Origin of the sequence: Prauserella flavalba, assembly GCF_003202235.1 — a bacterium.
Taxonomy (GTDB): domain Bacteria; phylum Actinomycetota; class Actinomycetes; order Mycobacteriales; family Pseudonocardiaceae; genus Prauserella_A; species Prauserella_A flavalba.
In genome coordinates, this window is record NZ_MASU01000022.1 from 57,218 (window position 1) to 145,647 (window position 88,430).

Here is an 88,430-nt window from a genome sequence, read left to right on the forward strand (position 1 = left end):
CACGCTGCGTTCGCTCACGAAGCGCTACGGGGCCAGGACGGTGGTGGACGACCTGACGTTCGACGTCGAGCCGGGCAAGATCACGGGCTTTCTCGGCCCGAACGGCGCCGGCAAGTCCACCACCATGCGCATGGTGCTGGGCCTTGACCAGCCGACGTCGGGGCAAGCGCTGGTCGGCGGACGTCGCTACGCCGAGCTGCGGCACCCGCTGCGGGAGGTCGGCGCGCTGCTGGACGCGAAGGCCCTGCACCCGGGCCGCACCGCGGAGAAGAACCTGCTGGCGATGGCCCGCAGCAACGACATCCCGGACCGGCGGGTCGGGGAGCTGCTGGAGAAGGTCGGGCTCACCGAGGCCGCCCGCAAGCGCACGGGCGCGTTCTCGCTGGGCATGTCGCAGCGGCTGGGCATCGCGGGCGCGCTGCTGGGCGATCCGAAGGTGCTGATGTTCGACGAACCGGTGAACGGGCTCGACCCCGACGGCGTGCTGTGGGTGCGCGGTCTCCTGCGCTCGCTGGCCGCCGAGGGCAGGACCGTGCTCGTGTCGAGCCACCTGATGAGCGAGATGCAGCTGACCGCCGACCGGCTCGTGGTGATCGGCAAGGGCAGGCTGCTCGCCGACGCCCCGATCGAGGAGTTCATCGCCAGCAACAGCGTGTCCGCCGTGCACGTCCGGTTACCGGACGCCGGGGACCGGAGGGCGCTGGCCGAACGGCTGCGCCGCGACGGCGCCGAGGTGGACCTGCCCTCGGACGGCGAGCTGGTGGTCAGGGACATTCCGGTGGAGCGGGTCGGCGACGCGGCGCACGCGCTGGGCGTGCGGCTGCACGGGTTGTCGCCGCGCACGGCGTCGCTGGAGCAGGCGTATCTGGAGTTGACGGCGAGCGCCGTGGAGTACGGCGTCTCCGAGCGGACGGTGGGGGTCTGACGATGGCGGCGACACACGCGGAGTGGACGAAACTGTGGTCGGTGCGCTCGACGTGGTGGTGTCTCGGCAGCGCGGCGGTGCTAATGGTCGGCCAGGCCGTGGCCACGGCGTTCTCGGAGTCGACGGAGATCCCGGCGAGCCGGATCGCGGTGGACGGCGTGTTCTACCTGGTGCAGTTCGTGGTGCTGGCGCTCGCGGCGCTCTTCGTGGCGGGTGAGTACGGGACGGGCGGCATCCGCTCGACGCTGCAGTGGGTTCCGGTGCGCAGGCGGGTGCTGGCGGCGAAGTGCGCGGTGCTCGCGCCGACGTTGTTCGTAGTCGGGGTGGTGCTGGCGGCGCTCGCGATCGCGGTGAGCGTGCCGCTGCTGAACGAGCGGGTGCCGGGCACGCCGGTCGGCGAGGCCGTGCGGACGGCGCTGGCCGCGGGCGCCTACTGTGCGCTGCTGGGAGTGTTGACGGTGGGCGTGTCGGTGGCGCTGCGCAGCGTCGCGGGCGCGCTGACGGTGACCTTCCTGCTCCTGCTCGTGGCGCCGCTGCTGCTCGGCGGCATGGGGCTGGTCGCGGTGCTGGACTATCTGCCGGGCATCGCCGGGGTCAACGTCATGATCGGCGAGGGCGAACTGAGCCCGCTGTCGGGGAATCCGGTGCCGTACAACGAGTTCGCCGGACTCGGGGTGCTGGCCGCCTGGGTGGCGGCCGCGCTCGTGGCGGGTGACGCGGTGCTGCGCCGGCGCGACGCCTAGGAGCGCGCTGAACAACCGCTGCCCTACTGCGCGACGCCCAGACGGCGCCTCGCTGCGTTGTCGGAAGGCCCGAGTACGACCCGGTACGAGGGCTTCCCTCCGCCTTGGAGGCCGCCGCCTGGACCGCCGCTCGCTACGGGCGGGGTCGTTCAGCACGCTCCTAGGGTTCCCTCAGCACCGTCCACAGCAGACTCCGCGCACCGGCGGCGAGCTCCTGCATCGAGGGCTCGCCGCCCGCGCCGGCGAGCGCGTCGAAGACGATCCCCTCACACCAGCCGACGAGCGTGCGCACGTGTGCGTCCGGCTCCGCGACGCCGAGCTTCGTGAGCACCGCGGCCGCGTGTTCGCGCAGCCGCCGCCCGCCCCGGTCGTAGGCCGCGCGCAGTTCGGGCCGCCGGGTGGCCTCCAGCGCCAGCTCGTACCGGGCGAGCGTGCGCGTGCGGCCGTCGGTGACGGCGTGGTGCAGGAACGCCGCGATCGCCTCGGCAGCCTCGTGTGGCCCCTCGACCGGGCGCGCGAGGTAGCCGTCGTCCAGCTCGACCATCCGCTCGATCGTCAGCTCCAGCAGCGCGAGGCGGGTGCGCGCGTAGTACGACGTCGAGCCCGAGGGCAGCCCGGCCTCCCGGTCCACCCCCCGGTGAGTGAGCCCGCGCAGCCCCTCGCGCGCGATCAGCTCGATCGCGGCGTCGCCGATGCGCGCGAGCCTCGGTGTGTCCACGACGCCCACTCTACAGGCGTAGAGTGGGCGTCGTGGACAACGCGATCGTCATCGGCGGCGGCATCGGCGGGCTCAGCGCGGCAATCGGCCTGCGCCTGGCAGGACTGCGGGTCGCCGTCGTCGAGCGCGCGCCCGAGTTCACCGCCATCGGCGCGGGGATCACGCTGTGGCCCAACGCCGTGCACGCGCTGGGCGCGCTCGGCCTCGGCGACCGCCTCGCACCCCTGCTCGCGCCGCAGCAGTCCGGCGGCGTGCACGACGCGAAGGGCAGGCCGATCATCCGGTTCGACGGCGCCGCGTTCGAGCGCCGGTTCGGCTCGCCGCTCGTGGGCATCCGCCGGGCGGACCTGATCGCGCTCCTGTGCGACGCGCTGCCGCCCGGCGCCCTTCGCCCCGGCACCGAGGTCGAGACGGTGAGCAGCGACGGCACGGTGACCTTTCGCGACGGCCGCAGCGAGCACGCGGACGTCGTCGTCGGGGCCGACGGCATCAACAGCCGCGTGCGCGCCACGCTGTGGCCGTCCTGCTCCGGGACCGTTCACGGCGGGTTCACGGCCTTCCGCGCGCTCACCCATGACCGCCCCGACGTGGGCCTCGGCATCTGCTGGGGACCGGGCACCGAGTTCGGCACGATCCCGCTCGCGGGCGGCGCCCGGTACTGGTTCGCGTCGTTCGTCGCCGAGGAGGGCACCCACCACGCCGACCCGAAGGGCCACGTCCTGCGACGGCTCGCCGGGTGGCCGGACGTGGTGCGCTCGCTGGTCGCCGACACCGACCCCGGCGCCGTCCTGCACCACGACCTGCGGGTGCACCGGCGTCAACTGCCCACGTACGTCGCCGGGCGCGTCGCGCTGCTCGGCGACGCCGCACACGCCATGAAACCGTTCCTCGGCCAGGGCGGCTGCCAGGCGATCGAGGACGCCGTCGTACTCGCGGCGTGTGTCGCCGGGCACGCCGACACCGGCCCCGCGCTCGCCGCCTACGACGCCGCCCGCAGGCCCCGCACCCAGGCACTCGTGCGGGCCTCCGCGGCGGCGGGACGCTTCGGCAACGGCGTGCGCAACCCGCTGCTCGCCGCGCTGCGCAACGGCTTACTGCGGTGGCTCCCCGCGCCGGTTGCGCTGCGGCAGAACGCGTTCGCCGCGGGCTGGCGGCCGCCCGCGATCACACCAGGCCGGCCTCGTACGCCGTGATCGCCGCCTGCACGCGGTTGCGCGCGCCGAGCCTGCCCAGGATCGTGCTGACGTAGGCCTTGACCGTGCCCTCCACCACGTGCAGGCGCTTCGCGATGTCCGCATTGGACAGTCCCGAGCCGACGAGCGCGAGCACTTCCCGCTCGCGCTCGGTGAGCCCGGCGACCCGCTCCTTCGCCTTGGCGCTCCTCGACAGCTGCGCGCCCCCGGAAAGCTGGGTCAGCACCCGCTTGGCGACCTTCGGTGACAGGAACGCCGCGCCCTCGGCGACCGCCCGCACGCCCGCGATCAGCTCCCTCGGGTCGCCCGACTTGAGCAGGAACCCGCTCGCGCCGTCGCCGAGCGCCGTGCCGATGTAGGCGTCCTCGCCGAACGTCGTCAGCATCACCACCGCCGTCTCCGGCCGCACCGAGCGGATCTCGCGCGCCGCGGCGAGCCCGTCGAGTCGCGGCATGCGGATGTCGAGGAGCGCGACGTCCGGCCGGGTCAGCCGCACCTGCTCCACGGCCTCGTGCCCGTCGGCAGCCTCGGCCACCACCTCGATGCCGCCGTCGGCCGCGAGGATCGCCGCCACCCCCGCCCGCACCATCGCCTCGTCGTCGGCCAGCAGCACCCTGATCACCTGTCGTCCCCGTCCACCTGCGAAATCCGTTCCTTCGACACCAGCCGCGCGTTCGCGAAGCACAGCTGGTAGGCATCCCCACTCCAGCCGAGCAGCCCCGCGTCGGTGCCGTAGTACTCGCACACCACGCCCGGCGGCTCCCGACCCTGCGGCGCCTCCAGCCGCTCCTGCGACGGCAACACCAGCTCGATGTCGGCCCGCAGCTGCCCGACCCGCATGCGCTCGTAGTCGTCGGCGTCCAGTTCGGACGCGAAGACGTTGTAGACGTAGTAGACGGCGCTCACCGCGAACAGCACGAACACCACGGCCGCGGGGATCAGCAGCGCGTTGAGCAGCGTGCGCCGCACCTGACGGCGGGCGTGGGCGAGCTGGCGCGCCGACTCCGAACCGACCCCGGCCGGTTCCTCCTCGGCGGGCGCGGCGTGGTGCGGCAGCCGCGCCGCCACCACGAACCCGCCGTCGTCGGGCTCCGCCCGCAGCGTGCCGCCCAGCAGCCGCACCCGCTCACGCAGCCCGGCGAGCCCGTACTGACCGGAGGCGCCGGACTCCGGCTCCGACCCGGGAGGTCCGTTGTGGACGGTCACGAGCGTCTCGGTCCGCCCGCGCCGGACCTCGACCGTCACGGCCGCGCCCGGTGAATGCTTCGCGGCGTTGGTGAGCGACTCCTGCACTACCCGGTACACCGCGCGCTCCACCATCGGCGGGGCGGCGCCGTCGTCGACGAACGCCTCCACCACCAGCCCGGAGGCCCGGCTGCGCTGCACCAGGTCGGTGACCGACCCCCCTGCGGGCTCCACCGGCGGTGCGTCCTCCCGCAGCACGCCGATGATCTCCCGGAGCCGCTCGGTCGCGGTCGCCGCGCTCTCGCGCAGCTCGCCCGCCGCGGCGCGATGCCGCTCACCGAGCTCGGGAGCCAGCTCCAGCGCACCGGCCCGCAACGCGATGAGACTCAGCTCGTGGCCCAGCGAGTCGTGCATGTCGCTGGCGATCCGGGCGCGCTCCCGCAGGCGCGCCTGCTCGGCGGTGCTGCGCTGCTGTGCCTCCAGCTGCTCGGCCCGCTCCCACCCGGAGCGCAGCAGGTCCTCTCGCAGTCGCACGTACCGGCCGAGGTGCCAGGGCACGAACGCGGCGAAGAGCACCGTCAACGGCAGTGTCGGCCAGCTCTCGATGCCCTCCGAGGCGAGCAGCGACACCGGCACGCCGCCGAGGGTGATGCCCGCGAGGACGAGCAGCGCCGGCCGCACCCGCACCATCCGTCTGCCCGCGAAGTACCCGGCGGCGAGCATCAGGAACACCGGCCAGACCGGGAACCGGCCGAGGTAGTTGAACAGCACCGTGTAGCTCGACAGCGCCGCGACCGTGAACGAGACCAGCGGCATCCGCCGGGCCGTCGCCATCGCCGCCGTGGCCGTGACCAGTCCCGCGACCAGCTCCCAGTGCGTGGCGTTGTGGCGGGACTCGTACGCGCACACCACGCACACGAACGCCCAGACGGCGATGTCGAGCAGTACCGCCGCCCGGCGCCGCCACCTTTCGTTCACGATCCGAACGCTACAAGGCGGCCCCGGCGGGCGGCACTGCCGAAAGTCAAGCGGTGGTGGCCTTCACGAACTCGAGCACCTGCGGCCACGACAGCGCGTACGCGGTGGCGTTGACCTCGTTGCCGTGCCTGCTGCGGTCGGAGAAACCGTGCTCGGCCTGCGGGTACACGTGCACGATGCTCGGCCCCGTCTCGCGCGACTGCAGCGCGCTCTGCAGCCGGTGGAAGCTCTCGTGCGGCACGATCGTGTCGGCGCCCGGGTAGAGCATCATCGCCGGGGCGCCGATCCGGGCGGTGTGCTCGACGGCGTCGACGGTGTGGTTAGGGGCGGGCGTGCCCGGCACCGTCGGGTGGTAGGCGACGACGTTCGCGATCCGCTCGTCGCGGGCACCCAGGATCAGCGCGAACCGTCCGCCGAGGCACCAGCCGATCACCCCGGCCTTCGTGACGCCCAGCTCGCCGAAGAGATGGTCGAGCAGCCTGCGCATCTCGTCGAGGCACCTCTCGTCGTCGAGCTGCCCCATCAGCTCCACCAGCCGTTCCCTCGGCGTGTCGTCCATGCTCGGCCCGTGCCACGGATCCCAGCTCAGCGCGGTGACGCCCGCCTTCGCGAGGTCGTCGGCGAACTCGCGGACCTGCGCACCGATCCCGGTGATCATCGGCAGCAGGAGCATGCCGCCCGTGCTGCCGCCCTCAGGGCGGGAGAGGTAGGCGCCGAGGTCGCCGACCTTGATCGTGGAAGTCTCGATCTTGTGTGCCATGACCCGCACCGTAAGGCATCATGACCGACTATGGCCCGCTCGCAGCGCACCCTCGCCGAGCAGCTCGGCGCGCCACTTCCGCCGGGTATCGAGGCGCTCGCCGAGGAGCACAAGGAGATAATCGGCGACGCGTTGCGGCAGGCCCGGCGCAAGCAGGCCACGGCACTGTCGGCGGCGGCCGAGGAGTCGCTCTCGCACGTGCCGTTCCTGCTCAGGGGCGCTGTGCGCAAGGCAGCGGGGCTGTGAGCGACGCGCTCGACCGGCTGGAGGCCCATGCCGAGATCCTCAAGCTGGCGCGCGTGCTCGGTACCGACCCCGAGCGTTTCGCCTTCCTGCACGACGTGCCGGCCGCCGACCTCAGGAAGCTTCGCGAGCAGGTCACCGACACACTCTTCGACGCCAACCTCGGCGCGCTGCGCCGCATGGCCGCGGCCAGCAGGCTGCTACCCGCGGCGGCGCTCGCCGGAATCGCCGAGAAGGCGTTCGGACCGCTGCTCGCCGCGCGGATGGCGGGGCTCGTGGACGCGGGCAGGGGCGTGGAGATCGCGGGCCGCCTCTCCCCCGCGTTCCTCGCCGATGTCGCCGCGGAGCTGGACCCCCGGCGGGCCGCGCACATCGTCGCCAAGCTGCCGACGAGCACGGTCACGGCCGTCAGCGGCGAGCTGCGGCGGCGCGAGGACTGGATCACCCTCGGCCGGTTCGTCGGCCAGGTTCCCGACGAGGTCGCCGCGGTGGGCCTGTCCGTGCTCGACGACGTCGCGGTGCTCCGGGTCGCGTTCCTGCTCGACGACAAGGGCAAGGCCGGTTTCCTCCTCGGCACGCTGCCGGAGAGCCGCTACGCCGGGATCGTGCTGGCGGCCCACGAGAACGACCTCTGGTACGCCCTGTTCGACCTGCTCGCCCGCCTCGACGCCGCGCACCACGAGCGGCTGGCGCCGACGGCGGCGAGCCTGGCCGCCGACGTCAGGGCTGCGGCCGCCGAACAGGCCCGCGACCTGGGCCTGCTGGACACCCTGGGTCCCCTGCGCGACGCCTTCCTCAGCTGACCCCGTCCGCAGTGAAGGCCACCTTCACTGCGTTCAACGCAGTGAAGGTGGCCTTCACTGAGCCTTTTCCATCTTGATCTTTGTGTGGTTTGGCGTGTTGGTGTGCCGAACGTAGTGAAGCTCCTGGTAGATGGATCGTCGACCAAGATCAACCCAGGACCACCAGGAGCTTCGCGTGTTGTTGTATCCCGGCACGATCGACCTGTCCACCACCCACCTGCGGTATGTCGCCACCGTGGTCCGCGTCCACCGCCGCCGGATCGGCAGCCGCTGGCGTCGGCTCTCGGCCGGCCAGCAGGCCCTGCTGGTGCTGGCCCACCTGCGCAACGGCGACCCCTACGCGCGGCTGGCCGCCGGATTCGGCATCGGGATCGCCACCGTGTACCGCTACATCCGCGAAACGGTCCACCTGCTCGCCGCCCGCGCACCCACCCTCACCGACGCACTCCGGCGCCTGTCCCGCCACGGCGACAACTACGCCATCCTCGACGGCAGCGTCATCCGCACCGACCGGCTCGCCGCCGACCGACCGTTCTACTCCGGCAAACACCGCCACCACGGCATCAACCTGCAAGCACTCACCGACCCGCGCGGCACCCTGCTCTGGGTCTCCGACGGCCTACCCGCAGCGGTCAACGACACCGCCGCAGCCCGCCACCACAACATCCCCGACGCCTGCCGCCAAGCCGGCATCACCGTGCTGGCCGACAGCGGCTACCACCACATCGCCGACGGGGTGATCACCCCCTACAAACGCGTGGGCGGCGGCCACATCACCACCCGGGAACTCAACCCCGGCCAACGCGTAGCCAACACCGCCCTCGCCCGCGTCCGCGCCCCCGGCGAACGCGCCTTCGCCACCCTCAAAACCTGGCGCATCCTCACCCGCGTCCGCTGCAGCCCCCACCACGTCACCACACTCGCCAAAGCCATCCACACCCTCGAACACCACCCCCACCACCAAGGATGAAAAAGGCTCACTGCAGCAGAGGCGGCAGCGCTCCCGAGGTGATGAGGGCCTCCGCGGCGGCGATCTCCGGGGCCAGATGCCGGTCGGGGCCGGGCCCGTCGACGTGGGCGCGCAGGAGGTCCCGCGCCGCGGCCGTCACCGGAGCCGGGCGCAGCGGGGCACGGAGGTCGAGCGCGCGTGCCGCCGTGAGCAGCTCCACCGCCAGGACCGTGGTGAGCCCGTCGAGCCCACGCCGCAGCTTGCGGGCCGCCGACCAGCCCATCGACACGTGGTCCTCCTGCATCGCGCTGCTCGGAATCGAATCCACCGACGCGGGCACGGCGAGCCGCTTGAGCTCGCTGACGATCGCCGCCTGCGTGTACTGCGCGATCATGTGTCCCGAGTCCACGCCCGGGTCGGCCGCGAGGAACGCGGGCAGTCCGTGCGAGCGCGCGACGTCGAGCATCCGGTCGGTGCGCCGTTCGGCGATGCTCGCCACGTCGGCGACCCCGATGGCGAGGAAGTCGAGTACGTAGGCCAGCGGGGCGCCGTGGAAGTTGCCGTTGGACTCCACGCGCCCGTCGGCGAGCACCACCGGGTTGTCCACGGCCGAGGCGAGCTCCCGGTCGGCGACGGTCTCGGCATGCGCGAGCGTGTCCCTCGCGGCGCCGTGCACCTGCGGCGCGCACCGGAGCGAGTAGGCGTCCTGCACGCGCGGGCAGTCGGGACCTCGGTGGCTGGCGACGATCTCCGACCCGACCAGCGCCTCCCGCATCCGGCGGGCCGAGACCGCCTGGCCGGGATGTGGCCGCAGCGCCTGCAGGTCCTCGGCGAACACGCGGTCGGTGCCGAGCAGGGCCTCCACACTCATCGCGGCGGTGAGGTCGGCGACGTCGAGCAGCCGCTGGAGGTCGGCGGCGGCGAGCACGAGCATGCCCAGCATGCCGTCGGTGCCGTTGGTGAGCGCGAGCCCTTCCTTCTCCGCGAGGATCACCGGCTCGATCCCGGCCCGGCGAAGCGCGTCCGCGGCGGGCAGGCGGTGCCCCTCGGCGTCGAGCACCTCACCCTCACCCATCAGCGCGAGCGCGACGGCCGACAGCGGAGCGAGGTCGCCGGAGCAGCCCAGCGAGCCGTACTCGTGCACGACCGGCGTGAGGCCGGCGTTGAGCAGCGCGGCGAGCGTGTTCGCGAGCACGGGCCGTACCCCGGTGTGGCCGGTGGTGAGCGTCCGCAGCCGCAGCAGCATCAGCGCGCGGACCACCTCGGGCTCCACGGCCGCACCCGCCCCAGCCGCGTGCGAGCGGATCAGTGAACGCTGCAGGTCGACGCGCCGCTCCGGCGGAATGTGGCGCACGGCGAGCGCGCCGAAACCGGTCGAGACGCCGTACGCGGGCTCGGCTGCCTCGGCCAGCGCGTCGACGTGCCGTCGCGCCTCGGTGAGGTTCTTCTCGGCGACCGTGTCGAGGGCCACCGGCACCCGGTCGCGGGCGACGGCGACCACCTGGTCGCGGCGTAACGGCACACCCGTGAGCAGTACCTGATCCGGCATCCGTCCATTCCACCGTCGCCCGAGGGAGAGCATCATCGGCGGTAGACCGGTTGTGTCTCGGATTCCAGACGGGAGGGCGAATGGGCGGCGGGAACGTGCCCGCGCTGCGACGCGGGCTCGCGCTCCTCGGGGCTCTCGCACGGCACGCGGGGCCCGTCTCCGCGGCGGCGCTGGCCCGTGACCTGCGCCTGCCTCGTTCGACGACGTATCACCTGCTCGCGGAGCTGGAGGCCGCCGGGTTCGTGGTGCACCTGCCCGCCGAGCGGCGCTACGGCCTCGGGATCGCCTCGTTCGAGCTCGGCTCGGCCTACCTGCGGCACGATCCGCTCGAACGGCTCGCGGGTCCGATCCTGCGCAGGCTCGTCGACCAGGTCGGCCACAACGCCCACCTCGGCGTGCTCCACGGCAACGAGCTGCTCTACCTCGTCAAGGAGCGCCCTGCACGGCCCGAGACCCTGGTCACCGACGTCGGCGTGCGGCTGCCGGCGCACCTCACGGCGTCCGGAAGGGCGATGCTCGCCCACCTGCCGCACGCCCACGTGCGCGCGCTGTTTCCCTCGGCTGCGGCATTCGTGAACCGGACCGGCCGGGGACCCCGCGATCTCGCCGGGCTGAGGCGCGCACTGGCCGAACAACGCAGGCTCGGCTGGGCCGTCGAGGACGGGCACGTCACCGACGGTTTCGCGTCGGTGGCGTACCCGGTGTTCGATCACGGGGGCAGGCCGATGGCCGCGATCTCCGTGACGTTCCGGCACGTCTGCGACGCCGACGACGGCTGCGCGCGGACCTGGCCGGAGCTGGCCGGCCAGGTCCGGCGCGCCGCTGACGAGCTGACCACGCGCATCGGCGGCAGGCCCGCGTGATGCGGGTTCCCTACTCCTTCAGCCGCTTGAGCAGCATGTCCTTGCCCTGGTCTCCGGCCTTGCGGTTGTTCTCCTGGATCTTGCGGAACCAGGTGGCCAGCTCCCGGTCACCGTCGCGCTCGGCGTCGGCGATGTAGTTCTCCATCTGCCACACGTAGTGCAGCGAGGCCTGGATGGCGCTGATCAGGTTGTAGTTCTTGTCCTTGACGGGGCTCTGAGGTTCGGCTGCCATCAGTCGTCTCCCTTCTGCGTACGCAAGTGGTGTAACCCTTGCTCGGGAGAACAAACGGGGGCCTCATCGCCGCTCTGTCCCTCGGCCGGTGCGCTCCCGCAGCTCGTCGATCAGGCGCGAGGCCTCGGCCTTGCCCAGCCCTTCCGGGACCTCCTCGCCCGTCTCCTGCGCGAGCGTCCGCAGGTAGGACTCCTGCGGTCCGATCACCGGTTCGTCACCGGAGGGAAGTCCGCGCTGCGCGACGCGGTTTCGTGGGCGCGCAACTCGTCGAGCATGCCTTCCAGTTGGTTGTGAACGGCGTCGTAGCCGGCGGCGCCCAGGACGATGCGGCGGGGAGGGTTGTCCTGTTTCATGGCGTTCACGACGGCCTGCACCCCGCGGTAGGGATCGCCGGGCTGTCGGCCGTCCTGGCTGATCATGGAGGTGCGGACGGACTCGACGAGCGGCAGGTAGGCGTCAACCGTCTCGGTCACGGGCTCGTCGGCGAAGCTGGCGTACGCGCGGGTGCGGAAGGCGCCGGGTTCGACGGCGAGCACGTTGATACCGAACGGCGCCACTTCCTGGCGCAGCGTTTCGGTGAGGCCTTCGATGGCGAACTTCGCGGCGGTGTAGTAGCCGAAGCCGACCGTGCTCGTGATGCCGGCGACCGAGGACATGTTGACGACCCATCCGCGGCGGCGGGCGCGCATGCCCGGCAGGACGGCGCGCAGAGTCTCGGCCACGGAGAAGAAGTTCAGTTCGAAGGCTCGCCGGACGTCGGCGTCCGGCGAGCCTTCCACGGACCCGTACCAGCCCCGGCCGGCGTTGTTGACCAGGACGTCGATGCGGCCGAAGCGTTCCTCGGCGGCGTGGACGGAGGCACGGACCTGCTTGGCGTCGGTGACGTCCAGCGGCAGGACGAGCGCTCTGTCGCCATGCCGGTTCGCCCAGTTGTCGAGCAGATGTGGGCGGCGGGCGGTGAGAACCACGTTGTCGCCGTTCTCCAGGGCGACGTCGGCGTAGGTCATGCCGAATCCGCCGGGGCTCCCGCCGGTAATGAACCAGGTTTTCATGCTTACCTCTTGAGCAGGACAGATGGTTGGTGGGCGTGCTTGAGAAGATCAGTTGACTGGCGAGGATTCGTGGTCCCTGCGTCGGCCCTTCGCCCGGTCGGGGCAGGACCCGCCGCAGGTTGTTGACGTAGTTGGACAGTCGCAGGTAGGGATCACTGACGAAGTCGCGGCCGCGCTGGCGGGCCTCGGCCGGTCCGTGTCGACGACCACTGTGTGCTCGGGGGCGAGCAGCGGGCCGGGACGAGCAGACGACGGGCTGTCCGTGTGTGGGCGGGCACGGTCAGGTAGGGGTGGCTTCCGGCGGCACGGCCGGCGGCGAGGCGTAGCGTTCGCGGTCCGAGGGCGGCGAGGACGCGACGGTCGCTAGGAAGTCCTTCGGCATCAAGGGCATCGAGGAACGATTCCATGTGCTGGTACGGCGAACGGTACCCGGTCACGGACTCTGGGTGACCGAGTCCGATGCCCAGCAGGAGACGGTCGGGATGGCGAGCTTCCAGTCGACCGTAGGACTCGGCCTCGACGGCGTAGTCGATTCGGCTCGGACCGTCGTACACCGGGTTGAGCCAGGCTCCGTACCTACCAAGTGTGATCATCGTGGTGTCTCTGCTTTCAGGGCTCGATGACCAACTCAGCGATGCGGCCGTCACGCAGGGTGAACTGGAATCGCAGGTCGACGACGCCACCGGGGAAGTCACCCTCGAGGTGGTGCACGGCGACGTAGTGGTCGTCGTCGATACGCTGGGCCGCGACGAGCTTGATGGTGTAGGTGTACTCACCGCCGGCGCGTGCCAACCAGTCGCGGATCTCGCGCTTGCCGCGGTAGGTGTGCCCCTCGTCGACGGCGATGGCGTCCTCGGTGTAGTAGGCAAGGGCCGGTTCCAGATCCCGGGCGTTGTGTGCGGCCAGGTAGTCGGTGATCACCTCCGGCAGCTGGCGGGCATCGATCGGTTCACTCATGTCGCGGTCCTCTCCATCGTGGGTGTCGTGCACTCACGCTGCGGTCTCCCGCAGGGAGAGGGTCAAGCGCACCGTTCGGCGAGCGTGCAAAGTGGGGGCATGTCCCGTGGACTGACGATCGGCGAGTTCGCGCAGTTGACGCACCTGAGCGTGCGGACCCTGCGCCGCTACCACGAGTCCGGGCTGATCGAACCCGCGTCGATCGACCCCGTCAGTGGTTATCGCTACTACACCAGCGACCAAATTCCCACCGCGCAGGTCATCCATCGGCTGCGTCAGCTGGACGTGCCGCTGTCCGATGTGGCCAAGATTCTCGCCACCGAGGACACCGAGGAACGCGCCGACCTGGTCGGCGGGCACCTGCGGCGGTTGGAGGCCCAGCTGGACCGCACGCGAGCCGCCGTGACCTCGCTGCACCAACTGCTCCGTCCCGACAAGGACCTACTGCCTGTCGAACTCCGCTCAGCGCCCCCGAGAACGGTCGCCGCCGTCAAGGGCTTCGTCGACCACGGCGAGGTGCTGTCCTGGTACGCGGAGGCCATGGCTGAACTCGACGCTGCGGTCACCGGCCTGCAGTCGCTGGGACCGCCGGGAGGGCGCTACGCTAACGAGCTGTTCACCGGTGGACGGGGAGCGGTGTTGGTCTACCGTCCGGTCGCCGACCCGCCGATCCGAGGGCGAGTGACGCCCGTCAACCTTCCGGCCGCTGAACTTGCCGTCGCTGTCCATTTCGGACCCCACGACGACATTGACGTCACCTACGGCCGGCTCGGCACCTGGGTTGTCGAACACGCCCTCGCCGTGGACGGTCCTGTCCACGAAACCTATCTCGTCGGACCACGCGACGACCCGGATCCACGGGCGTGGCGAACCGAGATCGGCTGGCCCGTGTTCCGCCTGGCCGCAGGATGACTTCACGATCGTGCTCATCGCGGCCCAGTTCGTGCGGACCCAGCCCGCGACCCAAACCCGAACAAATCAAGAGCATCTGCCTGGTCTGGGCAGACTCCAGCACCTGACCGCGAAACACGAGTGACTCATGGGTACTCCTCGAGTCGAACGTATGGTCGAGCCAAGGGTCCCCGGGGAGAACCGAGAAACCGGCGCGGGGCGTGGGAGACAAGCACACCGGAGCCGGAAACGACGAAGCGCCCTGCGCGAGCAGGGCGCTTCGTCCGGTGGAGGTGCCGGGAATCGAACCCGGGTCCTCTGTCGCCTTTCCAGGGCTTCTCCGTGCGCAGTTCGCTGTGCCTCTACTCGGCCCCACCGGTCACGCGAACAAGCCGGTGTGACGGGCCCAGCCACTGTTTGTTTCCCTACCAGCTCCCGTGGCCGGGGCTGGAGGTAAGCCTCCTAGCTGATGCCGGCAGACCGGGTCGGAGGCTTCCCCGGGCCGACAGACTCGCACTCGCTCAGGCGGCGAGGGCGAAGTCGCGCTGACTGTTCGTCTTGGCGCTTATTTTAGTTGCGACGACGCTCACGGTGGTCGTTGCCTGCACCGGCACGCTTCCCCTGGATCAACGTCCAGAGTCGAGACCGTTCACCCCCTTCGGATGTTGCTTTCCGATCAGGATAACGCGTGAGGGCAAGTCGTTAATCCCGCAGGCGGAGGTAGGGATGCCCCTACCCCGAACTCGCCAGCGAGCATCATGGTCGCCCCAGGTCAGGCGGGCCATGCTGGTTCCAGTCAGCCACAGAATGGAGTCAGCATGAACCCGGCACGCACCGAAGAGGGCGGCGGCGGCCGCCGGCCGCCGATCGGCGGGTCGGTCGCCTATCTCCTGCTCAACCTGCCCGTCGGCATCGCGGGCTTCGTCTTCCTGGTCACCACCCTCTCCGTTGGCATCTCGACGGCGATCATCTGGGTCGGCGTGCCGGTGCTGGCGCTGGCGGTGCTGGCCACACGCGGCGCCGCCCGGCTCGAACGGGCCCGCATCTACGCGCTGCTCGACCACTACATCGACCTGCCGTACCGGTCGCTGCCCGAGGGAACACAGCAGCGGCGCTGGAAGGCGCGGCTGAAGGACTCGGCGACCTGGAAGGACATGACGTACTTCCTGCTGCTGTTCCCGATCGGTGTCGCCGAGTTCTGCATCGTGCTCACTACCTGGACGACGGCATTGGGTCTTGCCGCTCTGCCGTTCTACTACCGGTACCTGCCGGACGGCGCGTACTACTTCCCGTCCTGGGACCTGCGCTGGTTCACCGTCGACTCGATCCCGTCGTCGCTGCCGTGGGCCGCGCTCGGCGTGCTGCTGCTGGCGGTGTCGGCGGTGCTCAGCAGGGGGCTGGCGAGCGCGCACGCCCGGTTCGCGACGCTCCTGCTGGGTCCGGCTCCCCGGCGATTCCGGGAGGACTCCTTTCGCGGCACGACCGCGATGAGCCCGGTGGCAGGATGATGACCAGCCCAGCCAGGGAGGACTCACGCATGACGGACGCCAAGCCGGTGGCCGAGCAGCCACGGCCGCAGGCCTTCAAGGCCATTGGCTTCATGATCGTGAGCTTCCCCCTGCGGCTGGTGCAGTTCGTGCTGATCGTGACGCTGGCCGCGGTCGGCGTCACCACCGTGATCATCTGGGTGGGCATCCCGATCCTGCTGCTGGCCACGCAGCTCACGCGCTGGTTCGGCGACCTCGAACGGTCGTGGGTCCGCACGGCGTTGGGCACTCCGCTGCCCCCGGTCGAACGGGCGCAGACCGAGGGTGGCTGGATGCGCCGCTGGTTCGGGCAGCTCACCGACCCGACCACGTGGCGCGACCTCGGTTACCTGATGCTCGCGTTCCCGCTCGGGGTGCTCGAGTTCGCGATCGGGCTGGTGGCGGTGATCCTGCTGCCCATCGCGATCTGGGTGGTGCCGAGCATCGGCTGGCTGCACGGCCAGCTGGCGATGTCGCTGCTCGGGCCGCCGAAGGCGCAGCGGCTGGCGGCGAAGGCGTCGCGGTTGCAGGCGTCCAGGGCGCGTGGCGTGGATGCCGCCGAGGCGGAGCGCAGGCGCATCGAGCGGGACCTGCACGACGGCGCGCAGCAGCGGCTGGTGTCGGTGGCGATGAGCCTCGGCCGGGCGAAGGCGAAACTGGACGGCGACCCCTCGGCGGTGCGTGCCCTGATCGACGAGGCGCACACCGACGCGAAGCTCGCCGTGTCGGAACTGCGTGACCTCGCCCGTGGCATCTACCCGGCGGTGCTCGCCGACCGCGGCCTCGACGCGGCGCTGTCGGCGCAGGCCGCGAAGGCTCCGATTCACGTCGACGTCGAGGTGGACGTGGAGCCGAGGCCGCCGGCGGCGGTGGAGACGACGGCATACTTCATCGTGGGCGAGACGCTGACGAACATCGCCAAGCACGCGGGGGCGACCGAGGCCGGGGTGCGGGTGTGGCGCACCGACGACACCGTGGTGGTCGAGGTGACGGACAACGGGCGTGGCGGCGCGCAGATGCGACCGGGGGGTGGGCTTGCCGGGCTGGCCGACCGTGCTGCCACGATTGACGGCGTCATCTCCGTCGTCAGCCCACCCGGCGGTCCCACGGTGATCCGAGCGGACCTTCCCTGCACGTGGTGAGCTGCTGTTGTTCACCACTGGGGAGCTTGGATGCGGGTGGTCATTGCCGAGGATGCCGTTCTGCTGCGCGCGGGGGTCGAGCGCCTGCTGGCCGACGAGGGGATCGAGACGGTCGCCGCGGTCGGCAACGGCGACGAGCTGCTGACCGCCGTCGAGCAGCACCGGCCGGAACTGGCCATCGTCGACGTGCGGATGCCGCCGACGTTCACTGACGAAGGATTGCGGGCCGCGCTGCGGGCCAGGGAAATCGTGCCGGGTCTGCCGGTGTTGGTGCTGTCGCAGTACGTCGAGGAGACGTACGCGGTGGAGCTGCTCTCCGCGGGCGCGGGCGGCGTGGGTTATCTGCTGAAGGAGCGAGTCGCCGATGTCACCGACTTCCTGGACGCCGTGCGCCGGGTCGCGAGCGGCGGCACCGCCATCGACCCGGAAGTGATCGCACAGCTCATGGCCAGGGGCAAGAAGAACCCGCTGGACTCGCTGACGGCGCGCGAGACCGAGGTGCTGGGCCTGATGGCCCAGGGCCTCTCCAACACGGCCATCGCCAACAGCCTCGTGGTCTCGCACGGCGCGGTGGAGAAGCACATCGGCAACATCTTCGCGAAACTCGGCCTGGAGGCCAGCTCCGAGGAGCACCGCCGCGTCCGCGCCGTCCTCACCTACCTGGGCCGCTGACCCACCTCTGCCGCCGCTTGGGGAGCAAGGGAGCTTTACTCCCGCAAAACGGGAGTAAAGCTCCCTTGCTCCCCTTTTGGCTTGCCCAGGCCCACCGACTGCGGTAGGGCAGACCCCACCACGGCCGGCCGAAAACCGGAAGATCAAGACGCCAGCCTGCACGGCTGTGCATCGCACCCCCGTTGACCAGGCTTGATGGCATGACCACGAGCCAGTTGAGCCCACCGCGAACCCGGGACCGCTTCCTCGACATCGTCCGCGCACTCGCCATTCTCGGCGTCGTCGTCCAGCACTGGGCGATGCCGGTGCTCGACTACTCCGGCGGCGCCATCACCACGGGCAACGCGCTCACCACCCCCGGCTGGTGGGCCATCACGTGGCTCTCCCAGGTCATGCCACTGGTCTTCTTCGCGGGCGGGGCCGCGAACCTGATCTCCCTGCGCCGCGCGAGCTCCACTCGCGACTGGCTCGCCACGCGCCTGCGCAGGCTGCTGCTACCCGTGTTGCCGCTGTTCGCCGTGTGGCTCGTCGTGCCGACGGTCCTGCACGACCTCGGCGTTCCCGAACAACCCGTCGCCATCGCCGGGGCGATCGCCGCCCAGCTGCTGTGGTTCCTCGCCGTCTACCTGCTCACCATCCTCGCGACGCCGCTGCTCGCCGCCGCCCACCGCCGCTTCGGGCTGGCCGTGCCATTCGCGCTCGCCGCGGCGGCGGCGCTCGTGGACGTCGCCCGCTTCGATGGCGTCCCGCTCGTCGGCTACGCCAACGCCGTGTTCGTCTGGCTCGCCGTGCACCAGCTCGGCTTCCACTACGCCGAGGGCAGGCTCGGCAACCTCTCCCCTCGCGCCGCCCTCGGCATGTCCGCCGCGGGCTTCGGCGTCACCGCGCTGTTCGTCGCGTTCGGGCCCTACGCCGCGAGCATGATCGGCATGCCCGGCGCTCCCGTGTCCAACATGAGCCCGCCCACCGCCTGCCTGGTGAGCCTCGCCGTCGGCCAGGTCGGTCTCGTGCTCGCCGCGAAGAAGGCGCTGAACCGCCTCGCCGAGCGGCCCGCCGTCAGCGGCGTACTCGGCTGGGTCGGTCCCCGGTTCATGAGCATCTACCTCTGGCACATGCCCGCGCTGGTCGTCGTGTCCGGCGTGCTGGTGCTCGCGCTCGGCTACGCCACCCCGGTGCCGGGCAGCCTGCTCTGGCTCGCCGCGCTGCCCGCCTGGCTGACGCTCACCGGGCTCGTGCTCGCCGGCCTGCTCAGGGTGTTCGGCCGCTTCGAGGCGACGCCCCGGCCCGCGACGGTCACCGCACCGTTCTGGCAGCTGGTCACGGCCGGCCTGCTCGGCTCGGCAGGGCTGCTGGGTCTCGCGGCGAAGGGCTTCGCCAACGGTCCCGAGCTGTGGGTCGCGCTCGTGGTGGGCGCGTTCCTGCTCAGCGGGAAGGCCGTGACACGCGAGCCGGTCGCCGCCTAGGTGTCGTGACCCGGGAGGTTGTTGACGGCGCGCCTGCTTGAACGTGGGAGGACCTCCTGGCGGAGTGGATGTGTCTGGCATTCACCCGCAGGAGGTCCTCGATGGCTCACGCTAATGCCCGTACCAATGTGTTCGCTCGTCGCCTGATCGTTGAGCGTGTCGCTGCCGGGTGGCCGGCCGCGCACGTGGCCGAGCAGCTGGGGGTGTCGCGCGCGACGGTGTACAAGTGGGTGCGCCGTTACGCCGAGGGTGGCGACGCCGCGTTGGGTGATCGTTCGTCGCGGCCGCGGCGGATGCCCACTCGCACCCCGAAATGGGTCGAGCAGCGGGTGTTGGCCGCGCGGCGACGCCGCCGTCGCGGCGCGGTCGCGCTCGCCTCCGAGCTCGGTCTCAACCCGTCGACGGTCGGACGGATCCTGGCCCGCCACGCCGTGCCGCACCTGGCCGCGATCGACCCGATTACCGGCGAGCCGGTACGCGGTTCGCGGTGCAGCCCCCACCGCTATGAACACCGCACACCCGGGTCAATGATCCACGTGGACGTGAAGAAACTGGGCCGGATCCCGGCCGGTGGCGGGTGGCGACTGCACGGGCGCGAGGCGAAGGTATCGGTCGCGAACCGCCACAAGAAGACCAAGATCGGCTACGACTACGTCCACACCGCGATCGATGACCACACCCGCCTGGCCTACAGCGAGGTCCTCGCCGACGAGAAAGACCACACCTGTGCGGCCTTCCTGCACCGCGCGCTGGCCTGGTTCGCCGCCCACAACATCCGCGTGCGCCGCGTCCTGACCGACAACGCCCTGGTCTACCGGCGCGGCACCGACTGGGGCTGGGTCTGCACGGCCTGGAGCATCAAACGCCGCTTCACCAAACCCGGCTGCCCCTGGACCAACGGCAAAGCCGAACGCTTCAACCGCACCCTGCTCAACGAATGGGCCTACGCCCGACCCTGGACCAGCAACACGTCCCGCCGTCGCGGCCTTGACCGATTCCTCCACCACTACAACACTCAACGCGGCCACTCCGCCCTCGGCGGCCGACCACCCATCAGCAGGCTCGCCGCCTGACAACAACGTGTCAGGTCACGACACCTAGGAGGCCGAGCAGCTTGGCGGGCGTGTCGTGCAGGACGGCGCGGAGGAACGGCTCACCCAGCCGGTCGTCGGCGTCCGCCCACTGCGCGATCGCCCGCAGCTGCGTGGCGTAGGAGTACGGGATGTTCGGGAAGTCGGTGCCCAGCACCACCCGGTCGGCGATCCCGGCGAGCCGCGCGGGCCAGTCCCCCGGCAGCGGCATGAAGTTCTCCGTGAAGGGCACGCCCACCATCGTCGTGTCGAGATGGACCCTCGGGTACTCGGCCACGAGGGCCAGCGCCCGGTCGTACTCGGGCATCCCCGCGTGGGCGAGCACGGTCACCAGCCGGGGATGCCTGGCCAGCACCTCGGCGAACACGTCGAGGCCGGTGTGCTCGCCCCGCAGCGGCCCGTGTCCACAGTGGATCACCACGGGCACGCCGGCGTCGGCGAGGGCGCCCCACGCGCCGTCCAATAGCGGGTCCCTCGGGTCGTAGGCGCCCACCTGCACGTGAGCCTTGACGCAGCGAACGCCCGCCCGCAGGGCCGCATCCACATAAGACGCGGCGCCCTGCTCCGGATACAACGTCGCCGTCGGCACGGCGTCCGGCTCCCTGGCGGCGAAGTCGAGCGCCCACTGGTTCAGCCACTCCGCCATACCCGGCTTGTGCGGATAGACCAGCGGCGCGAACCGGCGGACGCCCAGCGACCTGAGCACGGCGAGCCGCTCCTGCTCGGGCAGCCGATAGAACACCGGCCACTCCATGCCGTAGTTCGTCGTCGCGTCGTCGAAGTACGCCCACACCTTCGCGAGCATGCGCTCGGGCAGGAAGTGCACGTGGATGTCGACGAGCCCGTCCAGCCCGAGTGAGCCGACCCACCCGGCGACGTCGTCGTCCGATGCCGGCCCCATCAACGGCGGTACTTGCCCTTGACCGCGCGGCCCATCGCCTTGGCCACCTCGCGCTCGGCGTCGCGCTTGGCGAGGGACTGGCGCTTGTCGTAGGCCTTCTTGCCCTTGGCGAGGGCCAGCTCCACCTTCACCTTGCCGTCCTTGAAGTACAGCGACAGCGGGACGAGGCTGACGCCGCCCTCCTTGGTCTTGCCGATGAGCTTCTCGATCTCACCGCGGTGCAGCAGCAGCTTGCGGGTACGCCGGGGAGCGTGGTTCGTCCACGTCCCCTGCGCGTACTCGGCGATGTGCAGGCCGCGCAGGAAGATCTCACCGTCGTCGACGGTCGCGAACGCGTCGGTGAGCGACGCCTTGCCGTCGCGGAGGCTCTTCACCTCGGTACCGACGAGCACGACCCCGGCCTCGTAGGTGTCGAGGATCGAGTAGTCGTGGCGGGCGCGCCGGTTCGACGCGATCACCTTGCGGCCGACTTCCTTGGGCATACCTTCGACTTTAGCTCTAGTGACGCACGTAGAGGCGGAGCGTCACGTAGCCGGTGATGGCGGAGATCAGCATCGACACCCCGAGCAGGATCGGCGCCACGGGGAACAGCACGTCGAGCAGCTCGATCTTGGGTATCGCCCCGCCCGTGGCCTCAAGGATGCGGTCGAGCGCGACGTACTTCAAGGTGATCAGCCCGCCGACGCCGATGATCGCGCCGAGTGCGCCCGCGACCACCGCCTCCAGCAGGAACGGTAGCTGCGTGTACCAGCGCGTGGCACCCACCAGGCGCATGATGCCCACTTCCGTTCGCCGGGTGTAGGCGGAGACCTGGATGGTGTTGGCGATCAGCAGCACGGCGGCGAGCGCCGCGATGAGCGCGATGATGAACGTGCCGTTCCGGCCGGAGTTGAGCAGGCTGAAGAAGCGGTCGAGGAACTTGTTCTGGTCGTCGACGTTGGCGACACCGGCCTGCCCGGAGAACTCCTGCACGATCACGTCACTGCGGGCGGGGTCGAACAGCTTCACATGCAGGGAGGCGGGCAGCGCCTCGGGCCTGGCCAGCTCGACGAGCTCGGGCTGACCCTCGAAGATCCGCTTGAACCGCTCGTAGGCCTCATTGCGGTCCTCGAAGACCACGGACTCCACGGCCTGGTTGCTCTCGAGCGCCTGCCGGATCGACGCACACGGCTCCCCGGTGCAGTCCTTGTCGTTGGCGCTGATGTCCTCGGTCAGGTACACCGTCACCTCGACGTCGTCGAGGTAGCTCGCCTTCATCTTGTCGATCGTGCGGACGAAGAGCAGGCCACCACCGAACATGCCCAGCGAGATGGCGGTGGTGAGAATCATCGCGATGGTCATCGTGACGTTCCGGCGGAGACCGGTGATGACCTCGCTGAACACGAAGCTGGCACGCATCGGGGGGATGGTCCTTGGGTCGGGGGATATCGGGGGCGGGGGTGAGGAGTGGGTGCTCGGCGCTGCGGGGGATCAGCGACCGACGCCGTACACGCCTCGCTTGTCGTCTCGGATCACCCTGCCGAGGTGCAACTCGACGACACGGCGACGCATGGAGTCGACGATCGAGTGGTCGTGGGTGGCCATCAGGACCGTGGTGCCGGTGCGGTTGATCCGCTCCAGCAGCAGCATGATGTCCTGGCTGGTGTCGGGGTCCAGGTTCCCCGTGGGCTCGTCGGCCAGCAGCACCAGCGGCCGGTTCACGAACGCGCGGGCGATCGCGACACGCTGCTGCTCACCACCGGAGAGCTCGTTGGGCATCCGGTCGGCCTTGCCGTCGAGACCGACCAGCTCCAGCACCTCGGGCACCACCTTCGTGATGGTGCGCTTGGGCTTGCCGATCACCTCGAGCGCGAACGCGACGTTCTCGGCGACCGTCTTGTTGGTCAGGAGGCGGAAGTCCTGGAAGACGCAGCCGATCGTCTGCCGCAGCCGGGGGATCCTGCGGCGGGCCATCTTGGCGACGTCGAAGTTCGACACCATCACCCGGCCCTTGGTGGGCACCTCCTCACGGAGGAGCAGCCGGAGGAACGTCGACTTGCCCGACCCCGAGGGGCCGATGAGGAAGACGAACTCACCCTTGTCCACATCCACGGACACCCCATCGAGTGCAGGGCGCGCCGAGGTCTTGTAGACCTTGGAAACACTATCGAGCCGGATCACGGTCCGCCATCCTACCCACGGCGCCCGTTAAGGCCAGGTTGCCTCCGCAAACCTAGGCCGCTTCGGTCTCCTGTTGCTTGCGCCACCGGATGCCCGATTCGAGGAACGCGTCGAGCTCGCCGTCCAGCACGGCGGTGGGATTGCCGACCTCGAGGCCCGTGCGCACGTCCTTCACCTGCTGGTACGGGTGCAGGACGTAGTTGCGCATCTGGTTGCCCCAGCTGGACCCGCCGTCACGCAGCGCATCCAGTTCGGCACGCTCCTCGGCCTTCTTGCGCTGGAGGAGCTTGGCCTGCAGCACCTTCATCGCCGCCGCCTTGTTCTGCAGCTGCGACTTCTCGTTCTGGCACGAGACGACGATGCCGGTCGGGAGGTGGGTGATGCGGACGGCGGAGTCGGTGGTGTTCACGCTCTGTCCACCGGGGCCTGACGAACGGTAAACGTCCACCCGAATGTCCTTTTCGGGCACGTCGACGTGGTCGACCTCTTCCACCTCGGGCAGCACCTCGACGTGTGCGAACGAGGTCTGCCTGCGGCTCTGGTTGTCGAACGGCGAGATGCGGACGAGCCGGTGAGTGCCTTGCTCGACCGAGAGCGTGCCGTAGACGTAGGGCGCGGTGACCTTGAAGGTGGCCGAGCGGATGCCCGCCTCCTCCGCGTAGGAGATGTCGTACACGTCGGTCGGGTAACCGTGCCGCTCGGCCCACCGCAGGTACATCCGCAGGAGCATCTCCGCCCAGTCCGCGGCGTCGACGCCGCCGGCCTCGGAACGGATGGTGACGACGGCGTTGCGCTCGTCGTACTCGCCCGAGAGGAGCGTGCGCACCTCGAGGGCGTCGACGTCATTCGCGAGGCCCTTGATGTCGTTCTCGGCCTCCGCCTTGCTGGCAGCGTCACCCTCGGCCTCGGCGAGCTCGTACAGCACGCCGAGGTCGTCGAGGCGCTGACGCAGCTCGGTGACCTTGCGGATCTCGGCCTGCTTGTGCGAAAGCTGGCTCGTGACCTTCTGCGCGGCCTCGGGGTCATCCCAGAGGTCGGGGCGCGCGGCCTCTTCCTCCAGTTCGGCGACCTCTTTGCGCAGGGCATCGACGTCCATGACGGACTCGATCTGGGTCAGCTTGCCGCCGAGGTCCTTCAGGACGGCTTCGAACTCAGCACTCACAACCCACAAGGTTACGGCAAATAGTGCGGCCGCTCGCGGCGGCCGCACGTACTCGCCCTGCTCAGCTCGACGAGACGGAGTCGAGCAGCTTCAGCGCGGCCCTGGCGTGCGCCTGGCCGAACTCGGCGACGGCCTTGGCGATCGGGTCGCCCGCCGCCTTCACGGCGGCCTTGGCCTCGTCGAGTTCCTCGCTGTAGGCGGCCCGCGCCGACTCGAGGAGCGTGGCCCGCTGCTTCGGCGTGAGCACGCTGGCGTGCACGACGCGCAGGATCAGTGGGCTACGCAGGTGGTCGGGCCCGGAGTCGCTGGTCAGCCAGCCCTTGAAGGCCTTCTTCCCAGCGGCGGTGATCAGATATTGCTGACTGGAGCGGGGTCCCTGCTTGCCGAGCCGCACGAGGCCCTCCTTGTGCAAGGCGGGAAGCTCCCGGTAGACCTGGCTCCTCGTCACGCTGAAGAACGTGCCAAAGCGTTCCCCAGCTCCCGCGACGAGCTCGCCACCGGTGGCAGGGCCGTCGTGAAGCAGTCCAAGCAGTGCTGCGGCGGTTGCGTTCAAATCGGACACCTCTCTACCGTGCCACGCTTTCGGCCATCTGTCCACTGTGGTCCGGAAATCCGTCCACTGTGGAACTGATGTATCAGGCAGCGCACCCCGGAGACCTCCGGAAACGGAAAAGGCCCGGATCCGAAGATCCGGGCCTTTTCCGCTGGTAGCGGGGACAGGATTTGAACCTGCGACCTCTGGGTTATGAGCCCAGCGAGCTACCGAACTGCTCCACCCCGCGTCGTTGTGAGCACAACACTACCGGACGCCAGAAAAGCCCCCACACCCACCCCCCACTCCCCCGAAAAGCGCCACCGAACACGCCAAAAGGGCTCCACGCCAACCGGGGGTCCAGGGGGCGGAGCCCTCCTGGCGGGGGTCCGGGGGTTCGACCCCCGGGGGAAATGCGAAAGGTGCCGAGGTTCGCGCTCTCCGCGAACACTCGGCACCCAGCAGCTGTAGCGGGGACAGGATTTGAACCTGCGACCTCTGGGTTATGAGCCCAGCGAGCTACCGAACTGCTCCACCCCGCGTCGGTGACACCCACTTTACGCCTGGGTTTCGGCCAGGCGCAAAGCGGGTGCCGATTAGGGAACGGTGACGTCAGCCACCCGCGTTCTGGGCCTCCTCGTAACGCCTGGCGGCATCGTCGAGCCGCTGGAGCGCCTGGCCCTGCGCCTCGAAGTCGCCAGACTGCTGAGCCTGGCGCAGCTGCTCCAGCGCGGCCTGGATGTCGGCAACCGCCTGGTCCAGGTCGGCGTTGTTGCCGCCGGTGGCGGGTGGCGGCTGCTGCTGGTCCGTCGGCGACTCCGGCGACGGTGTCGAGGTCCCCGTGTCGTCCGGCGGTTCCTGAGCCGGGCCGGTCGCCGCGTCACCCGTGCCCTCACCGAAGACCTCGTCGAGGGCCCCGTTCAGGGTCGAGGAGAAGCCGATCCGGCCACCGAACGACACCAGCACGCGGGCGAGCTGCGGATAGCTCTGCGCGTTGCGCTGCTGGATGTAGATCGGCTCGACGTACAGGAACCCACCGGCGACCGGCAGGGTCAGCAGGTTCCCGTAGAGGATGTCGACGCTCTGGTTGCCCAGCAGTGTCCGGTCCTGCGTGAACGCCGGGTTGCTCTGGAAGGCGTTCTGGACCTGGACGGGGCCTTCCACCTGGCTACCACCGGTGGGTAGCCGGAGCACGGTGATCTCGCCGTAGCTGTCCGGATCGGACGACACCGTGGCCCACGCCGCCAGGTACTGCCGGGCGAGCGGGGTCAGCGCACTGGTCAGCTGGAAGGTCGGCTGGTCCTGCCCCGGCGACTGTGCGAGCACGTAGTACGGCGGCTGCTTCGCGGCGTCGGAGTTCGGGTCGAGCCCGCCGGGCTGCGTCGGGTCCTGCGGCACGTTCCAGAACGTCTGCGTGGAGTAGAACTCCTGGGGCCGCTGCACGTGGTACTTCGTGAGCAGCTCACGCTGGATCTTGAACAGGTCCTCCGGGTAACGCAGGTGGTCGCGCAGCTCGGAGGAGATCTCCGAGTTGGGCTTCACCATGCCGGGGAAGACCTTCATCCAGGCGTCCAGCACCGGATCGTTCTGATCCATCTCGTAGAGGTTCACGGTGCCGTTGAACGCGTCGACCGTGGCCTTGACCGAGTTGCGGACGTAGTTGATCTGGTTGTCTGCCTGACGGGCCACACCGCTGAGCGAGTCCTCGGTCGCGGTCCCCAGCGAGGTCCGCTGCGAGTACGGGTAGTTGTTCAGGGTGGTGTAGCCGTCGACGATCCACTGGATCCGGCCGTCGATCACAGCCGGGTACGGGTCGCCGTCGACCGTCAGCCACGGAGCGACCTTCTCGACGCGCTCCCGCGGGTCACGGTTGTACATGATCTTCGAGCCGTCGCCGATGGCGTCGGAGAAGAGGATGTTGCGCTCCCCGTACTCGGCGGCGAAGACGAGCCGGTTGAACCAGTTGTCGATCGGCACGCCGCCGTTGCCCTTGTAGAGGTAGCTGCGGTCGGTGGCCGTGTCGTACTCACCCGGCGCCTGGCCTGGCTGCCCGCCGACGATCGCGTAGTCCGTCGCCAGCTCGCCGTAGTAGATGCGCGGCTCGTCGACGCGAATGCCGGCGCCCTCGGGGTTCTGCGTGTCGCTCGTGCGGGCGATCGGGTAGCCGCCGTCGCTGTTGGCCTCCTCGATGGCGCGGTCGATCGTGTTGGCCGGAGCCGCCACGAAGCCGTTGCCGTGGGTGTACACGAGGTGGCGGTTGATCCACGTCTGCTGGTTCTCCCGCAGACCGCTGGTGTTGATCTCCTTGGCGGCGACGATGTACGACTGCTTCTCGCCGTCGACGGTGTAGCGGTCGACGTCGAGCTTGTCGGGGAAGCCGTAGAAGTTCTCGCGGCCGACCCGCTGGGTGAAGGTCGGGCTCAGCACGTTCGGGTCGAGCAGCCGGATGTTCGGGATCGTGCCCTGGTCGTCGCGGACCTCGGCCGGACTCGCCTGGGAACTGCCCGTGTAGTCCTGGTAGTCGACGTTCTCCAGCCCGTACGCGAACCGCGTGGCGTTCATGTTGCGCTGGATGGATTCGGCCTCGCGCTCGTTGGCGTTCGGGCGCACGGAGAACTGCTCGAGGACCGCGGGCCACGCGACGCCGATGATGATGCCCGAGAGGATCAGCAGCACCAGCGCGATCGCGGGCAGCTGGATGTTGCGCAGGAAGGCGCCCACGAAGAAGGCGACCGCGCAGAACACCGAGATGCACAGCAGGATCAGCTTGGCGGGCAGCACCGCGTTCAGGTCGGTGTAGGTGGCGCCGGTGAACAGGTCGTTGCGGTCGGACAGCAGCAGGTCGTAACGGTCGAAGAAGTACTCGACCGCCTTGAACAGCACGAACACACCGATCAGCACAGAGAGGTGCACGCGCGCGGGCGCCGAGATCTGCCCGCCGCGGCCCGCCAGCCGGACACCGCCGAAGAGGTAGTGCGCGAGCAGGCCGCCGATGAAGGCGACCACGATCGCGACGAAGAGCCAGCCCAGCAGCCAGCCGTAGAACGGCAGCTGGAAGACGTAGAAGCCCATGTCGTGACCGAACTGCGGGTCGGTCTCGTTGAAGCTCGTGCGGTTGAGGAACAGCTGCACCAGTTCCCAGTTGCCCTGCCCGGAGACACCGGCGATGAGGCCCGCGAGCACGGGGATGCCGATGCCGAAGAGCCGGATCCGCGCCACGACGATCGAGCGGTAGCGGGCGAGCGGGTCGTCGGCGCCGGAGACGGGGACGAACACCGGCCGCGTCCGGTAGGCGATCCACAGGCTCACCGCGAGCAGGCCGCCGACGAGGACGCCGGTGGCGAAGAACAGGACGACCCGCGTCAGCAGGACGGTGCTGAACACGCCGCGGGCGCCGACCTCACCGAACCACAGCCAGTCGACGTAGGTATCGAGGAACCGTGCGCCGAGCAGCAGTACCAGGATGATGACGGCAGCGATCGTCAGCAGGATTCGAGCTCGCCGGGACAGCTTGGGCAGGCTGACTGGGGGCCGGGTGGCCACTACGCACACTCCAGTGGTCGAGACTGACGTACTCGGGGCGCCTGCGCTGCGAGCGTCCCATGGTTACCTAACTCTACGGATGGCCGCCAGAGTTCCCGGAACCCCCCAAACCGGGCGCACGCGGGCACCGTCCGGCCGCCTGCCACGATGGTGCCCATGAGCGAGAGCGGAAACGAGGCGGGCCCCGTGAGTGTGGCTGCCCTCGCCCGGGAAGTCGAGGAGTTCGTGGCGACGGCGGGGTGGGAGCAGCAACCGCAGTTGTTCGCGCTCGTGCCGACCTCGGAGCTGCTGCGCCAGCAGCCCGAGCTCGCCGGCCAGCTCGACGCGAGCAGCGAGCTCACCCCGGTGGCCCAGGAGTCCCTTCCCGAGGGCGACCTCGCCGAGGCGCTCGCGACGATCGCCTGGCCGGATGTGGTGCACGGCTGCGCGCTGGCGCAGGAGATCATCGTGCTGCCGCCGGACGCCGAGGCGGAGCTCCCGGACGTCGGCGACGCGGCCGACGCCCGCGACGTGGAACGGCTCAGGCAGGCCGCGGCCGACCACCCGCGGCGGACCGAGGCCAGGCTCGTCGCCGCGGTGCTGCGAGACGGCTCGGCCGCCTGTGTATTGCGCCTGCGCGGCGTGCAGGCCGAAGGCGAGGACGAGCCGGTCGAGGAGATCGTCGAGCACCCCGAGCTCGCCCCGAACCTCGTCGACGCCCTCCGCGCCACCCTCCAGCCGTAACCCACGAGGGAGCAAGGGAGCTTTACTCCCGTTTTCCGGGAGCAAAGCTCCCTTGCTCCCCAGTGCACCGGCAGCCTCAGCACGACGGCGTCGGCCGCCCATCGTTGAGGCTCTCCAGTGCGTTGATCGCGCTGTCGAGGTCGGACACCTTGATCAGGTCCAGGCCGTCCGGGGCCGCCGCCACCGCTTCGGCGCAGTTGTTCTCCGGCACGAGGAAAGCCGTCGCACCAGCCTCCTTCGCGGCGACCAGCTTGAACGAGATCCCGCCGATCGCCCCGACCTTGCCCTTCTCGTTGATCTCGCCGGTTCCGGCGATGTGCTCACCGGACACCAGGTCCTCCGGAGTCATTCGGTCGACGATCGCGAGCGCGAACATCAGGCCGGCCGACGGACCGCCGACATCCTCCAGCGAGATGTTGACGTCGAACGGCACATCCGCCCTGTCGATGGGCTGCATCCCCACGAAGCCCTGCGGCTGCCCGTCCGGATGCCTGGCAAGCGTGACCGACTCGGTCCGCTCCGGCTGGCCCTCGTGCTTGAAGGTGAGCGACACCGTCTGCCCCGGCCGCGTGTCCGCCAGCGCGGCCAGCACGTCGTCCTCGTTCTTGATCCGCTTGCCATTGACCTGCACCAGCTGGTCGCCGGGCGAGAGCACCTTGTCGGCGGGGCTCCCGGAGACGACCTCCTGGACGATGACCTTCACCGGGTACCCGAGCCTGCGCAGCGCGGCGACCTCGGCGTTGCTCTGCGAGTCCTGGAACTGCTGGACGTTCTGCCGCCGGACCTCCTCGTCGGTCTCCCCCGGCCGGAAGTAGTCCTCCCTCGGCGCGACGGCGTAGCGACCGCTGATCCACAGGCCCAGCGCCCCGAAGAGGGTCACCTCGTCGTTGAGCGAGACGGTCGTCATGCGCAGCTCACCGTTCGTCCGATAGGTCCGCTGGCCGTTGATCGACACGACCTGCTCGCCGCCCACCTCGCCGAGCGTGTCGTAGGTCGGCCCGGGGCCCAGTGCGACGTAGGGCACCCGGACGAACGCCCCGAGCAGCACGAACACCACCACGAGCACGCCGCTGAAGACGAGCGTCCAGCCGCGTCGGCTCAGCCGCGTCCTCGAATTCGGCGGGGTCTCCTCCCCGCCGAAGGCGTCCGGCCTGGCGTCGGCTCGCGTGGCTCCAGTCGTCGACGGGTTGTCGCGGGTCTCGCTCACGACGGACAGCGTACGGTGACGGATGTCAGCTCAGGGCGAAGGTCCGCCAGCGGGCAAGTCGTGTGCGGCCTCGTCCGCGTACGGTGGTCCTATGAGCAACCCACCGTTCGGGTTCGGCTTCCCCGACCCCGACAAGCGTCGTGAGAACGAGCCGTCGAACTCCGGCGGCGAACAGCAGCCTGGTTCGGGCGCCGACGCGTTCCAGCAGCTGGGGCAGATGCTCAGCCAGCTCGGGCAGATGTTGAGCCAGGCGGGCAGCTCGTCAGGCCCGGTGAACTACGACCTGGCGAAACAGATCGCACTGCAACGACTCGCCGGTAGCGGCGGATCGTCCATGGGTTTCAGCGCGGGTGACCAGTCCGGCGACACGGCCGTCCGGGACGCGGCGCATCTCGCCGAGCTGTGGCTCGACGAGGCGACGATCCTGCCCGCGGGCGCGTCCACCACCGTCGCGTGGACGGCTCGGGACTGGGTCGACAAGACCCTGCCGACCTGGCAGCGGCTCTGCGACCCGGTCGCCAAGCAGGTGTCCGGCGCCTGGATGCAGGCCCTGCCGGAGGAGGCGAAGCAGGCGGCCGGACCGCTGTTGTCGATGGTCGGTCAGATGGGCGGCATGGCCTTCGGCTCGCAGCTCGGCAACGCTCTGGCCGAGCTCGCGTCCGAGGTGCTGACCTCCACCGAGGTCGGTCTGCCCCTCGGCCCCGCGACCACCTCCGCGCTGCTCCCCGCGAACATCGAGAAGTTCACCGAGGGCCTCGAGCGGCCGGGCAGCGAGGTCATGGTCTTCCTCGCCGCGAGAGAGGCCGCCCACCAGCGGCTCTTCGCGCACGTGCCGTGGCTGCGGCAGCGGCTGCTGGCCACGGTCGAGGAGTTCGCACACGGCATCACGGTGGACACCTCGGCGCTGGAGCAGCTCGCCGGACAGGTCGACCCGAGCAACCCCGCGAGCATCGAGCAGGCGATGTCCTCCGGGCTGCTGGAGCCCAAGACCACCCCGGAGCAGCAGGCCGCGCTGAACCGGCTGGAGACGCTGCTCGCCCTGGTCGAGGGCTGGGTGGACGTCGTGGTGGCCGAGGCGGTCGGCGACCGCCTGCCGGGTGCGGACGCGCTCAGGGAGACCCTGCGCCGCAGGCGTGCGACGGGCGGGCCCGCCGAGCAGACCTTCGCGACCCTCGTCGGGCTGGAGCTGCGGCCCCGGCGGATGCGGGCGGCGTCGGCGCTGTGGAAGCTCGTGGGCGACCGGCATGGCATGGACAAGCGCGACCAGCTGTGGTCGCACCCCGATCTCATGCCGACGGCCGAGGATCTGGACGACCCGATGGAGTTCGCGGACCGGCTCGGTCGCTCCGGGGAGGCCATCGACGACCTCGACCCGATCGCCGAGCTCGAACGGACTCGGCAGGCGGAGGAGCAAGCCAAGTCCGACGAGCCCGGCGATCAGGACGACTCGGGCGAGAGCGGCAGCAAGGGCTGAGGGTCAGTCCTCCGCGTCGAGCCCGGAGATGGCGAGCCCTTCGGCGGAGGACAGTCCTTCCAGGTACCCGATGGCCCGTTCGGTTTTCGGGTAGCGCTGGACCAATGCCCAGAACTTCGCGTTGTGCTGGGCGACTCGCAGGTGCGCCAGCTCATGGACCAGCACGTAGTCCAGGACCCATGGCGGCACCGTGCGCAACCGTTCGCTTACCCGGATGGTCCGGTCGACCGGCGTGCACGACGCCCAGCGGGTGCGCATCGGCGGCACCCAGCGGACGCTCGCCGGTTTCGCGGTGCCGTCCAGGTAGCGGCGGGAGAGCTCCGTGCAGCGCAGCAGCAACGCCTCGTCCGAGGCGCGCGCTGGCGAAGCCCTCCTGTTCTCCGTGCGCTGCAACTTGCGCTGCATCTCGGCGACCCAGTGTTCTTCTTCTGCCTGGCTCATCTTGGCTGGGATGAGCACGACCAGTGTGTCGCCGTCTCGATAGGCGGTGACAGTGCTGCGACGACGCGCGCTCCGCCGCACCTCGATCTTCTGTTCAGGGACTGAAGACTGGCGCTTGTCCTTGTCCCGATTCCTCAATGAGGGAACCCGTGCTTCGGCCACCCAACCACCGTAAGGGCAGGGACCGACATCACGGATGGCTGCAGCGTCACATCGTCCAGGTTGTCCACAATTGGGTTTGCCTGTGGACAACTCGGGGTGTGCTGGATGCGCTCCGGACGAGTTCTTGTAACCCTGTGCGATATGACCAATTCGCTACGCAATGTGAATCTTCCGCGGCGACCTCGCCTGGTGCCCGGTCTCGACGTGCTGGAACGCCGCGCCAACGAGATCCAGATCGGATTGGACCCTCGGCACGCGGTGGTGGCGACGGACCTGCCCCCGATCCTCATGGACATTCTGCGCGGCCTGGACGGCAGCAAGAGCACCAAGTCCCTGCTGTCGCTCGCCGAGAGCGAACACGCCGAACGGCTCCGGGAGCTGCTGACCGGGCTGGCGGAACGCGGGCTCATCGAGGAGGCCGAGCCGCCCGCGCACCCGCACACCCGGACCGACGAACCCGAGCTGTGGTCGCTGAGCCTGGGTAGACGCCGCAGGGACACGGCGGCCAGGAGGGCACAGAGCACCGTGCTGATCCACGGAGGAGGGCGGCTGGCAGCGGCGATCAGCTCCCTGCTCGCGTCGGCAGGCGTCGGCCACCTCGACTCGGAGGCCGACGGCAGGGTCGGGCCCGAGGACCTCGGTTCCGGCTTCGTCGACGGCGACGTCGGCCTGCCCCGCAGACACGCGCTCACCGAGGCCGTGCGAAGAACCAACCCGGCGACCCGAACCGGCAGGCTCAGAGGCAGCCGGCGACCCGACCTCGTGGTGCTCACCGATGCCGTCGTGCCTGCTCCCGAGGTGGTCACCGATCTCGTCGCCGAGGGCTTGCCCCATCTCACCGTCCGCGTCCGCGACGGCATCGGTATCGTCGGTCCGCTCGTGTTCCCGGGCCGCAGCAGCTGCCTGCGCTGCGCCGACCTGCGACGCACCGCACTCGACTCCTGCTGGCCCAGGGTGGCGAGCCAGCTCGCCGGCCGCTACCAGCGCGCCGAGCTCGGCAACGTCTACGCCACCGCCGCGCTGGCCGTCGGCCAGATCCTGCGCGTGCTCACGCCCGAGGACGCTCCCCCTCCGACCTGGAACGGAACGCTGGAGATCGACTCATATGCCGGCACCGTCGATCACCGGGACTGGCATCCGCACCCGGAATGCCCCTGCGGCGCGAGCCGGGTACGACGTGAACCGTAGTCGCGATCTACGTCCCGATACGGCTGCGAGAGGGGTGATCGGCAAGGCAGAATCGCTTGCGTGACCGAATTCCGCGACTCCTCCGACGACCGGGCCGAGGCTGCGATGCCGCGCAGAACGGCTGCGCGGACGGCGAAGCTGGCGAGCCTGCCTCTCGGCATCGCCGGCCGCGCCGTCGGCGGATGGGGCCGACGGCTGACCGGTCAGAGCGCCGAGGAGGTCAACGCAGCGCTCTCCGCCAAAGCCGCCGAGCAACTCTTCGAGGTGCTCGGCACACTCAAGGGCGGTGCCATGAAGTTCGGGCAGGCCCTGAGCGTCTTCGAGGCCGCGGTACCCGACGAGATGGCCGCCCCCTACCGGGACGCGTTGACCAGGCTCCAGGCAGCGGCACCACCCATGTCGGCCAAGCAGACTCATCGCGTGCTCGCCGAGCAGCTCGGACGGTCCTGGAAGCAGCGATTCAGCTCCTTCACCGACGAGCCCGCAGCCGCCGCCAGCATCGGCCAAGTCCACCGCGCCGTGTGGCACGACGGCCGCGAAGTCGCGGTCAAGGTCCAGTACCCGGGCGCCGACGAGGCCCTACGCAGCGACCTACGCCAGCTCCAGCGGTTCAGCCGCCTGTTCCAGGCACTCGTGCCTGGCACCGACGTCAAACCGCTCCTCGCCGAGCTCGCCGCCCGCATGGACGAGGAGCTCGACTACCGGACCGAGGCCGACAACCAGCGCGGCTTCGCGAAGGCCTTCGCTGGAGACGGCCAGGTGCTCGTCCCCAGGGTCGTCGCGAGCGCCCCCAAGGTGGTCGTCACCGAGTGGGTGACCGGCACGCCCTTCGCCGAGATCATCCGGGCTGGCACCCAGGAGCAGCGCAACGAGGCGGGCAGGCTGCTGGCGGAGTTCCACTACTCCTCACCGGCCCGCGCGCAACTGCTGCACTCGGACCCCCATCCCGGCAACTTCATGCTGCTCGACGACGGGCGCATCTGCGTCATCGACTTCGGTGCCGTCGCACATCTGCCGGAGGGCGCGCCGCCCGCCCTGGGGCTGATGATGCGTTACGCACTCGATGGTCGTTCCGCGGAACTGCTCGACGTACTGCGGACCGAGGGTTTCGTCCGGCCCGATTCCGAGGTCGAGGCTGAAGACGTCTATTCGTACCTCCTTCCGTTGGTCGCTCCCCTCACCGAGGAGCGATTCCACTTCACGCGCCGGTGGGCCCAGAAACAGGCACTGCGGATGGGTGATCTGCGTAGTCAGGACTTCCGCACCGGTCGATCGCTGAACCTGCCGCCGCACTGGTTGCTGATCCACCGGGTCACCGCGGGCGCCATCGGCATTCTGTGCCAGCTCGACGCCGAACTGGCTCTGCGCTCCATTGTCGAACGCTGGCAGCCGGGCTTCGCGTCCTGAAGGGCCGAATCGAGGGACTTATCCACAATGGCCGCGTGATTGGCGGGAATGTGCCGTTCGCGGCTCGGATTCATCCACATTTTTCGTGATGACTCCCGCGGCCATCCGCGCCGCGCAAGGCTCGGGTCATGACCACAGCGAGCTGCGCGGCACGTCCCGCGCCCACAGCCATCGACAGCATCATCACGGTCGCCGAACTGCGGGCCGGCGGCATGTCCGAACGCGCGATCCTCACCCGCTGCCGGCCCGGCGGCCCCTGGCGACGGCTCATGCCCGGCATCGTCCTGCTGGCACCCGGCGAACCGACCCGGAAGCAGATCCTGCGTGCGGCGACCACGTATCTCGGCCAGGACGGAGTCGTCACGGGCATCGATGCCCTCGCCGCACACGGACTGGAGTTGCCGTTGCCCCGCACCGTCCACGTGCTCGTGCCGTCGTATCGCCGGATCCTGCCTCCGAACTTCATCCTGCTCGAGCGCACGGCCCGACCACCCGATCCCGTGCTCGTCAACGGGCTGCACTTCGCTCCACCGGCGCGCGCCGCGCTCGACGCCGCACGCACGGAGCACGACCCGGACCAGCTGCGTGATCTGCTGTCCCTGCCGATCTACTACGGGTTGTGCGCCATCGAGGATCTGCAGACCGAGCTCGACGCGGGCAACCAACGCGGTTCGGCGGCGGTGCGCGCCGAGCTACGCCGCATCAGCCGTAACCGCGACACGTTCGTCCACGGTCTGGCCAGACAGCTCACCAGACGCTCGCCGTTACCACCCCCACGGTGGGACGTCACCGTGTGCGACCTGCGCGGCCGGCCGATCGGCGCGGTCGACGCATGGTGGGACGAGGTGGGAATGGGCTGGCAGTTCACTCAGCAGAAGGGCACGAACCCGGAGCGGCATCTGGGCCATCTCGCACTGACCGCCGCCGGAGTCGTGCTGCTGCGCACGCCGAGCGAACGCCTGCGCGGGGATGGCGACGCGATCGTCAAAGAACTCGCGAGTGCGTTCCGCACCGCGGCGACCCGAGCCCGGCCGCTGGTGCAGTGCGAGACGCCCGTGGTGGCCGCATGAGTGTCACCAGTACTCGGCGGGCAGTTTGCCTTCGATGTCGCGCAGGTGTTCACGTGCGCAATGGGGGCACAGCCAGCGCGTGCGCCCGTCCTCTGTTTCACGAACCCAGGCCAGAGCGTCAGCCGTGCCAGCGGAGCCGCGACGGGCCCCGCAAACCGAACACACGGCCGCAGGTTCAGTCATGACCTTCGTCCATGATGGACAGTCCTGGCGTTGAGCAGGTAAAGGTCGTCACGCGCACCGAGGTATTCGGGAGACTCCGGGTCGACGAGCCGCCGCACCGCGTCCCGGTCCCCGTCGCTCAGCCGCTCCTCGGCGATCTCGGCCAGCCAGGCCCATCGTTCCAGGACGAACTCGCGAACCGCTGGTGTCGTCGGCGCAGGGTGGTCCACCAGGTAGCTGAACGACGCGATGTCGGTGAGGCCGGCTTTGCCCAGGGCCACCGTCCAGCCGTAGGGCATCCGCACGGCGCCCGGCATGGTGGCGCGCAGCTGCCGGAACCAAGCCTCATGAGCCGCTGCCAACCGTTGCTCGAGCCCCGGCTCGCCCACACCGACGTCCCAGGGCAGGCAGCGAGTGTCGAGGCCACCTTCGGCCACGGCCAACAGCCCACCGGGCGCGAGAGCACGCGCGAGGCGGTGCACGGCGAGTTGCTGATCAGGGAGGTGATGCACGACGGCCGAGGCCCAGATGAGGTCGGCGGACGAGAGCAGGTCGCTCAACTCGACGGTGCCGAGATCCGTCACGATGGTCTCCACCGCCACCGTGGAACCGCCTGCGATCCGGGCGGCCTTCTCCGCCACCGAGAGGAGTTCGTCCACGGCGTCCACCAGGATGACGGTGCCGCCGCCGCGGCCTCCAAGCGCTTCGGCGAGTGCCGCGCTCATGCCACCCGCACCGGAGCCCACGTCGACGACCGTGGGCTGAGCCGGCAGGTTGACGACGAGCCGTGCGGCAACGGCGTCGAGCCGGTCCCGTTCGAGCGCGTCGAGCCTGCGCAGCGAGGTAAGTCGTCCGGCCCAGTCCACGTCGTCGTGCGTATGTGCTGGCACAAGCACATTGAACACCAAGCGAGCCGCACGTGGGCGGAAGACAGCTGTCCGCTGTCTTCCGCCCACGACGGTCACTATCGGCTGTAGCGGCGCGATCTCATCGCCGCCCAGCGGGCCACGCGGTTCCAGCGACGGGCGGCTCTGGCGAGCCGCAGGTCGTGTCGCGGACCGTCGAGGGCCCTGTGCATGTCCCGTATTCGGGCTCTGGCGAGTTCTTCATGTAGCAACATTCGGAGGGTCTCCTTGTGCATGGTCGGCGCACTGCTCGGTTGTTCGAGCAAGCCGTAGTTCGTCTCGGGCTGCGGGTAGTCCGTCTGCGTGGTCATGCGGCACTCCGCTGTCCTGCGGCCGCGTGCTCCACCACCGGGTTCTTGCGCGGGCGTCCCCGAGGCCGCTTGCGGGCCACGACGGCGCCACGCTCGAAGATCTCGCCGCCCCACACACCCCAGGGCTCCCGTCGCGCCAGCGCACCCGCGAGGCACGCCGAACGCACGGGGCAGTCACCGCAGAGCACCTTGGCGTGCTCGAGCTCGGCGGGGGTCTCCGCGAACCACAGGTCCGCGTTGCCGGATTGGCAGGGCAGGTCGAGGTCTGGCGACGACACGGCGTCGAGCAGTTCTGCGACGCCGGTCGTACCGGACAGCTCGTCGGGTAGCGCCCTCTCTGACGCGAAGGCGGTTGCCGATGGCATTTCCCGTTCTCCTTTGTGTTGTAGAGATTTTCCTGTCGGTCCAACAGGTCCTGAAACAGCAAGAAGGCCGCGGATCCGATGTACGGTTCCGCGGCCTTCGTGAGCCTTATCCCTTGACAGGGCTGTCATGGATATCTCTCACGTGAGCGCAACGGAACACAGGGCTTGTCCTGGATCGGGAACAGAGCGGTCGCCGGACGGAACACCGGGTGCGTGGCCCCGACGTTGGTGTCAACGGCATCGAGCATGAGAACGCGCTCATTGCGAGCGCGAGCGAGCGACCCGAAGTACGGCTGACCAGCCCAGGACACGATGCGACGCCGGCGTGCGGTCATGACCGTCTGATCGGTCCAGGACAGCGAGGTGCCAGCGGTGCCGCTCAGCTTGATGAGCTTCATCAGGGGGCACCTCCTCTCGCTGTCCGCCGGTTCGCCGCCCCATCGGCAACCGGAATCACGGATGCTCCACCCAGTGACTGCAGGTTATTGGTCCTGTGGCGGCGGGGGCAACTTATTTTTGAGAAGTTCCCCCCAAGTGGCGGAAAAAAGTCCTGAGCTGGGCTTTTGCCTGTCTCGCCGTGTCCGCGCGGCTACTTGCCGTGGCAGTCCCGGACCACCGCAAGCACCTCCGCACCGAAGCGGTCGAGCTTCGTCGCGCCGATGCCCGAGATCGAGACCAGGGCGCTGTCGTCAGTGGGTCGTTGCTCGGCGATGGCCACGAGCGTGGCGTCGGTGAAGACCACGAAGGCGGGCACCTTCAGCTCCCGGGCTCGCTCGACGCGCCACTCCTTGAGTCGCGCGAGCAGTTCCTCGTCCACGTCGGCGGGACACTTGCCGCAGCGGCCGAGCTTGATCTCCATCGTGGCGATGAGCGGACCGCCGCAGATTCGGCAGCGCGCCTTGAGCGCCGTCTGTTTCTGCGACCGTGCGACACGGGCGGCGGGGTGGTCCTCAGGAATCAGCCCGTAGAGGAACCGGCTCCGCCTCCGGTTGCGCCTGCCGTCGGGGTTGCGCGCCAGCGCCCACGTGAGCGACAGGTACTCCCGGGCCCGGGTCACCCCGACGTAGAAGAGCCTGCGCTCCTCCTCGATGGCCTCGTCGTTGCCGTCGGCGTGCTGGATCGGCATCGTGCCCTCTGCGAGACCGACCAGGAAGACGGCATCCCACTCGAGGCCCTTGGCGGCGTGAAGGGAAGCCAGCGTGACCCCTTCGACCGTGGGTGGGTGTTGCGCTGCCGCACGCTGGTCGAGTTCCGCGACGAACCGGCCGAGCGTTGCGCCTCCCGTCGTCGCCGCCAGTTCCTCGGCGAGCTCGACAAGAGCGAGCAAGGCATCCCAGCGTTCTTTCGCCGCACCACCCGACGGCGGTTGCTCCGTGAGACCGACATCGGCCAGCACCCGGCGGACGAGGTCGACGAGATCACCATCCGGCTCGCCCGCGGCCGCGGTGCGCAGGGCGGCCATCGCCTGGCGTACCTCGCGGCGGGAGAAGAATCGCTCGCCGCCGCGAACGAGGTAGGGAATGCCCACTTCGGACAGGGCCTGCTCGTACGCCTCCGACTGCGCGTTCACGCGGTACAGGACTGCGATCTCACTGGCGGGCACACCGGCGTCACGCAGCTCGCGGATGCGGCCTGCGACCGCCGCGGCCTCGGCGACCTCGTCGTCGTATTCGGCGAAGCGGGGTGGCGGCCCGTCCGGGCGCTGACCGACAAGGTCCAGTCGCGACCCGGCGGGACGTCCCCGCGCGGCACCGATCACACGGTTGGCCAGTGCGACGACCTGGGGCGTGGACCGGTAGTCGCGTTCGAGCCGGACGACGGTCGCTTCAGGGAACCGGCGGGTGAAGTCGAGCAGTGGGCGGGGGGACGCGCCGCCGAAGGAGTAGATCGTCTGGTTGGCGTCCCCCACGACCGTGAGGTCGTCGCGCCCGCCGAGCCAGGCGTCGAGCAGCCGTTGCTGTGCAGGCGTGACGTCCTGATACTCGTCGACGACGAAGCAGCGGTACCGGTCGCGGAACTCCTCGGCGACGGCCTTGTGTTCCTCGAGTGCGGCGGTGGTGTGCAGGAGCAGATCGTCGAAATCGAGGAGCTGGGCGTTGTTCTTGAGTTGCTCGTAGGTGCGGTACAGCTCGGCGAGCCGGCCGGGCGCTTCGGGCACGTCCCGGTTCAGCCGGGAGACCACGGCCGGGTAGTCGTCGGGGCTGACGAGCGAAGCCTTGGCCCATTCGATCTCGCTCGCCAGGTCGCGCAGCACTTCCACCTCGGTGGGCATGCCCAGCCGGTTCGCGGCCTGCCCGACGAGCCGGAGCTTGTTCCCTTCGATCAGGTCCCACTGCCGGTCACCGACTACCCGTGGCCAGAAATAGCGGAGCTGGCGCAGAGCGGCGGCGTGGAACGTGCGAGCCTGCGCGGCCTCGACGCCGAGCTGGCGCAGCCGGGTGCGCATCTCCCCCGCGGCACGAGCGGTGAACGTGACGGCAAGGACCTGACCTGCGGATACATGTCCGGAGCGGACGAGGTGGGCGATGCGGTGGGTGATGGTCCTGGTCTTGCCGGTGCCGGCTCCGGCGAGCACGCACACCGGTCCCCTCGGAGCGGTGGCAGCGGCCCGCTGTTCGGGGTCCAGACCCTCGAGCAGGTCCGGACGACGGTTCGACTCAAGCGCGCTACCCACGGCCGCATCCTCGCAGAGGGGACCGACAGAGCCGCGTCCGCCTGGCCGCCCGTATCCTGGTTGATTATGGCGGAGAAGCTGGACAAAGAGGCTGCCAAGCAGGCCAAGAAGGAGAAGCGCGCGGCCAGCAAGGCCAGGCGCGGCCAGATCTTCCAAGCGTTCAAGATGCAACGCAAGGAGGACAAGGCCCTGATCCCGTGGATGCTGGGCTCGTTCCTGGTCGTCGCGGGTGTCGCGTTCGGGATCGGGTGGCTCCTGGGCATCCCGTGGCTGCTGCTACCGATCGGAATCATGCTCGGCCTGCTGGCTGCGGTGATCATCTTTGGGCGCCGGGTCCAGAAGAACGTCTTCAGCAAAGCGGAGGGCCAGCCGGGCGCCGCGGCGTGGGCCTTGGACAACCTGCGCGGACGCTGGCGGGTGACGCAGACCGTGGCGGCGACGACGCAGCTCGACGCCGTGCACCGGGTTCTGGGTGGGCCGGGCGTGATCCTGGTGGCGGAGGGGGCGCCGCACCGGGTGAAGAACCTGCTCGCGCAGGAGAAGAAGCGGATCTCCCGGCTCGTCGGCGAAACGCCGATCTACGACATCACCGTCGGCAACGACGAAGGCCAGGTTCCGCTGCGCAAGCTGCAGAACTACATGATGAAGCTGCCGCGCAACCTGAAGCCCCGCCAGATCGACGCACTCGAGGCGAAGCTTGCTGCTCTCGGCAACCGGGGCGCAGCGTTGCCGAAGGGCCCGATGCCGCAGGGCGCGAAGATGCGCAACGTCCAGCGCACCATCCGCCGCCGCTGACCGTCCCCCGCCTCACCTCCTCCTTCCGCACCGGGTGAGCAAGGGAGCTTTACTCCGTTCGGCGCGAGCAAAGCTCCCTTGCTCACCGCGACGGCGCGGAAACTGTCGGTGGTCGTCGGCATCATGGGCGCGTGGTACGAAGACGCGTGTTCGAGCACGATGACCTGCTGCGACGCTTCCCGGGAGGCGTCGCCCCGCGGGCGGCCCTGGTCGCTCTCGGCATGTCTCATTCCGCCATCTCCCGGCGTTGCCGCGCGAACGGCCCGTGGCGCAGGCTCATGCTGGGCGTGGTCATGCTCACCAACGGCACGCCCACGCGCTACCAGCTCGGCAGGGCCGCTCTCGTCCACGCCGGTGCCGACGCGATGATCACCGGCGTCGAGGCGGCCCGCATCCACGGCGTCCGCCGCCTGCCTCCGGACTCGCGGGTGCACGTCCTGATCCCCCACACACGCCGCGTTGCCACGCGCGGCTTCGCCGTGGTCGAACGCACGATCCACCTGCCCGAACCGCTTGTGATCAACGGCTTGCCGGTGGCTCCGCTCGCCCGCGCATTGATCGACGCGGCACATCGGATGGACAAGCTGAGCGACGTCCGAGCGATGATCACCGACGCCGTTCAGCGACAGCTCTGCCATCCTCGGGAGCTACGGCACGAGCTCGAGCAAGGCACGACGATCGGCTCCGCGCTGCCCCGTATCGTGGTTGAGGAGATGGACCGCGGCGTCCGCGCGGCCGCACGCGCCTGGGCCGCGCAGGTCGGCAGGCAGAGCAAGCTGCCGGAACCCCAGTGGAATGTCGAGCTCCGCGATGGTTTTGGTGCGCTACTCGGCGTCGCCGACGCCTACTGGCCGGACATCGGCCTCGCCTGGGCGGTCGATGCGCCGGACTTCCGTCTCGATCCGACCGGCTACGGCAGGGCCACTCGGGAACGTGCCAGGCTGGCGGCCGCCGGCGTGGTCGTCGTGCACACTCCACCGGTCCAGCTGCGGAACGATCCGGCGGCAGTGGTCTCCGACCTGCGCGCCGGCTACGTGCGGGCCGTCAGCAGACCACCGCCCGACGTGCGGACACGACTGGGTCGCGCCGCGGCGTGACCTCCGTCAGCGCAGCCGGACCACGACCGTGCCGGTCAGCCGGTCGTGCCAGCCGCGGTTGTCGGCGTTCCGCACGGCCGCGGGCAGGATGAGGAAGGTCAGCGCTCCGCGGACGACCGCACGCCACAGTCCGGGTATGCCCGCTCCGTCGAGCCTCCCGACCCGGATGCCGCAGGCGGCCATGCCGGGAGTGAAGCCGAAGAACGCGGCGGGCACGATCGTGATCACCGCCCATACGGCGAGTGACCACAGGTTGTACTCCTGCATCACGGCTACGTTCGAGTAGTCGGGACGGACGAAAAGGGCGGTGAGGAGCGACGCCACGATCAGGTCGACCACGAGTGCGAGGAAACGGCGCCCACTCCCCGCGGCCGCTCCTGGGCCGTCCTCGGGCAGCCCCAGGTGTTCACCCGGCCATCGCGGGGGTTCGCGGTCGGCGTTCTCACCAGCTGCGGCGAGCGACGTAAGCCACTCTCCGGTCCATCTAGCCACCTGACCAGGGTATGTCGGTGGCGTCACCGGCATGGCGCCTGGTCTCCTATCCGAAAGATGCGATATCCGCCCACCCGTTAACACCGGCGAAACATTCGGGTGACGGTCGGGCAACACCGCGCTTCTAGCGTGAGCCGAAGTGAGTACTGCCGCACGAGCTCGAACATGAAGGAGTCACCGAGGGTGTCCACTACTCCAGACGATGTCCTGCGTCTGATCGCCGACGAGGACGTGCAATTTGTCGACGTGAGGTTCTGTGACCTGCCGGGCATCATGCAGCACTTCACCGTCCCGGCCAAGTCTTTCGACGCGGACGCGTTCGAAGAGGGTCTCGCCTTCGACGGCTCCTCGGTGCGCGGCTTCCAGTCGATCCACGAGTCGGACATGCTGCTGCTGCCGGACGCCGCCACCGCGCGGATCGACCCGTTCCGGAAGCACAAGACCCTGTCGCTGAACTTCTTCGTGCACGACCCGTTCACTCGCGAGGCCTACAGCCGCGACCCTCGTAACATCGCGCGCAAGGCCGAGCAGTACGTCGCCGAGTCCGGCATCGCCGACACGGTGTTCTTCGGCCCGGAGGCCGAGTTCTACACCTTCGACTCGGTGCGCTTCGACTCGACCGAGCACGGCAGCTTCCACGAGATCGACTCGGTCGAGGGCTGGTGGAACACGGGCCGCGAGGAAGAGGGCGGCAACAAGGGCTACAAGACCAAGTTCAAGGGTGGCTACTTCCCCGTGCCGCCGGTCGACCACTTCGCCGACCTGCGTGACGACATCGTCGCGAACCTGGTCGCCTCGGGCTTCGAGATCGAGCGCGCCCACCACGAGGTCGGCACCGCCGGCCAGGCGGAGATCAACTACAAGTTCAACACGCTGCTGCACGCTGCGGACGACCTGCAGCTGTTCAAGTACATCGTGAAGAACACCGCCTTCGCCCAGGGCAAGACGGCCACGTTCATGCCGAAGCCGCTCTTCGGTGACAACGGCTCGGGCATGCACTGCCACCAGTCGCTGTGGAAGGACGGCGAGCCGCTGTTCTACGACGAGTCCGGTTACGCGGGCCTGTCCGACACGGCGCGTCACTACATCGGCGGCATCCTGGCCCACGCCCCCAGCCTGCTGGCCTTCACCAACCCGACCGTGAACTCGTACCACCGGCTCGTGCCGGGCTTCGAGGCACCGGTCAGCCTGGTGTACTCGCAGCGCAACCGCTCGGCCTGCGTGCGTATCCCGATCACCGGGAACAACGCGAAGGCCAAGCGCATCGAGTTCCGTTGCCCGGACTCGTCGGGTAACCCGTACCTGGCGTTCGCGGCGATGATGATGGCCGGCCTGGACGGCATCAAGAACAAGATCGAGCCGGCGGAGCCGATCGACAAGGACCTCTACGAGCTGCCGCCCGAGGAGGCCAAGAACGTCAAGCTGGTTCCTGGTGACCTGGGCACCGTGCTCGACACGCTGGAAGCCGACCACGACTTCCTGCTCGAGGGTGGCGTCTTCACCCCCGACGTGATCGAGACGTGGATCAGCTTCAAGCGGGAGCACGAGATCGATCCGCTGCGCCTGCGCCCGCACCCGTACGAGTTCGCGCTCTACTACGACGTGTGATGCGAAACCGGGTTTGACCTGGTAAAACGCCTGTTTTCGACCACCCCAGGCCGTCTACAGGCCGTCATAGCGAAAAAACGCACGCGGCCCCGCCATCGGCGGGGCCGCGTTGCGTGTACGAAGCGTAATCAGCACAGGTCAAGACCGGTGGCGCGACGACGGTCGGAGATAGCCCACCCACCCCGATCGGGCGATCTCACTTGATTCTTGACCTAACGATCTTGCTTCTACTATTCGGCATGTCGCTCATCGGTCGGTCAGGCTCGTCTGCTTAACTCTACTCATGGAGTCTTGGGACCCGGACGGGGTTGCGCGCCTGGAGTCGATTCGGGACATGCTGGGCGAGGTCGGCTTGACCGACTTCCTGCGGGAGGAGATCGGCGCGGTCTGGACCGCGAACCGGGACCGGCATGAGCCCGAGGAGCTCTACGATGACTCCTGGACCTTGGCTTCGCAGTCAAGTCGGAACCTGGCGAATCGAATACTCGCCCGCGTTCAGGGCGATGATCGGTGGCGATCGGCCGGCGTGTCCGCGTCGAAGGAACACAACGCCACCGTCCTGCACCTACCGGGCTGCGAGATCCGCATGGTCAAGGCGCCCGCGCGGGCTGGTCGCCGACCTGGGTTTGCCAGCGATTTCGAGTGGTCCAGTGGAGCACGTTTGGACGCGGCCTCCCGAAACCACGCCGTGTATGCGGCGATGGCACCGATGCTGGGGATGGCTTCCCTGTTCGAGGTCGAACAGCCCGACGGCGTGCACCCGGTACATGCCTGCCGCGACGTGTTCGCGGTATGGGCTGGCGACCTGACTTCGGGTTTGACCGCAGGTTGGTTCGGGCTGCCGACGACCGGCCCGGATCGGTGGATCGCCGTCGTCCCGGCATGGTGGGATGAGCCGAATCCCGGTTCGGTCAGTACGGACGAGGTCACGCCGCAGCCTGACAGTGGACCGTCTTTCGGGAGTGGCGTGGCCCCGACTCCGTCCGTCACGCTCAAGCCTCAGACGGGGAAGGGCAACCCGCAGTGACTCCTGAGTCCGGCCCCGTCCTGCGCGCGCGTCGACGGCGGGCCACCGGAACCGTCGTGGATTTCGATGGAAGGCGCTTGTCTCTCGCCAGGCGTCTCCGGCGACTGCAACGGACGACGCTTGCGGCTAAGACCACCGTGACCGCTGCCGCGATCACGCAGTTCGAGCGCGGCACCGCGCGCCCGACGAACGCCGTTGTTGCCGAACTGGCCCTGGCATTGGGGGTTCCCACAGACTTCTTCCGACAAGGCCGCCCCATCGAGCAGGTCCCCGCGAGCGCCGCACACTTCCGATCGCTTCGCGCGACCCCAGCCATCGCCCGCGATCAGGCGTTGGCCTTCGCCGAGATCGCCTTGGCGGTTGTGGACGTTCTTGAACAGTACGTCGACCTGCCCACCGTGACGGATATCGTCGAACCTGTCGACGGCGAGCCCACGTCTGATCAGGTAGCCACCATAGCTGCGAACACACGCAAGAGACTGGGCGTCGAGCCTGGACCCGTACCTCATGTTGTGCGACTCCTGGAAGCCCACGGCATCGTCGTTCTCCGTCTTCTATCCGACGTCGACCCGCGAGTTGACGCATTTTCGACTGAAATCGGCCACCGACCTCTTGTGCTGCTCTCCCCCGCCAAGGATGACCGCGCCCGAAGCCGGTTTGACGCCGCGCACGAACTCGGTCACCTCGTCATGCACCAAGACGTCGAGCCCGGCTCGAAGATCATCGAAAGCCAGGCCCACCAGTTCGCGTCCGAGTTCCTCGCGCCAACTGCCGAACTCGAGCCTGACCTTCCCCGCAAGGTCGACTGGGACCTGCTTCTCCAGGCCAAGACCAAGTGGGGTATCAGTTTGGCGGCGTTGGCATATCGCGCCCATTCCATCGGCCTGTGGAGCGAACACTCATACCGTCGGGCGAATCAGCACCTCGCCGTCCAGGGCTACCCCGAGCCTGGACCACTTGGACCTCCCGAATCGCCTTATCTACTCGGCGCCGCCACCGCGCTGCTATCAGACGCCGGCACAACGCTCGACCACCTCGCCGCGGCCAGCCGCCTGACGATCGACCAGATCAACGGCGTCGTGACCGCGGGCAGCGAGACGAAGCCGCGGCTCCGCGTCACCGTCACGCCGCAACCCTGACCAGCATCGCGATTCTCGGCTCGATCATTAACTGGAGGTTCTGTGCATCTCAGCCGCCTTGCGATCAGGGGGTTCAGGGCTGCAGCTGACGCTGAACTTCAGTGCCGTTTTCCTGGACGGTTCAGCTTGCTGGTGGGTGCCAACAACGTGGGTAAAACCACGGTCAGCGATGCCCTCTACCTGGCGCATCCGCAGGTGTTTCCACGGCTGGGACGACCGCCCTCATCCACCCTTGGTGCTCCTCCACGCACGATCGAGGTGGAGTACGAGTACGCAACCGCGCCTGACGTCGAGGGGCCGCTCGGTCGCCTGCTGCATACTCAGAGCGGCGTCGATGCGAAGGGCGTAGCCACGACGTGGACCCGTGGACTCGGACGATCACTCGGTCAGATCGAGACCAGAGCTTTGGTCGCATCGCCACACCAGGACCTGTTCCGATTGATTTACCTGCCGGCGTACCGCAATCCGCTGGACGAGCTCGCGCGCCGGGAAGCTCGCATCCTGATCGAACTCTTGCGTGCGCAACAGCAACGGGCGAACGGCAGTAGGAACCTTGTAGGGCTGCGAAGCAAGGCGTCGGCCCTACTGGAGGCGCTCACCAGCGACGGTTTGATCAAAGCAGTCGAGGAACGCATCGATGGACATCTCGCGGCGCTCTCGGCCGGAGTCAGCCGCCAACACCCCTTCATCGGCGGTCAAGTCATCGACGATGCGTACCTCGCTCGCGTGCTGGAGCTGCTGATCGGCGTCACCGACAATCGCCTCGACGCACGCCGACTCGAAATTTCCGGCCTGGGCTACATCAACCTCCTGCACGTCGCCGTCACCTTGGCGGCCATCCCGGACCTGACTGCGAACGAAACAAGCACCTCCGACCACCCCGAAACCGACGAACAGCCCGTACCTAACAAAGAACCCGCTTTCGGGCCTGGAGACGGTGCACTCGGGGACAACGGCCAAGACACAATCCAGGCACGTCAGCGGACCGCAAACGCCGACGCCGAGCGCGACTCCGAGGAAGACTCCTTCTTTCCGCCCAGCGCGTTCCACGCCACGGTCGTCATCGAGGAACCCGAGGCCCACCTCCATCCCCAACTCCAGCACGGGCTCGTGCGGTACTTGCGCGCAGTGGCGCAAAGGCGACCAGAACTTCAGGTGATCTTGAGCAGCCACGCGACCGATATCATCACAACGTGCCGGCCCGAAGAGGTCGTTGTGTTGCGCCGCGACCACGTAGGCCGGCCAGTTGCTCGCACTATCGCCACGATTCCTATCGTCGGGCGCAACGAGGTCCTTCGGATGGCCCGTCTGCATCTCGACGCGACTCGGTCGGCGGCACTATTCGCGGAGCGGCTCGTTCTGGTTGAAGGCGTCACGGACGCCCTTCTCGTGCGACAATTCGGCCGCGCCTGGGCTGGCACAGATCTCGAACGGAAGGCGTTCATCGACGCGCTGACCATTGTGGTCATGGGCCATAAGGTCGGCTCGTGGCCCGTTCGCCTGCTCGCCACAAAAGAGTACGAGTTGGCGGATCGCGTGGCAGTCCTGCGAGATAGTGACCTTCCTTTCAATGAAGAACCCCGCCGCCCGGCGTGGCTGACAGACCACGATGACAAGATAGTCGGCTTCTTCCCAAACCATCCAACGCTCGAACCCGCAGTGACGTCCGGGAATGAAGAAGCCATACTCGCCGCGCTCGCTTCCGTCGAACTGGAGCACCCCTCGCCAATCACACGTGAGTCGATTCACGAGCTGTTTCGCAGCGCCAGGAAAGCCAATAAGACGAACGGAACACCGGCAGTTCCCGCCGGACCTGGCGCATCCAAGAAGGGCGAGTTTGCGATGGCGCTCGCGGATATCCTTCTTGACCGCCTCGAAAAGCGGCTCAACGTGACGGTTCCGGATCATATGACCGAGATGTTCACCTTTCTTTACGAGTCATACGTTGCAGAAGAAATCCCGGTACCTGTGACTGCGGAGCCCGGACTCGATGACCACAACATCTAAGGAGGCACTTACTGCCGAGCAAGCCCGAGCAGCCGGAAGTACTGACGCCAACACGTATATCGAAGCGGCGCCCGGCTCCGGTAAGACAACTGTGGCCGCTGAACGATTCGGTATCCTTCGCTTCAGCCCTCACCGCGACGACCGAGCCGTGGTCGCTGTCAGCTTCACACGATCGGCCACGGCAGAATTGGCGCAGCGTATCCGCCGACGCTGGGGGTCGAGCGCGTTGATATGGCCGCATCGAGTGGTTACTCTCGATACCGTACTCTGCGATCTACTGACGTACCTGTTGCGCCGGGGGTTGCTGCATTGGCCTGGAGGCCACGCGGAACTGACCGTCCATGACACCTGGAAAGTCCGTCTCGCACACCATTGGAAACGCCAGCAGCCGTACCTCACCGTCGACGACGACAACAACATCGCCGTGACTGCCGGGTGGGCCAGGGATCACGACAACCGAGTCGATCTAGAACCTTTTCGAGAGGCTGTTTGCGCTGGTGAATGCACTCACGACGACATTCGCAGAGTGCTGGCTACCACACTAAACAGGCCAACTATCGCCAATGCAATTGCGGAACGTCTGCAAGACACGATTCGAGCCCTGATCGTCGACGAGGTATTCGACGCCAACCCCCTTGATTTGTGGCTAGTCGATATCGTCTGCGAACAGGGCATTGACACGAGCATAATCGGCGATCCCTGGCAAGCGCTCTACCGATTCCGCGGGGCTCGACCTGAGCATGTTCCCAATCTCGTCCAAGAGAAGGGTTTCATCCGTCGCGCACTAACCAAGTCGTTTCGGTTTCGCACACAGGAGGCCCAGGCGCTATCAGCGAGGCTCCGCGCCGGACAGCCAGTTACCATTCCATTCGGCACCTCACTGGACGCTGACGTGGTTCTAGCTGGCACATGGAAGAACCTCTGGGGAAGCGGAGATAACGTACTTCCACTCTCGTTCAGCAGTACTCCCGAGAACCCAACCGAGGCGGCGGCTATTCTACTCCTTGATCGGGTCACCCAAATCACTTTGGGTCAGCACGCAACGTTCCTGGGAGAAGCTCTCACAAACCTTGGTATCACCGATCCGGAAGCTGTCGCTCGGATGTCGCAGCCCTTTACCGAGATCCTTGAGGTTCTTGCTAGCGCAGACCCGAAGTCCGCCGATGCGGCCTGGACCAAGCTTGTCGGCGTCGTGCGGACTGAGTCGCCACGGGAATTTCCAAGAAAGCATCCCACACAAGTTGCCCGCCTAGAGAAGATTCGACAGGCCCTTCGGAGTGATACACCGAAATTCATTCCTGGAATCACTATTCACCAAGCCAAGGGGCGCGAGTGGGACACTGTCGCCGTTCGGCTCACCGACGGTGAACGCGAGACACTGGCCAGAGGACTCGATGGCTTGAACGAAGAGCACCGCAAGCTATACGTCGCGTTGACCCGCAGCAGAGTGCGAACGATTTCGATCTGAAGTCTGCGCTGCGCGTGACCGAGGCGCAGACGGCGGAAGGACTGTGAGCTGTCTTTGTCCAGCGACCCTGACAACAACTCCCCTATCGCAAGGAACCCTAAGTCACCTTTCGCGACCACCGGTGCCGTGCCGATGCTGCGACCACCGGAAACCGTCGGGGCTGGGTGAGATGATGGTCACCTGGAGTGATATGGGCACACCGAAGGCCACACCAGACCGGTCCGTGGGCCTATCGGCAGAGAAGGGGCGCGAGGCATGAGCGATATGCGCGGGCAGCGGCCGGTTTCACCTCAGCTCGCCTTCAACTTCGTGCCGGTCACCTTCTCGGCAGAGGCGTTCGACGGCGGTCTGATCGACTTCGAGTCACCCGACCAGCTGAACTTGCTGCGTGCAGAACTGGTGGACACCCACGTTGTGTCCAGGACCCGCGGAGGCATCGCCTGCGTTCCGCTGGTAGCCGACGCGGAACTGCACGGGAAGCCGACGACGTTCGTAACCAGGGAGTACCGACGGCTCACGATGCGGCTGGTGCAACAGGCACTGCTGCGCTCGGTGCTGGAGTGGGGTTACACGCTGCGCAAGCCCGGACGGGCGAACTTCGTATCGCGGCGGGAGGGCAAGGACCTGCTCACAGCGGCCACCCAAGGCCGCAGGGCTGAAGCAGTGCGCGACCTGCACGTGTTCCCGCAGTACGTCCTGGACAGCCGGGTCGTCGGACCGTCCGGTGCCCCCGGCGTGATCGTCGGGGTGAAGACCCGCTATGAGATCGACCTGACCGTCGAGGAGCTGATCGGGCTCGGGGTCAGCGTCCGCGATTGCTACGTGGTGTCCGACGACGGCACGATCGAGCCTTTCGCGCACATGGACCCCACCGCGACCCGCCGCAACGTCGGAGCCGTAGACCACGTCGACGGCCCCGACCTAGTCCTGCGGGATGCGCCCGGCGATCCGCGCGTGGCGGCGAGCCGGGCATGGTTGGAGAGCCGCCGTGACATCTTCCACACCGTCATCAATACGGTGGCGGGCGCGGACGGCGCCCAGATCATCAAGGAGCTGGAGCTGGCCACGTTCGGGCTGCTCGGTGCGTTCGGCCGGTTCGAGAAGACGATCGAGATCGCCGGCAACCTGGCCCGCCGCGGCCCGCTGGAGATCGCCCACGGTCTCTCGGTGACTCTGGAGCCACCAGTCGGCTCGACGAGCACCGCCCGAGCCGCGACATGGAGCCGCAGCGAGGCGCCGACGTTCAAGTTCGACCAAGCCGGCGATAAGACCCACCGCTCGGCCGACCGCGGCCTGGACGAGTACGGGCCGTTCGACGTGGAGTTCTTCGCGAAGAAGAAACCGCGAATCGCGGTGGTCACCCCCCGCGCCCACAAAGGCATCGTGGAGCAGTTCATGACCAAGTTCCTCCACGGGGTTCAAGGCGAGCGGGTCTACGGGCAGGGTTTCATCCGCAAATACCACCTCGGCGGCTGCGATGTCCGCCTGCAACCTTTCGACGGCAGCCCAACCGACGCGGGCGCCTACCGGAAGGCGTGCCAGGCGGTGCTGCAGGCGGGCGAGGTTGACCTGGCCATCGTCATCACGAGCGAGGCCCAGGTGCATCTGACCGGGGACGACAGCCCCTACTTGGTCGCGAAGTCGACGTTCATGGGCCAGGGCGTCCCGGTCCAGGAGGTCCGGATCGAGACCGCCCGACAGAGCAAACTCGGCTATCCGCTCGACAGCATCGCCCTGGCCTGCTACGCCAAGCTCGGCGGCATCCCCTTCGTCATCGCCGCACCACGTGCCTTGACCCAGGAACTGGTCATCGGGATCGGCAGCTCCCACGTCAAAGCCAGCCGCAACACCGCCCCCGAACGAGTCGTCGGCATCACCACCGTCTTCAGCGCCGACGGCAACTACCTGCTGTCCAACACCTCCCGCGAGGCGGACTACGAGGACTACCCCGGCGAACTCCTGCGATCGCTGACCGAGTGCATCGAGGACGTCAAGGCCCGCAACGCCTGGCAGCCCGGCGACGAGATCCGCCTCGTCTTCCATGTGTTCAAGCCGCTGAAAGACGCCGAAGCGATAGCAGTCAAGGAACTCGTGGAAGACCTGACCAGCCAGTACGCCAAGGTCGAGTTCGCCTTCGTGCACGTGAGCACTGACCACGAATGGATGATGTTCGACCGCGCCAGCTCTGGAATATCAGGCCGGGGCAACGGACGCGCCAAGGGCCACTACGTGCCCGACCGCGGCTACGCCGTACCGATCGGCACCCACGAGATGCTGCTGGCCGTCAGCGGCCCAATGGACCTGAAAAGCGCCCTACACGGCGCGCCCAAGCCGTTGTTGCTGAAACTGCACCGTGAGTCCACCTTCACCGACATCGAGTACCTCGCCCGGCAGGCGTTCCGTTTCACCGCGATGTCCTGGCGCAGGATGTATCCCTCGAGTGCACCCGTCACGATCCTGTACTCCGAGTTGATCGCCGACCTTCTCGGTCACCTCCGTCACGTGCGGAACTGGAACCCCGACATCCTCGCCACCAAACTGCGTTCCAGCAGGTGGTTCCTGTGACCGCGCCAGAGGCACCAGACGCTGCCAGCCCAACCGGGCAACTGGCAGCGCAGATCGCCAGCCTGGAACAACTCGTGCTGCGCGCGAACCTGCCCGGCAACCTCGACGGGTTGCTCGCCCACCACATCCTGGGTGATCACCGCGTGAGCTTCGCCTGGAACGTCAACCCCATGACCGCAGGATGGCTACAGGACAACGAGGACCGCCTGGCTCATTCCTCGGGACTGGCCATCCTCGGCTACGGCCTCGCAGAATTCGCCTCCACCGCATCCCACACCGGGCGGCGCCACCTCGCCGAAGGACTTCCGGCACTGATGCGCAAGAACCCTTTCCAGGCCGACGGCGTCACCTTTGTCAACGACCCCGGCCAGGTCGTCGGACTCGCGCTGGCCGTCAACGCCGCCCACGAGTACGCACCCCAGGCACGCACCTGGCTGGCAGAAGTACTCCACGACCCCCGCCTACAGTCCCCAACCGCGTTGCTCGGGATGTTCCACCAGCACGCACGCCACATCATCGCGGCCCCCACTGCTTTCCGACCCGACCCACGCCAACTCGACGACCCTGTCGATCTCGCCGGCCTGCACTGGCTTGTGACCGCCGACAGGAGCGTCGACCTGACTGACCCCAACGACCTGCACGATCTGCGCTCCCGGCTGCTCAGCGGCCTCATCCTGGGACAGACCGAACCATCCTCAGCCCCGCGGGCCGCATTGCTGCTCGCGGCAGCCGCACACATCGTCACGGCCAGCGTCGACGACCTCATCCTCAGCCGCAGCCATGTAGGCGTACTGCTGGGCCGATTCGAGGACGCCATGCGCCACTGGCGCTACGACAACGACACTCTTGATCATCCCATCCGCTGGCCGATCACCGAAGAACGCGAAGTCCAGAACATCCTCTGGCTCATCCTGCGCCCGGTTTTCGACGACCTGGTCGACGAGGAAACCTTGCGCAAACTCGGGCACAGTACCTACCGCGCCGACTTCGGCATCCCGTCGCTCGGTTTGCTCATCGAGGTCAAGTACGCGCGCAAGGCGGCCGACTTCAAGACCTTCGAGAAGGAAATCATCCAGGACTACGTCGGCTACCTGACCGACAACGAGCCCTATCGCAAGCTGGCCGTGTTCATCTACGACGAATCCGCCTCCGTACAAGAACACGGCACGACTCGCAACGCCCTGCTCAAGATGCCTGACATCACCGACGTCATCATCGCCAGCCGGCCCAGCCACGTACCCGTACCCGACCGAAGCAACCGCCGACGAAACAACTCACACTGAGCTGATCTCGCCCGCCAAGGTCAGGCCGTCTAGAGCGCTGTCAGAGTGAACCGGACCGTCGCCTTAGCGGGGCGGCCAGGCGATACGCAGCACGGTCAGTGGGGGCCGAGAAACCCGGCCACCACTGACCACGCAATGTGTCACTCGCCGCCGAAGATGCGGTCGATCGCCGAACGGGTCCGGGCGGCGCTGGAGGGCATCAGGTGTGTGTAGACGCGGAGGGTGAAGGCCGGGTCGGCGTGGCCGAGGTATTCGGCCAGTGCCCGGATGTTCTCCCCCGCGTCCAGCAACACGGAGGCGTAGAAGTGGCGCAGGGCGTGGAAGCCGTCGGCTCGTACCGGTTCGGCGACGCCCGCTTCGCGGAGCGCTGGTTTCCACACGTGCCGGTTGAAGTACATCCGGTGGATCGCGGTGCTTTCGCGGGTGTAGAGCAGCAGGCGCACGGTGACCGGGTCGCCATCGGGCTCGCCCCAGGGCAGGGTGATCTTCAGCGGGGGGAACTGCTCGACGTGCTCCTTGATCGCCAGCCGCACCTCGGTCGGCAGGGGCACCTCGCGGGTCTTGCCGTGCTTGGGCAGGCCGAACACCAACTGCCCGCGCACGATCTTGATCTGGCGCTCGACCCGCAACTTCTCCGTGTCTTCGTCCACGTCGTCCGGCGAGATGCCGAAGACCTCGCCCTGGCGAAGCCCGCATCCGCCGCCGAGCGGCACCGTGACCTTGTACCGGTCCGGCAGGGCGTCGTGCACGCCGTGCACGCGCTCGGGCACCCACGGGACGATCTTGGGGTACTCGCCGCGTGGTGCGGTGACCGACTTCGCGGTGCAGGGGTTCTTGTTCAGGCGTTCGTCGTCGATGGCGGCGGAGAAGATCGCCGAGACGTTCGCGAAGATCAGACGCCGGTAGGTCTCGGCCAGCCCCTTCTTCTGGAGCGCACGGTCCCACTCGCGGATATTCGACGGCTTGATCGCGCTCAGCCATCGGTTACCCAGGTGGGGGTAGACGTGCAACCGCAGTCGAATCTCGGTTCCTTCTCGCGTGGTTTCTTCGAAGGTCTGGGAATTGAGCCACGTTTCCGCGAACTCCTTGAAATGGATTTTGCCCGCGTCGGGGTCGAGATAAGTTCCCTTCTTCATGTCGTTTTCCATCTGGTGCATGAAGTCCTGCGCCGCACCCAACTTGCGGTCGGGGAACGTTTTCGAGCGTTCCTGACCGTCCGGGTCGATGTAGCGGACCTTGTACCGCATCCCCTTGCCGTAGAAGGAAGTCTTCTGCTTGACCGGCCGCCCCTTGGCATCGAGCACCGGCTCACCCGTGTCGGGGTCGATTTTCTCGCTGTACCAGCGGTCCTGGATGTGCGCCATTGTCGTCCCCCTGTCAGGCGGCGTCGGCCGTGGCCCACCGACGAACGGCGGCCGGGTCGTATCGGAGATGCTTTCCCAATTTCCGAGCAGGCGGTCCGGAGCCGCTCTTGCGCCAGGCGCGCACGGTCTCGACGGGGACACGCAAATAGGCCGCAACATCATCCACGGTCCACAGCCGGTCGATACTCGAAGACTTGTCCATTGTTCCTCCAAGACCTTTTCGGCCCGGATTTTTAAACAGCAAGAGCACGGCAGCCCCTTTCGCCGCTGACGAGGGAAAATGGAGGCCGCGTTATTTCAGTTGACGGCCACGGGATATCCACGCTCCATACACCGCAGCCGTCAAGCGCGATTCATAGAGAAGCCTTTTCATCGGCCGCTAGCCACCGGGCGGGCGATCGCCAGTACGTGAGACGCGCGGTCCGCCGTTCGGCCCCGTACGGCGTTGTGGGCGGGTGCCGCGGCGCCGCCGCGCCGGTGTCCGGCCAGGGGGCCGCTGCGCACCACCATCAGCCGGACGGGTGCGGGTCCGCCGAACCGGCTCAGGCCACGGCTGCACCGGATATCCCTCGCGGCGCAGTTCCTCGTCCACGTCGTGCTGCAGCGCGGTGATGGCGTCGAAGGTCCACCCGTCCGGGTGGTGGCAGATTGTCATCACGCGGCCCACCGATCCGACGGCAGGTCGAAAGGGTCACCTGACTCGGGCGGCGCGGTCGCCAGACGGGTGTGCCGGTTGGCGGCGAGGAACTCCTCGGCGGTGACGACCGGCGGGTGCGCCCACGCCTGCGACCAGACCCAGCACGCGCGCGGGGCACGACGACCGTGGTGGCGGCGACCCCAGACTTGGCGACCCAAGTACTTGGGGTTTCGGAGGACGGACCGCACAACGCCCGCGGTCCAGACGCCAGGCTGGCCGGTCTCCGGGTCCAGCGGTGCCGGGTACCGCGCGGCGGTGAGACGGCGGAGGATCTCGGCGATGGGGAGACGGTCTTGGCCGCGCCACAAGAAGATCATGCGAACGGTGCTGGCCTCGACGGGCTCGATCACCAGCCGCGTCCGCCACCTCGGACGACGCCCGGCCGGGGTAACCCGCACACGCTGCGGCCGGTAGCCGTAGGGCACGACGCCCGTGTTGAAGCCCGCCAGGACGAGTTGCTCCGCCGCCCGCCGGGCCTTGGCGGTGGTCGCCGCGTGGTAGTCGCGCAGGACGACCTCGCGCACGAAGGCCGATACTCGGTCAGCGTGAACCGCCCGATCATGGCAACGGCCGCGTCGGAGACGCCGCTTCGCCGTGCACCGCAGACGGGCACGCCAGGACCAGTGCCCAGCAGTCGCGGCCCAACGGGGGATCTCGCCGCCAGAGTCGTCTCGTTCGGTGGTCACGGTGCACCTCCGGTTTGTGAGGGCCGCCATGCCGACGGCAAAGGGGGCGGCGTCCTGCGGGGGCCTCTGTTCCGCGGCGGGCTCTGCGCGGAAACGAGGCGAGGGGCTGGGCACGCCAGCCCGTTGCTTGATCACCCCGCGCGCTCCTTGGTGTCGTGCCCCGCGATGGCGGCGCCGGAGCGGCACGACCAGGGCGAGCAGCCGTCCGGGTCGTCCTCCTCGGCCGCCGTGGACGCGGTGACCAGGCGCAGGTGGCGCTTCGCGCGGGCGGGCGGGTCGAGGTCGACTTCGTCGAGCGGTTGGCAGGAGCGGTGCAGGAAGTACTGCCCGCGCAGCTCTTGGCCCTGGGTGGTGGCGTGCGGGTAGCCGTCGCGGATCGCCTTGTCGAACGCGACGGCGTCGGCCCAGCCGTCCGGGTCGTGGTCGCGGATCCATCGCCAGCCGGCGTTGCCGTGAAAAGGACAGCCCAGGCAGGCGGATTTCACGGTTCCCGCGAAGCCGCGCTCGGCGAGATAGTCGACGCACCGTGCGCGGTCCCAGCCCAGCTCGATCAGCGGGAACACGTTGCGCAAATACTGGACACCCGAGTCCTTCGCGTGCGTGAACTCGTCGGTGCTGATGCCGATGGCTTGCTCGACGTACAGCCCGCGCGGCACCCGGCGTGGATGCGGGTAGCCCAGCAGCTCGCGCGCCGCCTTCTTCAGCGGCCCAATTTTGTACTCGCTAGTACATTGCCTTCGCGCCAAGCCTCGAGTGCCGTCCGGGTTGAGCACGTGCAGCGGCATCGACACGAACCGATGGGCCGGGTCGAGCGCGTCGTCGCGGATGTTGCCCGCCGACACAGTGCGGACCGGGATGCCGAACTTCGCCGCGTGCGCACGGAGACGGGCAAGGTTGGCGTACACGGCCTTCGGTTCCCACCCGGTGTCGGCGAACAGCGCGACATCGAAGCGCGGGATCACTCCCTCACAGGCGAGCAGCAGGACTGCGCTGCTCTGGATGCCTGCGCCGAGGCTCAAGCACCGCAAGGCCGGTCGGGGATCCGGTGTGGACGCTGACCTGGTCATGCCGCGCTCGCCTCCTGTCCGTGGCCGAGGCGGTCAGCGGACGTGCCGGCATCAGCGGCGCCGAGGAGTGCGGCGAGGTCGGCTAGCAGCAACGAGACGGCGTAGGCGGCCTGCTGCGGGACGACGCCGTTGCCCAGCGCGCGCAACTGCGCGGTGCGCGGCAGCGGCAGGCCCGTCACCCAGCCGGGCTCCAAGCCTTGAAGCCACTCGACGAAGGCGGGTGCGAGCACGGGCCGGCCGTGTCGACCCGGCTGCGTTGGGAACGGCGCGGGTCGGCCGAGCACCTGCTCCCACCGCCGCACAGCCGGCGCGTAGACACCCCAGCTCACCTCGCCGCGCGTCGGCTCGCTGTCCTGATCGGACGGCGCGGGGACGACTACGAGGTGCCGTCGCCGTCCGGCGTCGCGCAGTCCGGTGTCAGCAGGCGCATCACGGCCGAGGGCAACATCAGGTCCCCCTTGGAACCGCGTTGCGCCGGAGCGCCCTTGGTCCCGTCGGTCGCCCGCGGCGTCGGCAGCAACGCCTGCGGGTCGACCAACGGGAGCACCTGCTGCGACAGCGGCGGCCGGAACCCTGCCCCCGCGCGGCGTCCCGCCGTGCCGGTATCCGACGCCCTCGGCGTCGGCAGCAACCGCGCCTCGTCGGGCAACGACGGCCCACCGGTCTGCGTCCTGTGGGTGCAGTTTTTCGCATCCGAAGCCGTCGGTGTCGGCAGGAGCTTGACCACCGCATTCACCGCGTCGTGCAGACTCACCTGACGGCCGAGCGCCCGGCGACGAACCGGGTCCGCCGCCCCGCGGTGATCCCCGTCGCGCGCCTGCGGCGTCGGCAGCATCCGAGATGGTGCGGGTTCGTGGCCAGGCGAGCAGGAACACGCGTTCTCGTCGATGTGCCGCGCCGACGTCGGCGGCGCGGACGCTACGCCAGAGCGCGTCATACCCCGCTTCGGCCAGGTCGCCGAGTACACGGTGCAGACCTCCGTCTTTCCAGCGAAGCGCGGCGACGTTCTCCACAACGAGGAGCGCGGGTCGTAGTACGCGAACGCCCGCCACGATGTCGGACCACAAGCCACTGCGGTGACCTTTCTCGATGCCGATACGCCGCCCGGCGGCGGAAATGTCCTGGCACGGGAACCCTGCCGTGAGCACGTCGACCGGCTCCACCGTGGTCCAGTCGATGCGGCGAACGTCGCCGAGATTCGGGACGCCCGGCAGCCGTGCGGCGAGGATCTGACGGATGTGCGGGTCGGGGTCGGCGCACCACGCGAGCCGTCCGCCGCCGAGCGCGGCCAGCACGCCGAGGTCCAGTCCGCCGTAGCCGGTGCACACCGACCCGACAACCGGTCCGCAGCTTGCGGCGACCGACACGTTCGGCGGTGCAGTTGAGGGCACGGTCTGGCAAGTGGCCGCCCGCGCCGCCCCCGCCGCCGTCGTGGGGACGGCGACGAGGGCGGGGGCGGAGCCGCGCCCCGACCGAGACATGGTGCGGCTGAGCCGGGAGGTCATGCCGCCCAACTCCCGGACACGCCCGAGCCATCACTCGGGTTCGCGGCATGTCGCGTACGGCCGCTGAAGGTGCGTCGGGAATCCTGGCGATCCGTCGCGATTGCTGAAGCCGAACTCCGGCGCAACGGCGTGCGGAACACCATCACGTCCTCGTGCGCGATCAGGTGCAGCGGCAGTCCGGCCTCGCGCTGCTTACGGATGAAGTCGCGCTGGAAGAAGCTGCCGCGCGGCACCAGATCGTGCTCGGCCGCGCGCGCCAGCAGCGCGACACACCGCTCAACAGGGATCAGGCCGGCGTGCACGCCGCAGGCCAGGATCTGCGATGGCAGGTCGATCAGTTCGGCGTGCTCGCGCCACGGGCGGATGGTGATGGCGATGTGCCCGCCCGGCTTCAGGTACGGCACCAGCCCGGCGAGGATGCGGGTGAACCCGGACAGCAGCCGGTGGTGGCCGATGTTGGCGAGGTTGCCGCGGTCGAGGGTGTTGCCGTAGCGGTGGTGGTACTTCTGCACGCCTTGGCCGGGGGCGACCGCGACCTGGCCGTGCGTGGACGGCCCATAGGGCGGGGAGGTGACGACGAGCGCGGCCCGCCCGAGATACTCCGGCGGCAGCAGCGCGGCGAGCTGGCGGGCGTCGCCGTGGAACACCCGTCCCTCGTGCTCGACTCCGGCGTCGTGGGCAAGCGCGAGGTTGGCGCGGGAGACGTCAACCCAGTGCGGTTCGTACTCCACCCCGACCGCGCGGCGTCCGGCGTGGACGGCTTCGACGAGGGTGGTGCCGATCCCGCACATCGGGTCGAGCACCACGTCGCCGGGCTGGGTGTAGTGGCCGATGGCATAGGCGGCGACGGCGGGCAGCATCTTCGCCGGGTGCGCGGTCGACTCGGGCACGTAGCGGCCCTTGCGCTGCGCGGCCGGGGACGTTTGCGCGGTCGTCCACACCGACACCGCCGGTTCCGGCACGACGTCCTCGGCGGCGGGACCGGTCACGGTCGCCGAGGTGATAGTGGTGGCGTCACGGCTGTCGGTGCCGGCGATCGAGAGGCGCGTGGTCGGTGCCTCCACAGACACCGGCGCCGTGTCGCGCGCATCGTCGGGAAGGGCGTGCGGGGAGCGTTCGTCGGCCACGGGCGTGCCTTTCTCGCGGTGTGGTCCGGGGTGGGCGGAGTGCAGGATCGGCGCGCCACTCATCGGATGACTCCGGACGCGGTCGCCTGCTCGGCCGGACTCACCGGGAGCGACTCGTACTCGTGCGGCTGGGCGAACACCAGCACGTCGGAGTGGATGCGCCGATGCGGCGCGGGCAGCCCGCGCACGGCCGCGCGATGCGCCGCGCGCGCCTGCGCGTCGGCGGCCGACCCGTCGACATCGGGGACGAGTTCGGTGGCGAACCGGCCGCCGCGCACCGGGGTGTGCAGGGCGACGATGTGCTGCAGGTAGAGCAGGTCGGCGTTCTGCGCCGAGGCGACCACGGCTCCGGTCGGGTCGGTCAACTCACCCCGCGACCAGTCACTGTGCGTGAGCACGGCGAGAATCCCGCCGACGCGCAACAGCCGTGCGGCGACCAGGGCCACGAGGTCGCTGGTGCCCTCGCCACTGTGCTCGGGACGCAGGCTGGTGATGATCAGGTCCGTGTCCGCGGGGATGGCGTCGGGACCGTCGAGCACCGCGGGATCGAGGCCGGACAGCGGCAGCTCCGACACTGTCGCGGCGGTCACGGGAGTGGGCTGCGGGTCGCCGATGAGGTCGGCCCAGAACGGTCGTGACGTCGGGCCGGTGAGGTCGGTCTCGGCCGAGACGCGCACGACACGAACGGTGCGGTCGAGGCGCTGCACGGCGTCCAGCGCGTCGACAACGTCGGCGTCCGGGTCGGCTCCGGGCGCGTGCTCGATCACGCCGTCCGCGCCGACCACACCGAGGCGGGAACGCTCGCCCGGCGTCGCGTTCGGGGTGGGCCAGGGCAGCAGCACGACCCGCGCGCCGGGCTTGCTGAACGCGCCGACGATCCGGTGCACGATCGGCGTCGGCCAACTCGCGTCGAGGTCGATCGCCGCCGCGCCGGCCGTCCACACCGTCGCCGGAGTCGGCGTCTCGGCCGAGCCACCCGACCGCGCGCGGGTGGTCGCCGAGCCGGGCTTGGCGGGACTGATCCGGGTAGTGGTCGAGGCGGTCGGGTAGGGGCGGCGGTCGCCGCCCCGGCGGGCACTGGCCGGGCGGGTGGTGTCGCCGCGCCGCTTCGGGCCGTGCGGCACGGAGCGGCGTGCCGGGCGGTCGGGACGGGTCATGGATGCCTCGCAGAGTCCGGGGATGCGCCGCGCTGGACGTGGCGCCCTGACACCTATCGACTCCGAAAAACGGCCCAATTTTGGACAGGCCCTGCCCAACTTTTTCGAGAAGTTTTCTGGTCGCCCAATGCGGATTCTGCGGACAGAGGATCCGCGCGTGTGCGCTCGCGCGGAGGGATTGCGCGGGATGGTCGTGCACCGATCGGCAGACCACTGAGGAAAGAATTTTGGCTTCCTCCAGCGCTGCGGCGAGGTGACGACGGCGCTTGAGGGTCGACAGACGCGGCGGGCTATTACCGGATCGCCACCAAAACGCCACCAAAACACTGTTACAGCAGTTCAGAGGCTATTACCAACGATCATCAAACGATCTTTCGTCGAGGGATCGCGGACGGCGCAGGCGACCTCTAGATGATCTTTGTGGCGGCCAAAAATGATCATTCAAGATCATCGGTGGCGGTTTGGTGGACTTTTGGTGGCGGTTTCGTGGCGGTTTGGTGGACTTAATTTGGCGTCCTTGTCTGGTCGTTGTTTCACCGGCCTCGCAAGGAGCTGACCGTGGTAGCCAATCACGAATCCGATAGCGCGCCTTTCGAGCGCGACAGTCTGCCGCTGGAATCCGCCCGCGCGGCATTTGAGTGGCTCGTCAGCGGGCCAGATCCGCTGTCGATTGACGGGCGCTTCTTCCCCGGCCTGCCCCAGCGGCGGGTCCCCCTGGATGAGCTGCGTGAGTTGCTGCTCGACCCCGACCTACCGCTGGCGGCGGTGGACCTGGTCTGGATGCACCTGGTCACCCGTTCCCGCGACACCGGCAATGCCTGGACGGTGGCCTGCGTCGGTGTTGCGTTGCCCGCGCTGTTCGCCATCGTCTACGAGTTGGGCGCCCGGTTCGCTCAAGACCACCACGACCTTCAGGGCGCGGTCCTGACCGGGTTCCTGTCCGAACTGGCCAGTATCGACCTGCTTCGCCCGTCAGTGATGTGGCGGCTGCGCTGCGCGGCCCTGCGCGAGGGACACCTCCTTCTGCGAGAAGCGCTACAGCGCCCCACGCCCTGGGAAGAGGCGTTCCACTCCCGCGAGCCCCGTTCGCCGTGGGGACACGAGGACATCGTGCTCGCCCGCGCGGTAGCCGAGGGGGTGATCACCGATGAGCAGGCCGCCCTCATCGGCGCCACCCGGTTGGAGCCGGAGAACTACACGTTGCAGGAGGCCGCCGCGGACTGGGGCGTGAGCTATGACGCCATCGCCAAGTTCCGCCGTCGCGCCGAGCACAGGCTGGCCGCCTGGCTGCTCGAGCAACCGCTGGACGAAGACCCCAACGACCCCAGCGCACGCGAGATGGAGATCCGCGCAGCCCACGCGGCGACCCTCACCGCGTCGGCCCGCGAGGCCACGCACTCCAGGACGCCCTACTCCGCACAGTCACACACAGTGACTGGTGTCGAGGGGATGCCGGAGAAAAAAGTTCAGGGTCGCGTGTCCAAAAAGGCCCCCAAAACCGGAGTCGATACGTGCGGGAGAAGACCAGCCGCTCCCGCGCACACCACCCAGCCCACCCGGCCTGCCGGCATCGCCCGGCGGCCCTCGGGCACGACTCCGGGAGTGCCGCGATGCGCCTGACCCGTTCGCCCCTTCGCCGTCCATCGGTCCGCTGCGGCAACGCCCGTCGGCCTCGCCGCGGTCCTGCCGTTCCGCCGCTCGCGGCGACACGGCCAGTTCGCCGGAACGGCTCCTGCATGTCGCGGCCGAGCGTCGACGCACCCGCCATACCTCCGACCTCTGCCGGGTCGTCAGGCCGGCACGCTGTCGTCCGGCGACGGCTCACCGTGATCACTGAGGTTGTCGCGCTGGCCCTGCTGCTGTCGGCCTCGGCGTCGATGTCCGTGGCGCACGCGGAGACCACGCAGGTGCTCGCGCTGGCCGGGTCCGTCGATGAGGTTCTGACCAACATCCGCAACTGGGTGATGGGGATTCTCGCCGGGTTGGCGACAGTGTTCTTGTCGATCGGCGGGGTCCGCTACGTGATGGGCGGCGGTGACCCCGGCGAGATCGAGAAGGCCAAGACGAGCTTTAAGGCCGCCGGGATCGGCTACGCGCTGGCGGCGCTCGCGCCGCTGGTCGTGACCGTGCTCAAGGGCATTGTCGGGGCCTGAGCCATGTCACGCCGACCAGAGCTGACCTGGCCCACCCGTCGTCGGACACCGGCCGCGCCGACCGTCCGCAGCCTGCGCGGCGACGAGCACACCCAGCTCCGTACGGACGTCATCGACGGCGACCGGGAACTGCTCGCGCCGCCCGCGAGCAGCACCCGGCGCGCCGGTGGCCGCCCGCAGCGGCGCTGGCTGGGATGGCTGCCGCGCATGACGCGAGGCCGCGCGCTGGCGATGCTGGCGGTGAGCTTGGTTGTCCTGCTCGGCGGCACGCTCGCGGTCAACGCCGCCGCCATGCCCGGCAGCGGTCCGATCGCCGCGCAGCCCGCGCCCACCCCGCCACTCCCGCTGCCGACCGTGGGCGACCCGTGCACGGCGGGTTCGACGAATCCGATCTGCCTACTGCCGACGGCCAGTCCCACTCCGTCGGCACCGACCGGGCTGCCCTTGCCGTTGCCGACGGGTCTGCCGACCTGCCAGACCGGGGTGCCGTTGCCGCTGCCCCAAAGCGGGTGCGTCCCGCCCACCACGGCGCCCACGTCCTCGCCCGCGCCGTGCACCGGCGAGGGCTGCATCCCCCAGCCCACGACCTCGGCACCCGCACCGTCCAATCCCGGCACCGGCCAGTCCGGTGACAGCGGCAACGGCGACGGGGACTGCGGGATCACCAACATCGGCGGCTGCATCACCAACGCCATCAACGACCTCTTCCGCGGCATCGTCACCGCCGCGCTCAACCCGCTGCTCGATCTCCTGTCGAAGACACTGCTGACCACGCCGACACCGGACTCGCTGCCGCGCATCGGCGAGTTGTGGAACAACTCCTGGCAGATCCTGCTCGCCAGCTACGGCCTGCTGATCCTCATCGCCGGGATCCTGGTCATGGGCTACGAGACCGTCCAGACCCGGCACTCCATCAAGGAGATCGCGCCCCGGATCGTGGTCGGGTTCCTCGCCGGAGCCCTGTCGTTGTGGGTGGCGACCAAGGCCATCGAGATCGCCAACGGAATCGCGCAAGCCGTGATGGGCGGCGGGCTGGACGCCAGCTCAGCCGGCGACACGCTGAAGAACCTCGTCCTCGGATCACTCAACGGCGGGATCTTCATCATCTTCATCGGCATCTTCCTGGCCGGGATGCTGATCGTCCTGCTCGTCACCTACATCGTGCGCGTCGCCCTCACCATCATCCTGATCGCGGGAGCGCCGATCGCGCTGATGTGCCACGCGCTCCCGCAGACCGAGGGCATCGCCCGCTGGTGGTGGAAAGCGTTCGGCGGCTGCCTGGCCATCCAGGTCGGCCAGTCCCTGACGCTGATCACCGCGATGAAGGTCTTCCTCGCACCCGGCGGGTTCACCCTGTTCGGCCCCACCCTCTCCGGGCTGGTCAACCTTCTCGTCGCGCTCGCGCTGATGTACATCCTGTTCAAGATCCCGTTCTGGTTCCTGGGGGCACTGCGCGGCGGCGGTGGGCGCTCGCTGCTCGGCTCGATCGTGCGCGGCTTCATCGCGTACAAGACCTTCGGCCTGCTCGGCGGTCGCGGCGGTGGTGGCCGCAAGCCGCGCACGTCAGGCGGCGGGGGCGGTCGTGGTGGCAACGGCGGTGGTGGCGGTCGCGGACCGGTCGACCCCTACGCCCGCACCCGCACCACCTCGGACGGGCAGTACATGTTGCCGTTGACCGGAGTGCGCCGCACCCGCCCGGCCCCCAAACCCAAGCCCGCTCCGGCGCCGAAACCGCGCCCCGCGCGAGGGCGTCAGCTGGCACTGCCGCTGGGCGACGACTGGCCCGAGTGGAAGCAGCACGGACCAGATGGCCAGTACCGGCTGCCGCTGGACGTGGAGCGCGTCAAGCCCACTCCGCCCCCGCCCGGCCAGGGCAACACCGGGCGTCGGCCGCATGGACGCACTCACCGCGGGACGCAGTTGGAGTTGCCGTTCGACCCGTACAAGGGCAACCGCCCGAACCGCGGCGGGCAGTACCCGCTGCCGCTGGACGGCGTCCGCCGCACCCCGCGCTCGGCGAGCCCGCCGCCTCCGGCAACGTCACCGCCGCCGCGGATGCGGGGCACGCAGATGGAGCTGCCCTTCGACCCCTACAAGGGCAACCGGGCGACCCGCTCAGGGCAATACCCGCTGCCGCTGGACGGCGTTCGCCGCGTCGCCCCGGCGAAACCAACACCGCCGAAACCCGCGCCCGCGACACCACCTCCCGCCGCCCGGCGCGCGCCCCGTGCGGGGCAGCAACTCCGGCTGCCGCTGGACCTGCCCAAACCAGCTCGCCGCACCCCACCGCCACCCAAGCCTGGAGGTAAGCCGTGACTTCGCCTGTTCGCATACCGGCCGACGTCGACATGCACGACCGTGTTCTCGGCCCGTTGACCGCGCGCCAACTGGCGATCCTCGCGGTGACCGGCTTGGTGCTCTACGCCGCCTGGAGCGCCACACGCGCGTTCGTGCCGATCCCGGTGTTCTTCGCGCTGGCCATCCCGGTCGGGGCGGGGGCGGCGATCCTCGCGCTCGGCCAACGCGACGGGATCAGCCTGGACCGGCTGCTGGTCGCCGCGATCCGACAACGCATGGGACCACGCCACCGCGTCGCCGCTCCCGAAGGCGTGCGCCCCGCTCCTGAGTGGCTGACCGCCGCAGCCAACACCACCGCGACGGGCGCCACCCGGACAGCGCGTACCGGCAAGCGCGCAGCCTCCCGGCGTGCCACGGGGGCGCTTCCGGGCCGGGAGCAGATCTCGCCGTCGGCGCTGCGGCTGCCGGCCGAGGCGGTCACCGAGACCGGCGTCGTGGATTTGGGTGCCGATGGTCTGGCTGTCGTGGCGGTCGCGTCCACGGTGAACTTCGCGTTGCGCACACCGGCTGAGCAGGAGGCGCTGGTCGCCAGTTTCGGCCGCTACCTGCACTCGCTCACCGCACCCGTACAGGTGCTGGTCCGTGCCGAACGGCTCGACTTGTCCGGGCAGATCGCCGAGCTGCGGGCACGCGCGGGTGGGTTGCCCCACCCGGCGCTGGAGGCCGCCGCCGTGGAGCACGCCGACTACCTTGCGCAGCTCGGTGAGCAGACCGATCTGCTGCGCCGCCAGGTGCTGCTGGTGTTGCGCGAGCCGATCGGCGGCGCCACGGCCGCGCCGACCGACGGGCTCGGTGGGCCAGGCCCGCTGGCCGTGCTGTCCTCCCTGGCCCGTGGCAGGCGCCGGGCCAGCACCGCGACCAGCGGGGCCAGTGCCGGGGCGCGGCGGGCGGCCGAGTCGCGGCTGGTGCGCCGCCTCGGTGAGGCCATCGAACTGCTCGCCCCGGCAGGGATCGTGGTCACCCCGCTGGACGCCGGGCAGGCCACCGCCGTGCTCGCCTCGGCGTGCAACCCGGACACCCTGCTGCCGCCCTCGGCGGGCATGGCCGGCGCGGACGAGGTCATCACCACGGCTGGCGGCGCCGACCTGGCCGGCACTGATCTCGCTGAGGACGACCTCGCCGACGGGGCTTTCTGGCGCACCCGCGATCTCGCAGACCGGGACACCGATCTCGACCCCGACGAGCACGACCCCGACAACGACGCCGGGGACGACATCGACGACTGGGACTACGACGACGAAGCCGACGGCGTGCCCGACGACTTCGCGGAGAGGGGGCGGTGGTGATGACCACCCGACCAGGAACTCGGCGCGGCCAGCGTCGCCCGGCGACCCGGCCCGCCACACGAGGCCGTGTCCACAGCTTTGTCCACAGCGGTGCGCACGGTGGTGCCGCGTTCACTCCGGATGCCTTGTCGGTCGGTGCGCGGCACTTGGAGGTCGGCAACGAGTGGGTGGCCAGCTTCGCCGTCACCGGATTCCCCCGCGAAGTGCACCCCGGCTGGCTGTCCCCGCTGCTGACCTATCCGGGGCGGTTGGACGTGGCGCTGCATGTGGAGCCGATCGACCCGGCCACGGCGGCGGCGCGGTTAAAGAAGCAGCTCGCCAAACTCGAGTCCGGGCGGCGGCACACCGCCGAGCACGGCCGCCTGTATGACCCGCAGGTCGAAGCCGCTACCGAAGACGCCTACGACCTGTCGTCTCGTGTCGCGCGCGGCGAGGGCAAGTTGTTCCGCGTCGGCTTGTATCTCACCGTGCACGCCGGATCGGAGCGGGCGCTGTCCGACGAAGTGGCGGCGCTGCGCTCGCTGTGCGCGAGTTTGCTGCTGGACGCCAAGCACACCACCTACCGGTCGTTGCAGGGCTGGGTGTCCACGCTGCCGATGGGCCTGGACCTGATCGGGATGAGAAGGACGTTCGACACGAGCGCCCTCAGCGCGGCGTTTCCGTTCACCTCCCCGGACCTTCCGGCCGCCGACCCGACCAGCGTGGCCGCGCCGTCCGGGGTGCTCTACGGCTACAACGTCGGCTCCCAGGGTTTGGTGCACTGGGATCGGTTCGGCGAGGGAATGCACAACCACAACTCCGTCATCCTCGGCCGCTCCGGCGCGGGCAAGTCCTACCTGGTCAAGCTCGAACTGCTGCGCAGCCTCTACCGGGGCATCGAGATCGCGGTCGTCGACCCCGAGGACGAGTACGCCCGGCTCGCCAGCGCCGTCGGCGGCACCTACGTGCACCTCGGCGCACAGAACGTGCGGCTCAACCCCTTCGACCTGCCCATCCACACCCGCGCCGACGGCCGCCGCACCGCGCCCAAGGACGCCCTCGTCCGGCGCAGCCTGTTCCTGCACACCGTCATCGCCGTGCTCGTCGGTGGCGAGTTGGAGGCTGCCGAACGGGCCGCTCTGGACCGGGGTATCGCCGCCACCTACCAGAGCGTGGGCGTCACCGCCGATGCCCGCACCTGGACCCGGCCCGCGCCGACCTTGCGGATGCTGCGCGACCAGCTCGCCACCGCAGGCCAGGCCGGCGACCGGGCCGCCGGTGAGCTCGCGGCGCGGTTGCACCCGTTCGTCGAGGGCGCGTTCCAGCAGCTGTTCGACGGGCAGACCACGACCAATCCCGAAGGCCATCTGGTGGTGTTCTCGTTGCGGGACCTGCCCGACGAGCTCAAGGGCATCGGGACGCTGCTGGTGTTGGACGCGGTGTGGCGGCGCGTGTCCAACCCGGCGATCCGCCGCCCGCGTCTGGTCGTGGTCGACGAAGCATGGCTGCTGATGAAAGAGCGCTCCGGTGCGGAGTTCCTGTTCAGGATGGCGAAAGCGTCCCGGAAACACTGGGCCGGTCTGACCGTGTGCACGCAGGACACGGCCGACGTTCTCGGCAGCGATCTCGGCAAAGCGGTCGTGGCCAACGCCGCGACGCAGATTCTGCTCCGGCAGGCGTCGCAGGCGATCGACGAGATCACCCACACCTTCGACCTGTCAGCCGGGGAACGGGCATTCCTGTTGTCGGCCGATCGAGGTCAAGGGCTGTTGTCCGCCGGAACGCAGCGGGTGGCGTTCCAAGCCATCGCCTCCCCGACCGAGCACTACCTGGTGACCAGCAATCCCGCAGAACTCGCCGAGTACGCGGCCGACGGTGACACCGACGAATCCCTCGACGCCGAGCAGTCCTATGTCGACCTGGGCTGGGCTGACGACACCGCCGCAGAACACCAGACGGAAACAGGCGAGTTCGGTTCCGTCGACGACGACACCCAGATCGAACTCGATGCCACGTAACGCTCGCGCGCCCATTTCTGCCTGAGCGTTTTCTTTTGCTTTCCAGGAAGGACTTGCTATGCGCACCTGGATACCGGCTGCCCTCGTGCACTCCGATTCGCCCGCCCCGCTCACCTCCAGCGGCGCCAGGCCCAGCGGGCTGACGAACGGGTGGCTCGGGAACTACCTACGCGACCCCGGCGGCGCGCTGCTCGCCCTGCTGGGCCATCTGCGCGACTGGGCGATCACCGTCGGCCCGGTCGCGGCGCCCGTGCTCGCGATCGGTGTCGCCGGGATCGTGCTCGCCCGGCGCCGGTGGGCGCGGCGCTGTCATGCCCGGCTGGTCGCTGGCGCCCGCCAGGTCACCGTGCTGGCACCACCACAGGTTGATCCCGCGGGCGGGGCGGCGTTGTGGTCCAACCTCGTCGGGCTGTTGCGGCCGGCCTGGCGCCGCTGGCTGGTCGGGCAGCCGCATGTGGCGTGCGAATACTGCTTTTCCGAAGCCGGGGTCGCGATCCGGCTGTGGGTGCCCGGCGTCATCCCGCCCGGCCTGGTGGAACGCGCTGTCGAGGCCGCCTGGCCCGGCGCGCACACCCGCGTGTCCAGCCCAGCAGAACCGCCGCTGCCCACGCCGGGCGAGGCACAGCGCCGGCTGGTCATCGGCGGGGAACTCCGGCTGGCCCGCAGCGAGGCGCTGCCGATCCGCACCGACTTCGACGCCGACCCCATCCGCGCGCTGATCGGCGCACCCGTCGGGCTGAGCCGCGACGAGTACGCCTGCGTACAGATCCTGGCCCGCCCGGTCACCGGACGCCGCGTCGCCCGCGCCCGCCGCTCGGCGCGCCGAGTGCACACCGGCAGCTCCACCCGACTGGTCGGGCGACTGCTCGACCTGATCACCCCCGGCGTGGAAACCGGCCGCCCAACCGGCGGGGGCAAGACCAAGTCAGGTGCGTTGCACAGCGACCCGCAGACCTCGCTGGCCTACGCCGCGCAGAACCGGGCGATCGTGGCCAAGCAGCGCGGCTCCCAGTACGAGACCGTGATCCGCTACGCCGTCGCCACCCTCCTTCCCTCGGGCGCGGGCGAGGCCGAGGTGCGCACCGCGCGCGATATCGCCCGCGGCCGGGCACACGCCCTCGCCGCCTCCTTCGCCTCCTACACCGAGCACAACCACTACACCCGCCGCCGGCTACGCCACCCCGGCCCCGTCCTCGAGGCGCGACGGCTCGGGAAAGGTGACCTGCTGTCGGTGGGCGAGCTGGCCGCGATCGCACACCTTCCGGTCGATGAGGCGATCCCCGGTGTCCAGCGCGCCGGGGCCAAGGCGATCGCCCCACCGCCCGGCATCGCCACCCCCGGACCGCAAGCCAAACCGATCGGTGTCACCGACACCGGCCACGAACGCCCGGTCGCGCTGCGCGTCCCCGACGCCCGCCACCACCTGCACGTCATCGGCGCCACGGGCAGCGGTAAGTCCACCCTGCTGGGCACCATGATCCTCGCCGACGCCGAGGCCGGCCGCGGGATCGTGCTCATCGACCCCAAGGGCGACCTGGTCACCGACGTGCTCTCCCGGCTCCCACGCTCGGCCGGGGATCGGGTCGTGCTGTTCGACGCCGACTCGAAGTCCCGGCCACCCTGCCTGAACCCCCTTGATGGTGGGGAAACGGACCTGACCGTGGACAACCTCGTGTCGGTGTTCCGGCGGGTGTACTCGGCGTTCTGGGGTCCGCGCACCGACGACGTGATGCGCGCCGCTTGCCTCACGCTGCGCACCCAGGAAGGTGTCGCCACCCTGGCGGACCTGCCCAAGCTGCTGGCCGACCCCGCCTTCCGCTCGCGGATCACCGCCGGGATCACCGACCCGGTGCTCCGCGGGTTCTGGTCCTGGTACGAGGAACTCACCGACTCCTCCCGCAGCCAAGTCATCTCGCCCTTGATGAACAAACTGCGCGCGTTCTTGTTGCGGCCGTTCGTGCGCGACGCGATCGCGGGTGGCCATTCCACAGTGGACATGTCGGCGGTGCTCAATGGCGGCATCTGTCTGGTGCGTATCCCGAAGGGCAGTCTGGGTGAGGAGACCACCCGGCTGGTCGGCTCCCTCGTGGTGGCACGCACGTGGCAGGCCACCACCGGCCGCGCCCGCACCCCACAACGCCAACGACACGACGCCTCGTTGGTGATCGACGAATGCCACAACTTCTTGAATCTGCCCTACCCGATCGAGGACATGCTGGCCGAGGCACGGGGCTTCCGGGTGGCGATGACCCTGGCCCACCAGCACCTCGGGCAACTCCCGCGTGAGTTGCGGGAAGGCATGTCCACCAACGCCCGCAGCAAGATCTTCTTCAACGCCTCCCCCGAAGACGCGCGAGAGCTGTCCCGGCACACCGCGCCGCGGCTCTCCGATCACGACCTCGCGCACCTGGGCGTCTACCACGCCGCCGCCCGCCTGGTGCTGCACGGCGAAGAGGCGCAGCCGTTCACCATGCGCACCCAGCCACTGCCTCGGGCGATCCCCGGACGCGCACGAGAAATCCGTGGGCTGGCCCGCCGCGCTCTGCACGCGACACAGCGCGCCCGCGCCGCCGGCACCGGCCCGCTCCAGCCTGCGGCACGGTCCACGACCCGGCCTCCGCAGCGACCCGCGCAGCAATCCACCACGCCCGCGGGGCGTTCGCGCCCGCCAGCCAGCGGGAGCCAGCTCGGCGGCATCCGGCCACGCAGCACCGACCCGCGCCGCCGCCGGTCCTGACGCACAACGGGCCGCGCCCGCGCGTCCACGTCGAATTTCCTTACCGCCCAACAGATCCGGAGGTCCGCGGCCATGATTTCCAACCCGACCCAGCAGCGCTCGCTGCGCGGCCACAAGGCCGCCCGCCCGACTCCGCGCGCCGCGAACACCGCCGACCACCAGGCGGTGCTGGCCTGGCGGCTGACCCCACGCGACCGGTGGATCATCCGGATGCTGCACGAGCACCGGGTGCTCACCGCCCACCAGATCACCGCACTCGCGTTCCCCTCGTTCCGGTCCGGCCGGATGCGGCTGCGGGAGCTGTTCCAGTGGGGTGTGGTGGACCGGTTCCAACCGTTCATCTCCTCCGGCACCGCGCCGATGCACTACGTGCTCGCCCCCGCGGGCGCCAGCGTGCTGGCCGCCGAGGATGGCGTGGACGTCAAAGACCTGGGCTACCGCCACGACCGCGCCTTCGCCGTGGCCCACTCCCTGCGCCTGGCGCACACCGTCGGAGTGAACGAGTGGTTCACCGCCCTGGTCGACCGCGCCCGCCACAGCGAGCCCGACGAGCACACCGAGCTGGGCGCGTGGTGGTCGGAGACCCGCTGTGCGCGACACTTCGGCGACCTGATCAAACCCGACGCCTACGGCCGCTGGACCGCTCACGGCCGTGAGGTCGAGTTCTTCCTCGAATACGACCTGGGCACCGAACCACTAGGCAAGCTCGCCGGGAAACTGGCCGGCTACGCCGCGCTCGCCGAATCCACCGGGATCACCACACCGCTGCTGGTGTGGCTGCCGACCTCCCGGCGCGAGGCCACCGCCCGCCAGCTGCTGCACCGAGCCTGGCGCGAGCTGGCCAACCCGCGCACGGTGCCGGTCGCCACCGCAGCGGCCGAACTGCTCAACCCCGACGCCGCGCACCCCAGCCCCGCCGACCAGGTCTGGCTGCCGCTGGACAACCACGGCGGCCAGGGTGGTGCGCGGCGAGAGCTCCACCGGTTGCTCGACGCCTGGCCGCACGTCCTGGCGCCCACTGCGGAAAGCGAACCCGGCGGCGGGGCCGTGGCCTCGCCGGACTCGCCGCTGCTGCTGGTGGCGCCCGCCCCGGCACCCATGCCACCCACCCAGACGACGCCGGCCACCTCGCGTGGGCCGAGCACCGGCAGGCGGTGAGGCCGGTGCTCGGAAAGGTTGCCGTCGCCGTCATCGCGGCGCTCCTGCTCATCCCGCTGCTGATCGCCGCCGGGGTGTCGGGTGCGATCTCGGCCGTGTTCGGCAGCGGAAGCAGCCAGCCCAGCGCGACCGCACTGGCCGACATCCCCGCCGACTACCTCGCGCTGTACCGGGAAGCGGCCGGGGTGTGTCCGGGCCTGGCCTGGACGATCCTCGCGGCCATCGGCAAGATCGAGAGCGACCACGGCCGCTCGCCTCTACCCGGCGTAAGCAGTGGGGAGAACTATGCCGGGGCCGGTGGGCCGATGCAGTTCGAGCAGTCCAGCTTCGACGGAGTGCTTGCCCGCCATCAACTCCCGTCCGGCGGCGCCAGCCCGCCCTCGCGCTACAACCCGCACGACGCCATCTACGCCGCCGCGTTTTACTTGTGTGACAACGGGGTCAGCCGAGGTGACGTGCGCGCGGCGATCTTCTCCTACAATCACGCCGACTGGTACGTGCAAGAGGTCCTCGATCAGGCGAAGAAGTACGCCGACGCCGCCGCGTCGGTCGGTACCGGCGACTGCAACGCCATCCAGGCCACCAACGCCGTCGCGCTCACCGCGATCAATTATGCGTGCGGCCAGCGGGGACTTCCGTACGTTTGGGGAGGGAATGGTCCGCAGGACGGCGGATTCGACTGTTCAGGGCTGACGGTAGCAGCCTACGGCGCAGCCGGGGTGACGTTGCCGCGCACCGCCGACGCGCAGTTCCGGGCTGGACCGCGCGTGCCGGACGGACAGCCGCTGCTGCCCGGCGACCTAGTGTTCTACGGCACCGCCGCGCACATCCACCACGTCGGTCTCTACATTGGTGGAGGTTTGATGATCGACGCGCCGGACGTGGGGCAGCTCGTGAAGGTGGAGCCCTATCGGTACAAGGGTGATGACTACTTCGGCGCTACGCGCCCGGCGAGTTCCGTTGCTGCCTAAAGGGTTCCACGTCGCCGACGCCCGCGCCCATCATAGCGGAGAACGGTCGGCCGTCGCTGTCCACGAGCACAATGCGTTGGGTGAACAGCGGCGGCACGGCCGCGTCGAGCGTGGCGATGTTGTAATCGCTGGCGAGTTCAAACAGGGTGTTGGTCACCTCTCGGATCGTGGTGCGATCCGGGTCGGCCTCGACCGACAGGCCCTCGACCCGGATCTCCAACACCCGTTGCTGCGGCAGCACAGTGATCACGGTGCTTACGTACGACGGGATGCCGCCGTCATCGCGCAACTCGGCGATGTCGGCGGCCAGTCGCACGGCGGCGGCCTCCACGGTGTAGCCGGGACCAATCCCGGCACGAGCACCCCACACGACGAGACAATCCATTGTGGACTCGAAGGAGGTCATGATCCCTCTCTCGTGGGACGAACAGACGATGCCGTTTGCCGTGTCGGGCCTTACTGCCCTCGTTGCGCCCGCAGAGCCCTCCGCAGATCCGCCAGCGAACGGCCATCGGACACCCGCCGGAACACCCCCCAGCCGTTCTGGCCGTAGCCGCACAGTGCGGTCGCCGCACCGGACGGGGTGGCGAACACCCGGCCATCGGCGAGGACGACGGCACCGTCGGCCCGGATCCGGGCGATGTGCCGCACGCTGTTGTTTCGGCGTTCCCAGAGGAACTCATCACCCGGTTTCACCAGCCCGACGTCCAGCAACGCACTGACAGCACCGCGATCCGACCCGGCCAGCGGTGACACGGACGGCGCTGCGGCGTCTTGGCGGGCGGACAATTCGGTGACGCCGGTGGAGAGTTCCATGACGGTGGCGGCGGTAGGGGCCAGGATCACCGGCCATGCGGTGCCTAGATGCAGCCACACCCCGACACGGTGCCAGCGGCTGTGCCGTGCCAGCAGCATCTCCACGTCGACCGCGACGACGGTGTCGTCCAGTGGCGTGACCCGCACGACGAGATCCCCGTCGAACAGGTCGGCTGGGGGCTGGTCGCGAAGCCAGTCACCGACGAAAAGCTCCACTTCCTCGGCGTTGTCGAAGTCTCCGATGATGTCGACAGCCTGAACGAGCAAAGCCCATGTATTCTCGGGCTGGCGCATCGGTGTGACAAAGGTCGGAATGATGATGCCGGTGTCCGCTGGAAGACCTTCCCAATCCCGTAGTGCCGCCTCGCCGTTGATGTGTCCGCTGTCCGCGCTTGGCGCAGCGCTGTCGGCGCGGTGCACAGATTCCGGCGCGGCTACGACCGCGTCGGGGGCCGGGTCGGACGTTTCGGCGGTGTTGTGTTCGGTCGACATGGCGGCGTTCCCCTTCAGTTGCTCGTGCCGGTGTTCCGGTGTTGCTGACAGGCTCGGGAGGTGGTGTGGTGGCTGGGTTGTCAGCGCGCTCAACGGCGCAGCACGTTGACGCGCTCGCCACCGAGCAACGGCTTGTCTTCCGGCCCTGCGAGATGTGGGTCAATCCAAATAGGACGGTGGTCGTTTCGGCTGGGATACCACTGGTTTCGCCAGTGGCCGCGAACGATCCAGCGATGCCGGTATTCGCGTGTCGATGCGCGCGGTTCGTCGGCAATGTCGCCGTGGTCGGAGGGTTCGGTGCGGGCGCGTCGCAGGTCGATGTAGCGGACGGTCGGGTCCAGGTGCGGGTCGTCTCGCGCGATCCGGCGGCGCGCCGCGCGGGGCGCGGTGAGCTGCTCAGAACGGACCAACGTCTGGCCCATCAGCAGCCACGTGGCGAGGATGGTGCGCTCCAGCGCGATCTTCGCATCGGCGTCCATGCCCTCGCCGTTGCTCGGCACGTAGCCGGGCCAGCCCTGCATGTCGGTGAACTCCATCGGCGTCAAGCCGCGCCAGTCGTAGCCGTGCGCCGGAAGGAACGAGGGCGGGATCGGCGCGCGCCGCAGGTTCGGCAGCAGCCCAGCCGCGAACGAGTCGGCGGCTTGCTCGGTCGTCGGCGGGTCGGCATCGGGGTCCAGCGGCGGCTGTTGAGAACCTCGGATCGCGCGGGCGACCACCTGCTCGTGGGGCAGTTCGGCCAGTACCCGGCCGATCTGCGCGGCTCCGGTGGTCCACGCTGGGGTGGCGGTCGCCCAGGTGTGCACCCACAACCCGCCGCGCCCCGGTCCCCAGGACACCGCCGTGATCCCGTCATGGTTGTCAGTGGCGGTCCCATTTACCGGTGGGTGCGCGTAGACCATGAGCCCGACCTGCGCGGGCAAGTCCTCGGGGTGCAGTCGATAGTCGGTCAATGTGGTCGCGGCATGTCCGGCCAGTTCGGTCATGTCGTCGGACACGTAGAACAACTCGGCGGCCGGGAGTTGCGCGGCGAGTGTGCCGCTGATCGTCGCGGCTACGTCGTCGGCGCGGTCGAACACCCGCGATTCGGTGGCCTGTTCGGGGTGCGGGCCGAGCCAGAACGTGAACCAGTTGGCCGCGCCGTCGGTGCCCGGATCACGTGCCCACGACACCATGCGCGCCCTGATTTCGGGAACATCGCGCGCGGTCATCACAAGGGACATGGCTGAGGTTCCTTTACGAAGGTCGATGACGAAGCTCGCCGATTGGCTGTGACGCGACGGGCACGCCGGTCCGGGTTTCCGGTCGGGATCGTTGTGCGCGGTCGCGCTACGGCGCGAACAGCGGCCACAAACATGCCGCCTAGCCCGCGTCGCGTGTTGTCACATCGGTTACGCCTCATCATGTTTCACGGTGGTCGACGTGTATGGACGCTTCGTGGTCGCGCAGTTGTCAACGCCGGCGTGCTTAGCGGGAACGAAATGAACCCGTGTGGCGCAGCTATTCCCAGTAGCGCACCACCGTCTACACAAGACAGACGTCTTGTTTGCCGACGCCGCTTGACTTCACCGACCGAAGGAAGCGTCCATAGTCGTGTAGCCCGAACACACCGGCAGCGCACCGGGGGCCACACCCGCTCCGGCCGGGGCATGACCACCCACCGCCGATGACGAACGCGAATCGAGGGAAGTCATGTCCAGCAAGACCCGCAGCCGCAAAACCCGAACCACCGCGACCGGTACCGCCCGCACCCTGCGGTCCGTCCCCGACCAACCGACCACTGCGACGGTCCGTACCGACACCGAGGACAAGCTGTGGGCGGCGTTGCACGCCAACCCGAACAGCACCGCCGCCGAGCTGTCCGCAGCGGCGAAGATCGGGAAGTCGACCGCGCAGAAGATCCTCGTCAAGTGGGCGGGCGACGGCAGCGTCACCCGCACCCCCGGCATCGCCGACGGCGGGCGGCGCGCCGCTGACGTGTGGGCGATCTCCGAGATCGACACCGCCGCCGACGACACCGCCACCGCCACCGCGACCGACGGCGCGACTGCCGACGAGCGCACGGTGGACACCGCCCCGGCGGACACCACGCCGGACGAGCAGACCACCGCGCCCACCGACTCGGACCCGGCCGACAACACCACTGAGGTCACCCCAGTCGGGGAGACCCTCGCCGAGTCGGCCGACACCGAACCCGCCGCAGCTCCGGCACCCGAGGACGCGCAGGACGCCACTGACGCGACCGACGACGCCGCACCCGAGACGCCCGCACCCGCCAACACCGAGGCGGCCAAGCCCGCCGACGGTGCCACGCCCGACGACGCCACACAGATGGCGAGCGAGGACGGCGGGACGGACGGGAAGACGGAGCGGCTGGCACCCGGTGCGTTGCGCGGGATGGTCGAGGACCACCTGCGCGACCACCCCGGCGAGCAGTTCAGTCCCACCGCGATCGCCAAGGCCCTGGGCGGCAAGTCGTCCGGCGCGGTGAGCAACGCGCTGGACAAGCTGGTCGCCGACGGTGTGGCGGTGAAGACCCAGGACAAGCCGAGGCGGTTCGCGCTCGCCCCGGCCGAGCAGGAGGCTGCCGCCGCGCCCGCCAACTGAAACCGCCCAGCATGGCCGATGTGGGTGCGCCCGACGGAATCCACCGTCGGGCGCACCCACGTTCACGCCCGCCTATCCGGGCAGCAACCAAACTGGGATCGGCGGACGTTGCTGGGCTATCGGGACAGCGGGCGGGCTTGGCTGGCCAGATGTGCCCACCAGGAGCCGTCCGGGACGGGCACGGCCAATCCGAGGACGGCCAGCACCCGCAACACGTACACCTCGATGAAGGAGATCTGGTTGCGAATGACCTCGTCCGTCGCCGCGAAGTCGCGTGCATCGAGGGCGTGGCTGAACGCTTCGTCGGCGGCGCGGTTGTCGCGGTCGGCCGCGCACAACGCCTCCAGCACGGCGTCGGTGTCGGCGGTGTGTCCGGCCTCGGCGGCCCACGCGACGGCCGTCTCGGCGATCGCGGTCATCGCCCTGATATCGGCGACCGCCGCGCGGCCCGCGCTGTCGGCCGGGGCGTTGAGCACGGTGATCCACTGGTGACCGCCGGGGCTGTCAGACAGCAGCAGCGCGGTGTCGCTGTCGCTGATGACAGCGATCAGCACCGGGGCGGCGGTGGCGTCCACCAGGGCGGCGGCGCAGCCGGGCACGTCGGGCAGGTGCCCGTCGATGGCGGCGAGCTGCCAGTGGTCGACGCGCCAGCCGACGAGTTCGACCTCAAGTCCGGCCAGCGGTTCCAGGACCGTCGGCGGCGTCTGGGTGCGGGTGAGGATGAGCGATCCGGTGAAACCCACGATCACGATCCTTTCGTGCGATGGCCGGGCTGCGGCCAGGGGTAAGGCTGGCTGGTGCGGTGCGCGGTGACGGCCTGCGCGGCGACGTCGGCGGCGGAGGTCAGCAGCGTGAGACCGTGGTCGGGGTTGTTGTTCTCGGCGTAGCGGTCGGCGTCGATGAGGAAGTGCAACGCGGCCACGAGGCGCTCGTAGGCGAACGGGGCGTCGTCGGGGAGCACAGAGAGGTTGGGGCCGGGGCCGGGCCGCAGCAGCCCGTGCGCGATCTCGCGGACCGCCGTCGCGGCGAGGTCGGGCAAGGGCCACCGCCGGCGCACGACGAGTTCCGCGGCGCCGGCCACCGCGGTGGCGGCCTCGGCGCGGTGGTCGAGGTAGGTCTGCGGCGTCGGCCGCATCCTCTGTGTGATGGGGATCTGGTGGCCTCGGAAGGTGTAGGTGAATCTCGCGGTCGGCGGCTCGGTGGCGCCGAGGACGGGCAGCTCCGCGGGCGGGCCGGCGGCGGACTCGTCCTGGGTGAGGCGCGAGAGATCGGGCGTGGTCCACGGGCCGCCGCGCCAGGACAGGCGAACCTGGCCGTCGTGGAACGTGCAGGCGTACCAGCCGATGCTGGTGGCGGCTCGCCACGGCCACCCCGGCGCTCCGTCGGGGCCGGGGACGACGGCGAAGCCGCCCTCGGCGGCGCGGTGCGCGAGCAAGCCCACGACGGCCGCCTGGTAGGTGTCGATGTCCTCGGCGGCGAACACGGCCGACAGGCCGTCCTCCGCCGAGGCCGTCGGCGGAGGGCCGTCGGCGCGGCCGTCGAACTCGGCGAGCGAGCCGAGCCAGCGGGCGTCCGGTCCGGGGCCGAGGTAGAAATCGGCGTGTGTGCTGTTCACGTCCCATAACCTCCCGGCGGCCGTGCGCGGTTGCGTGGTCCATTCGACGACGGTCAAGGCCGACGAGCGACCCCGTGTTCGGGGGTCGCAAGTCGGAAAGGGGGTGGCCTCGACGGGGTACGCCGGAGGTCAGCTCGGTTTCACCCAGGCGCACCGTTCGGCGTCCCAGATCCCCTCGGTGTAAAGGCGGTTGAGGTCAGGAAAGCCGGGGCCGAGCATCCAGCCGAGTCGTTCGCAGTCGATCTGGCCGGGCCACCAGCCGGTCCACACGTCTCGGCCGCAGTCGTGGTCGAGGTCGCACATCAGCCGCTGGTATCCGGTCACGAGGCAGCGGGCGACGTCGCAGCCGCCGTCGACCTCGTCGTAGATGTGCGCCTCGCCGACCTCCACATCGCAGTCCGGGCACCGGTCCTGGTAATCGATGAGGCGGAACTCCTTGGGCTGCGCGGTGTTCTCGGTGCTCTCGGCGTTCTCCGTGTTGTTGTCGTTCATCGCGTCCTCTCAGGTGGATCCCGTTGTAGCCCGTGATCGGTGAGCCGATGGGCGAGCCACGCGCGGCCGGTGGTGATCCACACCCGACCGTGGTCGAACGTGAACACCCAGTCGGTGTCGCGGCTGTCTGGCCATAGCCACGGCCAGCCATCGCGCGGGCGGTAGCCGTGTCCGAGGTCCTCGTCGGGCCAGCAGTCGAGCAGGTCGGCTACGGCGTCGGCGTAGGTGAGCGGGTCGGTCGCGGTCAGCAGCAACCGCCCGGAGCCGAGGCCGCGCACGGTGGCGGGATCGGCGTCGCCTTGGAGCGAGCCGAGCCAGACCGCGCGCGGTCCTCGGCCGTCGTAGAAGTCGGCGGTGGTGGTCACCGGTTCACCGCCGAGGCGGGCGGGTGGCGTCACGCAGCCGCTGGTCGATCTCGTCCTGGTCGTGTCCGGTGAGGATGGTGGTCAGCACGATCACGGCGTCGCCTTCCCACGGTGGGCGCAACTCCACGCCGTCGAGGCTGAGGTACTCGCCGGTGGCGGTGACGATGCGCCAGCCTTGTTGCCGCACGAGGTCGGTGCAGTGGTAGCTGCCGATGAGCCGTCCGTGCTGCGTGACGGTGCCGTAGAGCGTTTGTTGTGCGTCGGCGGGGTCAATCACGACCGTGGTCACCTCGCAGTCGTTCTCGACGAAGCGGCGGACGACGAACTCGATCTCGGGCACGGCATGGGGGGGTCATTGGTGATCTCCTGGTGTGCTGATGGTGGGCAGGGCGAGCGCGCGCAGCCCGGTTGATGCAGCGGCTCGTCGCGGGCCTCGTCGGCGGGCCAGATGTCGCCGTCGAGGTACTCGCCGAGGTCGGCGAGGGTCGCGATGCGGGTGGCGGGGATCTCGGCCGCGCAGTCCGGGCAGCGGTCCAGCAGTAGCCACCCGTCGCCGGGGGTGGTGAAGTCGGGGATGAACCGCCACGCGCGACCGGTTAACCGGTCGGTGACGGTGATCAGGTCACCGGGTACTTCTCCGGTGCGGGTGCGGTAGGTGCGGTGCGGGTCGTCGGTCACGAGCACGGCGTTCACGGGCACCTGCAGGGCGGCGGCGACGGTCCGGGCGACACGCGCGCGGCGTGCCCACCGGTTCCACTCGTCGGGGGTGTCGTGGCGGCGGCCGAACCCGTCGGGGTCGGCGGCGCGATGGGCACGCGCGGCGCGCACGGCACGCTCCGCCAGCCCGGCGAGTCCGGGTGGGGTGGTTGTGGTCATCACGACCACCCGAGGGCGTCGGCGGCGGGTGCGGGGAGGTAGCCGACGTGCTCGCCCACGCCGAGCCACACCACGGGCGGGTCGGTGGGCGGTGCGCCGTCGGCGTCGTCCGGGGTGCGCACGACACGCCCGATCGTGTGCTCCAGCGGGTAGCCGGGCTGGGTGGCGCACCGGACGGGCGTGGTGGCGTCGTAACGGTCGAGGGCGGCGATCAGGTCGCCCACGGTCGCGATGTGGTTGTGGTTCATGGTGAACACCTCCGTGGTGTCGGTGGCTGGATTGGGTCGGGGGCGGGGCGTGATTGCCCCGCCCCGGCGGGCTAGGCGGTGGCGGCGCGCAGGGCGGCGGTGGCGGCGCGGCCCACGGCCTGCGCGGTGGTGGTGGGGTCGGTCATCACGTGCACGGTTGCCCCGGTCAGCGGTTCGCATCGGTGGTGCGGGGCGATCCACAGCACCGCGCATCCGGTGGCGCGCAACCGGTCGACCAGCCGCTGGGCGTTGCGGCGAAGCGGGTCGGGCACGTAGCCGTCGGACACGATCACCAGCAGTCGCGCGGCACCCGGTTGGGACAGGCCGAGCGCGCCGTCGAGGGCGTCGATGGCGGTGTCGATGGCCTCCCAGTCGTCCCGCGCGGCGAACTCGGTCACCGCGCGCGGGGTGGTGCCGGGGCGGGTGATCGGGCGGACATGCGCGCCGAAGATCACGGTGGCGGTGTCGGCGGGGACCGGGGTCTGCGCGGCGGCGTTGGCCATGATCCACGCCGTCGAGGCGACCGGACCCGCGAAGGCACCCATCGACCCGGACACGTCACACGCGATGCCCAGCCGCAGCGGCGGGGTCGGTACCGGGGTGCGGGTGGTGCGGGTGAACGGCTCGGCGGTGGGCATCGCCCCGGCGGCGCGTTGTGCCTCGCGTGCCAACGCGCCCCGCATCCGTAGCCGTCCGGGCGGGATCGGCGAGGTCGACTTCGTCGCGACCCGGTCCCGGACCCCGGCGGTGGTCAACGCGCGCGACAGCACCCGCGCGGCGGTGCGTTCGGCGGCGGTTGGCGGACGGGTGCCGCTGATGGCGGTGTCGCCGTCACGGGACCGACCAGGGGCGGCGAACACGCCGTCGGCGGCCTTGTCGGCCTTCCGGCGGGCGGCGTCGTCGGCGGCCTTCTTCCGGGCGGCGATCTCGGCGGGGTCCTCGGGCAGCTTGGCGCGCGCGACCGCCCGCGCGACCTTGCCCAGCGTCTTGCCGATCGCGTCCGCCAACGGGGACGGGGTCGGCGTGCCGGACGGGTCGGCGGTGCCGTCGTCGGTGGGGTCGGACAGGTGCGGCGGGGTGGTGTCGGGGTCGGGTCCGATGATCTCGCACCAGCGGCGGCCGAGGTCGAGCATGGCGTCGGTGTCGTCGTCGACGATCCGGAACGCCGCGCGCCATACCGCCCGCAGTTGGGCGAGTTTCTCCGCGCCGAGCACGGTTTCCACCGCGCGGGCGACGGGTGCAGTTTCCGCGCGGGTGAGGATGCCGCCGTCGGTGCGTCCCAAAAACAGCGCGGCGGTGTGCGCGGCGTCGCGCGGGGTCATTTTCGCCGGGAACGCGGGGTCGTCGAGTTTCAGCCCGCCCGTGACGATGGTCTTCACGCACGCGCGCAACCAGTGGCGGTCGTCGGGGCGGCGGCGAATCTGCGCGTGTTCGATCCGGGGTTCTTCCAGCAGCAGGGCAGCGTCGAGGACCTCGGGGTCGGTGTCGTCGGGCACGGCGGCGTGCCAGCGGGTGTGTTTGCTGTGCGCGCATTCGTGGGTCAGCGCGCCCCACGTGGGGGCGTAGCGTTTCCGGTCGCTGGTCAGGTGCGGGCGGGCGGTGGCGGGGTCGACCGGGTGCAGGTGGGTGCCGTCGACTTCGATCATGGCGGTGGCGTGCAGGAAACACGCTGGGGCACCGTGTCCGGCACCGGGTGCGATGGTGACCAGCAGGTCGTCGCGGTCGGCGATCACGGGGACCTCGGCGGTCAGTGCTGCCGAGAGCGTGTCCCATCCGGGGGCGGCGGGGAACACGGCCGAACCGGTGGCGGCGGGGTCGGCGATGGTGTGCGCGGTCATGGCGGCGTGTCCTTTCCGGACGGTTGGGCGGGTTAGATGCGGGCACCGAGTGCCAGCGGGGCAACGGCTTTCCCGAAGGCGGTGCGTACGGCGGTGGCCACGATGTCGCGGTCCTCTTCCGGGGCAGTGCCGATCAGGTTTCCGGCGGCGGCGTCGTCGCCCAACACGTCGGCGATCTTCTGAAACGCCAACAGTTCCCGCAGTTGGGGTGCCCAGCGGATCTCGCCGTTGGCCTGTCGGGTGGCGAGGTTGCGTGCCACCGCAACCGCCCGCTTGTCGATCTTGAGTTGGGTGGCGAGGTCGTAGTCGGTGGACACCTGGATCTGCACGGAGAACCGGGACGCGAGCGCGTCGGTCAGGACCGCGCCGTGCACGCCGGGATTGTGTCCGGCGACCACGTAGAAACCGGGGGCGGCGTCGATGACCTCGCCGCCGTTGGCCTTGATGATGATCTGGCGGCGGCCGTCCATCGCGGGGTAGACCACGGCGAGCACGGTGGGCGGGATCAGGGTGGCGTCGTCGATGAACAGGGTCCGACCCTCGCGCATCGCGCGGACCAGTGGACCGTGCACGAACACGAACTTCCCGTCCGGGGTTTGGGTGTACTCGCCCACGATGTCGGCGACCGTGGTGTCCCCGTCGCCCTGGATCGTGATCAGGTCACCGAAGGCGGCTTCGATCACCGAGGTCTTCCCGGTTCCGGGTGGTCCGTACATCAGGGCGGCGACCCCGGCGGCGCGCAGCTTGCGCAGCGCGGTCACGTCCGGCACCCCGGACAGCTTGCGCGGGTGGTAGAGCTGCCCGTTCGGTCGCGTGACCGGACCGGTCACCGGGGCGACCGCCGACGGGGCGGTCGGAGTCGGCGTGGTGGCGGTTGGGGTCGCCGGGGGCGGCGTCGGGCGGGGGCGGCGGGGCGTGCCGGACGGGACCGCCACGGGCGCGGCGGCGGCGTCGGCGGTGGTCGGGGTCGACCGGTAGCGGACCGGTTTGGTCGAGGTCTGTTCGGCGTAGCCCCCGGCGGTCAGCGCGGCGAGCGCGTTGCCGACCGCACCGGACGACCGCCCGAGCGTGTGCGCGATGTCGCGCGGGGTCAGTTCCGTGCCCGCGCGGTTGGCGAGGACTTCCGCCACCTGTCGGCGGAGTTCGCCGTTGGGCAACCGACCGCCCGCCGGGGCGGTGGGGGTCGTCGGCGGCGTGGCTGGCGTGGTCATCGCGCGGCGTCCTTTCCGATCGTGTGCGCGGGTGTCAGGCGGTGGCGGTGGCGGGCGCGTCGGCGTCGATGTCGTCGGGCGCGTTCTGGTGGGCATAGGCGGCGGCGTCGGCCGATTCCTGGGTGTGCCCGTATTCGACCCACCCGCAATAGCAATAGGCGGTAACGGTGCCGTCGTTTTCGATGGCGGTGTCGGCGTAGCACATGATCGACTCCCATTCGTCGGACATAGCTCGCGCCGGGCGTGGTATTCGGTGTGGTTTCCGGTTCCCCCGGCGACAATTCAATTATGACTCTGCGCCGCGCCGCGCGCAATGGAAAACACCGCCCATTTTCAAGACTCTTTTCGCGCGCGCCTGTCGTCATTGGTCGCGAATAGAAAGCCGTCCGTACGGTCACAATTCCCACCGATCGCGCCGCCGATTTCCGCAGGTCAGCGAGCCAGTCGGGCGCGCCGGCCGCCGCGGACGAAACGCAGTACACCGGGACGGAAAACAATAGAATTGAAGGACTGGAAAAGGATAAATAAGAGCGTGTCTCACATGGATGTCGGGTGAGATACGGGCATGATCATGGGCTGTGATGGACGAGTTGTCGCGGCGGCTGGTGCCTGACGAGTTGTGGGCACTGGTGGAACCGTTGATCCCGCCTGGAAAGACGCGCCCACAGGGCGGCGGGATGTCGCGTGTCGACGATCGTGCGGTGTTCACCGCGATCGTGTTCGTGCTGACCAGCGGATGTGCCTGGCGGCATCTGCCGCCCAGCTTCGGGGTTACCGTGCCGACGGCACATCGCCGGTTCACCGAGTGGACCGAGGCCGGACTGTGGCGGCAGCTGCACCACGCGGTGTTGGACGAACTGGGTTCCAAAGGCTTGATCGACTGGTCCCGCGCGGTCCTGGACGGAGCCTCCGTCAGGGCTAAAAAAGGGGCGGCCTGACCGGGCCGAGCCCGATCGACCGGGGTAAACCCGGCTCCAAGATCCACGCGCTGTCCGACCGCGCCGGCCTACCCCTGACCGTCGGGATCTCCGCGGCCAACACCCACGACAGCCACGCGCTGCGGCCGTTGGTCAACGCGCTGCCGGCGATCCGATCCCGTCGAGGACCGCGGCGCCGGAAACCGGCCAAGCTGCACGCGGACAAGGCCTACGACATCCCCTCCATGCGCGACTGGCTCCGCCAGCGCGGGATCATTCCGCGCATCGCCCGCAAAGGCATCGAATCCACCGACAGGCTCGGCAAACACCGCTGGGTGATCGAAAGGACGATTGCCTGGCTGACCGGTTACCGACGCCTCACCATCCGATACGACCGCAAACCCAGCCACTACCTCGCCTTCCTCATCCTCGGCGCAGCCATCACCTGCTACAAAAAACTTGCCAAATGAGACACGCTCTAAATAGAGAACGCGGGAGGCAGAAAAGGCAGGATGACCCGGTGAAGTGATCGAGCGGTGTCGGATGCACGGTTGGCCGCACGCCCCGCCCCGATGTGTCTACCGGCTTGTGGGCAAGCGAGTCTGGGATACCAGCGGATCCCCTTACAGGCCCGGTGAGCAGCGGCTTCGCGAGGCGTAGGGGGTGGTCATCTAACGTGATCCCCCGTATGAACCCCATCATGATCCCCCGTATGAACCCCCAACGGAAGCAACTGTACGTGTAGATGATCTTCATTCTGGCTACTCGGTGTGACATCCGGTTAAAGTTCGCTTTGAGTAGGAATACGGTGGAGTGGTTGGGCCGTTCGGCGTAACGTGGAGATCTCCGTCACCGCGACACGAGGAGGCCGGAGCTGGCGCTGCGGTCGCGTTGACCAGGCACGACCGCGTAGGCGACGCCCTCCGGGGGTGCGTCGCCGGAGGACTGCGCCACGGGCACGGCGAGGGGCCGGGTCGGGTGCGCACGGGGAGGCGCTATGACAGTGGGGGACGAGAGGCTCCTTCGGGGCTTGTACGACCTGAAGTACCTTTTCGGGGACAAGTGGGTGCTGGCCATCCTGGTCCTGCTCTTGAAAGGCCCGATGCGGCGCAAAGAGATTCTTTCCACACTCAACTCGTATCCCATCGGTAAAGAATGGTCGGATAAACACACCGTCCTGCATGATAGCTACCTGGCGCGCGTATTGAAAAAGATGACCGAGGAAGGTCTTTTGGTGCGCGCGGAGGACAAGGAGTCTTTTCCGGTGCGGGTCTACTACTCGTTGAAGCCGGAAGTCGTGGAGTTTCTGGAACTCAGCAGGACGATGCTCACCTGGGTTGACGCCAACCCGGAACTGATCGAGCAGGCTCAGGCGTACGCCCGCCGGAATGGTGACGAATTGGAGACATCGACCGATGAGGAATTCGGGCTCTCCGACGAGGACGACGACTAATACGGCAGCCGCACAGTGTGATCTTGGTCGGCGTGTCGTGATCACGAGGGCGGCCACCGCGTGATCAACTTCAAGGTGTGTTGGATCTTGAAACTGACGCGGTGGCCGCGTCGTGGACTGTAGTTGGTGATCCGCTTGCGCGCTGGCAGGCGGGGTTCGGTGAGGTGTTTGGGCTGGTGGCGGGCCGGTTCGCGCAGGTGCAGTCGCGGCGCCGGGCGCGGCTGTACCTGCTGGGGCTGCTGTCGGGGGCCGAGCGCAAGAACTCCTGGACGCTCGCCGAGCAGGCCGGCGAACTGAGCCCGGATGGCATGCAGCGGCTGCTGAACTGTCTACGCCTGGGACGCCGAGGCGGTGCGCGATGACCTGCGCGGCTACGTGCTGGACCGGCTGGGTGATGCGGCCGGTGTGCTGGCCGCCGACGAGACCGGATTCCTGAAGAAAGGCACCCGCTCCGCTGGCGTTCAGCGGCAGTACTCCGGCACGGCGGGCCGGATCGAGAACTGTCAGCTCGGGGTGTTCCTGGCCTACGTGTCACCGCGGGGGCGGGCGCTGGTCGACCGGGAGCTGTACCTGCCGCGCTCCTGGACCGACGATCCGCAGCGCTGCGCCGAGGCCGGGATCGGCGACGAGGTCGGCTTCGCCACCAAGCCGGAGCTGGCGCGGCGGATGCTGCAGCGGCTGCTGGCCGCGCACGGGCACCAGGCGGTGCCGTGGTTCACCGCCGATGAGGCCTACGGCGACAACCCCGGACTGCGCGCCTGGCTGGACGAGCAGAACCTCAACTACGTGATGGCCGTGTCCTGCGACCAGCGGTTCGCCACCCCGACCGGCCCGCAACGCGCCGACCAGCTGGCCGCCGCGGCACCCAGACGCGGCTGGCAGCGGCTCTCGGCCGGCGACGGGAGCAAGGGCCAGCGACTCTACGACTGGTTGCTGCTCGACCCCGGAGCCGACCAGCACCACCTGCTGGTCCGTCGCTCGATCAGCAAGCCCAGCGAGCTGGCCTACTACATCTGCCACGCCAACCAGCCGGTCCCGGTCGCCGAGCTGGTCCGGGTCGCCGGGTCCCGGTGGGGCATCGAGGAAACATTCCAGTTCGCCAAGAACGAGACCGGCCTGGACCACTACCAGGTCCGCCGCTACGACGCCTGGTACCGGCACATCACGCTCTCGATGCTCGCCGCGGCGTTCCTCGCCGTCACCGCCCACACCGAGCGCGCACGAACCGCGTCAAAGGGGGCACCACAGGCGGCATCGACCAGCTGATCCCGTTGTCCTGCAACGAAATCCGGCGCCTCTGGGCCAAGCTGACCCACCCCGATCACCCCCGAGCCCATGCCGACCACTGGTCAGCCTGGCGCCGACTCCACCAAACCCGCGCCAAGCGCAGCCACTACCAGCGACAACGCCTCAAACATCACAGCCTGCGGCTGCCGT

The 88,430-nt window shown here is 69.2% G+C and carries 82 protein-coding genes, 2 tRNA genes, 1 other RNA gene and 2 pseudogenes (1 of these 87 cut by a window edge); 39 read left to right on the forward strand and 48 right to left on the reverse strand.

What is annotated here, in order from left to right; all coding sequences use genetic code 11:
- Positions 1–925: the 3' portion of an ABC transporter ATP-binding protein gene (locus BA062_RS36460; protein WP_110343694.1), read on the forward strand. 5 nt of this gene lie to the left of the window's left edge; 925 of the gene's 930 nt are visible here — the last part of the coding sequence; its start codon lies beyond the left edge, outside the window; the stop codon is at positions 923–925.
- A gap of 2 nt (positions 926–927) precedes the next feature.
- On the forward strand, positions 928–1,668 hold the full coding sequence (locus BA062_RS36465) for an ABC transporter permease (protein ID WP_110343695.1): 741 nt from the start codon (positions 928–930) through the stop codon (positions 1,666–1,668).
- A gap of 160 nt (positions 1,669–1,828) precedes the next feature.
- Here BA062_RS36465 and BA062_RS36470 read toward each other — a convergent pair whose 3' ends face one another.
- Positions 1,829–2,386 (reverse strand): TetR/AcrR family transcriptional regulator, encoded by a 558-nt coding sequence (locus tag BA062_RS36470; protein WP_110343767.1) that lies wholly within the window; start codon positions 2,384–2,386, stop codon positions 1,829–1,831.
- Between the two features lie 32 nt (positions 2,387–2,418).
- Here BA062_RS36470 and BA062_RS36475 point away from each other — a divergent pair, with 32 nt between their 5' ends.
- Positions 2,419–3,579 (forward strand): FAD-dependent monooxygenase, encoded by a 1,161-nt coding sequence (locus tag BA062_RS36475; protein ID WP_110343766.1) that lies wholly within the window; start codon positions 2,419–2,421, stop codon positions 3,577–3,579.
- Here the strand turns inward: BA062_RS36475 and BA062_RS36480 are convergent.
- From BA062_RS36480 to BA062_RS36490, 3 genes are read right to left on the reverse strand one after another with little or no spacing between them, the layout of a single operon-like run.
- Positions 3,551–4,201 (reverse strand): response regulator transcription factor, encoded by a 651-nt coding sequence (locus BA062_RS36480; RefSeq protein ID WP_110343696.1) that lies wholly within the window; start codon positions 4,199–4,201, stop codon positions 3,551–3,553. The two genes, BA062_RS36475 and BA062_RS36480, sit on opposite strands and share 29 nt — an antisense overlap.
- A complete protein-coding gene (locus BA062_RS36485) occupies positions 4,198–5,742 on the reverse strand; it encodes a sensor histidine kinase (protein WP_110343697.1) in 1,545 nt (514 codons plus the stop codon). Before BA062_RS36485 ends, BA062_RS36480 begins: the two co-directional genes overlap by 4 nt.
- A 46-nt stretch (positions 5,743–5,788) precedes the next feature.
- Positions 5,789–6,502 carry a dienelactone hydrolase family protein gene (locus tag BA062_RS36490; RefSeq protein ID WP_110343698.1) on the reverse strand — a complete coding sequence of 238 codons (714 nt, stop codon included), beginning with the start codon at positions 6,500–6,502 and terminating at the stop codon, positions 5,789–5,791.
- 30 nt (positions 6,503–6,532) lie between these two features.
- Between BA062_RS36490 and BA062_RS36495 the strand changes: the two genes are divergently transcribed.
- The 3 genes from BA062_RS36495 (at position 6,533) to BA062_RS36505 (ending at position 8,518) form a co-directional block, all read left to right on the forward strand.
- Complete coding sequence (locus BA062_RS36495) at positions 6,533–6,748, forward strand: hypothetical protein (RefSeq protein ID WP_110343699.1); 216 nt, start codon at positions 6,533–6,535, stop codon at positions 6,746–6,748.
- The gene (locus BA062_RS36500) at positions 6,745–7,548 is read left to right on the forward strand and encodes a hypothetical protein (RefSeq protein WP_110343700.1); all 804 of its coding nucleotides are present in this window, start codon (positions 6,745–6,747) and stop codon (positions 7,546–7,548) included. Before BA062_RS36495 ends, BA062_RS36500 begins: the two co-directional genes overlap by 4 nt.
- A gap of 175 nt (positions 7,549–7,723) precedes the next feature.
- Complete coding sequence (locus BA062_RS36505) at positions 7,724–8,518, forward strand: transposase family protein (RefSeq protein ID WP_110334447.1); 795 nt, start codon at positions 7,724–7,726, stop codon at positions 8,516–8,518.
- Positions 8,519–8,525: 7 nt separating this feature from the next.
- Here the strand turns inward: BA062_RS36505 and hutH are convergent, their stop codons facing one another.
- The gene (gene hutH / locus BA062_RS36510; RefSeq protein WP_110343701.1) at positions 8,526–10,046 is read right to left on the reverse strand and encodes a histidine ammonia-lyase; all 1,521 of its coding nucleotides are present in this window, start codon (positions 10,044–10,046) and stop codon (positions 8,526–8,528) included.
- An 80-nt stretch (positions 10,047–10,126) separates the two neighbouring features.
- Between hutH and BA062_RS36515 the strand changes: the two genes are divergently transcribed.
- A complete protein-coding gene (locus tag BA062_RS36515) occupies positions 10,127–10,909 on the forward strand; it encodes an IclR family transcriptional regulator (protein ID WP_110343702.1) in 783 nt (260 codons plus the stop codon).
- Positions 10,910–10,919: 10 nt separating this feature from the next.
- On the opposite strand, the gene BA062_RS36520 is transcribed toward BA062_RS36515, so the two are convergent.
- The 4 genes from BA062_RS36520 to BA062_RS36535 all read right to left on the reverse strand — a co-directional run bounded on the left by BA062_RS36520 (position 10,920) and on the right by BA062_RS36535 (position 13,150).
- The gene (locus BA062_RS36520; protein ID WP_110343703.1) at positions 10,920–11,141 is read right to left on the reverse strand and encodes a hypothetical protein; all 222 of its coding nucleotides are present in this window, start codon (positions 11,139–11,141) and stop codon (positions 10,920–10,922) included.
- 63 nt (positions 11,142–11,204) lie between these two features.
- A complete protein-coding gene (locus BA062_RS36525) occupies positions 11,205–11,348 on the reverse strand; it encodes a DUF3072 domain-containing protein (protein WP_110343704.1) in 144 nt (47 codons plus the stop codon).
- Entirely contained in the window at positions 11,345–12,193 is an 849-nt protein-coding gene (locus BA062_RS36530) for an SDR family NAD(P)-dependent oxidoreductase (protein WP_110343705.1), read from the reverse strand. The genes BA062_RS36525 and BA062_RS36530 overlap by 4 nt, the downstream gene beginning before the upstream one ends.
- A 609-nt stretch (positions 12,194–12,802) precedes the next feature.
- Positions 12,803–13,150 carry a nuclear transport factor 2 family protein gene (locus BA062_RS36535; RefSeq protein ID WP_110343706.1) on the reverse strand — a complete coding sequence of 116 codons (348 nt, stop codon included), beginning with the start codon at positions 13,148–13,150 and terminating at the stop codon, positions 12,803–12,805.
- 99 nt (positions 13,151–13,249) lie between these two features.
- On the opposite strand from BA062_RS36535, the gene BA062_RS36540 reads away from it, so the two are divergent.
- The gene (locus BA062_RS36540; RefSeq protein WP_110343707.1) at positions 13,250–14,062 is read left to right on the forward strand and encodes a MerR family transcriptional regulator; all 813 of its coding nucleotides are present in this window, start codon (positions 13,250–13,252) and stop codon (positions 14,060–14,062) included.
- 264 nt (positions 14,063–14,326) lie between these two features.
- Here the strand turns inward: BA062_RS36540 and ssrA are convergent.
- Positions 14,327–14,698, reverse strand: a transfer-messenger RNA (tmRNA) gene (ssrA, locus tag BA062_RS36545).
- 161 nt (positions 14,699–14,859) lie between these two features.
- Between ssrA and BA062_RS36550 the strand changes: the two genes are divergently transcribed.
- The 5 genes from BA062_RS36550 to BA062_RS36570 all read left to right on the forward strand — a co-directional run bounded on the left by BA062_RS36550 (position 14,860) and on the right by BA062_RS36570 (position 19,917).
- Positions 14,860–15,549 (forward strand): sensor domain-containing protein, encoded by a 690-nt coding sequence (locus BA062_RS36550; RefSeq protein WP_110343708.1) that lies wholly within the window; start codon positions 14,860–14,862, stop codon positions 15,547–15,549.
- A 29-nt stretch (positions 15,550–15,578) separates the two neighbouring features.
- Positions 15,579–16,709, forward strand: a complete 1,131-nt coding sequence (locus BA062_RS36555) for a sensor histidine kinase (protein ID WP_110343709.1) — start codon at positions 15,579–15,581, stop codon at positions 16,707–16,709.
- Between the two features lie 30 nt (positions 16,710–16,739).
- Positions 16,740–17,381 (forward strand): response regulator transcription factor, encoded by a 642-nt coding sequence (locus BA062_RS36560; protein ID WP_110343710.1) that lies wholly within the window; start codon positions 16,740–16,742, stop codon positions 17,379–17,381.
- Positions 17,382–17,581: 200 nt separating this feature from the next.
- Positions 17,582–18,844: an acyltransferase family protein gene (locus tag BA062_RS36565; protein WP_110343711.1), complete on the forward strand. Its 1,263-nt coding sequence runs from the start codon at positions 17,582–17,584 to the stop codon at positions 18,842–18,844.
- A 101-nt stretch (positions 18,845–18,945) separates the two neighbouring features.
- Complete coding sequence (locus tag BA062_RS36570) at positions 18,946–19,917, forward strand: IS481 family transposase (protein WP_110340084.1); 972 nt, start codon at positions 18,946–18,948, stop codon at positions 19,915–19,917.
- Positions 19,918–19,927: 10 nt separating this feature from the next.
- Here BA062_RS36570 and BA062_RS36575 read toward each other — a convergent pair whose 3' ends face one another.
- The 9 genes from BA062_RS36575 to BA062_RS36615 form a co-directional block, all read right to left on the reverse strand.
- On the reverse strand, positions 19,928–20,836 hold the full coding sequence (locus BA062_RS36575; protein ID WP_110343712.1) for an amidohydrolase family protein: 909 nt from the start codon (positions 20,834–20,836) through the stop codon (positions 19,928–19,930).
- The gene (gene smpB / locus BA062_RS36580) at positions 20,836–21,318 is read right to left on the reverse strand and encodes an SsrA-binding protein SmpB (protein WP_110343713.1); all 483 of its coding nucleotides are present in this window, start codon (positions 21,316–21,318) and stop codon (positions 20,836–20,838) included. Before smpB ends, BA062_RS36575 begins: the two co-directional genes overlap by 1 nt.
- Positions 21,319–21,334: 16 nt before the next feature.
- Positions 21,335–22,234: a permease-like cell division protein FtsX gene (gene ftsX / locus BA062_RS36585; RefSeq protein WP_110343714.1), complete on the reverse strand. Its 900-nt coding sequence runs from the start codon at positions 22,232–22,234 to the stop codon at positions 21,335–21,337.
- A gap of 72 nt (positions 22,235–22,306) precedes the next feature.
- On the reverse strand, positions 22,307–22,996 hold the full coding sequence (ftsE, locus tag BA062_RS36590; protein WP_110343715.1) for a cell division ATP-binding protein FtsE: 690 nt from the start codon (positions 22,994–22,996) through the stop codon (positions 22,307–22,309).
- A gap of 52 nt (positions 22,997–23,048) precedes the next feature.
- On the reverse strand, positions 23,049–24,158 hold the full coding sequence (gene prfB, locus BA062_RS36595; RefSeq protein ID WP_110343716.1) for a peptide chain release factor 2: 1,110 nt from the start codon (positions 24,156–24,158) through the stop codon (positions 23,049–23,051).
- A gap of 61 nt (positions 24,159–24,219) precedes the next feature.
- Positions 24,220–24,756, reverse strand: coding sequence for a PadR family transcriptional regulator (locus BA062_RS36600; RefSeq protein WP_342768980.1), 537 nt, complete (start codon positions 24,754–24,756; stop codon positions 24,220–24,222).
- A 107-nt stretch (positions 24,757–24,863) separates the two neighbouring features.
- A tRNA-Met gene (locus tag BA062_RS36605) sits at positions 24,864–24,940 on the reverse strand.
- A 218-nt stretch (positions 24,941–25,158) separates the two neighbouring features.
- Positions 25,159–25,232, reverse strand: a tRNA-Met gene (locus BA062_RS36610).
- Positions 25,233–25,302: 70 nt separating this feature from the next.
- Positions 25,303–28,233 (reverse strand): UPF0182 family protein, encoded by a 2,931-nt coding sequence (locus BA062_RS36615; RefSeq protein WP_110343718.1) that lies wholly within the window; start codon positions 28,231–28,233, stop codon positions 25,303–25,305.
- Between the two features lie 156 nt (positions 28,234–28,389).
- Here BA062_RS36615 and BA062_RS36620 point away from each other — a divergent pair, with 156 nt between their 5' ends.
- Positions 28,390–28,956, forward strand: a complete 567-nt coding sequence (locus BA062_RS36620; protein WP_110343719.1) for a PPA1309 family protein — start codon at positions 28,390–28,392, stop codon at positions 28,954–28,956.
- Positions 28,957–29,032: 76 nt separating this feature from the next.
- Here the strand turns inward: BA062_RS36620 and BA062_RS36625 are convergent, their stop codons facing one another.
- Entirely contained in the window at positions 29,033–30,163 is a 1,131-nt protein-coding gene (locus BA062_RS36625) for a YlbL family protein (protein ID WP_110343720.1), read from the reverse strand.
- Between the two features lie 91 nt (positions 30,164–30,254).
- On the opposite strand from BA062_RS36625, the gene BA062_RS36630 reads away from it, so the two are divergent.
- Positions 30,255–31,637: a zinc-dependent metalloprotease gene (locus BA062_RS36630; protein ID WP_110343721.1), complete on the forward strand. Its 1,383-nt coding sequence runs from the start codon at positions 30,255–30,257 to the stop codon at positions 31,635–31,637.
- Positions 31,638–31,640: 3 nt separating this feature from the next.
- Here the strand turns inward: BA062_RS36630 and BA062_RS36635 are convergent, their stop codons facing one another.
- Positions 31,641–32,165: a M48 family metallopeptidase gene (locus BA062_RS36635; RefSeq protein ID WP_110343768.1), complete on the reverse strand. Its 525-nt coding sequence runs from the start codon at positions 32,163–32,165 to the stop codon at positions 31,641–31,643.
- A 216-nt stretch (positions 32,166–32,381) separates the two neighbouring features.
- Between BA062_RS36635 and BA062_RS36640 the strand changes: the two genes are divergently transcribed.
- The 3 genes from BA062_RS36640 (at position 32,382) to BA062_RS36650 (ending at position 35,905) form a co-directional block, all read left to right on the forward strand.
- Positions 32,382–33,428, forward strand: coding sequence for a TOMM precursor leader peptide-binding protein (locus tag BA062_RS36640; protein WP_110343722.1), 1,047 nt, complete (start codon positions 32,382–32,384; stop codon positions 33,426–33,428).
- 105 nt (positions 33,429–33,533) lie between these two features.
- Complete coding sequence (locus BA062_RS36645) at positions 33,534–34,835, forward strand: ABC1 kinase family protein (protein WP_391358910.1); 1,302 nt, start codon at positions 33,534–33,536, stop codon at positions 34,833–34,835.
- A gap of 128 nt (positions 34,836–34,963) precedes the next feature.
- Positions 34,964–35,905 (forward strand): hypothetical protein, encoded by a 942-nt coding sequence (locus BA062_RS36650; protein WP_110343724.1) that lies wholly within the window; start codon positions 34,964–34,966, stop codon positions 35,903–35,905.
- Between the two features lie 179 nt (positions 35,906–36,084).
- On the opposite strand, the gene BA062_RS36660 is transcribed toward BA062_RS36650, so the two are convergent.
- From BA062_RS36660 to BA062_RS36680, 4 genes are all read right to left on the reverse strand, one after another.
- Positions 36,085–36,957 (reverse strand): class I SAM-dependent methyltransferase, encoded by an 873-nt coding sequence (locus BA062_RS36660; RefSeq protein WP_110343769.1) that lies wholly within the window; start codon positions 36,955–36,957, stop codon positions 36,085–36,087.
- Between the two features lie 322 nt (positions 36,958–37,279).
- Positions 37,280–37,648, reverse strand: a complete 369-nt coding sequence (locus BA062_RS36670) for a WhiB family transcriptional regulator (protein WP_110343727.1) — start codon at positions 37,646–37,648, stop codon at positions 37,280–37,282.
- A 125-nt stretch (positions 37,649–37,773) separates the two neighbouring features.
- Positions 37,774–38,046, reverse strand: coding sequence for a hypothetical protein (locus BA062_RS36675; protein WP_110343728.1), 273 nt, complete (start codon positions 38,044–38,046; stop codon positions 37,774–37,776).
- 191 nt (positions 38,047–38,237) lie between these two features.
- On the reverse strand, positions 38,238–40,322 hold the full coding sequence (locus tag BA062_RS36680; protein WP_110343729.1) for an ATP-dependent helicase: 2,085 nt from the start codon (positions 40,320–40,322) through the stop codon (positions 38,238–38,240).
- A gap of 66 nt (positions 40,323–40,388) precedes the next feature.
- Between BA062_RS36680 and BA062_RS36685 the strand changes: the two genes are divergently transcribed.
- Together BA062_RS36685 and BA062_RS36690 are read left to right on the forward strand one after the other, a co-directional pair.
- Positions 40,389–41,117 carry a DUF4191 domain-containing protein gene (locus BA062_RS36685; protein ID WP_110343730.1) on the forward strand — a complete coding sequence of 243 codons (729 nt, stop codon included), beginning with the start codon at positions 40,389–40,391 and terminating at the stop codon, positions 41,115–41,117.
- A 221-nt stretch (positions 41,118–41,338) separates the two neighbouring features.
- Positions 41,339–42,214 (forward strand): hypothetical protein, encoded by an 876-nt coding sequence (locus BA062_RS36690; protein WP_245960197.1) that lies wholly within the window; start codon positions 41,339–41,341, stop codon positions 42,212–42,214.
- 6 nt (positions 42,215–42,220) lie between these two features.
- On the opposite strand, the gene BA062_RS36695 is transcribed toward BA062_RS36690, so the two are convergent.
- Positions 42,221–42,706, reverse strand: a complete 486-nt coding sequence (locus tag BA062_RS36695; protein ID WP_110343732.1) for an RDD family protein — start codon at positions 42,704–42,706, stop codon at positions 42,221–42,223.
- 183 nt (positions 42,707–42,889) lie between these two features.
- On the opposite strand from BA062_RS36695, the gene glnA reads away from it, so the two are divergent.
- The 7 genes from glnA (at position 42,890) to BA062_RS36730 (ending at position 53,803) form a co-directional block, all read left to right on the forward strand.
- The gene (gene glnA, locus BA062_RS36700) at positions 42,890–44,314 is read left to right on the forward strand and encodes a type I glutamate--ammonia ligase (RefSeq protein WP_110343770.1); all 1,425 of its coding nucleotides are present in this window, start codon (positions 42,890–42,892) and stop codon (positions 44,312–44,314) included.
- A gap of 334 nt (positions 44,315–44,648) precedes the next feature.
- On the forward strand, positions 44,649–45,341 hold the full coding sequence (locus BA062_RS36705) for a hypothetical protein (RefSeq protein ID WP_146240137.1): 693 nt from the start codon (positions 44,649–44,651) through the stop codon (positions 45,339–45,341).
- A 56-nt stretch (positions 45,342–45,397) separates the two neighbouring features.
- Entirely contained in the window at positions 45,398–46,480 is a 1,083-nt protein-coding gene (locus tag BA062_RS36710) for an ImmA/IrrE family metallo-endopeptidase (protein WP_110343734.1), read from the forward strand.
- A 132-nt stretch (positions 46,481–46,612) separates the two neighbouring features.
- The gene (locus BA062_RS36715) at positions 46,613–48,487 is read left to right on the forward strand and encodes an ATP-dependent nuclease (protein WP_168214195.1); all 1,875 of its coding nucleotides are present in this window, start codon (positions 46,613–46,615) and stop codon (positions 48,485–48,487) included.
- On the forward strand, positions 48,471–49,955 hold the full coding sequence (locus BA062_RS36720; RefSeq protein WP_110343736.1) for a UvrD-helicase domain-containing protein: 1,485 nt from the start codon (positions 48,471–48,473) through the stop codon (positions 49,953–49,955). Before BA062_RS36715 ends, BA062_RS36720 begins: the two co-directional genes overlap by 17 nt.
- Before the next feature lie 255 nt (positions 49,956–50,210).
- A complete protein-coding gene (locus BA062_RS36725; RefSeq protein ID WP_168214196.1) occupies positions 50,211–52,520 on the forward strand; it encodes an argonaute/piwi family protein in 2,310 nt (769 codons plus the stop codon).
- Positions 52,517–53,803 (forward strand): PD-(D/E)XK nuclease domain-containing protein, encoded by a 1,287-nt coding sequence (locus BA062_RS36730; RefSeq protein WP_110343737.1) that lies wholly within the window; start codon positions 52,517–52,519, stop codon positions 53,801–53,803. Before BA062_RS36725 ends, BA062_RS36730 begins: the two co-directional genes overlap by 4 nt.
- A 140-nt stretch (positions 53,804–53,943) precedes the next feature.
- Here BA062_RS36730 and BA062_RS36735 read toward each other — a convergent pair whose 3' ends face one another.
- From BA062_RS36735 to BA062_RS36765, 9 genes and pseudogenes are all read right to left on the reverse strand, one after another.
- Positions 53,944–55,167 carry a tyrosine-type recombinase/integrase gene (locus BA062_RS36735; RefSeq protein ID WP_110343738.1) on the reverse strand — a complete coding sequence of 408 codons (1,224 nt, stop codon included), beginning with the start codon at positions 55,165–55,167 and terminating at the stop codon, positions 53,944–53,946.
- A 13-nt stretch (positions 55,168–55,180) separates the two neighbouring features.
- On the reverse strand, positions 55,181–55,417 hold the full coding sequence (locus tag BA062_RS36740; RefSeq protein ID WP_342768981.1) for a helix-turn-helix domain-containing protein: 237 nt from the start codon (positions 55,415–55,417) through the stop codon (positions 55,181–55,183).
- Between the two features lie 404 nt (positions 55,418–55,821).
- The gene (locus BA062_RS36745) at positions 55,822–56,388 is read right to left on the reverse strand and encodes a recombinase family protein (RefSeq protein ID WP_245960199.1); all 567 of its coding nucleotides are present in this window, start codon (positions 56,386–56,388) and stop codon (positions 55,822–55,824) included.
- Between the two features lie 293 nt (positions 56,389–56,681).
- Positions 56,682–57,569, reverse strand: a complete 888-nt coding sequence (locus BA062_RS36750) for a hypothetical protein (RefSeq protein ID WP_245960200.1) — start codon at positions 57,567–57,569, stop codon at positions 56,682–56,684.
- Between the two features lie 44 nt (positions 57,570–57,613).
- A complete protein-coding gene (locus tag BA062_RS40850) occupies positions 57,614–57,847 on the reverse strand; it encodes a hypothetical protein (protein WP_245960210.1) in 234 nt (77 codons plus the stop codon).
- A 146-nt stretch (positions 57,848–57,993) separates the two neighbouring features.
- Entirely contained in the window at positions 57,994–58,452 is a 459-nt protein-coding gene (locus tag BA062_RS40855; RefSeq protein WP_245960211.1) for a hypothetical protein, read from the reverse strand.
- Between the two features lie 82 nt (positions 58,453–58,534).
- Positions 58,535–59,122: pseudogene (locus BA062_RS40860) on the reverse strand (DNA cytosine methyltransferase); the annotation flags it as partial.
- A complete protein-coding gene (locus tag BA062_RS36760; RefSeq protein ID WP_210407114.1) occupies positions 59,119–60,312 on the reverse strand; it encodes a TRM11 family SAM-dependent methyltransferase in 1,194 nt (397 codons plus the stop codon). The pseudogene BA062_RS40860 and the gene BA062_RS36760, both read right to left, overlap by 4 nt.
- Complete coding sequence (locus BA062_RS36765) at positions 60,309–61,406, reverse strand: hypothetical protein (RefSeq protein ID WP_245960201.1); 1,098 nt, start codon at positions 61,404–61,406, stop codon at positions 60,309–60,311. Before BA062_RS36765 ends, BA062_RS36760 begins: the two co-directional genes overlap by 4 nt.
- A 558-nt stretch (positions 61,407–61,964) precedes the next feature.
- Here BA062_RS36765 and BA062_RS36770 point away from each other — a divergent pair.
- The 8 genes from BA062_RS36770 (at position 61,965) to BA062_RS36805 (ending at position 74,066) form a co-directional block, all read left to right on the forward strand.
- Positions 61,965–63,026 carry a hypothetical protein gene (locus BA062_RS36770; RefSeq protein WP_110343741.1) on the forward strand — a complete coding sequence of 354 codons (1,062 nt, stop codon included), beginning with the start codon at positions 61,965–61,967 and terminating at the stop codon, positions 63,024–63,026.
- Between the two features lie 209 nt (positions 63,027–63,235).
- Positions 63,236–63,559: a pilin gene (locus BA062_RS36775; protein ID WP_245960209.1), complete on the forward strand. Its 324-nt coding sequence runs from the start codon at positions 63,236–63,238 to the stop codon at positions 63,557–63,559.
- A 3-nt stretch (positions 63,560–63,562) separates the two neighbouring features.
- Positions 63,563–65,875 (forward strand): TrbL/VirB6 family protein, encoded by a 2,313-nt coding sequence (locus tag BA062_RS36780; RefSeq protein ID WP_245960202.1) that lies wholly within the window; start codon positions 63,563–63,565, stop codon positions 65,873–65,875.
- Positions 65,872–67,203 (forward strand): PrgI family protein, encoded by a 1,332-nt coding sequence (locus BA062_RS36785; RefSeq protein ID WP_110343743.1) that lies wholly within the window; start codon positions 65,872–65,874, stop codon positions 67,201–67,203. The genes BA062_RS36780 and BA062_RS36785 overlap by 4 nt, the downstream gene beginning before the upstream one ends.
- Complete coding sequence (locus tag BA062_RS36790; RefSeq protein WP_110343777.1) at positions 67,203–69,200, forward strand: VirB4 family type IV secretion system protein; 1,998 nt, start codon at positions 67,203–67,205, stop codon at positions 69,198–69,200. The genes BA062_RS36785 and BA062_RS36790 overlap by 1 nt, the downstream gene beginning before the upstream one ends.
- Positions 69,201–69,258: 58 nt before the next feature.
- The gene (locus tag BA062_RS36795; RefSeq protein ID WP_110343744.1) at positions 69,259–71,937 is read left to right on the forward strand and encodes a type IV secretory system conjugative DNA transfer family protein; all 2,679 of its coding nucleotides are present in this window, start codon (positions 69,259–69,261) and stop codon (positions 71,935–71,937) included.
- 72 nt (positions 71,938–72,009) lie between these two features.
- Positions 72,010–73,095: a replication-relaxation family protein gene (locus BA062_RS36800; RefSeq protein WP_110343745.1), complete on the forward strand. Its 1,086-nt coding sequence runs from the start codon at positions 72,010–72,012 to the stop codon at positions 73,093–73,095.
- Between the two features lie 5 nt (positions 73,096–73,100).
- Positions 73,101–74,066, forward strand: coding sequence for a C40 family peptidase (locus tag BA062_RS36805; RefSeq protein WP_110343778.1), 966 nt, complete (start codon positions 73,101–73,103; stop codon positions 74,064–74,066).
- On the opposite strand, the gene BA062_RS36810 is transcribed toward BA062_RS36805, so the two are convergent.
- From BA062_RS36810 to BA062_RS36820, 3 genes are read right to left on the reverse strand one after another with little or no spacing between them, the layout of a single operon-like run.
- A complete protein-coding gene (locus tag BA062_RS36810; protein WP_110343746.1) occupies positions 74,035–74,472 on the reverse strand; it encodes a hypothetical protein in 438 nt (145 codons plus the stop codon). The two genes, BA062_RS36805 and BA062_RS36810, sit on opposite strands and share 32 nt — an antisense overlap.
- Positions 74,473–74,522: 50 nt before the next feature.
- The gene (locus tag BA062_RS36815; protein ID WP_245960203.1) at positions 74,523–75,467 is read right to left on the reverse strand and encodes a restriction system modified-DNA reader domain-containing protein; all 945 of its coding nucleotides are present in this window, start codon (positions 75,465–75,467) and stop codon (positions 74,523–74,525) included.
- Positions 75,464–76,594 (reverse strand): hypothetical protein, encoded by a 1,131-nt coding sequence (locus tag BA062_RS36820; protein WP_245960204.1) that lies wholly within the window; start codon positions 76,592–76,594, stop codon positions 75,464–75,466. Before BA062_RS36820 ends, BA062_RS36815 begins: the two co-directional genes overlap by 4 nt.
- Positions 76,595–77,063: 469 nt before the next feature.
- On the opposite strand from BA062_RS36820, the gene BA062_RS36825 reads away from it, so the two are divergent.
- Complete coding sequence (locus BA062_RS36825) at positions 77,064–77,978, forward strand: MarR family transcriptional regulator (RefSeq protein ID WP_110343748.1); 915 nt, start codon at positions 77,064–77,066, stop codon at positions 77,976–77,978.
- Positions 77,979–78,094: 116 nt separating this feature from the next.
- Here the strand turns inward: BA062_RS36825 and BA062_RS36830 are convergent, their stop codons facing one another.
- The 10 genes from BA062_RS36830 to BA062_RS36875 all read right to left on the reverse strand — a co-directional run bounded on the left by BA062_RS36830 (position 78,095) and on the right by BA062_RS36875 (position 84,852).
- Positions 78,095–78,721, reverse strand: a complete 627-nt coding sequence (locus BA062_RS36830; RefSeq protein WP_110343780.1) for a hypothetical protein — start codon at positions 78,719–78,721, stop codon at positions 78,095–78,097.
- A gap of 2 nt (positions 78,722–78,723) precedes the next feature.
- Positions 78,724–79,593, reverse strand: a complete 870-nt coding sequence (locus BA062_RS36835) for a hypothetical protein (protein WP_110343749.1) — start codon at positions 79,591–79,593, stop codon at positions 78,724–78,726.
- Positions 79,594–79,722: 129 nt separating this feature from the next.
- Positions 79,723–80,085 (reverse strand): hypothetical protein, encoded by a 363-nt coding sequence (locus BA062_RS36840; RefSeq protein ID WP_110343750.1) that lies wholly within the window; start codon positions 80,083–80,085, stop codon positions 79,723–79,725.
- Entirely contained in the window at positions 80,082–80,450 is a 369-nt protein-coding gene (locus BA062_RS36845) for a hypothetical protein (protein WP_110343781.1), read from the reverse strand. The genes BA062_RS36840 and BA062_RS36845 overlap by 4 nt, the downstream gene beginning before the upstream one ends.
- 4 nt (positions 80,451–80,454) lie before the next feature.
- Positions 80,455–80,790 carry a hypothetical protein gene (locus tag BA062_RS36850; RefSeq protein ID WP_110343751.1) on the reverse strand — a complete coding sequence of 112 codons (336 nt, stop codon included), beginning with the start codon at positions 80,788–80,790 and terminating at the stop codon, positions 80,455–80,457.
- A complete protein-coding gene (locus BA062_RS36855; RefSeq protein ID WP_245960205.1) occupies positions 80,736–81,326 on the reverse strand; it encodes a hypothetical protein in 591 nt (196 codons plus the stop codon). Before BA062_RS36855 ends, BA062_RS36850 begins: the two co-directional genes overlap by 55 nt.
- Complete coding sequence (locus BA062_RS36860; RefSeq protein WP_110343752.1) at positions 81,326–81,574, reverse strand: hypothetical protein; 249 nt, start codon at positions 81,572–81,574, stop codon at positions 81,326–81,328. The genes BA062_RS36855 and BA062_RS36860 overlap by 1 nt, the downstream gene beginning before the upstream one ends.
- A 71-nt stretch (positions 81,575–81,645) precedes the next feature.
- Positions 81,646–83,412: a vWA domain-containing protein gene (locus BA062_RS36865; protein ID WP_110343753.1), complete on the reverse strand. Its 1,767-nt coding sequence runs from the start codon at positions 83,410–83,412 to the stop codon at positions 81,646–81,648.
- Between the two features lie 32 nt (positions 83,413–83,444).
- A complete protein-coding gene (locus tag BA062_RS36870; protein ID WP_110343754.1) occupies positions 83,445–84,623 on the reverse strand; it encodes an AAA family ATPase in 1,179 nt (392 codons plus the stop codon).
- 34 nt (positions 84,624–84,657) lie between these two features.
- Positions 84,658–84,852: a hypothetical protein gene (locus BA062_RS36875; protein WP_110343755.1), complete on the reverse strand. Its 195-nt coding sequence runs from the start codon at positions 84,850–84,852 to the stop codon at positions 84,658–84,660.
- Between the two features lie 352 nt (positions 84,853–85,204).
- On the opposite strand from BA062_RS36875, the gene BA062_RS36880 reads away from it, so the two are divergent.
- From BA062_RS36880 to BA062_RS36890, 3 genes and pseudogenes are all read left to right on the forward strand, one after another.
- Positions 85,205–86,010, forward strand: a protein-coding gene (locus BA062_RS36880; protein ID WP_245960206.1) for an IS5 family transposase whose coding sequence is annotated in 2 segments (ribosomal slippage) — positions 85,205–85,550 and positions 85,550–86,010 — 807 coding nt in all. Because the reading frame shifts where the segments join, the coding sequence is not laid out codon by codon here.
- A 527-nt stretch (positions 86,011–86,537) separates the two neighbouring features.
- Positions 86,538–86,993 carry a winged helix-turn-helix transcriptional regulator gene (locus BA062_RS36885; protein WP_110343756.1) on the forward strand — a complete coding sequence of 152 codons (456 nt, stop codon included), beginning with the start codon at positions 86,538–86,540 and terminating at the stop codon, positions 86,991–86,993.
- A 164-nt stretch (positions 86,994–87,157) separates the two neighbouring features.
- Positions 87,158–88,430 (forward strand): annotated as a pseudogene (locus BA062_RS36890) (IS701 family transposase); the annotation flags it as partial.

Coding starts and splice junctions, on each gene's coding strand:
- BA062_RS36795 (WP_110343744.1), top strand. CDS start 69,259: ATGCGCACCTGGATACCGGCTGCCCTCGTGCACTCCGATTCGCCCGCC.
- BA062_RS36875 (WP_110343755.1), bottom strand. CDS start 84,852: ATGTCCGACGAATGGGAGTCGATCATGTGCTACGCCGACACCGCCATC.
- BA062_RS36870 (WP_110343754.1), bottom strand. CDS start 84,623: ATGACCACGCCAGCCACGCCGCCGACGACCCCCACCGCCCCGGCGGGC.
- BA062_RS36570 (WP_110340084.1), top strand. CDS start 18,946: ATGGCTCACGCTAATGCCCGTACCAATGTGTTCGCTCGTCGCCTGATC.
- BA062_RS36465 (WP_110343695.1), top strand. CDS start 928: ATGGCGGCGACACACGCGGAGTGGACGAAACTGTGGTCGGTGCGCTCG.
- BA062_RS36620 (WP_110343719.1), top strand. CDS start 28,390: ATGAGCGAGAGCGGAAACGAGGCGGGCCCCGTGAGTGTGGCTGCCCTC.
- BA062_RS36705 (WP_146240137.1), top strand. CDS start 44,649: ATGCTGGGCGAGGTCGGCTTGACCGACTTCCTGCGGGAGGAGATCGGC.
- BA062_RS36855 (WP_245960205.1), bottom strand. CDS start 81,326: ATGACCACAACCACCCCACCCGGACTCGCCGGGCTGGCGGAGCGTGCC.
- BA062_RS36675 (WP_110343728.1), bottom strand. CDS start 38,046: ATGAAGCTCATCAAGCTGAGCGGCACCGCTGGCACCTCGCTGTCCTGG.
- BA062_RS36735 (WP_110343738.1), bottom strand. CDS start 55,167: ATGGCGCACATCCAGGACCGCTGGTACAGCGAGAAAATCGACCCCGAC.
- BA062_RS36860 (WP_110343752.1), bottom strand. CDS start 81,574: ATGAACCACAACCACATCGCGACCGTGGGCGACCTGATCGCCGCCCTC.
- BA062_RS36640 (WP_110343722.1), top strand. CDS start 32,382: ATGACCAATTCGCTACGCAATGTGAATCTTCCGCGGCGACCTCGCCTG.
- BA062_RS36820 (WP_245960204.1), bottom strand. CDS start 76,594: ATGTCCCTTGTGATGACCGCGCGCGATGTTCCCGAAATCAGGGCGCGC.
- BA062_RS36535 (WP_110343706.1), bottom strand. CDS start 13,150: ATGAGTGAACCGATCGATGCCCGCCAGCTGCCGGAGGTGATCACCGAC.
- BA062_RS36645 (WP_391358910.1), top strand. CDS start 33,534: ATGCCGCGCAGAACGGCTGCGCGGACGGCGAAGCTGGCGAGCCTGCCT.
- BA062_RS36530 (WP_110343705.1), bottom strand. CDS start 12,193: ATGAAAACCTGGTTCATTACCGGCGGGAGCCCCGGCGGATTCGGCATG.
- BA062_RS36495 (WP_110343699.1), top strand. CDS start 6,533: ATGGCCCGCTCGCAGCGCACCCTCGCCGAGCAGCTCGGCGCGCCACTT.
- BA062_RS36575 (WP_110343712.1), bottom strand. CDS start 20,836: ATGGGGCCGGCATCGGACGACGACGTCGCCGGGTGGGTCGGCTCACTC.
- BA062_RS36565 (WP_110343711.1), top strand. CDS start 17,582: ATGACCACGAGCCAGTTGAGCCCACCGCGAACCCGGGACCGCTTCCTC.
- BA062_RS36800 (WP_110343745.1), top strand. CDS start 72,010: ATGATTTCCAACCCGACCCAGCAGCGCTCGCTGCGCGGCCACAAGGCC.
- BA062_RS36540 (WP_110343707.1), top strand. CDS start 13,250: ATGTCCCGTGGACTGACGATCGGCGAGTTCGCGCAGTTGACGCACCTG.
- BA062_RS36725 (WP_168214196.1), top strand. CDS start 50,211: ATGAGCGATATGCGCGGGCAGCGGCCGGTTTCACCTCAGCTCGCCTTC.
- BA062_RS36790 (WP_110343777.1), top strand. CDS start 67,203: ATGACCACCCGACCAGGAACTCGGCGCGGCCAGCGTCGCCCGGCGACC.
- BA062_RS40855 (WP_245960211.1), bottom strand. CDS start 58,452: ATGCTGCCGACGCCGCAGGCGCGCGACGGGGATCACCGCGGGGCGGCG.
- BA062_RS36670 (WP_110343727.1), bottom strand. CDS start 37,648: ATGCCATCGGCAACCGCCTTCGCGTCAGAGAGGGCGCTACCCGACGAG.
- BA062_RS36825 (WP_110343748.1), top strand. CDS start 77,064: ATGTCCAGCAAGACCCGCAGCCGCAAAACCCGAACCACCGCGACCGGT.
- BA062_RS36630 (WP_110343721.1), top strand. CDS start 30,255: ATGAGCAACCCACCGTTCGGGTTCGGCTTCCCCGACCCCGACAAGCGT.
- BA062_RS36650 (WP_110343724.1), top strand. CDS start 34,964: ATGACCACAGCGAGCTGCGCGGCACGTCCCGCGCCCACAGCCATCGAC.
- BA062_RS36885 (WP_110343756.1), top strand. CDS start 86,538: ATGACAGTGGGGGACGAGAGGCTCCTTCGGGGCTTGTACGACCTGAAG.
- BA062_RS36685 (WP_110343730.1), top strand. CDS start 40,389: ATGGCGGAGAAGCTGGACAAAGAGGCTGCCAAGCAGGCCAAGAAGGAG.
- BA062_RS36865 (WP_110343753.1), bottom strand. CDS start 83,412: ATGACCGCGCACACCATCGCCGACCCCGCCGCCACCGGTTCGGCCGTG.
- BA062_RS36720 (WP_110343736.1), top strand. CDS start 48,471: ATGACCACAACATCTAAGGAGGCACTTACTGCCGAGCAAGCCCGAGCA.
- BA062_RS36690 (WP_245960197.1), top strand. CDS start 41,339: ATGTCTCATTCCGCCATCTCCCGGCGTTGCCGCGCGAACGGCCCGTGG.
- BA062_RS36760 (WP_210407114.1), bottom strand. CDS start 60,312: ATGAGTGGCGCGCCGATCCTGCACTCCGCCCACCCCGGACCACACCGC.
- hutH (WP_110343701.1), bottom strand. CDS start 10,046: ATGCCGGATCAGGTACTGCTCACGGGTGTGCCGTTACGCCGCGACCAG.
- BA062_RS36520 (WP_110343703.1), bottom strand. CDS start 11,141: ATGGCAGCCGAACCTCAGAGCCCCGTCAAGGACAAGAACTACAACCTG.
- BA062_RS36780 (WP_245960202.1), top strand. CDS start 63,563: ATGTCACGCCGACCAGAGCTGACCTGGCCCACCCGTCGTCGGACACCG.
- BA062_RS36560 (WP_110343710.1), top strand. CDS start 16,740: ATGCGGGTGGTCATTGCCGAGGATGCCGTTCTGCTGCGCGCGGGGGTC.
- BA062_RS36555 (WP_110343709.1), top strand. CDS start 15,579: ATGACGGACGCCAAGCCGGTGGCCGAGCAGCCACGGCCGCAGGCCTTC.
- BA062_RS36550 (WP_110343708.1), top strand. CDS start 14,860: ATGAACCCGGCACGCACCGAAGAGGGCGGCGGCGGCCGCCGGCCGCCG.
- smpB (WP_110343713.1), bottom strand. CDS start 21,318: ATGCCCAAGGAAGTCGGCCGCAAGGTGATCGCGTCGAACCGGCGCGCC.
- ftsX (WP_110343714.1), bottom strand. CDS start 22,234: ATGCGTGCCAGCTTCGTGTTCAGCGAGGTCATCACCGGTCTCCGCCGG.
- BA062_RS36810 (WP_110343746.1), bottom strand. CDS start 74,472: ATGACCTCCTTCGAGTCCACAATGGATTGTCTCGTCGTGTGGGGTGCT.
- BA062_RS36840 (WP_110343750.1), bottom strand. CDS start 80,085: ATGAACGACAACAACACGGAGAACGCCGAGAGCACCGAGAACACCGCG.
- BA062_RS36515 (WP_110343702.1), top strand. CDS start 10,127: ATGGGCGGCGGGAACGTGCCCGCGCTGCGACGCGGGCTCGCGCTCCTC.
- BA062_RS36490 (WP_110343698.1), bottom strand. CDS start 6,502: ATGGCACACAAGATCGAGACTTCCACGATCAAGGTCGGCGACCTCGGC.
- BA062_RS36765 (WP_245960201.1), bottom strand. CDS start 61,406: ATGACCCGTCCCGACCGCCCGGCACGCCGCTCCGTGCCGCACGGCCCG.